Origin of the sequence: Photobacterium lipolyticum (assembly GCF_003026475.1) — a bacterium.
Classification (GTDB): Bacteria; Pseudomonadota; Gammaproteobacteria; order Enterobacterales; family Vibrionaceae; genus Photobacterium; species Photobacterium lipolyticum.
In genome coordinates this window covers 57,672-173,014 of sequence record NZ_PYMC01000002.1, presented here as the reverse complement: position 1 = coordinate 173,014, position 115,343 = coordinate 57,672, and the positions used below count along the sequence as shown (strand labels likewise).

The 115,343-nt window shown below is 45.1% G+C and carries 107 protein-coding genes, 1 pseudogene and 1 riboswitch (2 of these 109 cut by a window edge); of the genes and pseudogenes, 56 read left to right on the top strand and 52 right to left on the bottom strand.

Features of this window, described 5'->3' with window-relative positions:
* Positions 1–343, top strand: the end of a protein-coding gene (gene ppsA, locus C9I89_RS03645; protein ID WP_107282004.1) for a phosphoenolpyruvate synthase. Its footprint begins 2,075 nt before the window's first position; 343 of the gene's 2,418 nt are visible here — the last part of the coding sequence; its start codon lies beyond the left edge, outside the window; its stop codon occupies positions 341–343.
* A 132-nt stretch (positions 344–475) separates the two neighbouring features.
* Here the strand turns inward: ppsA and C9I89_RS03640 are convergent, their stop codons facing one another.
* The 4 genes from C9I89_RS03640 to C9I89_RS03625 form a co-directional block, all read right to left on the bottom strand.
* A complete protein-coding gene (locus tag C9I89_RS03640) occupies positions 476–802 on the bottom strand; it encodes an EF-hand domain-containing protein (protein ID WP_107282003.1) in 327 nt (108 codons plus the stop codon).
* A 221-nt stretch (positions 803–1,023) separates the two neighbouring features.
* Entirely contained in the window at positions 1,024–1,620 is a 597-nt protein-coding gene (trmY, locus tag C9I89_RS03635; RefSeq protein ID WP_107282002.1) for a tRNA (pseudouridine(54)-N(1))-methyltransferase TrmY, read from the bottom strand.
* A gap of 275 nt (positions 1,621–1,895) precedes the next feature.
* Entirely contained in the window at positions 1,896–3,125 is a 1,230-nt protein-coding gene (gene gltS, locus C9I89_RS03630) for a sodium/glutamate symporter (RefSeq protein ID WP_107282001.1), read from the bottom strand.
* Between the two features lie 302 nt (positions 3,126–3,427).
* Complete coding sequence (locus C9I89_RS03625; protein ID WP_107282000.1) at positions 3,428–5,338, bottom strand: bifunctional metallophosphatase/5'-nucleotidase; 1,911 nt, start codon at positions 5,336–5,338, stop codon at positions 3,428–3,430.
* A 410-nt stretch (positions 5,339–5,748) separates the two neighbouring features.
* Between C9I89_RS03625 and C9I89_RS03620 the strand changes: the two genes are divergently transcribed.
* Together C9I89_RS03620 and C9I89_RS03615 are read left to right on the top strand one after the other, a co-directional pair.
* Positions 5,749–5,967 carry a DUF2986 domain-containing protein gene (locus C9I89_RS03620; RefSeq protein WP_107281999.1) on the top strand — a complete coding sequence of 73 codons (219 nt, stop codon included), beginning with the start codon at positions 5,749–5,751 and terminating at the stop codon, positions 5,965–5,967.
* Between the two features lie 209 nt (positions 5,968–6,176).
* Positions 6,177–7,535 carry a DEAD/DEAH box helicase gene (locus C9I89_RS03615; RefSeq protein ID WP_107281998.1) on the top strand — a complete coding sequence of 453 codons (1,359 nt, stop codon included), beginning with the start codon at positions 6,177–6,179 and terminating at the stop codon, positions 7,533–7,535.
* A 168-nt stretch (positions 7,536–7,703) separates the two neighbouring features.
* On the opposite strand, the gene C9I89_RS03610 is transcribed toward C9I89_RS03615, so the two are convergent.
* Positions 7,704–8,459, bottom strand: a complete 756-nt coding sequence (locus tag C9I89_RS03610; protein ID WP_107281997.1) for a VIT1/CCC1 transporter family protein — start codon at positions 8,457–8,459, stop codon at positions 7,704–7,706.
* A 387-nt stretch (positions 8,460–8,846) separates the two neighbouring features.
* Between C9I89_RS03610 and C9I89_RS03605 the strand changes: the two genes are divergently transcribed.
* Genes C9I89_RS03605 through C9I89_RS03580 form a run of 6 tightly spaced genes read left to right on the top strand, consistent with a single transcriptional unit; the run spans position 8,847 to position 15,033 of the window.
* Positions 8,847–9,626 carry an outer membrane lipoprotein-sorting protein gene (locus tag C9I89_RS03605; protein ID WP_170107607.1) on the top strand — a complete coding sequence of 260 codons (780 nt, stop codon included), beginning with the start codon at positions 8,847–8,849 and terminating at the stop codon, positions 9,624–9,626.
* Positions 9,623–10,855, top strand: a complete 1,233-nt coding sequence (locus C9I89_RS03600; RefSeq protein WP_211315198.1) for an ABC transporter permease — start codon at positions 9,623–9,625, stop codon at positions 10,853–10,855. Before C9I89_RS03605 ends, C9I89_RS03600 begins: the two co-directional genes overlap by 4 nt.
* Positions 10,852–12,087 (top strand): ABC transporter permease, encoded by a 1,236-nt coding sequence (locus C9I89_RS03595; protein ID WP_211315197.1) that lies wholly within the window; start codon positions 10,852–10,854, stop codon positions 12,085–12,087. The genes C9I89_RS03600 and C9I89_RS03595 overlap by 4 nt, the downstream gene beginning before the upstream one ends.
* 13 nt (positions 12,088–12,100) lie before the next feature.
* Positions 12,101–12,820 carry an ABC transporter ATP-binding protein gene (locus C9I89_RS03590; RefSeq protein ID WP_107281994.1) on the top strand — a complete coding sequence of 240 codons (720 nt, stop codon included), beginning with the start codon at positions 12,101–12,103 and terminating at the stop codon, positions 12,818–12,820.
* The gene (locus C9I89_RS03585; RefSeq protein WP_107281993.1) at positions 12,817–14,097 is read left to right on the top strand and encodes a hypothetical protein; all 1,281 of its coding nucleotides are present in this window, start codon (positions 12,817–12,819) and stop codon (positions 14,095–14,097) included. The genes C9I89_RS03590 and C9I89_RS03585 overlap by 4 nt, the downstream gene beginning before the upstream one ends.
* Positions 14,098–14,130: 33 nt before the next feature.
* Positions 14,131–15,033: an AraC family transcriptional regulator gene (locus C9I89_RS03580; RefSeq protein ID WP_107281992.1), complete on the top strand. Its 903-nt coding sequence runs from the start codon at positions 14,131–14,133 to the stop codon at positions 15,031–15,033.
* A 102-nt stretch (positions 15,034–15,135) separates the two neighbouring features.
* Here the strand turns inward: C9I89_RS03580 and C9I89_RS03575 are convergent, their stop codons facing one another.
* The gene (locus tag C9I89_RS03575; RefSeq protein ID WP_211315196.1) at positions 15,136–16,206 is read right to left on the bottom strand and encodes an endonuclease/exonuclease/phosphatase family protein; all 1,071 of its coding nucleotides are present in this window, start codon (positions 16,204–16,206) and stop codon (positions 15,136–15,138) included.
* Between the two features lie 184 nt (positions 16,207–16,390).
* Here C9I89_RS03575 and C9I89_RS03570 point away from each other — a divergent pair, with 184 nt between their 5' ends.
* A complete protein-coding gene (locus tag C9I89_RS03570) occupies positions 16,391–16,756 on the top strand; it encodes a DUF1622 domain-containing protein (RefSeq protein ID WP_107281991.1) in 366 nt (121 codons plus the stop codon).
* A 118-nt stretch (positions 16,757–16,874) separates the two neighbouring features.
* Here the strand turns inward: C9I89_RS03570 and C9I89_RS22390 are convergent, their stop codons facing one another.
* Positions 16,875–17,102: a hypothetical protein gene (locus C9I89_RS22390; RefSeq protein WP_170107606.1), complete on the bottom strand. Its 228-nt coding sequence runs from the start codon at positions 17,100–17,102 to the stop codon at positions 16,875–16,877.
* Positions 17,103–17,362: 260 nt separating this feature from the next.
* On the opposite strand from C9I89_RS22390, the gene C9I89_RS03565 reads away from it, so the two are divergent.
* Entirely contained in the window at positions 17,363–17,908 is a 546-nt protein-coding gene (locus C9I89_RS03565) for an outer membrane beta-barrel protein (RefSeq protein WP_107281990.1), read from the top strand.
* 482 nt (positions 17,909–18,390) lie between these two features.
* On the top strand, positions 18,391–19,665 hold the full coding sequence (locus C9I89_RS03560; RefSeq protein WP_107282303.1) for an esterase/lipase family protein: 1,275 nt from the start codon (positions 18,391–18,393) through the stop codon (positions 19,663–19,665).
* A gap of 14 nt (positions 19,666–19,679) precedes the next feature.
* On the opposite strand, the gene C9I89_RS03555 is transcribed toward C9I89_RS03560, so the two are convergent.
* Positions 19,680–20,309 carry a 3'-5' exonuclease gene (locus C9I89_RS03555; protein WP_107281989.1) on the bottom strand — a complete coding sequence of 210 codons (630 nt, stop codon included), beginning with the start codon at positions 20,307–20,309 and terminating at the stop codon, positions 19,680–19,682.
* 115 nt (positions 20,310–20,424) lie between these two features.
* Positions 20,425–22,926 (bottom strand): Lon protease family protein, encoded by a 2,502-nt coding sequence (locus C9I89_RS03550; RefSeq protein WP_170107605.1) that lies wholly within the window; start codon positions 22,924–22,926, stop codon positions 20,425–20,427.
* Between the two features lie 215 nt (positions 22,927–23,141).
* Here C9I89_RS03550 and C9I89_RS03545 point away from each other — a divergent pair, with 215 nt between their 5' ends.
* Complete coding sequence (locus C9I89_RS03545) at positions 23,142–23,891, top strand: PHP domain-containing protein (RefSeq protein ID WP_107281987.1); 750 nt, start codon at positions 23,142–23,144, stop codon at positions 23,889–23,891.
* A gap of 65 nt (positions 23,892–23,956) precedes the next feature.
* Here C9I89_RS03545 and C9I89_RS03540 read toward each other — a convergent pair whose 3' ends face one another.
* The 5 genes from C9I89_RS03540 to C9I89_RS03515 all read right to left on the bottom strand — a co-directional run bounded on the left by C9I89_RS03540 (position 23,957) and on the right by C9I89_RS03515 (position 28,166).
* Positions 23,957–24,514 (bottom strand): sugar O-acetyltransferase, encoded by a 558-nt coding sequence (locus C9I89_RS03540; protein WP_107281986.1) that lies wholly within the window; start codon positions 24,512–24,514, stop codon positions 23,957–23,959.
* A gap of 717 nt (positions 24,515–25,231) precedes the next feature.
* On the bottom strand, positions 25,232–26,122 hold the full coding sequence (locus tag C9I89_RS03530; RefSeq protein ID WP_107281984.1) for an FAD:protein FMN transferase: 891 nt from the start codon (positions 26,120–26,122) through the stop codon (positions 25,232–25,234).
* Between the two features lie 9 nt (positions 26,123–26,131).
* Positions 26,132–27,430, bottom strand: coding sequence for a DUF3570 domain-containing protein (locus tag C9I89_RS03525; RefSeq protein WP_107281983.1), 1,299 nt, complete (start codon positions 27,428–27,430; stop codon positions 26,132–26,134).
* Positions 27,421–27,642 (bottom strand): DUF4266 domain-containing protein, encoded by a 222-nt coding sequence (locus C9I89_RS03520; RefSeq protein WP_107281982.1) that lies wholly within the window; start codon positions 27,640–27,642, stop codon positions 27,421–27,423. Before C9I89_RS03520 ends, C9I89_RS03525 begins: the two co-directional genes overlap by 10 nt.
* Before the next feature lie 32 nt (positions 27,643–27,674).
* Entirely contained in the window at positions 27,675–28,166 is a 492-nt protein-coding gene (locus C9I89_RS03515) for a TlpA family protein disulfide reductase (protein WP_107281981.1), read from the bottom strand.
* Positions 28,167–28,556: 390 nt separating this feature from the next.
* On the opposite strand from C9I89_RS03515, the gene C9I89_RS03510 reads away from it, so the two are divergent.
* A complete protein-coding gene (locus C9I89_RS03510) occupies positions 28,557–30,275 on the top strand; it encodes a monovalent cation:proton antiporter-2 (CPA2) family protein (protein WP_107281980.1) in 1,719 nt (572 codons plus the stop codon).
* Between the two features lie 179 nt (positions 30,276–30,454).
* On the opposite strand, the gene C9I89_RS03505 is transcribed toward C9I89_RS03510, so the two are convergent.
* Both C9I89_RS03505 and C9I89_RS03500 read right to left on the bottom strand, forming a co-directional pair.
* On the bottom strand, positions 30,455–30,835 hold the full coding sequence (locus C9I89_RS03505) for a PH domain-containing protein (RefSeq protein ID WP_107281979.1): 381 nt from the start codon (positions 30,833–30,835) through the stop codon (positions 30,455–30,457).
* A gap of 114 nt (positions 30,836–30,949) precedes the next feature.
* Entirely contained in the window at positions 30,950–32,725 is a 1,776-nt protein-coding gene (locus tag C9I89_RS03500) for an acyl-CoA dehydrogenase family protein (protein ID WP_211315195.1), read from the bottom strand.
* Between the two features lie 361 nt (positions 32,726–33,086).
* On the opposite strand from C9I89_RS03500, the gene trpB reads away from it, so the two are divergent.
* The 6 genes from trpB to C9I89_RS03465 all read left to right on the top strand — a co-directional run bounded on the left by trpB (position 33,087) and on the right by C9I89_RS03465 (position 38,115).
* Positions 33,087–34,310, top strand: coding sequence for a tryptophan synthase subunit beta (gene trpB / locus C9I89_RS03490; RefSeq protein ID WP_107281977.1), 1,224 nt, complete (start codon positions 33,087–33,089; stop codon positions 34,308–34,310).
* Between the two features lie 225 nt (positions 34,311–34,535).
* On the top strand, positions 34,536–35,402 hold the full coding sequence (locus C9I89_RS03485) for an AraC family transcriptional regulator (protein ID WP_107281976.1): 867 nt from the start codon (positions 34,536–34,538) through the stop codon (positions 35,400–35,402).
* Positions 35,403–35,554: 152 nt separating this feature from the next.
* On the top strand, positions 35,555–36,559 hold the full coding sequence (locus C9I89_RS03480; RefSeq protein ID WP_245905391.1) for an alpha/beta hydrolase: 1,005 nt from the start codon (positions 35,555–35,557) through the stop codon (positions 36,557–36,559).
* Between the two features lie 229 nt (positions 36,560–36,788).
* Complete coding sequence (locus C9I89_RS03475) at positions 36,789–37,109, top strand: PTS sugar transporter subunit IIB (protein ID WP_245905390.1); 321 nt, start codon at positions 36,789–36,791, stop codon at positions 37,107–37,109.
* 377 nt (positions 37,110–37,486) lie between these two features.
* Positions 37,487–37,798: a hypothetical protein gene (locus tag C9I89_RS03470; RefSeq protein WP_107281973.1), complete on the top strand. Its 312-nt coding sequence runs from the start codon at positions 37,487–37,489 to the stop codon at positions 37,796–37,798.
* Positions 37,799–37,818: 20 nt separating this feature from the next.
* Positions 37,819–38,115, top strand: a complete 297-nt coding sequence (locus C9I89_RS03465) for a GNAT family N-acetyltransferase (RefSeq protein ID WP_107281972.1) — start codon at positions 37,819–37,821, stop codon at positions 38,113–38,115.
* Between the two features lie 39 nt (positions 38,116–38,154).
* On the opposite strand, the gene C9I89_RS03460 is transcribed toward C9I89_RS03465, so the two are convergent.
* Together C9I89_RS03460 and C9I89_RS03455 are read right to left on the bottom strand one after the other, a co-directional pair.
* A complete protein-coding gene (locus C9I89_RS03460; RefSeq protein ID WP_107281971.1) occupies positions 38,155–38,364 on the bottom strand; it encodes a hypothetical protein in 210 nt (69 codons plus the stop codon).
* Positions 38,365–38,497: 133 nt separating this feature from the next.
* Complete coding sequence (locus C9I89_RS03455; RefSeq protein WP_107281970.1) at positions 38,498–39,004, bottom strand: glycine cleavage system transcriptional repressor; 507 nt, start codon at positions 39,002–39,004, stop codon at positions 38,498–38,500.
* 368 nt (positions 39,005–39,372) lie between these two features.
* Here C9I89_RS03455 and C9I89_RS03450 point away from each other — a divergent pair, with 368 nt between their 5' ends.
* Positions 39,373–39,789, top strand: coding sequence for a phasin-related domain-containing protein (locus tag C9I89_RS03450; RefSeq protein WP_107281969.1), 417 nt, complete (start codon positions 39,373–39,375; stop codon positions 39,787–39,789).
* 154 nt (positions 39,790–39,943) lie between these two features.
* Positions 39,944–40,303 carry a phasin family protein gene (locus tag C9I89_RS03445; RefSeq protein WP_107281968.1) on the top strand — a complete coding sequence of 120 codons (360 nt, stop codon included), beginning with the start codon at positions 39,944–39,946 and terminating at the stop codon, positions 40,301–40,303.
* A 226-nt stretch (positions 40,304–40,529) separates the two neighbouring features.
* Here C9I89_RS03445 and C9I89_RS03440 read toward each other — a convergent pair whose 3' ends face one another.
* A complete protein-coding gene (locus C9I89_RS03440) occupies positions 40,530–41,582 on the bottom strand; it encodes an esterase/lipase family protein (protein WP_146155041.1) in 1,053 nt (350 codons plus the stop codon).
* Positions 41,583–42,127: 545 nt separating this feature from the next.
* Between C9I89_RS03440 and C9I89_RS03435 the strand changes: the two genes are divergently transcribed.
* The gene (locus C9I89_RS03435) at positions 42,128–43,549 is read left to right on the top strand and encodes an alanine/glycine:cation symporter family protein (RefSeq protein ID WP_107281966.1); all 1,422 of its coding nucleotides are present in this window, start codon (positions 42,128–42,130) and stop codon (positions 43,547–43,549) included.
* Positions 43,550–43,660: 111 nt separating this feature from the next.
* Here C9I89_RS03435 and C9I89_RS03430 read toward each other — a convergent pair whose 3' ends face one another.
* The 3 genes from C9I89_RS03430 to C9I89_RS03415 form a co-directional block, all read right to left on the bottom strand.
* Positions 43,661–44,884 (bottom strand): DEAD/DEAH box helicase, encoded by a 1,224-nt coding sequence (locus C9I89_RS03430; protein WP_107281965.1) that lies wholly within the window; start codon positions 44,882–44,884, stop codon positions 43,661–43,663.
* A 637-nt stretch (positions 44,885–45,521) separates the two neighbouring features.
* Positions 45,522–46,586, bottom strand: a complete 1,065-nt coding sequence (locus C9I89_RS03420) for an alanine/ornithine racemase family PLP-dependent enzyme (RefSeq protein ID WP_107281963.1) — start codon at positions 46,584–46,586, stop codon at positions 45,522–45,524.
* Between the two features lie 10 nt (positions 46,587–46,596).
* Positions 46,597–47,724, bottom strand: a complete 1,128-nt coding sequence (locus tag C9I89_RS03415; protein WP_342750159.1) for an N-acetyltransferase DgcN family protein — start codon at positions 47,722–47,724, stop codon at positions 46,597–46,599.
* Positions 47,725–48,556: 832 nt separating this feature from the next.
* Between C9I89_RS03415 and C9I89_RS03410 the strand changes: the two genes are divergently transcribed.
* A complete protein-coding gene (locus C9I89_RS03410) occupies positions 48,557–48,805 on the top strand; it encodes a hypothetical protein (RefSeq protein ID WP_107281961.1) in 249 nt (82 codons plus the stop codon).
* A gap of 144 nt (positions 48,806–48,949) precedes the next feature.
* Here C9I89_RS03410 and C9I89_RS03405 read toward each other — a convergent pair whose 3' ends face one another.
* The 7 genes from C9I89_RS03405 to C9I89_RS03375 all read right to left on the bottom strand — a co-directional run bounded on the left by C9I89_RS03405 (position 48,950) and on the right by C9I89_RS03375 (position 55,548).
* On the bottom strand, positions 48,950–49,723 hold the full coding sequence (locus C9I89_RS03405) for an ABC transporter substrate-binding protein (protein ID WP_107281960.1): 774 nt from the start codon (positions 49,721–49,723) through the stop codon (positions 48,950–48,952).
* A complete protein-coding gene (locus C9I89_RS03400) occupies positions 49,677–50,414 on the bottom strand; it encodes an ABC transporter ATP-binding protein (RefSeq protein ID WP_107281959.1) in 738 nt (245 codons plus the stop codon). The genes C9I89_RS03405 and C9I89_RS03400 overlap by 47 nt, the downstream gene beginning before the upstream one ends.
* Entirely contained in the window at positions 50,407–51,357 is a 951-nt protein-coding gene (locus tag C9I89_RS03395; RefSeq protein WP_107281958.1) for a FecCD family ABC transporter permease, read from the bottom strand. The genes C9I89_RS03400 and C9I89_RS03395 overlap by 8 nt, the downstream gene beginning before the upstream one ends.
* The gene (locus C9I89_RS03390; protein WP_107281957.1) at positions 51,354–52,094 is read right to left on the bottom strand and encodes an ABC transporter permease; all 741 of its coding nucleotides are present in this window, start codon (positions 52,092–52,094) and stop codon (positions 51,354–51,356) included. Before C9I89_RS03390 ends, C9I89_RS03395 begins: the two co-directional genes overlap by 4 nt.
* Positions 52,087–52,965, bottom strand: a complete 879-nt coding sequence (locus C9I89_RS03385; protein WP_107281956.1) for an ABC transporter ATP-binding protein — start codon at positions 52,963–52,965, stop codon at positions 52,087–52,089. The genes C9I89_RS03390 and C9I89_RS03385 overlap by 8 nt, the downstream gene beginning before the upstream one ends.
* A 101-nt stretch (positions 52,966–53,066) precedes the next feature.
* Positions 53,067–54,047: a sirohydrochlorin cobaltochelatase gene (locus C9I89_RS03380; RefSeq protein WP_107281955.1), complete on the bottom strand. Its 981-nt coding sequence runs from the start codon at positions 54,045–54,047 to the stop codon at positions 53,067–53,069.
* A gap of 147 nt (positions 54,048–54,194) precedes the next feature.
* Positions 54,195–54,389, bottom strand: a riboswitch (cobalamin riboswitch).
* Between the two features lie 229 nt (positions 54,390–54,618).
* Positions 54,619–55,548, bottom strand: a complete 930-nt coding sequence (locus C9I89_RS03375) for a LysR family transcriptional regulator (protein WP_211315212.1) — start codon at positions 55,546–55,548, stop codon at positions 54,619–54,621.
* Positions 55,549–56,019: 471 nt separating this feature from the next.
* Between C9I89_RS03375 and C9I89_RS03370 the strand changes: the two genes are divergently transcribed.
* Entirely contained in the window at positions 56,020–56,748 is a 729-nt protein-coding gene (locus tag C9I89_RS03370) for a hypothetical protein (protein ID WP_107281953.1), read from the top strand.
* Between the two features lie 164 nt (positions 56,749–56,912).
* The gene (locus C9I89_RS23000) at positions 56,913–57,398 is read left to right on the top strand and encodes a type II secretion system protein (protein ID WP_107281952.1); all 486 of its coding nucleotides are present in this window, start codon (positions 56,913–56,915) and stop codon (positions 57,396–57,398) included.
* A 297-nt stretch (positions 57,399–57,695) separates the two neighbouring features.
* Here the strand turns inward: C9I89_RS23000 and gcvP are convergent, their stop codons facing one another.
* A complete protein-coding gene (gcvP, locus tag C9I89_RS03360; RefSeq protein ID WP_425440403.1) occupies positions 57,696–60,584 on the bottom strand; it encodes an aminomethyl-transferring glycine dehydrogenase in 2,889 nt (962 codons plus the stop codon).
* Between the two features lie 166 nt (positions 60,585–60,750).
* Entirely contained in the window at positions 60,751–61,128 is a 378-nt protein-coding gene (gene gcvH, locus C9I89_RS03355) for a glycine cleavage system protein GcvH (protein ID WP_107281950.1), read from the bottom strand.
* 804 nt (positions 61,129–61,932) lie between these two features.
* Between gcvH and C9I89_RS03350 the strand changes: the two genes are divergently transcribed.
* The 3 genes from C9I89_RS03350 to gcvT all read left to right on the top strand — a co-directional run bounded on the left by C9I89_RS03350 (position 61,933) and on the right by gcvT (position 65,482).
* Positions 61,933–62,559, top strand: a complete 627-nt coding sequence (locus C9I89_RS03350) for a helix-turn-helix domain-containing protein (protein WP_107281949.1) — start codon at positions 61,933–61,935, stop codon at positions 62,557–62,559.
* Between the two features lie 349 nt (positions 62,560–62,908).
* Positions 62,909–64,288, top strand: coding sequence for an alanine/glycine:cation symporter family protein (locus C9I89_RS03345; protein WP_107281948.1), 1,380 nt, complete (start codon positions 62,909–62,911; stop codon positions 64,286–64,288).
* Between the two features lie 75 nt (positions 64,289–64,363).
* A complete protein-coding gene (gene gcvT, locus C9I89_RS03340; RefSeq protein WP_107281947.1) occupies positions 64,364–65,482 on the top strand; it encodes a glycine cleavage system aminomethyltransferase GcvT in 1,119 nt (372 codons plus the stop codon).
* A gap of 171 nt (positions 65,483–65,653) precedes the next feature.
* Here gcvT and C9I89_RS03335 read toward each other — a convergent pair whose 3' ends face one another.
* From C9I89_RS03335 to C9I89_RS03320, 4 genes are all read right to left on the bottom strand, one after another.
* Positions 65,654–65,956, bottom strand: coding sequence for a hypothetical protein (locus tag C9I89_RS03335; RefSeq protein ID WP_107281946.1), 303 nt, complete (start codon positions 65,954–65,956; stop codon positions 65,654–65,656).
* A gap of 181 nt (positions 65,957–66,137) precedes the next feature.
* Positions 66,138–67,118 (bottom strand): nucleoside hydrolase, encoded by a 981-nt coding sequence (locus C9I89_RS03330; RefSeq protein WP_107281945.1) that lies wholly within the window; start codon positions 67,116–67,118, stop codon positions 66,138–66,140.
* 137 nt (positions 67,119–67,255) lie between these two features.
* Positions 67,256–67,969, bottom strand: a complete 714-nt coding sequence (locus tag C9I89_RS03325) for an SGNH/GDSL hydrolase family protein (protein WP_107281944.1) — start codon at positions 67,967–67,969, stop codon at positions 67,256–67,258.
* A gap of 182 nt (positions 67,970–68,151) precedes the next feature.
* Positions 68,152–68,514, bottom strand: coding sequence for a hypothetical protein (locus C9I89_RS03320; RefSeq protein ID WP_146155040.1), 363 nt, complete (start codon positions 68,512–68,514; stop codon positions 68,152–68,154).
* Between the two features lie 222 nt (positions 68,515–68,736).
* Between C9I89_RS03320 and C9I89_RS03315 the strand changes: the two genes are divergently transcribed.
* On the top strand, positions 68,737–69,183 hold the full coding sequence (locus C9I89_RS03315) for a c-type cytochrome (RefSeq protein WP_107281942.1): 447 nt from the start codon (positions 68,737–68,739) through the stop codon (positions 69,181–69,183).
* 254 nt (positions 69,184–69,437) lie between these two features.
* Positions 69,438–69,851 carry an alternative ribosome rescue aminoacyl-tRNA hydrolase ArfB gene (gene arfB, locus C9I89_RS03310; protein ID WP_107281941.1) on the top strand — a complete coding sequence of 138 codons (414 nt, stop codon included), beginning with the start codon at positions 69,438–69,440 and terminating at the stop codon, positions 69,849–69,851.
* An 81-nt stretch (positions 69,852–69,932) separates the two neighbouring features.
* On the opposite strand, the gene C9I89_RS03305 is transcribed toward arfB, so the two are convergent.
* On the bottom strand, positions 69,933–70,151 hold the full coding sequence (locus tag C9I89_RS03305) for a VF530 family protein (RefSeq protein WP_107282301.1): 219 nt from the start codon (positions 70,149–70,151) through the stop codon (positions 69,933–69,935).
* 253 nt (positions 70,152–70,404) lie between these two features.
* On the opposite strand from C9I89_RS03305, the gene C9I89_RS03300 reads away from it, so the two are divergent.
* The 4 genes from C9I89_RS03300 to C9I89_RS03285 all read left to right on the top strand — a co-directional run bounded on the left by C9I89_RS03300 (position 70,405) and on the right by C9I89_RS03285 (position 73,375).
* The gene (locus C9I89_RS03300) at positions 70,405–70,848 is read left to right on the top strand and encodes a hypothetical protein (protein ID WP_107281940.1); all 444 of its coding nucleotides are present in this window, start codon (positions 70,405–70,407) and stop codon (positions 70,846–70,848) included.
* Between the two features lie 152 nt (positions 70,849–71,000).
* A complete protein-coding gene (locus C9I89_RS03295; protein ID WP_107281939.1) occupies positions 71,001–71,885 on the top strand; it encodes an aspartoacylase in 885 nt (294 codons plus the stop codon).
* Between the two features lie 222 nt (positions 71,886–72,107).
* Positions 72,108–72,611, top strand: a complete 504-nt coding sequence (locus C9I89_RS03290; RefSeq protein ID WP_107281938.1) for a peptidylprolyl isomerase — start codon at positions 72,108–72,110, stop codon at positions 72,609–72,611.
* Positions 72,608–73,375, top strand: a complete 768-nt coding sequence (locus tag C9I89_RS03285) for a DUF4344 domain-containing metallopeptidase (protein WP_107281937.1) — start codon at positions 72,608–72,610, stop codon at positions 73,373–73,375. The genes C9I89_RS03290 and C9I89_RS03285 overlap by 4 nt, the downstream gene beginning before the upstream one ends.
* A 170-nt stretch (positions 73,376–73,545) precedes the next feature.
* Here the strand turns inward: C9I89_RS03285 and C9I89_RS03280 are convergent, their stop codons facing one another.
* Positions 73,546–74,220 carry a fructose-6-phosphate aldolase gene (locus C9I89_RS03280; protein WP_107281936.1) on the bottom strand — a complete coding sequence of 225 codons (675 nt, stop codon included), beginning with the start codon at positions 74,218–74,220 and terminating at the stop codon, positions 73,546–73,548.
* A 141-nt stretch (positions 74,221–74,361) separates the two neighbouring features.
* Here C9I89_RS03280 and C9I89_RS03275 point away from each other — a divergent pair, with 141 nt between their 5' ends.
* The 3 genes from C9I89_RS03275 (at position 74,362) to C9I89_RS03265 (ending at position 78,554) form a co-directional block, all read left to right on the top strand.
* Positions 74,362–75,270, top strand: coding sequence for a glycyl-radical enzyme activating protein (locus tag C9I89_RS03275; RefSeq protein WP_107281935.1), 909 nt, complete (start codon positions 74,362–74,364; stop codon positions 75,268–75,270).
* A gap of 4 nt (positions 75,271–75,274) precedes the next feature.
* A complete protein-coding gene (locus C9I89_RS03270) occupies positions 75,275–77,701 on the top strand; it encodes a formate C-acetyltransferase/glycerol dehydratase family glycyl radical enzyme (protein ID WP_107281934.1) in 2,427 nt (808 codons plus the stop codon).
* Positions 77,702–77,804: 103 nt separating this feature from the next.
* Positions 77,805–78,554 (top strand): DeoR/GlpR family DNA-binding transcription regulator, encoded by a 750-nt coding sequence (locus C9I89_RS03265; RefSeq protein WP_107281933.1) that lies wholly within the window; start codon positions 77,805–77,807, stop codon positions 78,552–78,554.
* A gap of 55 nt (positions 78,555–78,609) precedes the next feature.
* Here C9I89_RS03265 and C9I89_RS03260 read toward each other — a convergent pair whose 3' ends face one another.
* Positions 78,610–78,909: a Dabb family protein gene (locus tag C9I89_RS03260; protein WP_107281932.1), complete on the bottom strand. Its 300-nt coding sequence runs from the start codon at positions 78,907–78,909 to the stop codon at positions 78,610–78,612.
* A 203-nt stretch (positions 78,910–79,112) separates the two neighbouring features.
* On the opposite strand from C9I89_RS03260, the gene C9I89_RS03255 reads away from it, so the two are divergent.
* Positions 79,113–79,994, top strand: coding sequence for a helix-turn-helix transcriptional regulator (locus C9I89_RS03255; RefSeq protein ID WP_107281931.1), 882 nt, complete (start codon positions 79,113–79,115; stop codon positions 79,992–79,994).
* Here the strand turns inward: C9I89_RS03255 and C9I89_RS03250 are convergent.
* The 7 genes from C9I89_RS03250 to C9I89_RS03220 all read right to left on the bottom strand — a co-directional run bounded on the left by C9I89_RS03250 (position 79,971) and on the right by C9I89_RS03220 (position 86,720).
* Positions 79,971–80,309 carry a fructose PTS transporter subunit IIB gene (locus tag C9I89_RS03250; RefSeq protein WP_107281930.1) on the bottom strand — a complete coding sequence of 113 codons (339 nt, stop codon included), beginning with the start codon at positions 80,307–80,309 and terminating at the stop codon, positions 79,971–79,973. The two genes, C9I89_RS03255 and C9I89_RS03250, sit on opposite strands and share 24 nt — an antisense overlap.
* Positions 80,310–80,408: 99 nt before the next feature.
* Positions 80,409–81,086 carry a fructose-6-phosphate aldolase gene (locus C9I89_RS03245; protein ID WP_107281929.1) on the bottom strand — a complete coding sequence of 226 codons (678 nt, stop codon included), beginning with the start codon at positions 81,084–81,086 and terminating at the stop codon, positions 80,409–80,411.
* A 26-nt stretch (positions 81,087–81,112) separates the two neighbouring features.
* Complete coding sequence (locus C9I89_RS03240; RefSeq protein WP_107281928.1) at positions 81,113–81,973, bottom strand: SDR family oxidoreductase; 861 nt, start codon at positions 81,971–81,973, stop codon at positions 81,113–81,115.
* A gap of 5 nt (positions 81,974–81,978) precedes the next feature.
* Positions 81,979–82,857: a [formate-C-acetyltransferase]-activating enzyme gene (locus C9I89_RS03235; protein ID WP_107281927.1), complete on the bottom strand. Its 879-nt coding sequence runs from the start codon at positions 82,855–82,857 to the stop codon at positions 81,979–81,981.
* Positions 82,847–85,156 (bottom strand): formate C-acetyltransferase, encoded by a 2,310-nt coding sequence (locus tag C9I89_RS03230; RefSeq protein WP_107281926.1) that lies wholly within the window; start codon positions 85,154–85,156, stop codon positions 82,847–82,849. Before C9I89_RS03230 ends, C9I89_RS03235 begins: the two co-directional genes overlap by 11 nt.
* A gap of 103 nt (positions 85,157–85,259) precedes the next feature.
* Complete coding sequence (locus tag C9I89_RS03225) at positions 85,260–85,577, bottom strand: PTS fructose-like transporter subunit IIB (protein ID WP_107281925.1); 318 nt, start codon at positions 85,575–85,577, stop codon at positions 85,260–85,262.
* 75 nt (positions 85,578–85,652) lie between these two features.
* Positions 85,653–86,720, bottom strand: coding sequence for a PTS fructose transporter subunit EIIC (locus tag C9I89_RS03220; protein WP_107281924.1), 1,068 nt, complete (start codon positions 86,718–86,720; stop codon positions 85,653–85,655).
* 467 nt (positions 86,721–87,187) lie between these two features.
* Between C9I89_RS03220 and ptsP the strand changes: the two genes are divergently transcribed.
* The 9 genes from ptsP to C9I89_RS03175 all read left to right on the top strand — a co-directional run bounded on the left by ptsP (position 87,188) and on the right by C9I89_RS03175 (position 97,603).
* On the top strand, positions 87,188–89,698 hold the full coding sequence (gene ptsP / locus C9I89_RS03215; RefSeq protein WP_107281923.1) for a phosphoenolpyruvate--protein phosphotransferase: 2,511 nt from the start codon (positions 87,188–87,190) through the stop codon (positions 89,696–89,698).
* 130 nt (positions 89,699–89,828) lie between these two features.
* The gene (locus C9I89_RS03210; RefSeq protein ID WP_107282300.1) at positions 89,829–90,869 is read left to right on the top strand and encodes an oxidoreductase; all 1,041 of its coding nucleotides are present in this window, start codon (positions 89,829–89,831) and stop codon (positions 90,867–90,869) included.
* A 26-nt stretch (positions 90,870–90,895) separates the two neighbouring features.
* Positions 90,896–91,378, top strand: a complete 483-nt coding sequence (locus C9I89_RS03205; RefSeq protein WP_107281922.1) for a heme-degrading domain-containing protein — start codon at positions 90,896–90,898, stop codon at positions 91,376–91,378.
* Between the two features lie 3 nt (positions 91,379–91,381).
* Positions 91,382–92,329 (top strand): KpsF/GutQ family sugar-phosphate isomerase, encoded by a 948-nt coding sequence (locus tag C9I89_RS03200; RefSeq protein WP_107281921.1) that lies wholly within the window; start codon positions 91,382–91,384, stop codon positions 92,327–92,329.
* Between the two features lie 404 nt (positions 92,330–92,733).
* Positions 92,734–93,651 carry a LysR family transcriptional regulator gene (locus C9I89_RS03195; RefSeq protein WP_107281920.1) on the top strand — a complete coding sequence of 306 codons (918 nt, stop codon included), beginning with the start codon at positions 92,734–92,736 and terminating at the stop codon, positions 93,649–93,651.
* A gap of 140 nt (positions 93,652–93,791) precedes the next feature.
* On the top strand, positions 93,792–95,210 hold the full coding sequence (locus C9I89_RS03190; protein WP_107281919.1) for a reductive dehalogenase: 1,419 nt from the start codon (positions 93,792–93,794) through the stop codon (positions 95,208–95,210).
* Positions 95,211–95,220: 10 nt separating this feature from the next.
* Entirely contained in the window at positions 95,221–95,496 is a 276-nt protein-coding gene (locus C9I89_RS03185; RefSeq protein WP_107281918.1) for a tetrachloroethene dehalogenase, read from the top strand.
* A gap of 66 nt (positions 95,497–95,562) precedes the next feature.
* Entirely contained in the window at positions 95,563–96,837 is a 1,275-nt protein-coding gene (locus C9I89_RS03180; protein WP_107281917.1) for an FMN-binding protein, read from the top strand.
* A 388-nt stretch (positions 96,838–97,225) separates the two neighbouring features.
* Positions 97,226–97,603 carry a nuclear transport factor 2 family protein gene (locus C9I89_RS03175; RefSeq protein ID WP_107281916.1) on the top strand — a complete coding sequence of 126 codons (378 nt, stop codon included), beginning with the start codon at positions 97,226–97,228 and terminating at the stop codon, positions 97,601–97,603.
* Between the two features lie 71 nt (positions 97,604–97,674).
* Here C9I89_RS03175 and C9I89_RS03170 read toward each other — a convergent pair whose 3' ends face one another.
* Positions 97,675–98,184 carry a PaaI family thioesterase gene (locus C9I89_RS03170; RefSeq protein WP_107281915.1) on the bottom strand — a complete coding sequence of 170 codons (510 nt, stop codon included), beginning with the start codon at positions 98,182–98,184 and terminating at the stop codon, positions 97,675–97,677.
* A gap of 163 nt (positions 98,185–98,347) precedes the next feature.
* Between C9I89_RS03170 and C9I89_RS03165 the strand changes: the two genes are divergently transcribed.
* The 4 genes from C9I89_RS03165 (at position 98,348) to C9I89_RS03150 (ending at position 101,662) form a co-directional block, all read left to right on the top strand.
* Positions 98,348–98,692, top strand: coding sequence for a hypothetical protein (locus C9I89_RS03165; RefSeq protein ID WP_107281914.1), 345 nt, complete (start codon positions 98,348–98,350; stop codon positions 98,690–98,692).
* 181 nt (positions 98,693–98,873) lie between these two features.
* The gene (locus tag C9I89_RS03160; protein WP_107281913.1) at positions 98,874–99,245 is read left to right on the top strand and encodes a hypothetical protein; all 372 of its coding nucleotides are present in this window, start codon (positions 98,874–98,876) and stop codon (positions 99,243–99,245) included.
* A 101-nt stretch (positions 99,246–99,346) separates the two neighbouring features.
* Entirely contained in the window at positions 99,347–100,639 is a 1,293-nt protein-coding gene (locus tag C9I89_RS03155; protein WP_107281912.1) for a DEAD/DEAH box helicase, read from the top strand.
* A gap of 450 nt (positions 100,640–101,089) precedes the next feature.
* Positions 101,090–101,662: a DUF2913 family protein gene (locus C9I89_RS03150; RefSeq protein WP_107281911.1), complete on the top strand. Its 573-nt coding sequence runs from the start codon at positions 101,090–101,092 to the stop codon at positions 101,660–101,662.
* A 141-nt stretch (positions 101,663–101,803) separates the two neighbouring features.
* On the opposite strand, the gene C9I89_RS03145 is transcribed toward C9I89_RS03150, so the two are convergent.
* The 5 genes from C9I89_RS03145 to yqeC form a co-directional block, all read right to left on the bottom strand.
* Positions 101,804–103,609, bottom strand: coding sequence for a methyl-accepting chemotaxis protein (locus C9I89_RS03145; RefSeq protein ID WP_170107604.1), 1,806 nt, complete (start codon positions 103,607–103,609; stop codon positions 101,804–101,806).
* A gap of 248 nt (positions 103,610–103,857) precedes the next feature.
* Positions 103,858–104,424: a rhodanese-like domain-containing protein gene (locus tag C9I89_RS03140; RefSeq protein WP_107281909.1), complete on the bottom strand. Its 567-nt coding sequence runs from the start codon at positions 104,422–104,424 to the stop codon at positions 103,858–103,860.
* Between the two features lie 28 nt (positions 104,425–104,452).
* The gene (locus C9I89_RS03135) at positions 104,453–104,899 is read right to left on the bottom strand and encodes a MauE/DoxX family redox-associated membrane protein (RefSeq protein ID WP_107281908.1); all 447 of its coding nucleotides are present in this window, start codon (positions 104,897–104,899) and stop codon (positions 104,453–104,455) included.
* 79 nt (positions 104,900–104,978) lie between these two features.
* The gene (gene yqeB, locus C9I89_RS03130) at positions 104,979–106,577 is read right to left on the bottom strand and encodes a selenium-dependent molybdenum cofactor biosynthesis protein YqeB (RefSeq protein WP_107281907.1); all 1,599 of its coding nucleotides are present in this window, start codon (positions 106,575–106,577) and stop codon (positions 104,979–104,981) included.
* 30 nt (positions 106,578–106,607) lie between these two features.
* Positions 106,608–107,480, bottom strand: coding sequence for a selenium cofactor biosynthesis protein YqeC (gene yqeC / locus C9I89_RS03125; protein ID WP_107281906.1), 873 nt, complete (start codon positions 107,478–107,480; stop codon positions 106,608–106,610).
* Positions 107,481–107,608: 128 nt separating this feature from the next.
* Between yqeC and mocA the strand changes: the two genes are divergently transcribed.
* The gene (mocA, locus tag C9I89_RS03120) at positions 107,609–108,214 is read left to right on the top strand and encodes a molybdenum cofactor cytidylyltransferase (RefSeq protein ID WP_107281905.1); all 606 of its coding nucleotides are present in this window, start codon (positions 107,609–107,611) and stop codon (positions 108,212–108,214) included.
* A 45-nt stretch (positions 108,215–108,259) separates the two neighbouring features.
* On the opposite strand, the pseudogene C9I89_RS22730 reads toward mocA, so the two are convergent.
* A pseudogene (locus tag C9I89_RS22730) lies at positions 108,260–108,436 on the bottom strand (divalent metal cation transporter); the annotation flags it as partial.
* Between the two features lie 538 nt (positions 108,437–108,974).
* On the opposite strand from C9I89_RS22730, the gene ygfK reads away from it, so the two are divergent.
* The 3 genes in view from ygfK to C9I89_RS03105 are tightly spaced (at most 15 nt apart) and all read left to right on the top strand, a layout consistent with a single transcriptional unit that may run on beyond the window.
* A complete protein-coding gene (gene ygfK / locus C9I89_RS03115) occupies positions 108,975–112,106 on the top strand; it encodes a putative selenate reductase subunit YgfK (protein WP_107281904.1) in 3,132 nt (1,043 codons plus the stop codon).
* A 15-nt stretch (positions 112,107–112,121) separates the two neighbouring features.
* On the top strand, positions 112,122–113,450 hold the full coding sequence (gene ssnA / locus C9I89_RS03110) for a putative aminohydrolase SsnA (protein ID WP_107281903.1): 1,329 nt from the start codon (positions 112,122–112,124) through the stop codon (positions 113,448–113,450).
* 14 nt (positions 113,451–113,464) lie between these two features.
* Positions 113,465–115,343, top strand: the 5' portion of a protein-coding gene (locus tag C9I89_RS03105) for a xanthine dehydrogenase family protein molybdopterin-binding subunit (protein WP_107281902.1). Its footprint extends 275 nt past the window's final position; 1,879 of the gene's 2,154 nt are visible here — the first part of the coding sequence; it begins with the start codon at positions 113,465–113,467; the stop codon falls past the right edge of the window.

The following is a 115,343-nucleotide window of genomic DNA, read 5'->3' as shown; positions in this document are numbered from 1 at the left end:
CTCTAATGTGATCTTAGCGGATCAGTTTGCCACGCGGTTTGATGGTTTCTCTATTGGCAGCAACGATCTCACTCAACTGGTATTGGGTATTGATCGAGACTCTGCCGAATTAAAGCCCCTGTTTGATGCCCGCGATGAGGCAGTAAAAAGCATGATTGCCCAAGTGATCAAAGTGGCACATCAATATGGTTGTAAAGTGGGGATCTGTGGTCAGGCTCCGTCAGATCATCCGGAATTTGCCGAATTTCTGGTCGACTGCGGCATTGATTCGATTTCTCTGAATCCCGATTCCGTCGCCAAGGCGAGTCAACATATTGCCCGGGCCGAGAAAAGGCTTAATTAGAGAGATATCCCAGTGATTGCGATGTCGCGTTTGCTGCCATGCAGTTTTGCCATGTTTTCATAATGAAAAGCCCATTTATGATGGGCTTCTAGGTTCAAATCGCGTTGCAGCTATGATGTGAAATAGGCTTGTTTACCACTTAGCCATACGATTATTGACCTGATGGGTATTGAATTCATCGGGATCAATCACACCGTCTTTATTTGTGTCAATGACATCGAACTTGTTAGCTTGATTTTGATTCTTCATCATACGCCCTTCAGCTTTTCGTTCGTTTATCCTTTGTTGACGGAATTGTTCGAACTCTGTTGGGCTGATGGCTTGGTCCTGGTCGAGGTCAATTTGGCTGAACTGAGGCATATTGCTGTTCATTTGCATGCCGCTGTTCTTCGCTGCCAAGCTTGTACCAGATATCAGGCTAAGACCAATTAAAGCAATGATGGTGATTTTTGAGTTCATTATAATAGCCTCCTTCGCTCTCACTCATCTATAGAGTACTACTTTATAGGTATGCTGGTGTCAGGCTATGTAATGTTATGTAAAGCGGAATGTGTAAATGTAAAGTAACAGCTCTAAATCACAATATGCCCGTCGTGAGAAAAGGGGAGAGGGATCACAGTACCCCTTTCCCTCGCTTGATAGGCATTACGCCAGGACGGTGATTTAAACAGGAACTAGGATTACAGAGAGAGATCCAATTCATTGTGGATCAATACCACACACTGGGAGGCAAACAGCATCTTTGGACCCAAGCTGATTTTTATTGCTCCCAGTCGTTTCAAACTGTTAAAGCTCTTTTTTGGCATCGGGATATGGTCTGTAAGTAAGAAGCAGGGGTTGCCTACGAATTCTTGCTCGCGAATAGAGGTGCCTTTTTTGTCCATCATAAATAGCTGATAGTCTTCGGCCAGCTCCTGCACGAGTTTTTCAAAGCTGATGGTACGTACGGTGATACCGGGCTCTACGATACGCTCTTGCTCCTTGCTCATTCCCTTGGAGATGTCCAATGCCCTGGCGACCTTATTCAGCAGCGCTTGTTCGTGAAAACCGCCAATATTACTAATCTCATTAGAGTTAAAGCTAATGGTGCGGGAAAAGTCCTGAGTACTTTCCAGTACCAAGTGAACGATGACATCATCGCGGTGCGATTGTGCCACAAAGATAGTGTTCATCAGAGTATGAGCCAAAATTTCGGTGTGGGCCTCCTGACCAACTGACGCCAATAATAGCTGACTGTCGGTAGGAGCGGATCTGGCTCGTAATACAAAGGCGCGCATAGATGAATATCCTAGATGTTAGAGTATTGCACATATTATAAGTGCTAATGTTTGTGGTTATTTAGCGGCTGGCTATTATCACAGTTTTGACCGGGTATGTAACTGTGATAACCCGTTTTTTTCCAAATTAAAGCGAAAGGTTTCATAGCGGATAGGAAGACATCCCCCTTTCTTCCTATATTTACTCTACAGTCTATCGCGTGATGTAAATCTTCGACATGATTGATGATCGTTTAGCTTTCAACATAATTGCAATGTTGAAAGCTAAACTGGCGCTAGAAGTTTGCCAGAAAATACGGGATCATCAGAGCATTTACTAAGTCGATAAAGAAGGCGCAAACCAGTGGCACGATGATAAATGCTTGGTGGGAATTACCGTAGCGCTGAGAAACCGCAGACATGTTCGCCATGGCCGTGGGGGTAGAGCCCAGAGAAATACCGCCAAAACCAGCACAGACCACCGCGGCATCATAGTTTTTTCCCATCATCGGGAAGACCACAAAAATGTTAACCGTAATAGCAACAATGAACTGTACGGCCAGAATGGCAAAGATAGGGCCTGCAAGATCAACTAGTGTCCATAGTTGCATACTCATTAGCGACATGGCGAGAAAAGTGCCGAGTGAAATATCTGCAATTAGCGCAATGGCAGGTTTGCGTGAAGGCCACTTGGTACCCGTCAGGCGTGGGAATGAGTCAGGAATAAGGTTGGTTATGACAATTCCGGCAAACAGGCAGGTGACAAACAAGGGGAGTTGCAACCCAAATTGAGATATAGCTTCATTTAAAAGAAAACCAAAAATAATACAGATATGAATAGAAAAAATGGCATCGAGAAAATCAAATCCGTTTATTTGACTCTCTTGTTGATCATCAGATAAGCCGATATCTAATTGCTCATGCTCTTTTGGTTTCAGTTGATGGCGAGTGACAAGGAACTTGGCAATAGGACCTCCCATTAAACTGGCGAGGATCAGACCAAAGGTCGCACTGGCAATACCGATCTCCATGGCGTTCGATAGTCCGAAATCTTCTGCGATGCGCGGTGCCCAAGCAATGGCTGTACCGTGACCGCCGATCAGTGAGACGCTCCCACCCAGCAATCCGACGGGAGTGTCGAGGTCAAACAGTTTAGCGACGCTAATGCCTGTCAGGTTTTGTAGTATCATGTAGGCGATCGTTATACCCAGTAATATGATCAGCGGCTTGCCGCCTTTTACGAGATCGCTCAAACTGGCGTTTATACCAATGGTGGTAAAGAAATACACCAACAACAAATCGCGGGCGGCGAGGTCAAATTCTATTTCGATTGAGGTGGTGGAGTAGACCAGTGCAATGATCAGGGAAAATAAAATTCCACCGGTTACGGGCTCAGGGATACTGAATTCTCGTAAGGGGGCAAAGGCGTTATTGAGGCGCCGGCCAATAAATAACACCATAATACCGATGGTGACAGCAAAAAAACCGTTGAAGTGCAATACTCCATCACTCAGAACTAATCCCATAAGTGCTTTCCCTAAACATCCTGTTCTTAAGATATGCAGCAACTCTGGCATTATCGGCCAGGTAACCCATGCCAAAATTGTTTGTTGTCTTCACTAAATCTGGTTCAAAAAAATCAAATATCAAGTATTTTCTGCATGTTAAGGGGGCAGATGGCGCTTTAAGATCGGAAAAATAGTTGTGGGTATTACGGTTTTGTAAAAAGGCGTGAAATGAGTTTTGATTATGTGTCAGTGTGTTATTGATGAATAGGCATGAAAGTGATGAAGAAAGCCCCCGATATGCGGAGGCTTTGAATGATTTTTTACTGCTTATTCAGTGCTTTAGTGATAATGATATCTCGCTCTATTTGGCGCTTATCGGCATCGTTAGTCGCTGCTATTAACTGAGTTTCCAGTTTGGCTATAGAGGCGTCGAATTCGGCTTTATCGCTGAACATTTTGTCTTTCACGTTGATCGACGCAATGTTGGTATAGCGACCGTCTTCGCTGACGGGAACAGAAATTTCACCGGTGTTAATCAGATCTTTCACGATTTCACGCTGTTTATCGTAGCCTTCCAGGCCACTTAAATGCCAGCGATTCATTGGCTTACCCTGATAAACACCGCCTTTTACTTCTGACAGGTAGCGGATAGTCAGGTTACGAATGGTACCGGCTTCTTCGCCGTATTCTTCTTCGGTATCAAAAATAACCGGGAATTTACGGCCTTCCAGTATGCCGCCATTTTTAGTCAGGTGGCCCATGCGGTAGCTGTTCATGCCAATTTTGATGGGTGTGCTATCGGTGATCATCTTTCCATCGGCAAATTTCAGCTCTTTAATGCGTTGGCCTGCTGGCTCGGTTAAATCAATGGTGTAGGTAACGCCAGCAAAGAAGTCGTTGGTCGAGTATTTTGACGAGCGCCGCTCTGGGTTGAAGCTGTAAGTCACGTCGCCATCTTTGACGCTGTTGAAGTATCCCGCCGACCATTCCATGTAGGTTTTCAGTTCTTTTCCCGTCAGTTCATATACCGTGATCTCACCGCCAGCATACTGGTAGTTGTAGGCAATATCTTTAGCTTTGATTTGACCAACATCCAGCTCCGCGTTGTCGTTGTCGATTTGCAGTGCAATCACATTCGCGATGGGTGCGTAATGCATGCTGGCTTCCTGGAACAGGGCGCTGATCCCTGTGTCTTGAACGTGTACCTGCGGAATACCTTTGATTTCATTTTCAGGTACCAGATCGACGCCTTTTAGCTGTGCGACAATGCGATTGGCATTTTCACGCAGGCGTTTATGGTAAGGCGCATACAGCTCCTCCATTTTATCATCCGAGGCTATGCCCTGGATCTTGTAGGTGTAGCTGTCTTTGTTTACGAGAGTGAATTTGCCTGCTTTCTCTTCAAATTGCAGATCGATACGGGAAAGGGCACGGCCATATTTATCGGGTTCTGTAATGATCACCCCATTCACAACAGCCTTATCGATGCGGGTATGCATGTGGCCTGCGACAATGGCATCCAGCTCTGGGTTGGCTTCGGCAATGTCGCGAACGCCAGTCGCTTCAATGTTGTTTTCATTATCTAAGCCCATGTGTGCGACAAGCACGATGGCATCCACTTTGCTATCAATTTGCCTGATGACTTTCTTCACTTCCAGGGATGGATTGGTGAAAGTCATGCCTTCCAGGCGGTTTGTGCCTTCAGCAAAGACTTGGGTCATTGGGGTATCCATACCAATCACACCGATTTTCACGCCATTTCGTTCAATAATAGTGTAAGAAGGCAGAAATGGGTTGCCATCAGCGCGCGTGATATTTCCCGCGAGAGACTGGCCGTTAAACTGTGAGAGTGAACGGTTAAGTACTTTTAACCCAAAGTCGAATTCGTGGTTACCGAGCACCCAAACATCATAGGCCATTTCGTTAAAGCCCAGCATCATTGGATCAATCGGTTCATCTTTGAAGGTTTCAACAAAGTTACCCTGAATGGTGTCGCCGGCGTCTACCAGGATGACGTTAGATTGATCGGTACGGATATTTTTCACTTTAGTGGCAATCTGGCTCAGGCTGCCGCGCATATTGAGTTTGTCACTGGCGTAATCCCAAGGCATGAAGTGGCCGTGAATGTCAGAGGTTCCGAGAACAGTGACATCAACAATATCGCCATCCGCTGCTATTGTTGGGCCGGCCATAGCCAGAAATATAGCGGAAGCTAAAATTCGTTTTTTCATCGAAGACTCTCTTTTTTAATAGGTTATTTCTGCGGGCATATTAGGCTTTATTAACAGGCACATATCCAGCGCTGATCTCCTTTTTAATGTAATAAAGTTGGCCTATTTAAGAAATTGTGAGATGTCCCGCATGTCAATATAGCTCTGGTAAGGTTGATTGGCTGGACCCATTTGCCGTATCAATAGGTTGCTTGGGTGTAGAAGGTGACGTCATCTGGTCTGAAGGGAAAGATCACCGATTAATCTCATCGGCATTTTCCTTCTTTAATATTCCTATTTACTTTGTTTCCAGGTTAAAGAAATTGTTGCAATGCTAAATCGTGCTTGTTATTGGCCCGAGAGGCTTTACAATCAGCACATCAAAATTCCGGTTCAATTATGAACCTTTAGAATGTGACTGACAGAACACGATGAATAGAAAGAAAAAAGTAAACGAGATCCTTAAAAAGAGATTGAAAAAATCTAATGCGAAATTACAGACTAGTAATAAACCGCGTTACATTTCTAAAGCTGAACGTGCAAAAATGGAATTAGAAGCAGCGCAACAAGCAGCAGAACAAGGTGCTGCAGCGAAAGAAGAGCAAGCGACTGCGGATGTGGCTGCCGAAGAGTCTGACTCTAAAGAGTGATAATCATGTCCTCTGAATTAAGAGCGTATATTGATAGTAAACACCATGGAAAGGCGTTAGATAACGCCTTTTTTTATGGTTTTTCAGTAGCTTTAATAAGGGATGAAACTGAGTATTGATGGTACTTAGCAGCGATATCCTGTAGGCTACACGCCCTCCCGCCGTCGAGGTGGTCTAAACTGTGAAAAATAATGACAAGAGATGATCTTATGAGCTTTGCCTCCCTGGGCCTATCTGCCCCAATCCTTGAAGCTGTAGCTAAACAAGGCTACGACACACCTTCGCCGATCCAGGCTCAGGCGATTCCTGCTGTGATCGAAGGTAAGGATGTAATGGCAGCGGCCCAAACCGGCACTGGTAAGACAGCAGGTTTCACACTTCCTGTTTTAGAGCGTTTATCAAAAGGCCAACGTGTTAAACCTAATCAGGTGCGTGCGTTAATTCTTACTCCAACGCGTGAACTTGCAGCTCAGGTTGCTGAAAGTGTTGCTTTATACGGGAAGAACCTGCCTTTAAGCTCTGCAGTTGTATTTGGTGGCGTTAAAATTAACCCACAAATGATGAGATTGCGTAAAGGGGCTGATGTTCTGGTGGCGACACCAGGTCGCTTGCTTGATCTGTATAACCAGAATGTAGTGAAATTTAGCCAGTTAGAAGTACTGGTTCTGGATGAAGCAGACCGCATGTTAGATATGGGCTTTATCCGCGATATCCGTAAAATCTTAGCGGTATTGCCTAAGCAGCGTCAGAACCTACTTTTCTCTGCGACATTCTCTGATGAAATTCGTCAGCTGGCGAAAGGCCTGGTTAATAACCCGGTTGAAATTTCTGTTAGCCCGCGTAATGCAACGGCACCCACAGTAAAACAGTGGATTTGCCCGGTAGATAAGAACAAAAAACCAAACCTATTAACCAAGTTATTAAAAGAAAATAACTGGGGCCAGGTCCTGGTATTTACCAAAACCAAGCACGGTGCTAACCGTCTGGCCACTCATCTTGAAAGCCGCGGTATTAAATCTGCTGCAATCCATGGTAATAAGAGCCAGGGTGCACGTACTAAAGCACTGGCTAACTTCAAGAGTGGCGACATTCAGGTATTGGTTGCGACTGACATTGCGGCACGTGGTCTAGATATCGATCAATTACCACAAGTGGTTAACTTCGAATTGCCGCATGTAGCAGAAGATTATGTTCACCGTATTGGTCGTACAGGCCGTGCTGGTTGCGAAGGTCAGGCCGTTTCTCTTGTCTGTGCCGATGAGTTTAAAGATCTGGCTGCAATTGAACGTTTGATCAAGCAAGTATTGCCTCGTGAACTCGTTGATGGATTTCAACCAGTGAACAAGTTGCCTGAGTCACGTTTAGATACGCGTCCGATTAAGCCGAATAAACCGAAGAAGCCAAAAGTTGATCATCGCGATGGTCAGCGTTCTGGCGAAAACGCAAAAGGCCATAAGCCCCAGGGTAAAAATAGACGCCATACGGGCAGTCAGAATAAGCCTGCGGGTCAATCTGGCGATGGCGCGAAGCCTGCGCAGAGACGTTCTCGTCCCCAGACTAACGGGTAATAACCTGAATTATTTAAAAAAGCCGGCCTTGAGTCGGCTTTTTTGATCTGGTTTGGTAGTCGTTTAGCGGTTTTAAGCCCACCTTCATTTTCTTACTTTACTATCGAGTTCAGGCTGACTGTCGATATTGCAGGCCAATATCTGGGACAGAATAGCCCAAGCTTACATTCACCCAATGCCAAATATCTCCCGCAGCAGGTAGCCCGTAAGGAATGCAATGCCTGCTGCTGTTCCGCCTGTCAGTAGCGTACGTAATCCGGAAATAAGCACCGGCTTAGCAAAGACGAGGCTTTTCAGCATGCCGATAGAAAAAAACATGATGGCGGCAAAACAGGTGCTGAGCACAAATTGTTGTTGCATGTCTAATACCGGAATAAGGAATGGTATTAATGGCATCGCCCCGACGATAAGGAACGCAGCAAAGGTTGTGATGGCCGATTTCCATGGGTTTGGTGTGGTTTTCTGTATGCCATGTTCTTCTGTGAGCATGGTTTCTACCCACAGATGACGATCCTGGCTTATGGTCTCCACAATCTCTTCAAGGATTTTTCCGTTAAAGCCTTTTCTCTGAAATATTTGGCGTATTTCTTCTTTTTCTCCCTCGGGGATTTCATCGATATGGTTTTCTTCGGATCTTCTAATATCTTCGGTAAATTCCTGTTGTGCCTTGATAGATTCGTAATTGCTTATAGCCATGCTAAAGCCGTCTGCAAAGAGATTGGCAAACCCCAGCACTATAGCCACCGATGAAGAAAATCCCGCGCCAACGGCCCCAGATACAACGGCAAAGGTGGTGACACACCCGTCAATCCCCCCAAGCACCGCATCAGAGATATTCTGCGATTTGGGAGCCTGTTTCAGACGTTGTTCTATAGCTTCCGGGTGATGTTCTCGTACAAGATCTTCATTAGCGGTTTTCTTCATTTTGAAATTTCCAACAATGATTTATTTATAGCTTATACCAATCGGGGCAATAGTCTGGATATTCAGGTACATCTGTCACAGTTTCGAGTCTAATTCCGATTGGTGTTTATTCTTTTTCATGATGAATCGACGCTTTAGCTAGAATGAATAACACAGGTATCAGATGAGAAAATGCTGGATGATGATTCTGAATCGTACGAAAAATTATGGTGTGGGCCTGCCGGGCCCTGTTGTTTTTAGTTAAATGCCCAACGTTCTGATTTCTTATTAAGTATTGTCAGCTCACAGGAATGAAATTCAAGACTATGAATTTCGTCAGTCTTTTCTATAAATAACAAGAGTATTCCTTTTAGTATCAGTGATGGCCTCCTGGTTTAAGGTGAAGCGATGTTGAGGATGAGTTTACTGTTTATTGTTTTTACCTTATGTCCTCTGCACACCTTTGCCAGTGAGGCCATTAGCAAAGAGGCAATATCTACAAACATAACAGCGAAAGAGATCATTCGACAGGCGATGAACCACTGGCGGGGTGTTAGCTCGTACTCGCAAATGAGTATGACCATCCACCGGCCCGACTGGCAACGTATTATGACGATGCAGGCGTGGACTCAGGGCGATAAACACTCTCTGGTTCGGGTAATTGAACCTAAAAAAGATGCCGGCAATGCGACGTTGCTCAAAGACAATAACATGTGGACCTTCTCGCCCAAGATTAACCGGGTCATCAAAATCCCCTCATCAATGATGAACCAAAGCTGGATGGGCAGTGACTTCTCCAATAAGGACATCAGTAAATCGACCGAGATCCTTGAGCAATATGAGCACCAGTTAAAGCAAGTGTTTAAGCAGGATGGTCATACCGTCTACGTGATCATCGCCATTCCCAATGAAGATGCCGCCGTCGTCTGGGGCAAAGAGATCCTCTATGTGCGTGACGACTTTGTGTTGCTTGAGGAGCAGTTCTGGGATCAGGACGGAAAGCTGGTTAAGACCATGAAAGCGATGGAGGTGGCTGAACTCGGCGGCAGAATGCTGGCAACGCGATTACGGATGAATAATCATGAAAAACCTGATGAATGGACCGAAATGGCGACAAAAAATGCAGAGTTTGATGTCGCGTTAAATGCTCATGTCTTTACCCTCTCTAACCTGCGTAATCCAAGATGATGAGTATCGAACTACGCCTTGCCTGGCGGAATCTATGGCGGCACAAAAGACGGACCTGGATAACGGTTTCGGCGATGGTGTTTTCCAATATTCTGCTGGTGTTTATGCTGTCTCTGCAAGTCGGGACCTATCAGATGATGATAGATAACTCATTAAGTCTGTTCAGTGGCCATTTGCAGATCCAGCATCGCCAATATCTCGATACCCCAAAGTTGAGATACGATATTGAAAACCCGCAGCAATTAGCCAAAGAATTGCGAACTCAGTTAGGTACTGATGCCGTTGCCAGTCGAGCGGCTACTTTCTCTTTAGTTTCCAGTGACGAGCGTTCTTTCGGTGTTCAGGTGATCGGTGTCGAGCCTGAGTACGATACCCATACTTCCACCCTTTCGGGCTTGATCAAAAAGGGCCGTTACCTTTCCGGCAATGACAGCAAAGAGTTGATTTTAGGCAGTACGTTAGCACGTAACCTCAAAGTTGGCGTGGGGGATGAAATTACCATACTGGGTTCCGGGCGCGATGGATCATTTGCGGCAGGGATCGTAACCGTTGTCGGTATCTTCCATACCGCAATGGAGGAATTAGATCGCAGCGTGGTGCAAATGCCGCTGGGCTATTTTCAGTCGTTGTACAGCAGTGCGGATCGCGCTAACTATATTGTTATTAACACACCTGACGCGCTGGCACTTAGCCACTGGAAAGAGCAGATCCAAAACCGATTGGCTGACAAGACGCAATTGCGAGTGCGTGAATGGGATGAAATACAACCGGGGATCCGCCAGGCAATACTGGCCGATATTTCCGGAGCGGTCTTTATGTATGGTGTGTTAATTCTGCTGGTCGCTTTTTCAGTGATGAACACGCAGTTAATGTCGGTACTTGAGCGCACCAGGGAATTCGGTACGGTAATGGCGTTGGGGTTGCGCCCTGGCAAGTTGACTCGTCTTATTCTTATTGAAACATCCCTGATGGCGATGTTGGGACTGATCATTGGCATTGTCCTTGGCATGGTACTGACATTCTATTTTCAACATACGGGACTTTCCTATCCGGGCATGGAGGAGATGTCGGCAAAATTTAACTTGCCTGATCGCATGTATCCCAACTTAAGTTTCATTTCGGTCCTTGCCGGTCCGGCTCTGGTGATGGTGGGATCAATACTGGCTGCGATTTATCCGGCATTCAGGATCCGTCGCATGGATCCGATTGAGGCGATGAGATCGGTATGATGATGTTCTCTGCACACGTTGCGTTTACTCTGGCCTGGCGCAATCTCTGGCGTAACTACCGCCGAACCCTGATCATGTTGTTTGCCATCTGTTTGGGGGTGTGGGCCATGATTTTTATGACCGCACTGTCCCGGGGGATGGTTGATGGCATGGTTCAAGATGGTATCCGCAATCTGCCCGGACATGTGCAGGTTCACCACCCTGATTATCTGGATGATCCCAGTGTCGTTAATAGTTTTGCCGAGCCCGATGCCCGTTTTCTCGAGGCACTGCAAGCTCCCGAAGTGACTGGCTGGGCGATGCGGGTAAAGGTTCCTGCCGTCATTTCCAGCGAACGAGATACTCGTGGTATCACCTTGCTGGGCGTGGATGCTAAATCTGAATTGCAGATTAGCTTCGATCAGCAGGATATGGTCGCAGGTGAGTTTCTTCATGAAGGAAATAGTCGCGGTGTCGTTATCGGGGCCAAGCTGGTTGAAAAACTCGAAACCAGACTGGGCAAACGCATTGTTATCATGACTCAGGATCCGGATAACAACATTGTCGACAGAGGTTTTGTTATTTCAGGCGTATACCGATCCGACATTCCCGGTTATGAAGAGCTCTATGTTTATGCCGACAGACGGCTGGTACAGCTGATGTTGGCGATTGAACAGCAGATCTCTGAAATCGCCATCACAGGAACTGATTATCGGGATAATACCCGTCTTAAAGAGGCTATTAGTGCATCAGCAGCCGCGAATTTGCAAGTTCAGACATGGAAAGAGCGAGACAAGTACCTGGCGACCATGGTGGATGTGATGGATGGTTTCATTCTGGTGTGGATTATTGTTATTTTTCTGGCGCTTTCGTTTGGCCTAATCAACACCCTGATCATGGCGGTATTTGAACGCGTGCGGGAAATTGGACTGATGCGGGCCTTGGGTATGCGGGGTTCAAGTGTGTTGCTGATTATCTTACTGGAGTCCTTGCTATTGTTGTTGCTGGGCTTGGCGGTAGGAAATGCCATCGCGCTGGTAAGTATATTTTTGATTAAAGATGGCATTGATGTATCCGCGGTAGCGGAAGGGATGGCGATGTTTGGCGCTGGCACGGTACTGTATCCGGTGTTGAAGTTATCTGATTTGGTACTGGCAAATGTTGTGGTGATTATTCTGGGATTACTAACCTGCTTATATCCGGCCTGGCGGGCGTCTCGCTATGATCCTATTGTCGCTTTGAATAAGCATTAATCAGGAATAACGAATGAGTGAAATTACCTGTAGCAATGTCAGTAAAACCTTTATTCAGGGGAATGCGAAAATAAAAGGTCTGGATAACGTTAGCCTGACCATAGATAGAGGTGAGTTTGTCTGCCTCTCCGGCCCGTCCGGCTCTGGCAAAACAACGTTACTCAATACCTTAGGTGGCTTGCTGTCGCCCGATCAGGGGGAGATATCCATCGGTAATGAAAAACTGACTAGCTTGGATAAAGATGCCTTAGCGGATATGCGATTACAGCGGATTGGTTTTGTTTTTCAGTCTTACAATTTGATCCCGGTATTATCGGCACGGGAGAATGTTGAGTTTGTTATGCAAGTGCAGGGCATCGCGGCGAAAGAGCGACAACAAAAGGCCAACGCTATGCTCAAAGAAGTCGGGCTTGAAGGGATGGAGAATCGTCGCCCGGCGGAACTGTCTGGCGGACAGCAGCAGCGAGTGGCGGTCGCTCGTGCCATTGTTAGTAATCCGGCGCTAATTCTGGCCGATGAGCCGACGGCGAATCTGGATTCTCATACTGCAGAAAACTTGATGGGGTTGCTAGAAACACTGAACCGCAAACATCAGATCACCCTGGTGTTAGCCACGCATGATCCGCGCATTATGAACTATGCTCGCAGGCAGATAAAAATGGAAGACGGCAAGATCATCGCCGATTATCCGACCAGTATTGCTCCCGAGGGACCAATGGCCGCGCAATCATGAAACTGGGAACGTGGGGTTACGCTGTCATTTTGGCGGTACTGCCGTATTCAGTTGCTTCTGCTCAGGATCTGAATGTTGACTGGCGTGGACATATCAAAGGACAGCTGAATTATCAGACTTACCCTAGTGACAGTTTGATAAACCAATTGGGTTATAACGAGACACTGGATATAAATAATGATACTCGTCTTGGCTTAGATAGCAGGATGGGAGCCTGGAAACTGAATGTGGATTATCAGTTCATTACGCTGGCAGGTGATAGCTATGAGTTCGCCCAACGTTTACCCGCAAACCCGTTGTTACCTGCCAGAGAAATCAACGATGACTATCGTTTATTCGATCTCACCCATGTCATTACAACACACGATCGCCATGCTCTCGTTCAGCGACTAGACCGGCTTAGCCTGAGTGTCCATTTTGATAACCTGGTACTCAAAGCAGGCCGACAAGCCATCAGCTGGGGCAACGGACTTATCTATGCCCCGATGGATTTTTTCAATCCGTTTTCCCCCGCCTCGATAGATAAAGAATATAAATCAGGGGACGATCTCTTGTATGGCCAATACCTGACAGAGATTGGTGATGATGTGCAATTTGTCTGGGTTGGCAGAAGGGATGTGCAGGGCAATGTGTCATCGAATGTTGATTCTTTAGCTGTTAAATATCATAGCTTTGGTGATGAATCCGAATGGGATTTCCTGCTGGCTGAGCACTTTGAAGATGATGTGGCCGGGCTGGGCTTTGTTTCCAACATAGGTAGCGCTGTCTGGCGCAGCGATGCAACACTGACCCGAACGACAGATAAAAATATCTGGAGCTTTGTCAGCAACTGGTCTTATTCCTGGATGTGGGAAGATAAGAACATCAGCGCTATTGCGGAATATTACTATAACGGCTTTGGTCAGGCCGATGGCAATTACTCAACCGCCGCGCTAGCAAATAACCCTGCATTGTTAAACCGGATTGAACGCGGTGAGCTCTACACGTTAGGAAGGCATTACCTGGCCTCTTCGCTGACCATTGAGCTGTCACCGCTCTGGTTGCTGACCCCAAGTACCTTTATCAACCTCTCTGATACCTCCGCGCTATTTCAGGTTATCAGCCAACATGATATCGAACAGGATTTACAGTTGCTGGTTGCTGTTAATTTGCCCGTGGGGGCTAAAGGCACCGAGTTTGGCGGTGTTGAGGTCAGCTCCGGACTACCTGTTAACAACCAAACCAATTATCTTGCCACCGATCTTGGTTTACAAGCCCAGATTGCATGGTATTTTTAATGACTGAATACGATTGGTATATATGGAAATGCAGTGAAAACCGATTATCAGCTCAGACTTGTTCCCGTTATTCGTTATCTTGAAAAAAATTATAACCAGCCACTTAATTTGTTTGAAGTGGCTGAGCTTGCACATCTTTCTCCCTTTCATTTTCATCGAATTTTTAAAGCCGTAACGAATGAGACACTTGCTGATTTTATTCGTCGGCTAAAGTTGCAAAACGCCGCTCAAACACTATTCTACAAAAATCACAGTATCACCCGTGTGGCACTGGATTACGGTTTTTCCAGCTCACAAAGCTTGGCGAAAGCATTTCGTGGTTATTACGGTCTGGCACCGAGTGAGTTTAAAAATTGCCAAACCGTCAATGAGTTTTCATTGCTTTTGCAAAAGAGCAAGATTGGACACGTGTTAAGCAAACAAGGACACGAAGCAACAAGCTTTATTGGTTATAGTTTGCCTTGTCATCAACAATGGAGCGAGACGATGAAAACCGAAGTATTTAAGAAGCGATTATTAGCGTATACGCGTGTTACTGGCCCTTATGGGGAAAATTACGAGCCGGCGAGTGCCAAGCTGTATCAATGGGCGGGGGCAAAAGGACTCAGTGATGGCGAATGTCTTTTTATTTATCACGATAATCCAGACATTACCCCGGCAGAGAAGTGCAGAACAGATATTTGTATTACTGTTCCGGATGACACCGAAGTGAGTGGCGAGATTGAACTGCAGGAATTGCCCGAAGGTGGTTACGCATCGATCCGTGGTACTGTGACAGAAAAAAGTCAGTATGGTCAGTATTGGCAAGAGTTGCTGGGGCAAGTGGTTGAATCCGGTCTGGAATGTGATAAGCGGCCCTGCTTTGAGCTTTATCATAGCTATGATTGTGAAACAGGTGTGGCGGATGTTAGTTTTTACACCGCCATCAAGGCATAACGCACTATAAACCGATGCCAATATCGTTCATTGAATGATATAACGTTCGTGCCAGTCAGGTTTGTTGACTGGCTTTTTACATTCTATATCCGTAATAAAAAGTTAACCACGTAACGAAAGCTTAACCATCACGATGCCGTGATCAGTACTCTCGCTGTCTCGTTCATAAATGGGATTAATCAAGTGGCGATCATAGCAATGATAATCGCTGACTTCGAACAGGCTGGCATGGTGCTCTGCATCAAATTCACACGAGAGCAGGATGTAATCCAGCACTGAACCTTTAGCATAGTAATAGTGGGTTGCGGGACGGCAAAACTCTGTTTGGAAAGAATCGGTTGCTTGAAAATAGTCTGTTGCCCGGTAAAGATCCCATGCATCTGCCAGACGGTATTTGGCTAATAATAACTCGCTTTCGTCATCGGTGCGTTGCCGTAAAGAACGGGTTAATAAGTGGGATAATACACCGCTATCCAGACTGTCATTAAAGTCACCCATCAATAACATAGGGTATCCGGTACGCTCGCGGCGCTCGATCATATTGGTAAAAAGTAACGCGGCCTCGGTACCGCGCTGCATCGCGGATCCCAAGTTGCCGGATATTTCTGTTTTCAGTGCCTGAGCGATGAAAGTCGATTTAGGTGAGCTACCATCTGTAATGTCTTGCTCCAGCATCGGACGTTTTGATTTGAAGTGCACAACGTAGCAATCACATCGGCCAATATAAGGAAGCTGAATGGTTGCACGCAGCGGCTGGCGGCTGAACGAAAAACCTTCTTTCAGTCCCATAGCAACAGCAAGTCCGGTGTCGGGAGTAACGGCGGATAATTCAGAAATAGGGTAGCGGGAAGCGATTGCCACTACGGGGCTTTGATAAATATAATCGCTAATGACTTCTGCTTCGTCGATCACGGCAAAATGTTCATACCCCTGCTCATGAACTAACTGCTGCAGTGATTCGGGGCTGAATACTTCCTGAAAGCCAATCACATCGGGCTGATGCTCTGCCAGATAGCGACTGATCCAGCCCTGTTTCTTCTGCCATTGCTCCTGGCTGTAGATCTTGTCAAAGTCATAAAAAGCCGAAGGTGGCTCAAGATAATTAAATAAGTTAAAAGTTGCGACCTTAATGGTGCAGGCTGGATTTGAGCTGTGCGTAATATCTTGTGTCAAATCAGAAGTCTCGGTTGCAATATGAAACTAAGAGTTATTATTATAACTGAAATGGTCAAAATACGTCATCCCGGGCAGACTTGAGACTAACATCGCGAGGTAAAGTTAGCTTGAAATAATTAATCTATCGATTAGTAGTAGAATTTTCTTGGCATTTCAGGACCAATCATAAACGGATAGTACTATGGAAAGAGAGTTTATCGAGATTATCAAGATAGTGGGCTATGCCATAGAGGCATTCGGTGTTCTTGTCGTAATAATAGGATCTTTTTCAGCCACTGCGAATTTCCTGTTTACATATAGAAAGCTCTCGGAAGGAAAAGCTTATAAGAACTATCGGCGAAATCTTGCGCGTTCTATTATCCTTGGTCTGGAGTTCCTCATAGCCGGAGATATAATCCGAACTGTCGTGGTAGCCGAGTCTATAGAAAACGTTGGTATATTGGCTTTAATCGTAATGATTAGGTCGTTTTTAAGCGTCACTCTGCATCTAGAGGTAGAGGGTAGTTGGCCTTGGCAAAAAGAGAGCAGTAATGAGAAAACAGGTTAACTAAGTTAAAAAGTAAGCTGCCTAACACAGCCTGATGCGTTAGTAGTGATTGTCCTGAGCGGCTGAAAGGGGTTGTCGCCACAATCCCCTTTCAGTTGTCAATAGAGATAATGTTCATTTATTCTTCTTCAATTTCCACTTCTTCAATTACCACTTCATCTTCATCTTCATCTTCATCTTCATCTTCATCTATCACATCTTCAGCTTTTTCTATTGCTCCGCCTACCACTTGTTCTTCTTGGATTGAAAACTCAGACTCATTGTGATTTTGAGTTGATGACTCATCAGCTAAGAGATATGAGCTAAACAATGCGACAATAATACTGATAACAAGATTAATCTTCATAAACACTATCCCTGTAAGTGAAAATGTCATTTTAGTCCAATTATTTATTACAATATGTCTTTTTTTTGAGACTAATTAAGGTAAACACAAACATATTGATTAGACATGCACGGAAAGCGTCTATAATTCAGGTTGTTCAGAAGCTATATTGTATTGATAATAAAATGATTTAAGAAAGATATAAAAAATCACTGTGTGTTTTGTAAATGGTCTATATTTAGTTTGCCATGTTCTGAAATAAAGCATAAGGAATAATAAAGATGAATACAAAAGTAGTGGCATTAGCGTTAACATTGGCTACGTTTTCACCTCTTTCTTTTAGTGCTGTAGAGTTGAAGGAAGGAACGCAAGAGCTTGGTTTACAAGGTAGCCTTGATTTAGATTATGTTGATGAATATCTCTTTGTCTTTAATACATCATATGGCTATTTTATATATGATGATTGGGAATTAGGTGGCGTATTTGACGGCAGCTTGAGTGAACATAATAAAAGTATCAATATAGGTGCATTTACTGAGTATAACTTTACTAATACAACCAATTGGGTTCCTTACCTAGGTGCTGCTGCTCAGTTAGGAACGCTAAATTTTGACGGGGGTAATTTTTCTGGTATTGATCTTGACTCCGAAGACATCACAGCACTTAATATCAAGTTTGCTGGTGGCGTCAAATACTTTATAAATCAGTACATTGCAATCAGTGCTGAAGTGAATTACAACATCGCTACTGATGATATTAGTGTAACTAAAGATGGCTTGGAAGACAGTTTTACCCGATTCGTTTTTGGTACGCGATTCTATTACTAGTCAATATACTCGTAAATAGTGAAATGACCTCCGGCAAGGCCGGAGGTTAATTAGATGACACCCTCTACGTAATAAAAAAGCCCGCTATGGCGTGACAGAGTAGTTTAACTTTCAGTATCAACAGAAAGATCAGGTTCCAACTGTCCAATTTGATTGGCTTTTAAGCCAAACTTTAATCCCGCATTACTTTCTTTCTACCGCTCACCAGTATCATATTATGAATAAGTACTTTTAAAACCCCTAATAATAATACGCTGAATCATGAAGTTACGTATTTATGGAAAGCATTATCGTCCATACACACTTATTTACACATGAAATGAACATTTATAAATTAGTGTGAATAAGTGCCAGAAGAGTGCTTCTATTTCAGATTATTATTAACAATGTTTTATTTACAGCTTGCTATGTGTGTAGTGGTGTATATTGTGGTAAGGAATATACTTTCTGAATCCGCTATCGCGAAGATGGAGTTTGTATCAATGACCAAACCTGATCCCCAAAAGCCACTCAAACATCTGCGCGCTTCGGATATTAGAGGGATTGCTAAATTAGCCACGCAAGCGACGCTGGGCGTGACCCGTGTTGCAGAAGGCGTGCACCAGTCGGTATGGAGCACATTGGGCGTTCGCGGCGGTAAAGCGCCGGGACAAACCCGCGGTATTACTGGTTTGGTCTACAAAAGTATCATCAATATCACGCAGTTGCTGGGAAAGGGGAGCGATGCGGTATTGGCAAAGCTGCAACCCCAGTTTGAATCACTTGATAGTGGAAAACCCGGAACGCCCCAGCGCGAAGCGATACTTGCGGCACTGAATGGTGTAATCGGTGATCGGCTGGTCGCGAGTGACAATCCGCTCGCAACCCCAATGACCTTGCGCTTTCAGCGTAAAGCGTTGAACTGGCACTCGATGTTATTAAGATCAGAGAGTACGCCGTTAATGCCTGAAGCGACGGGCAAGATAGTGCTGATTATTCATGGTCTGTGTATGAATGATCTGCAGTGGTGCGTGCAGGATCAAGATCAGACTCTCGACCATGGTGAGGCCCTCGCTTCGGCTTTGGGCTATACCCCGGTTTACCTGCGTTACAATTCCGGCCTACATACATCGCAAAACGGGCGTGAACTTTCGGCTCAGCTGGAACAGCTGATCACCCACTGGCCCACACCGATTGAAGATCTGACTGTAGTGGCCCATAGCATGGGGGGCTTGTTGACCCGCAGTGCGGTTCACTATGCAAATCAAGCCTCATTAACCTGGCCTGGGTACCTGAAAAATATCGTTTTTCTTGGCACGCCGCATCATGGTGCCCCGTTGGAGCGGGCGGGAAACTGGGTGGACGTAATTTTGGGCAGTACGCCTTACACAGCGCCTTTTTCCGCGCTTAGCGGGCTGCGCAGTGCCGGCATAACCGACCTGAGGTATGGTCATGTCGTGGACGAAGACTGGGATGGTCACGACCGCTTTCACCGTAAACCGGATAACCGTCAGATTGTACCTTTGCCAGAGGGAGTGGCTTGCTATACCGTTGCCGCGACCACGGCAGCCAAACGCAGTACATTAGCGGATCGCCTGATTGGCGACGGCCTGGTGCCGTTACGCAGTGCTTTGGGCCAGCATAACGACACACAGCGAAATCTGGAATTTGAAGAAGCATCGCAGTGGATTTTCTACCGCATGAATCACATGGACTTATTGAGCAGCCCCGAGGTGACCCGTCAGCTGGTGCAGTGGCTGGCACCGAAAGAAGGCTAACTTAGGTATATGGTTTAGCACTTTGCTTGGCGTTGCAAAAAACCGGGCACGGCAGCTTTTGCCTTGCGCGAGACTTCTTGCATCAAAGAGAAGGAGGGGGAAGATAGTTGATACCGCTTGTCCATATCCTCTAACATCAGCAGCCACAGTTTTGCCGTAACTTCTGAATCGGCCAATGCGCGGTGAAAAACGCCATCATTATCGATGTTCTTGTACTCAACTAAGCTGCCAAGTTTATGATTAGGTGCGTGTGGGTAAAGGCGTCTGGCAATCAGCATCGAGCAAGCAAATTCACCCCCATAATTACGCTGAATGTTGTCCAGTTCGGCCTCAAGAAAGCGCTGGTCAAACGAAGCGTTATGAGCGACTAAATTGTGATCACCGATAAAATCAGCAAACTGATCCATGACTTCATCACAAGGCGGGGCCGTTCGTAGCATGTTATTGGTGATGCCGGTATAGCGCTCGATAAAACTGCTTACCCGAAAGCCTGGATTCATTAGCTGTTGAAAGCGATCAACCACTTCTCCCTGCTCTATCAACACCGCTCCAATCTCAATTGCGCGATCCCCCTGATTTGGCGATAAGCCAGTGGTTTCGAAATCGAGCACGATGACGGTGTTTGCAGTTTGGGATGTTGTCACGATAGAAGCCTGTTTGTCTGGTGTTCTTCAGAAGTACGCATTGTATAACGTCGAAATGCAGAGTTCACGTATCTTGAAGCTGTATGGAATTATTTTGGCATTTAGATAGTATTTCCTATTGTGATTGCTTACCTCTTTTATCTGCTGGTTTTGATTCATTGAGAAACTGTTTATGGGCTTTATTCATTGTCTTGATACGTGAGGCTATCGCTCCGTTTATACTGTTTAGCGGGTATCGCTGTTTTGAATCCGGCTCGCCTATTTCGAGTCCGGTAAGCAGTTTAATGACCTGTTCGATATGGTCGACGGCCCAAATATGAAAGCGGTCTTCAGCGACGGCCTGACGGATCTCTTCATCAACCATCAGGTGGACAAGATTGGTTTTGGGGATGATCACACCTTGGTCGCCCGTTAATCCGCTGGCATTGCAGATCTCGAAGAAGCCTTCGATTTTTTCATTGACCCCGCCGATGGCCTCAATATTGCCATGCTGGTCGATGGCGCCGGTTAGAGAAATATTTTGTTTCAGCGGGATCTGGGCGATTGCGGATAATAAGGCACAGAGCTCTGCAGCCGAAGCGCTGTCACCGTCAATCATGCCGTAGGACTGCTCAAAGGTCAGGGTGGCGGAAAAAGAGAGAGGCAGTATTTGCTCATACCGCTCGCGTAGAAAAGCCGTTAAGATCATCACCCCTTTGGAGTGGCTTGGACCGCTTAAATCTACTTCGCGCTCAATGTTTATCACTTTGCCTTGCCCCAGGTGGACCGTGGCGGTGATCCGGCACGGTCGGCCGAACATGGTTTCATCCACGCTGACCACCGAGAGCCCGTTAACCTGGCCCACTTTCTTGCCGCTGGTTTCTATTACGCTGATCCCGCGATGAATATTCTCCGTGATAAGCTCTTTTAGATAACCAGTTCGGTATTGTCTTGCCTTGATGGCCTGCTGTACTGCCTGAGCGTCGATCTGGTTGTGGTTTTGCTGTTCAGCCCAGTAGTTAGCTTCCAGTAATAAACTGCGCAGATTGCCTCGGTGCAGGGACAGCTTTTCGCCATCTTCCATTTGCCGAGCGGAATATTCGATCACTTTTGCAACAGCGGTGCGATCCAGCGGTCGGGTGTTTTCTTCGGTTTGCAGTGACTTGATAAACTGACTGAAGAGTTGGCATGACTGGGGATCTCGGTTGATCTCTTCCGAGCAGTCGGCCTGTACTTTAAACAGCTGAGCAAAGTCCGGATCATAGTGTTTGAGCAGGTAATACATCATCCGATCCCCCATCAGGATTACTTTCACATCGAGCGGGATGATCTCTGGCTCCAGCGAGGCGATGGTGTTGATACTGAGGAACTGTTCGAGAGGTTGGATCCGGAGTTCTTTAGAAAGTAAGGTGCGTTTAAATACATCCCAGACAAAAGGCTTGTTTAAGAGCTGAATAATATCGATAAGCAGGTAGCCACCGTTGGCTCGGTGAAATGCGCCGGGCTTAATCAATGTGAAGTTAGTGACAAAGGTGCCAAACTCCCCCCGGTGTTCAATGCTTCCTACTAAATTCAAATAGCTGGGGTTGTCTTCATAAATAACGGGTGTCCGCTCAGCCTTGCTGTTATCGACAATAATGTTGATTTCATAGGCGGTGAAGGGATCAAAGGTGAGCTTATGCCCGCTATACACTTCGACTTCTGTTTCAAGGGTGCCGCTAAAGAGTTTAATGTTATCGAGGACATGTTCCTTAAGGCTGGAGATATAGTCGTTAATGGCTTTAACTGCCAGCATGTCCTCCGGTAAATGTCCGGTAAGGTAGTCGAGCGTTATGCCGACAAATTCTCGTTCTAGCTGCTCTTTCTTGCCCCTCATTTCCTGATCCCATAATGGAACCTGGTTGAGCAGGTTGACCAGAAGCCGTCGCAGCTCTTCGATCGATTTATCAATCGCTTTCTGCTCTTTGACGGGGAGTACGGTAAATTCACTTTTAGTGATGATTTTACCGTCTTTTTCCGGTTGGATAAGGTAGCCAGTCTTAGATTTTTTTAACACGCAGCCCTGTTTATTTGCTTTCTTTTCGATGGATTGGAATGCTGCAATCTCCTTTGCATTCAATTCATTCTGCAGCTGATCGGTACGACGGGTAAAATCTTCGCTTTGTAACTGAGAAGGAATCGTATTTCTCAGCTCCTCAATCAGTTGTTTTATTTTATGCCGCAGTCGTTTTCCCATTCCTGCGGGTAATTGCAGAGCCACAGGCTTACTGGGTTCGCGGAAGTTATTGACATAACACCAGTCAAAAATCGCCTTACCCTTATCGTCATGCTCGGCAAGGAGCTGTTGTGTCATGGCATGTTTACCTAATCCCGTTGAACCCATGACATAGATATTGAATCCGCTTGAGGGGATACCAATACCCAATTTTATGGCTTCAATCGCACGGTCGAGCCCGAGGGGACTGGCAATCGGTTTGATTTCATCCGTGGTTTCAAAATCAAATAGCTCGGGATCGCAGGCATGAAAAAGCTCCGAGGCAATCAGCTTTTTTGCTTCCGTCAGGGGAGGCGGGTTGCCGTTATGGCTGTTGTCCTCTTCCTTATTCGGTTGATTGACTGTTGGTGGAATTTCTTTCATTGGTGTACACCATCGGTTAGTAGGGTTACGGTGTATATCGCTAAGTATACTAACCGATAGCATTTTTTTCCGAATTTAATTAAGGGTTTAAAATTTGTCTATTTCTCCTATCCTTTATATAGCCGAGTAACCTCAAGATGCAGGTTTCAGAGTGATGCCAGCCAGCTCTCGCTGAAACGAGCATCTTGAGGTTACTGGGGAATAAGGAGGGCAATATGATTGAATTTGACAAGCTATCCGATTTTTTTTCTGCCTTTTATGACTTTAAGCCCAGTGATGAATTTATCTACTTGGATTTTCACCTTCATACCACGGCATCGGACGGTTATAATACCACGCCATTTTTTCTTGAATTCTTGAAGGATAAGAAACACCTCATTTCAATCACCGATCATAATGAGATCAGGGGAGCTGTGGCAGTTTCTGACGCCGGAATCAACAATGTGCCTGGTATCGAATTGGGCTGTGAGGATGGTTTTGAAATTCTGGTTTACTTCCGTCAGATTCAGGAGCTTGAAGAATTCTATATTGGGGAGGTGGAAGGCAACAGGCATCCTTACAGAATGGCCAGAACCAATAAAGATATCCACTATTTTCTTGATTTGCTGGAAGAAAGGGCGTGCCATATTTCTATTCCCCACATCAACGGTCTTGCGCAGAAGAATTACCTCAAGAACAAGACGTACATTAAAAGTGTTCTCAAAAGGGTTGATGCAGTGGAGACTTATAATCATGCACTGCCCAAGAGAAGGAACATTAATGCCCAGATCATAAGGAACCGGTACGAGCTTGAGGCAACCTTTGGTAGTGATGCCCATATTAACCGCGAGCTGCTCTCTTTCTATCGTTTGCTCAACCAAGAGGAAAAACTCCATCAGCGATTGATGGATAACCTTTACAAGTTGCCGATGATTTCAGGGCTTGCGCATAAGCACTTGATTCACATGATTAAAAAGAGGACTTGAGGTGATTTGGGTATATCTGCACGTCGAGCGGAAGGCGAACTAGTGGTTCGCCTTTAGTTTTTACTTTACAATTTATCGCTTTTTGGCTGAATAGGCCGGGCTGGGTTTCCGGCCACGCAGGTGCCTGGAGCCACATCACGCGTTACTACAGATCCCGCACCGATCACCGCTTCGGCTCCAACCCTGACCCCTGGCATCAGAATTGCCCCACCACCAATCCAGACTTTGTCTTCGATCACCACTGGGCGAGCGGTTTCATCACCAGCCAGGCGTCGTTCAGCGTCAAGGGCGTGTGCTGCAGTATAAATCTGAACTCTCGGGCCGATCATTACACCTGAGCCGATATCCACGCGACCATTGTCCAGAATGACGGCATCCCAGTTGATATAACTACCGTCACCGACAGAGAAGTGGCAGCCATAAGTGAGGCGTAAAGGCGGTTCGATGCAGGAACCTTGCCCCAAAGAAACGCCCAGCTCAATCAGTAGTTGTTTTCGTGTAGCAGCATCAGGTTCATGATTGAAGCGAAACAATATTGAGGAAGCGCGATCCCGCATTACCTGCAATTCATCATCCAGACAATTATAGATTTCTCCGGCCTGCATTCGAATCAGTTCTGACATATCATTCTCTTACAAATTGTGGGCAACAAGGTAAGCGGAGTGAAAGCAATAATACCAACCTGCTTTCACCCATTGCTTACCATTTTACACATATGATATCGCAAACTCTTTATCTGTACTGGCGTTGTTGACGAGAACATGGACAAAATGTTGGAGTTGTGAGGTTGAGGTGTAGCGGTAGGTTTTGTTAGCGCAAGGAACAGGGCTTCCTGCCCCACAGGGCGTTTTCTCGACAGCGGGATAGGTTTGCTCTCTCGCAATTTCCCACGACGATTTTATCCAAGGCAAATCTGAAAAAATTGGGATATATTTCCGGCTCTTTTCTAAAGGTTTTATGGCTAACCTTTCTGTGTTTACTTACTTGGCCAAGCAAAGGTGTAATTCCTTTTTTATTGTTCGTATTTTGGCTTCATTACATTAGAACCGATAAACCCAGGTACTTAGAATATTGTGCGGAGTCTACTGTAATAATTGCATATAATCGTCAGCCATTGACTTCACTTCAAGATAAGATTGATACGTGAAGTAAGTCAGGACCGTGAGTGCTATTGTTACGGCAATTTTCCATTTCAACGTTATGTTAGGAGACATCCAAACCAAAGGCAGCGCTAAAGGCCCGAAAATAAAGATGATTAATATGACAAACGACTTTTTGTGATACCACTTATCAGTATTCATTTCTTTCCAAATACTCCCTAATTAATCAAAAAGAACTTTTTATGTGATCCAGTAGCGTACATCTTGCATCTCAAGAAAGGCTTTAGCATTGTTACCGTGCAACATCGCAATCGTGCTTAAAATCCCCGCCTGCAGGCAATTACTGCCTGCTACTGTAACCTGAGCCGGACTACCGGAGACTGGCCAGCCAGTGTGCGGATTCAAAATATGGCTATAGCGAATATTATCTTTCAATAAATAACGGTGAGCATCACCGCTGGTGGCAAGGCCGCCCTGACGCAACATTAGAAAGCCACGTTTAGCTGAGCCTTTTGTTGCCTCAAATCCAACTGACCAGCTTTCGCCCGACAGTTTAGGTTTACTCACTGCAAGATCACCACCAAAATTTACCAGCACTGAAAGGGCAGGGGCTAACCTGGCAAGTTCACAGGCAACGCGATCGACGGCGTACTCTTTGCCAATACCGCCAAAGTCGATCTCCATTCCACCCGGTACGATAATCGTATTGGCATCAAAAGATATTTTCTTCCACCCGATATTGGGAAGAAGCCGATCAATTTGCTGTTGTGATGGCACATTGTCACTACCATCAAACTTCCAGGCGTTTCTAAGCACACCTGAAGTAAGATCAAACAATCCACCGCTGATCTCAAAACAGGTATCGGCAAAACGCAGTAAACTGAATGTTTCGGGATCTATCGACACCGGTTTTCCGTTACTGCGGTTGATCTGATAGCACAAATTATCCGACCGGTACCGGCTGAACTTGGCTTCAATATCTGTTGCTATTCGCTGGGCACAATCAAGCAGCTCTTTGGCAAAGGAGTATTCACAAGGCTCAATCAGAACTTCACACAAACTGGCCATAGCGGTGAACGTTCCGTGCCAATGGCCATTTTCCCGTTCCAGTCGGTTTATGAGAGTATCCATGCTATTCGCTTAAAAGTGATAATTTAGCTGAAGAATAACAGCTTGCACATCCGGATACAGGTCAAGTCCTGAAAGTTGCCCCGGCGCACTAAAGCCGGCATCTTCAGGCTGCTGCATGTAGTACTCAAGCCGCACCGATACTTCCTGGCTATTATTAAGCAACATGCCGTATTTTAGTCCTACGGTATAGGTGTTCATTTTACCTAAGCGATAATCGGCACTTGCGTAAGTGGGTACTGATTGACCTTCCATCAGGAACGGCGCATAAAAATCCGCCTCTGATTGGCGATAGAAACGCAGATGCGGTTCCAGATAATGCCCCGATCCAAACTGATAGTTATAGCGGAAATCGATGGTATGAGATTGTATCTCCCAATCATCAAACATATAGCGATAACCAATATCTAATACCTGTCCATTCAAATACGCTTTGGTCTGCCAAAACAGAGCGTGTTTGGTTCGTGAGTCGGGGCGATTCTCATAAAGGTTCTGTTGTGCTACGCCGTCATCATCAACCACACTAATCAGTTTGAATGGATCGGTCAGATAACCATCGACCTGAGCAAAGCTATAGTTCAATGAAGTAATCAACCAGCGATTTATGACCTGACTGATACCAACGTTGAGCTCTGTGGTGGTTTTGGTATCGCTAGATTCGCCTCGCGTGGCATTAAAAGCTTCTCGATAAGCCGCTTCAGACGTAAAGTTATCTCGTAACACCATTGCAGTCAGTGGTTCAGGGATCCCCCCCTCCGGCTCAATGGTATCGAAGTATCCACCAAGCCCCATAGTGAGTACGGTGTTATTTTGATTTAATGAGCGACTAAATCCAATATTGGCTCCCAGTGATAAGTAGTCATATTCTTTACTGATATGAACCCCGGTAGACCAATCCCAATCTCTGTTGATTGGTGACGCCCAGCTTGCATTTAACTGTACCCGAGTATCCTTGAAAGTATCATCTAGCGGCGTATCACCGGGGGCGACCGTATAGCTGCCATTGCCTGAAGGACGGGTAAAAGTTTGTGCTTCATTCTGCGGTACAGCGCCGGTTGGCGATGCCCCAGTGAGTGAATCGACTGTCAGTTTCAGACTCAATGTCTGATCATCGCCATTGGTTCGGGTTGCGCCAACCATTCCTTCAAGAGCACTAACACGGCTGTCGTCCTCACCGTAATACATAATTGCGGTATCATAATCCCACTCAGCTGCAGTGATCTCTTCTTTTGCCTGCACGGTGGGATTGAGTAAAACTTGGCTGGCAACCGCTAAGGCTCCGCTGATCTTTCCCCGTTTGTTTAATTGCATCCGCAACCTCCTCCAGCACTTCCCCGTCCGCCACTGCTGGCTTCTTTACTGAAATAAATATGATCATCAAAGCTTTTATCTATCTCATTGGCTTGCAGCTCCATTCGGGGATCGGCCAACTGATCTCGCTCCCAAGGTTTTACGCCCAAGTTACTACACGAACAAAGAAACCCTACGCTTACGATCAGAAGTAGCTTCTTAATAACAAGCATGAACACTCCTTGTGCCACCATTGCTGGTAATGTTACTTATTGAAAAGTTGTGAAATCTGTTGTTTTAGCTCTGCGCTCTGGCTGGTTTTAAAGCCAAGATGTTGACCAACAATTTCACCATCTTTAATGAGATAACTGGTCGGCATTCCCGGTACCTGATAGGCGCTAGCAATATTGCCATCGGCATCATACACAACGGTAAATTCTGCAGGGTTATCCGCTAAAAATTGTTTGGCTTTACTGCGGTCTGCATCAACATTGACTGCGACAACGGTCAGTCCCTTGCTGCCAAATTCAGCCTGCAGCTGGTTCATAAACGGAAAAGAGTAGCGGCAAGGGGTACACCAACTTGCCCAAAAATCGAGATAAACCCAGCCTTGCTTAGATAATTCGACCAATGAGGTTGCAGGTTGATTCAATGATGCCGGGATATCAAAATCAGGCGCTGATTTCGGTGACGCAGAGGAAAAAAAACTGGATAAGACAAGGGTTAATGCAACCAACCCAAGCGGTAGTTTGTTCATAAGGCAATCCCTGCTGTTAACTTGTAATAAAGCGTAATAACAGTTTGTTACAAAAAGCTAGATAACACAACAAATTAACAACACTTTGATTGGATCCATCTTGTTGGTTATTTCAACAATAAGTCACTCCTAGCTAGTTGAATACTGAAGATAGCTGATGAGTTGGGCTTGAACAGGGGCAAAGGATCTGATTGGGGTTAGAATTGCGATGCATTGAAATTAACAGAATTGATGGCTTCTTAAGTATGCCTGTCCTATAAGTTAAAACGTTAATTGGCATTAATAATGCCAAGGATATAGGCTTCTCTCTAATAAGATATCTCAAGACTTGGATGGTTACGATTCTGTTCAGGCATTAAAATTCTGTTAGTAATAGATGAGAACCTGTCTATGAATATTGAATATTTGACTGATATTATCATTCTGTTATCCGCGGCAGTCATTGCTGTACCTCTGTTTCAAGCTTTAGGTTTTGGCGCAATATCAGGTTTTTTGGTTGCGGGGATAGTATTAGGGCCATCAGGGCTGGGATATATTCAGGATTACGCTGAGATTGCGCATTTTGCTGAGTTGGGGGTGATTTTCCTGTTGTTTGTCATCGGGATAGAAATTAACCCATCCCGTCTATGGAAGATGAAGGGATTGGTGTTAGGACTTGGAACACTTCAGGTTGTAATAACGGGGGGATTGATAACTGTAATAGCCCATGAACTCCTTAATTCTTCTTGGAGAATTTCGCTATTAATAGGATCGGCGTTAGCCCTTTCCTCAACGGCCTTTGTACTTCAACTGTTAACGGAAAGAAAGGCGCTATCATCAGAATACGGAAGACCTTCTGTTGCAGTGTTACTGTTACAAGACCTGGCGGTGGTTCCACTTTTGGCTTTTGTTTCATTTATGGCCGCACCGGAATTAACAATAGCAGAAGATGTTTTTCTAGCCTTGGCTGAGGCGATTATCATTCTTTTACTTGTCATTGTTGTAGCCCGATATATTTTGAGCCCTTTGCTTAACATACTTGTCCGGTTTAGCTCCCCCGAAATATTTACCGCTTCGGCGTTACTGCTGGTATTGGGCTCAGCACAGGCAATGGAGAGTATAGGGTTATCTATGGCCATGGGGGCATTTATCGCTGGCCTCTTGATTGCCGATTCATCTTATCGCCACCAGATCACCGCCGAGATCCAGCCATTTCGAGGTTTATTGCTTGGACTGTTTTTTATGTCAATGGGGATGTCCCTAAATTTCGACCGCTTTTTAGAACAACCCATTGTGCTATTAGGTGTTGTAATTGCGTTAATGGTTGTCAAATTCTTGATTCTCTGGCTTTTATCACGATTATTTGGAATAAAGGCAAAGGCTTCTATTTCGGTAGCCTTACTCTTGGCCCAAAGTGGTGAATTTGCATTGGTGTTATTTTCATTAGCTAAAGGTATGGGGCTTTTGGATGATATTTTATTCCAACACCTTTTAATTGTTGTCCTGCTGAGTATGCTCGCAACACCTGCGTTAGATAAATTCGCTAACCGGATTTATTTAGCTTCGCGTAGAAATATCACAATTATGTCCGATGCTGATACTGGTAAGGTAAAGTTAGATATTGCTGAACAATATACCAAGCCTGTCATTCTTGCTGGTTTTGGACGCATGGGCCATAGGATCGGTTATATATTGGATTTAATGAAGGTGCCTTATGTGGCAATCGACAGAGATGCATCACTTGTGGATCGCGAACGTTCAGAAGGTAAGTCTGTATATTTCGGAGATGTCCAGCGGCCCGAGGTATTAAGAGCGGCTGGTGCTGCTGAGGCACCTTTTGTGATTGTTTCAATTGATGATGTGGATGTGGCAGAGCACGTTGTATCCTCTCTTCATCATTATTTTCCAGATATTCCTGTTTTTGCACGGGGTCATGATCTTATCAAGTGTCGTGATCTTAAGACGCTTGGTGCGCACTATACAGTTTCAGAGACCCTTGAGGCCAGCGCAGAACTTGCCCATGTTGCATTACTTCATATAGGCGCTGAAGACTCGGAAGTAGCCGTTGCGCTGGAACAGTTCAGGAAAGACTATTATGGACGAATTAATGAGGGGATGCGTGAAAAGTAAACGGTGACGGTTAATGAATGACAGCAATAGTTTCTCGCTGAACAAACATAATGAGGTCACTTGGATATACTAACTCAAGAAGAAGTCAAAAGGTGCGCAAGCCGCGATAATCAACGTCATCAATACACGCTTCTATTCCGGATTAAAGAAAGGCCACTGATGTGGCCTTCTTTGGCAGCTTATTTACCCGCAATTTTTGCTGCAAGTAAACCTTGCATGGTGTAGATGTTTGTTTTGCCGTTAAACTCAAGTGCGATTGGCTCAGATTGACCTGATACCCAGACTTTGAGTTCAGCATCGAGGTCAAAATGCCCAGCAGATTCAACGGTATACATAGTGATGGCTTTGTATGGAACAGAGCGGTACTCGACTTTCTTACCTGTTAGCCCTTGCTTATCAATGAGGATTAAACGCTGATCTGTCAGAACAATCATGTCACGGATCAGTTTGTAAGCTAATTCAATTTGTTCCGATTGCCCCAGAATTGTTGACAGCTCTTCTGTCGCATCAGCAATACTCATCTCACCAGCATTGCCTAATAGTGCATCAAATAGTCCCATTCATAGATCCTTCTTAATTAAGTTCATCAAGACTATCAGATAAAGCAGCATGAAATACAACGACCCGTAAGCACGGGCCGTTATTAACCAGACAATTTCGATGATTTTAAAAGGTTATGGATTCATCTCGTATTGATCTTTGGTGACATAAACATAATTATCCAGCACGCGCTGATAGCGTTCATTGTCCACCGTCGGGCGTTTGATCATTCGGTCACAAATCTTCTGCTGTATCAGTGTTGCGCTCGATTTAGCACCGAGCTGCAGGGCAAATTTAGAGAAATCGCGAATAATAAAGTCAAAGATTTGCTCGACCATATCATCATCGAGATCCATCAGTTTGGCTTTTTCCAAAATCAACTGCCCGTAGACCACTAATGTAAACAGCTCGCCCAGATTCAACAGAAAATCGAAGTCTTTTGTCTGCTCTGCGGAGGGTTTGCCCACAAGCAACAGGATCTTCAGCAGGCGGATCTGTTTTTTAAACAGGTTAACGTTGGGTAAATCCACTTTAGCGTAAACCTTACGATAGTCATGGAAGCGAGTTTTACCTAACCCTTTGGTTGCGCCCTGATTAAACAAAAAGTCATCATTAGTCGCTTGATCCATTTGCGGGATATCCGCAAACTTACCCGGTTTAAAGAAGTAGTTACCCATAAACTTCAGTATTAATGCCATATTGACGTGAACCGTACCTTCCAGTTTTGGTAAGGCGCGAATATCCCTGACTGCCATCTCGAAGTACATATTTTTCTCAAACCCTTTGGCGGCCATTACATCCCATAACAGGTTCATTACCTCTTCGCCCTGGGTCGTCACTTTCATTTTAACCGTAGGGGTAAATAACAGATAACGCCGATCGTCCGGTCCCGCAGCGCGCATATAATCGATTGCTCGCTGGGCAAATAGCTTCATTGCGGCTAGGCGGGCATAGGCCTCGGTAAATAATAGTTTGATGTGGACAAAATCGGTCACATAGTGATCAAATAACCGGCGGTGAGAAGCGTGGTTAATTGCTTCGTAGAAGGCGTGGGTACAGATACCGATAGATGCCCAGCCAAGGTTGAATTTGCCGACATTAACGGTATTGAGTGCCATATCCCAGGCATCTCGCCCTTTTGCCAGAATATCTTCTTCGCGGATAGGGTAGTCATTGAGGCGGTATTCGGCCACATAGTTTTGAGAGTTAACAACATTCTGAACTAATTCATAGTTGTCGTGTTGGGAGTCCACCACAAAGAAGACGTATTCGTCTGAATCAGATAACTTACCAAAGGTGGAAACCAGTGCGGCCTTATTCCCATTGCCTATATAGTACTTGCCGCCGTTAGCCCGATACGTGCCATCTTCCTGTGGTGTCAGGTACATATCACTGGCGTAGATATCGGCACCATGTTCTTTCTCTGAGAGGCCAAAAGCGAATATGCCGCCTTCTTTGAGCAACTTGACGGCCCTTTGTTTGACCTCCTCATTGTTGCTGATCCAGATCGGCCCCAGTCCTAAAATGCTAACCTGCCAGGTATACCAGTGCGCCAGCCCATAAAAGCCGAGTACCTCGTTCAATGCGCAGTTGCGGAATGTATCCCATCTGGCATTGTTATTGCTGTAAGTGTCGGGAGTCAGAAAAGTGGCAAACAGACCTTCTTTTTTCACAAACTCTAAAAAATCCGCATACCAACGGCGTTCATGATCATCCTCTTTAAGCTTGGCTTTGCCCCGTTGTTCAAAGAAGGCAATGGTGCTTTTAATTAATTTTTGTGAAGCATCATCCAGCTGGTCATAATTTTCGGTTTTTGGGTTAAGTAAAACCCCTTTTGTCATTGCAGTTGAATGATGCCGGGCAGGTTGTTTTTTTAAAAAGAAATTTTTTGGCAGGTTTAACATTTTCATTGGAACGCTCCCAATCACCGTTAAGATATTGCATCCTAAAATAAAGCCAACGTTACATTGCGTTAACTTCATTAACATTAAACCAAGAGGAGATCTGGTACGGGAGTATTTACTCTAATACGGGGCGGCGGTCACATTATAATCAAAATAAATTGCTGTTCAGTGATCGCGATTCGCACTGGCAGTCTGGTAGCAAGTTTTATCTATCGCACTAAGTATAAAACTCGATGCATTACTATTAGCTGATGCTAATCTGGTTTCTTTGATTGCTAAATCGTCAATATCTGTTGTTTTATATTCACTTATGTTCATTATGTCCATATGATAAGAGGGATTTAATACATAGAGGATAGGGAGTCCCATGGAAAACACTTTTGAACACGATCTACCTGATGATAAAGGTTATTTCGGTGAGTATGGTGGTAGCTATATTCCGGAAGAGTTGCAGCTTGTAATGGATCAAATTACTGCTTCTTATTCTGAATGCCGTAAAGATCCGGAATTCCGCGCTGAATTGGCTCGTTTGTATAAACACTTTGTCGGGCGTCCCAGCCCTATTTTCCACGCACAGAATCTTTCTGAGAAGTATGGTGCTGATATTTACCTCAAACGTGAAGATCTCAACCATACTGGTGCCCATAAAATTAATCATTGTCTCGGTGAAGCACTGCTGGCGAAGAGAATGGGCAAGAAAAAGCTGATTGCAGAAACGGGTGCCGGACAGCATGGCGTGGCGCTAGCAACGGCAGCGGCATTGGTTGGGCTGAAATGTGATATCTACATGGGAGAAGTTGATATTGCTAAAGAGCATCCGAATGTCGTCAAAATGCGTATATTAGGTGCGAATGTGATCCCGGTTACTCATGGTCGTAAGACCCTGAAAGAAGCCGTAGATGCGGCGTTTGCTGCTTATCTTAGTGATCCGGTCAATCAGTTATATGCCATTGGTTCGGTGGTAGGACCACATCCTTTCCCGATGATGGTGCGCGATTTTCAGTCGATCATTGGTAATGAAGCCCGAGAACAGTTCCAGGAAATGACCGGGCAGTTGCCAGATAATTTGGTTGCCTGTGTTGGTGGTGGCTCGAATGCGATGGGGCTGTTCAGCGCCTTTTTGCAAGACGAGCAGGTTGCGCTCCACGGCGTTGAGCCAGCAGGGCACACATTACAAACGCCGGGTGAGCACGCGGCAACCCTAACTTTAGGTGAACCCGGTGTTATGCACGGTTTTAAGTCTTACATGCTTAAAGATGATCAAGGTGAGCCTCAGGAAGTCTATTCAGTTGCCAGTGGGTTGGATTATCCGGCCGTTGGACCCCAACATAGTTACCTGAAAGATCTTGGCCGTGCTGAATATGGCACCGTTGACGATGATGAAGCGATTGCTGCATTTTTTGAGCTGTCGCGTTCAGAGGGCATTATTCCCGCCATCGAATCTTCCCACGCGATCGCTTATGCAATAAAACTGGCTCAGAAAGGTGTGAAAGGCAGCATTCTGGTGAACTTATCCGGACGGGGCGACAAAGATATCGATTTTGTTGTTGAACATTACGGTAAAGATTACGACATTGAGTCTCTGTTATAGCCAATAACATGCCATAAGTTTATATCCAGACCTTCAAAAACCGCCTTTTATAGAGGCGGTTTTTTATTCGTTTCGCTTCTTTAGTTCATAGCCATGCTGGGTTAAGCAGTCCAATCATAGCGTCGGAACTTTTTTGAAAATCCGCAACTTTCATCATGTATCATCAGATGCAAATGAGTAAAGTGTTGTAACAGAGACGATATTGTCTAAAGGCGATTACAAAGAATGAATTATCAAGAACGTTTTCATCAATTACTAAACTACATAGATTCTCACTTAGATGAGGAACTAACCGTTGATAAGTTAAGTAATATCGCCTGTTTATCCAAATATCACTTCCACAGGCAGTTTTCTTCGCTCGTTGGCATCACGGCCTTTGCTTATATCAAACAGGCAAGGATGAAACGAGCCTCATATCAATTGGTTTTTAAGAAGAACATGAGGATTGTTGATATCGCTGTTGCCAATGGCTATGAAAGCTCAGAAGCCTTTTCACGTGCTTTCAGTCAGTCGATTGGCCAGAATCCTTCTCAATTTAGAGAGCAGCCGCAATGGGTTTCTTGGCACGAAAAATATCAATTATTCAAAAAATTGAGGGTTCAGCGTATGAAATCAGAAAAATGTTCATATCTCGTTGAAATTGTGGATTTTAGCGAAGTGAAAGTTGCGACATTAGAGCATCTTGGCCCCCTCGAATTAGTGGGTAATACGATTAACCAGTTTATTAACTGGCGTAAGGAAAACAACTTATCACCTAAGGTAAGCAGAACGTTTAATATTGCTTATGATGATCCGGCGGTGACAGAACCGGAGAAATATCGCTGTGATATCTGTGCTTCGGTTAAATCTGATGTGAAAGAAAACGGGTATGGCGTTACTACAAAGATCATACCAGCGGGACGTTGTGCGGTTATCCGACATGTTGGTTCAGACGATACCATCAGTGAGTCAATCACTTACTTATATTCAGAGTGGCTTGCGCAAAGTGAAGAAGAGTTACGTGATTACCCGCTATTTTTTGAAAGGGTCAGTTTTTATCCAGACGTGCCTGAAATTGAGGTGACCACAGATATCTATCTTCCCTTAAAGTAGTTAGTGCTACATCACAGAAGTATTGACGAGCACAGTTATCAAACTTCGTCAGTCCGTAACGTGAGGGACGGACTTATACGGAATCTAAGGAGTACAAGGTGTAATAAGTAACTGGTTCAAATCAACTGATTTCAAAAAGGGATGAGGAAATAATGATGAAGTTAAAGAGTGTGTTTGTCAGTATTGCGGTGCTTATATTGTCTTCTGTTTTAGTCGGCCATTCAAATGCCAATGCAGAGGGGCAACCATCAGAGCAGTTCTTTTCACTGACCGAGATTAAAAACGCCGATAAAAAGGAGCTGAGCCCTTTGGAATATATACCGGCGACTGATGGCATTTCCCTGGCTTTTCGGTCTTATCTTCCTCTGCACGCAAAAGCGATTTTGATTTTTTATCATGGTGCTGGTGCGCATAGCGGGCTGACCTATAATCACCTTGGCGACGGATTACGAGATGACTTTGATATCGCTGTCTATATGCCCGATATAAGAGGGCATGGTGGCTCTGGCGGTGAGAGGGGGGATGCGCCAAGTGAAGAGCAAGTCTGGTCAGATATTAATGCGGTGGTTAAGCATGCCCTTGTAAAGTATCCAAATCTTCCTATCTTTGTCGGAGGACATTCTGGCGGGGCCGGTCTTGCACTTAATTATTCCAGTTGGGATAAAAGAGCAGCAATTGATGGATATGTCTTTCTAGCGCCCTATTTTGGTTTTCGCTCGGAAACTAATTATGACGAAGATAAAAATAATGGGTTTGAGTTTTCTACGGTAAAAACGTCAGACTTTGTGCTCAACACCATGAGTGGTGGTCTGTTTTTTGGCCACTCTAAAGCAGTTAACTTTAATTTTCCAGAGAGTGTTTTAGAACAGCATCCTGAAATCGTGACGTTTAATACGGTTAATATGTCTAACTCGGTAACGCCGTATTCCCCTGACACTCAATTATCCCAATTACAGCAATTTGGACTGTGGATTGGCCTGCAAGATGAAGCGTTTGATCCTGGAAAAGTAGCGAGATTTGCAAAAGAACATAGTGATAAAAAGGCGACTAAGCAAATAAGAATAGTCGATGAAGAAAATCACTTTTCTATCATTTTAGAAGCTTCTAATCTCATTGGCCCATGGATAACAGGTACTCATTCGAGGTCGGCTTTGTAGGCGAAGTATCTGTAACGGATTGTTATTAAGTGTGTTTGTGAGCTGTTACTAAATGTGGTGCAGATTATGATTATGATGCTTTAACCTATTGGTATGTAATAAGTGATATTAATTTTTATCAGGTTGAGAGTCGATTCACACCAATTGAAGCAAGCATCAGTTTCTGTATTTGACGGTTATGCTATCGTTCTCATATCCAAGTGATGTAATTAAAATGGTGGAAAGTGATATGAGAATTATATTGTGCTGCGGTGGTGGATTCTCGACCAGTATATTGGCAAAGAGAATGAGGGCGGAGGCTGAAACGAGAGGTTTAGATTGTACGGTTGAAGCATTCGCCGAGATTGAAATGAATGATCAAATGCAAAATTGTGATGTTTGTCTTATCGGTCCTCAGATTAGTTTCTATAAAGATAATTTACAAAAAATAGCCTGCAAGTATGGTACGCAAGTCGCGGTTATCCCTAATATGATATACGGTATGATGAAAGGAGATGAGGCATTAGATCAAGCTCTATCTCTTATTTCAAACGAAGTTAATAGTGATTAGTCTGGTCCGTTATATCGTTTTTTTATCTAGGATCTGTTTATCTTTCATAATTGCGGCTGGGTAAGTCGGAACGTTGCAAGGCTCTCCGTTAACGCTGGCACAACTCAAAGCCACATTTGCTGAATCAAGTTATGTGGCAGAAACATACCACTCAAATGTTCTCGATCTACTCAATGGTTTACACGGCCGATCTTGTACTCTCAATGTACCCCCATCTCATCCTTTTACTTAACTTTACATGTATTCAGTCTTTGTTTACCTAAAAAGCACTACTATTAATTTATAAATATGACTCTTTCCCCTGTACTGAACACGTTTTATGCTCAGTAAGGTGAAGGAAATAATAGCGGCTAAAACTAAATGATGGAGAAACAAAGATGAAAAAAGTAAATGTTGTTCTGTCGTCTATGATGATTGCTTTTTCTTCAATATCACTTGCTGATATCAGTGTGTCTGATACGCAAAGCGGGGCGTGGGTAACGGTAACAGAGAACGGTCAGCCAGCGTCGAATGCTACAGTGTCACTAAAAAACTTGCCTCAAAATCGTAATACATTCCAGACGAATGAGAATGGACGTGTATTTGTACCGCTATCATTGAATCATTCAAGATCAATTAAGTACGTAGCGGTAACGGAAGATGGGAACAAGTATAGTCGTTACGCTTTCCATGGGGAGCAAAAACGCTAATCATCAAGGTAGCTAAGACCATGATAACCAAACGCGAATACAGTGTTGAACACGATACGGCTAAGCAACAGTACCGAGTACAACTTCAACCTGAACTTTGGGCATTGGTGAGCTATACAAAACAGGATAAGGTTTTATACCTTAATTACTCTGAAGTGCCTCATGAACTGAGAGGGCAAGGCTACGGCAGTGTACTTATGGAAGCTGTGTTAACGCAGATTGAGTCAGACGGATACAAAGTTGTACCTGTCTGCAGTTACATTCGTTGTTACATTGGCAGGCACGAACGCTGGGTACCGTTGCTTGCTGATGTCTAGTTTGAGCTTTGCAAACAATGTAGTTAACCGACAATGCAGTCACTTACTTTCTATGTATTCTGACTGAGCCTCAAAAATTAACTCCGGATCGTGCCACGAGACAGCACCACACTGAGTACAGGTGCATTCGACCTCATAAAAACAGGTGCCCAGTGGAGGATCGGTCAGAGGTGGGTTATCTGCTGATTGTTGATAACGGATTTCATGGAGTGTTGTACCGCAGTTCACGCAGACCACCGGATATGACATAACGATTTCCCCAGACATTAGTTATCTGTCAGTGTAGCCTGTTTTTATGGGTGAGGGCGCGCATAAGCAAAAAGGCGAATCCTATTGGCTCCGCCTTTTTTTGCAGCAAGCTATTTATTAATTTGAGGCAATGCTAACTGATCACTTCAACTCGCATATTTTCTTCGACCTGTTGAACGGCTTCTACGAGCTGTTCGATACTGATTTCGGATGGCATATCCAAGGATAATTCGGCAAAAAACACGGTCCGGCCGAGGTCAGCTAGTGCCACACGATGGTTTTCAATTTGAGTGATGTCGATACCGATATTATCGAGAGTATGGGTGATATCGTTAACGATTCCAAGACGATCATTGGATTCAACTTTCAACGTTACCTGTTCGCGTTTACTCGGGGGGATCGGTTTAGTGTTTTCGACAATACGTACATGGAGCTCTTTCAGAGCATTGAACTCCTGCTTTAACTGATCAGCGGAAGCTGCTGGAATTTCTATTTTGATGATACCCACTAACTGCTGATCTAAGCGGCTAATTTTGCTAACCAACCACTTTCCCCCAAGCTTATTGGTTGTAGCTGCGAGTTGATTGACTAATTGTGGATAATCCTGGCCCGCGATAGTAATTGTAAACTGAGTATTCATAAGCTACCCCTTGCGTTGATACGTCCTGTATTTGAAACGTTATAACCAAACGAATAAGAAATCGACAGGTCATATAATCAAACTAGCAAGCAACCAGATCTCGTGCCGTGACTTAGTTCATACAATCCATTGATTCTTTAGGTCAATCGTCTTTATACCCAAGTTAAATCTTAGCTCTCATGTTAACTAATGCCAATCGGGATTCAGAACTAACTGAAGGGCAGGCCATAAGCATTGGATGCTTATATTGAATTCTAAATCGCTATTTTAGTTAGAACACTCTAATTAAAATTCTTATTCTGTATATAACCAGTCAGGTAATACACGCTGACGGATTACCGATTATATGAGTGAGAGAGGGCGCAATAATGGGCATATTCAAACAGAAAGCAGAAGATACCGGCAAAGAGAAAAACCTTGTTCGTGACGCGTTGGTTCATAACATCTGGTTGGCCGGGTTAGGGGCATACGCAAAGAGCACTGATGAAGTAAACCAGTTATCAGGTAAAGGTAAAAGCTTATTTGATGAGTTGGTTGAACGTGGCCGTGCCATTGAATCAAATACCAAAGAACGTGTACATATAGCTCGTAGCCATACTTCAGTTGCGATTGAAGAACGTGTACACAAGATGGTGCAGAAATTTGTTGGTATCGACAATGATCACCTAGATCGTGTTGATGACAAAATCGACCAACTAACGGAAAATATTGAGGCGTTATTAGCTCGAAAACAAGAGAAAACAAAGCCTGCAACAAAAAAGACACCAGTTAAGACTGAAAAATAAGCCGTTGCTAAAGATGCACAAGCCTCTCTGGCGTTGTCCGTCGTAAGCTAGCAAAAATGGCAACAGCATATAGTAATAGAAAGACCGGTTTCGGGTGAGTAACTAACGATTAACCATTGCATAGATCAGCGCTGAAGCGCAGAGGGATATGATTATGACCGATAAAACAATAGTGAAAGCGGCTAAGAATGTCGTTGAAAATGGTGAAGGTGTTGCGCGTAATATCTGGTTAGCCGGTCTTGGTTTCTATAGTCGTACACTGGAAGAAGCCCAGCAAGTTAATGAGAAAGCAACAATGGCGTTTGATGAGCTGGTTGAACGTGGTAAAGAAGTCGAAACTCAGACAAAAGAATATATTGGTAAGAAAGTGAATAAGGTAGCCGATGAAGCTGAAGCGGGTACGAATGGCCTTTTATATCGTCTAAGCGGCATTGATCGTGAAAAGCTTGATCATATGGATGACAAAATCGACAGACTGACCCAAGCAGTCGAAAAATTGGCAGAAGTAGAATAGCTGTCGATACTTGGTTACATCTCTTAACCCAGAAGATATGTAACCTTGTTCGGATTGTCACCATACCATGGGTGACAGTTTTTTAGGTTGCACATGTGCCATGCATGTGCGCCTTTTTTGCTTAATAAAAAATGATGAAAAGTCCGTAGGCAGGCAGCTACAGCGGATCCTATCAGAGCGTCGACCTTGGACTCGCACGTCTTCTATCTCATACTTCTGTCTTTGCTCACTTTTCGGCATCGGCCAATCGGCATCCACCAAGCAGAGAAAACAGGCGACTGCTTTCCTTGCCTTCATACCTGCCGTGAACGAAGTCTCGCAGATAGTGAAAGTTCAGCAGATGCCCGGCTCCATTCTTAATGTAAATATTTCCCACCGTTTTTTTGCTGCCAGCCTTGAGGACGCCAACCTGTGAGACATAATCTTCTTTGTTCGCGAAGTGCTCTGTGAATGGAACCTGATGTTGCTGGGCGTCCGTACAACAAGAAGAAGGGTATTGATCATGAGCGGAGGCGAAGGTGTAGACTTCCAGCTGATTTAACAGTGGATTACCACCGTGGTCTTGAAGCAGCATCCTGACGACGTTTGAAATGATGAGCCCTCCCTGGGAGTGGGCAATGACCACGACCTTGTAAGATTTTTCCATTTCCTTGTCAGCGGCTCTCATTTTCTCCTTAACTATTTTTAGTTCACTCCAGATGTGATCCCTGGCGGATTCCGCGATGGCAGTATTAAGGTTGAAGGCTCTTCCTTTCATGACTTCAATTAAATCAGCCATGAAACCATTGCCAGGGTTGTGAAGTAGGGTGATGGGGCGCTTGAATATATCGCTGAGCATGCGTGCATTCACCTTTGCCATGTCCTCGTTGGTCCCGATCCCATTAAGAAAGAACCAGGTCTCATTTGGGGTGGGGGTAATTTTATGGACATCCACAGGAGGGTGCAAAGGTTTGATTTTACATTCTTTTTTAAAGGGGGGGAGATCGATGAAAAAATTCATCAGAGCTTGGGTATAGCGGTCACTATTATCATAATATTTTTCGTTGAGCTCGCTGTCGTCAGCACTAAAAGGCTCCAGCGGTTTTTCGCCAAGCACTTTCGTCAGGAACCCTACTTTTGCAAAGTCTGTCAGGAACTCCTGAATGAATTGTTCAAGCTTTGCGTGCTTGTTATTAAAGATAGATGTCGCTTTCTTTAATCCGGTCCACCACAGGAGCCTCACGATTTTCTCTCCCATAACGAACACTAAATACTTTTTACTTCTGTCCCTTTCGGCCATGATGACCCTCCGGTTTCCCTGTATAAAAATAAATGATGCTGATTCGGATGTGGTGGTGATCTCGACATGTATACCGAACGCACTCGCTGGAAGTATAGTTTGAAACCAATTTTCTGCACCCACTTAGGCGTCGTCCTTTTTGACGGCGCCTATAAGATTGAAAAACGCTGGGATCGCCATTCCTACACACATTTCGTTCGAATTGGACTCCCAGGAAGTTTTGAATCTCGCATCGTGAGGTAGTTTGGGTATAGGTGATATTACAATCGGACAGAAAGTAATCTAGCTATGCACGTACTTTTGGTATTGAAATAACCAAAACGTCTCAGAGATTTCCGACTAAAGATGGTGTGACCGACTATACTTCTTTCAACTATCAATTCAGGGCTGGCACTACATTATAGAAGTATTGGCGAGTTCAGTAACCACACTTCGTCATTCCGTAAAGTGAGGAACGAACTTATACGGAATCTAAGGATGTGTGGTTAGAATTTGAGCCCGGATATCTCGTTCCTCTATTCCGGGATGACATGTTAGGAGTAGAGATGGAATTGTTAGAAAGCCTTTTTGGTGTGATTGGAGATCTTACTTGGGGATGGGCACTTATACCGTTCCTGGTAGTATTGGGTCTGTTCTTTACTTTCGTTACCGGATTTGTTCAATTTACTTTCTTTGGACGTATGTTCCGTGTCCTATTAAATAAAAATCAAACAGCCGACAGAAATGCTATTTCTGGCCGTGAAGCGCTTTTATTATCTGTTGGTGGTCGTGTCGGTGGCGGTAACATTGCAGGTGTTGCTGTTGCAATTACGCTTGGCGGGCCTGGTGCGGTATTCTGGATGTGGGCAATTGCACTGGTTGGTATGGCAACAAGCCTGGTGGAATGTTCACTCGCTCAGCTTTATAAGCGTAAAGAAGGTGATGCATTTCGTGGTGGTGCAGCACGGTCGATAATTCATGGTCTTGGTGAAGACTACAGGTGGCTTGCTTACCTGTATGCTGTTTGTTTGATTGCTTCCTTTGCGATTGGTTTTAATGCCTTTCAAGGAAATACCGTTGCAGGGGCTGCCCATGATAGCATGGGTATTGACCGCATGTGGACGGGGGGCCTGTTAGCTATTATTACTGGTTTCATTATTTACGGTGGTATTAAACGTATTGCTAAAACCGCGGATGTTATCGTGCCTATTATGGCTATCGGGTATGTCGCGATGGCGCTTATAGTCATCCTAATCAACATCACTGAGATCCCAGCGGTCATTGGTAGTATCGTTTCTAATGCATTTGGTTGGGAAGAGGCAGTAGGTGGCGGTATGGGAACTGCAATGGCACAAGGTTTGCGACGTGGCCTGTTCTCAAACGAAGCTGGCCTGGGTTCGGCGCCCAATGTCGCCGCGACGGCAGATGTTACTCACCCAATCAGCCAGGGTATCACACAGTCTTTATCGGTCTTTATCGATACAATCCTAATCTGTAGCTGTACTGCATTTGTTATCCTACTGGGTGACGTATATGTACCTGGCGCAGAAGGCATTGATGGTGTCGTTCTGACTCAGCAGTCGCTGGTTTCACACGTTGGAGCTTGGTCTCAGTACTTTCTGACGGGGGCAATTTTACTCTTTTCTATTAGTTCTATCATCTACAACTACTACCTGGGGGAAAACGCCCTTACTTTCATGTCACAGAACAAGGTGTCTGTACATATTCTCCGCTTCTCAGTGATCGGGATTATCTTTTTGGGCGCTGTTGCTCCAGGAGCAACCTCTGTGTTTTTCTTCTCAGATCCGATGATGGGCATCCTTGCTATCGTTAACTTGTTAGTACTTATAATGCTGTTTCCTACGCTCATCCGTATTTTGAAAGACTATAAAAAACAACTTAAAGCAGGTATTGAACACCCACTGTTCAACCCCAAAGATTTCCCTGATCTGGACATTGACCTCAAAGCATGGAAAGCAAAAAAATAAGACAGTGTTAACTAACCAATCACAACTAGCGCATTAAAAAAAACGAGTGCCGCAATTGCAGTACTCGCTTTTTCTCAATATTGAGCGTATGAGTTCAGACTATCAGCCTGTTTATTTTGACGATGGTTTGTTTTTTGAATTATGGCGTCCGGCGTTTTGCTTACTCTTTGGGACGTAATTCAAAATAGAAACCGGCACCTCTTTGTTGGGCACAAAGCCTTCAATCTCTTTTCGGGTAATAAGATGCCCCAAACGACTTTCGATAGCACAAAGGTTTCTGAAATCATCTCTAGAAACAAAGGAGATTGCTTCGCCGGAAGCGCCAGCGCGGCCAGTACGACCAATACGGTGAACATAGTCATCAGCTGGATGAGGTAAGTCATAGTTAACCACACGAGTCAGATCGTCAATATCGATACCACGCGCAGCAATCCCTGTTGCTACCAGTAACTTGAGTTGACCCGATTTAAAGTCTGCCAATACTTTTGCTCGAGCATCCTGACTTCTGCCACTGTGAATCGCTTCTGCTTTAATTCCGCGCTTTTCGAGCTGGCTGACTAACTTCGCTGCACCGTGTTTTGTTTCGATAAAAATAAGCGCCTGATCCCAATCATTCTCTTGAATTAAATGGCTCAGCAATGCCGATTTCTTGTCTTTATCGACAGTGATTAACCACTGGTCAATCTTCGGGGTCGTTGTGCTGTCGGAAGAGACCGATATTTCAACCGGATGTTCAATCGCGGTTTTGGCTAAGACGCGAACCTGCTTTGACAGCGTGGCCGAAAACAGCAAGTTTTGTCTCTGCGAAGGCAAGCGTTCAATGATCTTATTGATGTCTTCGATAAAGCCCATGTCGAGCATTCTATCGGCTTCATCTAAAACCAATATTTCCAGCTCATCAAAATGTACGGCTCTTTGGCTATACATATCCAGCAGTCGACCAGGAGTCGCAACCAAAATATCGACACCTTCAATGAGGCGCTGCTTTTGCTCTTTGTAGTCAACACCGCCATACATCGCCAGCGAGGTGAGGTTCAGATGCTTGCTGTATTGCACAATATTGTCTTCAACCTGTACTGCCAGCTCTCGGGTTGGCGCAAGGATGAGGGCGCGAATGCGTTTTGCTCGTACGGGATGCTTATCGCTCAGCATTTGTAATATAGGTAATACAAAACTAGCTGTTTTACCTGTACCCGTCTGCGCGGCAGCGATAAGGTTCTTACCCGTCAATATGACGGGTATAGCCTTCTTTTGAATAGGCGTAGGAGTCTTGTAGCCTAATTCGGTTACAGCTTTTAAAATCGGATCGCTTAATCCAAGGTTGGAAAATGGCATTTGGAGTCTCAGGTGTATGATTAATAAACAACTGTTAAGGCTGGAGGCTAAAACAGAAGAACATGGACGGGCATTCTAACATGAAGGAAGAGTATCAGGGATACTCACTCGCACATCATTCGCACAGATCCATCGTGGCGGTTGAAATTTTCTTATTGCCCCGAAAAATCCCTCATAGTCAATCTGGCCACCTGGGTGTTTGACGAGATATCCGGGATCCAGTTCTAACCGTACGCGCTTTAGATTCCATATACGTTCCACACTTTACAGAATGACGACGTTTGATGGCTGAACTCATCAAAACTTCTGTGATGAAGTACTAGGGATATATTTATCTCGATACTAAAGGCTCTTTACACGCGTAACACCTGCGCAAATAAAGGTATCAAGATCTCGCGTTAGTATTTTTTCCTAGTATTTTTATAGTTAATAGTTTCTGTTTGCTAGAAATTTGATGTTCATGCATCATTTTATATTGAATATCAGAAAGAAACGCTCTTTCCCAGAAGCTAAAGGATTCGAAATGAAGCAAAATTGCATCATTTAATTGTATAAATACATCATGATCTTTCATTATTTTCCTTTATTTGTGTTCATTAAGCTTTGGTTTCCTGGTGAACGTGGGGGAATAAATATCTTAATTCTCAAATAGATGTTTATGAATAAACGGTGAGGACATAGAAGATAAAAGAGCACTGTAATTTAATTGAAATCGAACTTCTTGCCCTACAGTTAGAGAAAAGTCAGAAGTTTCGACAATAAGGTGATCGCTGGTTGATGCGACAATATTTACCCCTATAGGTGGCTTAAGTCCGAGGATGCTCACATCTTGACGTCCGATGGCTAAAATAGCTTGTGAAACATTACCTCTATCTAAGATTTTTTGCTGTTCGCCAAAAGCATTCAAACATAAATTCCCCCATGGTAATGACGGTTTTTCCTTCGATTCGATAACTTCAGCAATCAGAGTAATGGCGTCAGTGAAAAGACCATCAATGGTTTGTTGATAAAGGGTTTCACAGCCTAGAAAAATCGCCTCTCCCAACCGTAGGTGATTTATTCTAGTTTTCTTTTTGTTATTAAGCGCCCAATTTAGATTGGCGGAATTTCCTCCAGAGACAATATCTAATGTGATACCGAATTTTCTTTCTATTTCATCGGCAAGATCTGACAAATTAGACATTTTATCGTTATCAGGATCCACCCCATAGCGGCAGGTCAGGTTCGTTCCTATTCCTTTAAGTACAATATTAGGCAAATATATAATCTGAGAGATAAAATCCTCGAGATTATCTTGCATCACACCTTCACGTAGATCTCCTAGCTCGATCATGATCACTACACCATGAACGCGGCCTGAACTGCTGGCGGCCTTTGATAGTTGCTTAATGGCGGCTAGCTCTGTGTTGAGGCTAATATCACAAGACTGAACCACCCTTGAGGCTTGGCTCAGCATTGGCGAACGAATCAGCATCATAGGGACAGTGACGCCTGAATGTCTCATACTCTCAATATTTTCAATTCGCGAATCCGCGATCATATCAGCGCCTGCATTGATCAGTGTTTGCACAATTTCAGGATGCCCTAAACAAACTTTTGTGACAGGGGTAACTGAGATGTTTTTTTTGCCTAATCGACTGAACAGTATGTGAGCATTGTGGTGAATTTTGGCGCAATTGATTTCTAACCTAGGATTGCTCAACTCTTATTAATCATAAGTTTTCATTTAAATCAGGAAATGCAGACAAAACCATTTGTAGAAGATGTTCTGTGGGTTGAGATAATGCATCCGTTACTGGTATAGCAAACTCAGCGGAATATTCCTGAATCTTAGATAGTATTTCGTCAGAAGACATATTTTCGTGATTGAGAGTCAACCCTATGACGGGAGTATCAGCAAACATTTCAATGAGTTCTATTTCAGAGGCAATAGATGGCATCGGCATTTTCGGGAAATCACTTCGGCTTAAGCGGTTAGGTGCGTGTTGTAAGATCACTCCAGTTGGACAACTTCCACGTAATATAAACGCACTCGTTGAGAAAGCGGGATGACTTAATGCTCCTTGTCCTTCAATAATGATCAGATCTGGCTCCTCTAATTCGTACGCTTTTACAATAACGGCTTCTAATTCTCCTGCGCAGAATTGAGAGGGGACCGCACCTAAAGCGACACCATAGGGAGCACCTTGAATGATTCCCGTTTGTCCTGTCGCGATCATGACCACATTAAGACCGTGTTCCTGCAAAGTCTTTGTCAGCATAGTGGCTGTTGTGCGTTTTCCTATTGCACAGTCGGTACCCATAATGGCTATGCGTGGACATTTTGTATTGTGTATTTTTCCACTAAATGCTTGTAAATTTTTTTTATTTTTAGGGCGACGAATATCTAAAATCTCAACATTATTGGCTATACTTGCCTCTACTAATTGAGGGTCGTCGTTTAGAAACTCGTGTAGTCCATTGACGATATGCATCTTTAGCGCCATTGCTTCAAGAATAAGATTTTTTTCAGATTCAGATAACATCCCACTGGATGGCGCGAGACCAAAAATGAAATAATCAGGGGTCTCATCCGCAATAGCAACAGCCTCTCCTAAATCCGAAACTATAGGAATTTCATTGATCTCGTCACCAAGTACGACACCGGAGTCTAACCCCGCTTGTTGACTATCAATAACGGAAAGAACTCGATAATTTTGTGAATGCCTAACAAGTCCATTGGCAGTTTTACCATCAATTTTTCCAAAGTTGGCTTCGCAATAAATGATAGCCGTTGGTATGGATGGTTTACTCAGATTGAGAGTTGAAATGGATGGCATTGAAATGTGAATATTTTCCATCTCACTCTCTTTAAAGAAAGGATTTATTGTAACTACATTTTGATTTTGTTTTGACATAGTACCGCCTAAATATGATTTTTAGGCTTAGAGGGGCGACGAGATCGTGCCGAGATGTTATATCGGAAGTTAACCAGAAGTCCCTACTAAGCGGTAGGGAGAGATAAGACAATAACACAGTTGGAAAGTTATTGTAGATATTTATTCCAAAAGATGTATGGAAGTTATACTGATGAATTTAACTTTAATAATATATAAGCATGTATTTTCCGGTTTATATTTTTGTATTTCTATGAAATGAATGAAAAATATAACTATGGTTGGTGGTTTATTTCTTATTTATTAATTTTAAAATACTGGCTTTACTATATTTTGGCTGCTGTTGAATATAGTAAGGTTGATTTTTTATAAGAAGTCGCAACTCGCCCTTGGAGAGTGATCCAGCCAGCCCAATTTTGTGTCAAATGCACTCTAAAGGTTCGTCATTCCTTCCCACATTATCTTTGAACTGGCTGGCATCACTCTGAATCCTGCATCATGAGGTTACTTGGGTATAAAAGCTTCTATCGACTAAATAAGTAGCATAATGCAGCCAGAAGATCTCCTTGCTGTATTGATATGTTTTAAAGCAGTTGCCACAAACATGGTTCCAATCATCATCTATCACCTGTAAAGTATGCTAACCATTACCTCTAAAGGCTCTAATGTCCCTTGGTAAACGGTAGTGATTCTAACAAATTTTAACCGCCAGCTTTATCCGTCATTAAATGGTGAGACAGCGACGTATGTTGTAAAAAGCGGGTGGATTTGCAAAGTAAGAAAGAGTGTTGAACAAATGAATAATGAACTTGATGTAATTAATAACCTGAAAGAGCTAGAGCGTTTTCTATTGTCTATTGAAAATGGTGGTCTGGGTTTAAAAGACGTTGCAGGTGTAGGCATGGCAACCAATAATTCTGATGGCCGCCCTTTTGTTGCTGTATTCGATAATAGCCAGCAACTTATTCTGGCACGTTGGGTTACTCAAGACGTTTACGATAATGGTAAAGATCTTGTCCGTAATGGACCAAGTCGTGCGCACTAAGGCTTTTTTGCTTCAACATCGAGAACGCTAGCAACGCATAGTCTTCTTGCTATAAACGCCGTCAGTTAACTACTGATGGCGTTTTTTTAATACTGAGAGATAAGCGGGGGGAATCGTTCCCCCTCCTCGGAAAAAGCGGGTTTGTTATAGCCTGAATTTCTGATTCAATTCCAGGGCGAATTTGAATGACTCTGTTGTTGCGCGGGAAAATCTCAGCTGATCGACCTTAATGACCTTACTGCTCAGAATTTTGTAGTTCGGTCGTTCCAAGGGGGGCGTGGGGCGCTTGTTCATTGGACCGACCTGGTAGATGTAATACTCCGGATTGCTGTACAGAACGCTTTCAACATTGTATTTGGCGATTTTGCGGTCTGAAGGTGCAAACAGTTTGCCGCCGGCTTCCTCAATGATGCCGTTCACGATGCTGCGCTGACCGGCGATGATAAACGGGCTTTCCGTGACTTCGAATACAACCGATGGCTTATCTTGGAGCGGCTTGATCTGCTTACGGATATCGGTCAGTTCATTGATTAGCTGCGTTGCTTCACTTTGCTTATCAACAACCCCACCAAAGCGCGCTACCTGCTGCAAAATTTCATCAAGATTTAATGGGTCATAGATAATGGTTTCTGCCTTGATCAGTTCTGTCATTTGCTGGGAAAAAAAACGATTGGAGCTGATGATCAGCAGATCCGGGTCAAGACCTTTCAGCAGTTCGATATTAGGCTTGATGTGCGAGCCAACTTGCAACGCCTCGGGAAAATCATGATTATTGCGGGTGACGCCCACCACTTTGTCCTGAGCACCCAGCTTGATCAGGATGTCTCCCGCAGCGGGTGCCAGCAGTACAATTCGCTCGTAAGCGTAACTGCTAGGGACGAAAGCTAAAGCTATCAGTGTTAGTAGTAACCGAAACATCGTAAACCTCAGAGAGTAGGTTGGCTGTTACACCTTCGCGGCGTACATCGTGTAATAATTTACCCTGTTTGAAAAACAGGAAACGGTCAAAATAGCGGTGTGCCAGATTAATGTCGTGAACTGACGTGATCACCGTTTGCGGCAACTGATGCAGATGATGAAATATCTCCAGGGTATGACGGATATCCAGACTGGAGTTGGGCTCATCAAGATAGATAACCGGCGCTTCCTGGTTCAACACCCGGGCCAGCATCACCCGCCGTTTTTCGCCGCCGGATAGCTCCGCATAACTGTGATCCTTGTAACGGGCAATATCCATCAATTCCATTAGCGCCAGTGTTTTGGCTTTATCTTCTTCGCTAAAATCGGTACCGGTCATGTGTACATAGCGCCCCAATAACGCAACTTCAAATACGCTGAAGGGGAAGGAGATATCGGAAAACTGCGGCAATACGGCAAACAGACGGGCACGCTCACCGTGACGGATCTGTTGCAGCTCCTTGCCCCGGTAGCTGACTGTGTTGCGCGGGGGCTCAATCAAGCCTGTCATTAAGTTCAGCAGCGTACTCTTGCCACAACCATTTTCACCCATCAGGGCGACCTTCTCTCCGGGCTCGATGCGCAGAGAGGCAAGCTCCAAAGAAAACCGAGCCCGGGTATAGGTTAGGTTATTTACTTCAATCTTAGCCATTCCAGAAACGCTCCCGTCGGGTTTGCAGCAGGTAGAAGAAGAACAGGCCGCCAGAGACGGCGGTAATGATACCGACAGGCAATTCAGCGCCGCCCGGAATGATCACCCGGGAGAGGGTGTCTGAAGCCATGAGCAAGAAACTACCGAATAGGCTGGAGTAGAAAATATTTTGCTTCATGTCGCTGCCAAACAGGCTGCGTGAAACATGTGGCACAATCAGCCCGACAAAGCCAATGATGCCGGAAAAGCTTACCGCGACTGAAACCAGCAGAGTTGACAGTACAAACACGACAGAGCGCAACAGGTGTACATTGACACCGAGGCTTTGGGCAGAATGTTCATCCAGCGCCAGAATGTTGAGCTTCATCGACTGGCGATGCAGGAAGATGAAGGTCAGGGCAAAAATCACTACGCTGATGGCCAGCCGATCCCAGCTGACCATGAAGATACCGCCCATCAGCCAGTAGACGATGGAGTTGAGGGAATCTTCAAAATAGTATTTGGAGAAGCTGATAACGGCCGAAGCGACCACATTCATCACTACGCCGGCAAGGATCATGGTAATAGGATTGATGCGGCCATTGGTCAACGACAAGCGATAAACCATCATCAGGCCTGCCATACCGGTGACAAAGGCAAATACTGAGATGAAGTGTACCGGCACGCCGATCGCGATGGCCAAGACAGCACCGAGAGCCGAAGAGGAGGCCGCGCCTGTGGTAAAACTGTCTGCCAGAGGGTTTTTCAACGTCAGTTGGTAAATACTGCCGCTCAGGCCCAGCATGGCGCCAATAATGGCGGAAAACAGTACTCTGGGTACCCGTAGCTCAGTCAGAATACTCAGCTCCATGGCTGACATATTCTGCGGGTTGATCCAGTTGGGACCAATCAGCATGAAGACCAGGGCGCTGACGACAAAGATAACGCTCAATACCGGTTTCATGTTTCCACCCGCTGTACAATATGGTTTGCGATCACCAGCAGTACCCCATTAAGGCCGCATAAAATTCCCAGAGATAAGAAGCTGAATGTTCCGCTGTCAAGCAATGACGCGCGGATCAGACCGGCGCTATAGGTCAGAGGAGACACTGCGGCCATAGCCTGAATGATTTCGGGCATCTGATTGACCGGGAAGAAGGTACCGGATAAAAACATCATCGGGGTGATGATGAAGGCATTCATGGTCGCCTGATCCCGATGGTTTTTCATCTTCAGCGCGACGATAAATCCGATCTGAGAAAATGCACTCAGGTGAAACAGCAAGGCCGCGAAAAAGGGCCAGGAAAAGTGAAGGTGCACGCCACACAGCAGGCTGTATACGGCAATGATCATCACGGGAATAAAGCCTTTGGTAATCCCGAACAGTACCTCGCCTGCGATGATCTGCCAGCGCTGATTAGGCGCGAGTAAAAATTCCTCGAAAATCTTCAGATAAAAGCGGCTGATATTGATCTCGGTCGCGATGCTATAGCTTTGATTCATACTGGACATTGCCAGCAGACCGGGAAGTAAAAAAGTCAGGTAGTCGATGCCTTCTACCGAGGTGCCTTTCCCCACGCCATAGCCAAAGGCCATCAGATAGAGGAAAGGCGGCACGGCACCGGCCATAACGATACGGACTAACTTTTTTCTTAATATGGTACATTCCCGATAGTAGATACCACGTACACCATCAAGCACTTTTGTTCAGCCTCTTGCCAGTCAAATGAAGGAAGACATCTTCCAGGGTTGTTTGTCGAATACTTACCGAAGCATCAATTTGCTCCAGGCGGTTCAGAGCTTCTGCACGTTGTTCGAAAAATTCCTGCTGAATATCATCAGCCTGAATATCTAGTACGTACCGGCCCATGCTCTGTTTCAGGCTGTCTGGTTCGCCTTCGGTAATTATTTTTCCACGCTCAATAAAGATCACCCGCTCTGCCAGACGTTCCGCTTCCTCGATATAGTGGGTGGTCAGGAATATGGTGCAGTTGCGTTCCTTGTTGATACGGGCTAAGAAAGACCACATTTTGCGGCGACTATGGGGATCGAGACCGACGGTTGGCTCATCCAGAAACAGGATCTTGGGCTCATGCATCAATGCCCTTGCAATGACCAGTTTGCGTTTCATACCTCCGGAAAGTTTTCCCGAAGGCTTATCACGGTGCTCCTGCAAACCGGCAAATTCCAGGCTTTCGTTGATACGCTGTAACAGGTGCTTGCCACGCATGTTATAGAGCAAACCGTGTACCCGCAGGTTTTCAGCCAGGGTAAGTTCACGATCAATATTATTATGTTGCGGCACCACGCCAATCAGGCGTTTGAGGGTTAGTCGGTCCGGGTGATATTTTTCACCTTCATAAAGGATCTGTCCGCCGCTGGGTTCGAGTAATCCGGTCAGCATCTTGATAATAGTGGTTTTACCCGCGCCGTTAGGGCCGAGGAATGCACAGATTTCTCCCCGGTTAAGAGAAAAATTCACTTGGTCGACGGCCATGTGATTACCGAAAGCACGACTGAGGTCTTTCGCTTCAATAATGTTGGCTTGATTATTTTCTGTCTGGGATAGCATTACCGCTGTATGCCTTAGATTGTGGCGAATGTCGGAAAGGGGACAAAACTCAAAGATAAAAATGATCCGCGTAAGGCAGATCATTTTTAAATTAGCGTCATTTATTTCAGCTCAATACCGGTATCTTTTGCGGCATCGTTTAAGTGCTGTAAATAAATTTTCTGTACGCTGTCGCGGCTGCCGAGGCCTTCTAATACAGGAGTAACAGAAATACCCGCGTTACTTAGCATGACTTTCCAGGAGTCTTCCTCATCACCTGCCATGTCATTAGTGGCGTGATCGCCGGCTACCACCATCAGAGGCTTGATCATGACTTTTAGGGTGGAGTCGCGCTTAATTTTATCCAGAAGCGTATCGAAGTTAGGATGGCCTTCGACTAAGCCGACATACGTTTTGACCTCGGGATATTTCTCATTCATCAATTCTTCCAGTTCGTAGTAGAGGCCGGTTGAGAGGTGATCATTACCATGTCCCATGTAAACAAGGGCTGAGTTGGCTTTTTCCGCGGCTTTTACGTCACCGGCAAGCGCCTCGACTAGAACTTCCATATCATGGCGGTATTCATATTGGTTGCCCCAGGTCCCCATTAAAGGTCGGCCCAGTGCGACACTATTGAATGGCTTCCATTTGGTTTTCAGGGTTTCGATTGAAGCCAGTGCATCGACATAGGCTTTCAGATCGATGAATTCTTCGCCGTGAGACAGCAGGGTTGTTTGTACCACGATATTTTTGTATCCCTCATTCTGAAAATCTGCCATCGCTCCAAGCACGTTCTTCACGTCGTAGAACTCTTGTGGAATTTCAGGATGCTGCGCTTTATACGCGGCATCGTCCTGGCGGCTATGCCATTTTTTACGAATCATATTTGAGGTGAAGGCGAAACGAACCGGCGTATTCGGGTAGGCATTTTCGATTTCTTCCTTGATCCCCAGTAGTGAACCTACCGCTGAATCATAAGTGGTACCAAATGCGGCGAGTACGATGGCTGATTTTTCTTCTTTCTTTAAGGTAGTTGCTGCTGAGGCGACTGACATGTTGCTTACCATCAGGGCCGCGGCCAGACTGAAAATGGTTTTTTTCATGGTGAAAATCCTATTAATTGATTGTGGTAACTAATCAAAAACAGGCTTTTGGGAAAAAGAGTGGATAATTAAATAGAAATGATTGTTCTGTTTAACTAATTAAGCTCGAGTAACCCGCTCGCTTGTTTTATTGCGTGAACTTGTGTGCTCACTAAATACCGAGAGGCAGGTTTCCTGGCTTATGGGTCATCATGAAGTAACAATCCTTCCCAGGTTAATCCCAGTGGATGCAGTGGTTACTCACTATCCAATTACAGTTGCGGGTACAGCCCAAGTTTTTCACTTGGTTCCCTTTTAAAAGCGTAATTCTTAGTACGCTTCACCTATAGGCGCGGTTAAGATGCCTGTTGATATACATTCTGTCCATGAGTTAGATCATAATATTGATAATATGCCAATAAAAACAATACTGTTGGTATTAAATTTGCCTTTCCGTAGAGTAATATTGAAGTACAAACGCACTCATTTTCAGCTGCAATTAGGCTGCAGCTGCGACAAAACAGATAAGTCTTCTGGGGGGATATGGTGTCTTGGAATTAGGACGTTTATGACTAGACCCATGTTTCTGTGGTTAAGGCATCGTCTTATTCACACCGTTGACGATTAACTCCCGCAACCAGCAATGACCAGGATCTAGATCAAAATGTTTGTTCCAAAGCAAAACATATGCACCAGGCTCCAATCTGGTTGGAATATTAAGGACATGGAGTACATCGTGTTTAGCCATTTCTAATGCATATTTAGCAGGGGCACACAGAATTAAATCGCTTTGTTCACATAATCGCATTGCACTATGGAAGTCTGTCATATTGACGGCGATATCACGATACCGCTGTTGAATATTTAATACATCGTCGAGTAGCCAGTGTTCTAACCCACCAAAGGTGACTTGTATATGGCGATATTTTAAAAACGTATCAAGGTTCCATTCCTCGTTGAGTAAAGGGTGATGCTTTCTTACCATGCATATAGGATGATCACGTACTAACTCAACATAACTCAGTTCTTCCGGAATATTACACATATGTCCAGGAGATCGGTCATCCCACTCTCGGCAAGTGATCCCGATATCAATTTCACACCGCAGTAGTTTATCTAAGCTTTCATCATTCCATGTCTGGCTATGCAAACTTACGTGAGGCGCTAGACTGAGCAGATCGGGCATAAAAAAAGGGTATGTCAGGGAGTAAGCGGTTTCAACCAAGTGAAAACGGAACTTCCTTTGACTCATAGATGGTTCAAATATGCTCGGTCGTGTAAGTTGTTCAAGCTGTTTCAACACCTGGCGTAATTCTGGTGCCAATTGCATTGCCCTGGGGGTAGCTCTCAGCCCATGAGCTGTTCGTTCAAACAATTGATCGCCAAACGTCTCTCTAAGTCTAGTAAGCTGCTTACTTACCGCTGATTGGCTAAGGTGTAATCGCGATGCAGCAGCCGTTACGCTTTGCTCTTCCAGTAGCACCTCAAGTACTCTGAGTAAATTGAAATCGAAATGTTTCAATGCTTTACGAACTCCTAAACGTCCTTCAAATGAAGTAGTTCGTATATTAAGTTGTTTCTCTTCATAAAGTAAGGTGCGCACACTCATTCCTTACTCAAGTATTAAAATGACATTTATTCAGCAACTATTGCGCCAGTGTCGTGATCAACAAAAAATGGCAACAGTATGCCTCTTCATGACCATGCTTTGGCGGTGGAAAGGCATGTAAAGTAACTCTGTGATTGATAGTGACGAGAATGATTATAGCTATTAGAACGCAGAGTCCATCTCAAAGTTTGATATCAAAATGGGGCTTTGGCCTCGCTTCTTGTCTCAAATGAATCCTACGATTTATACCCTGGAAATTGCCCTCAAACTGTTGCAAACTTTCACCCGTACAGTGTGTGGTTTTCTATATATATCGGTGTAGAATAGCAGGCATAACACGATATGAAGCTGAGTTGATATTTTACGAACAAGGGTTTTGGATATATGACGCAGTACGGGGTTAATACAGATGATCCTAATGGAATATATAAGGAGTTATCTAGTAATAAGTTTGATGATGTTTTTTTTCAGGACCCTTTATCTGATGTAACAAGAAAAGTGAAAAGAAATTTACTTATAGCTTCAATTTCTTGCCTTTTTATTTTTAAAGTGGAGATAAAGTCTTTTCTAGGGTTTTACATACCAAAAGAAGAACCTATTGATAATGACATAGTTAAGGGCATTTCTTGTTTATTTGTCATTTATTACTCGCTTTTATATTTGGGTAATTTCTTTGTTGATATTATTGCTTGGAAATTTCAAAGAGAAAGATTAATCGTAAATTCATACACTAAGCTTGTTACATACATTGCCAGAACACTAGATGAAGCACCTAAACACTTTAACGCATCTTTAGAATTTATGCCCTACAGTGGTTCATCATCACCAGATGAGAACTTTCAACAATGTAAGGATTACGTTCTAAAGGTAATTGATAATCATAAAGAAAATCATGAAATAGTTAAACCTGTTATTGATCACTGGAAAAGCAACATTGATAAGTCTTTTTATTTGTACATTCGTTTGATTTTGAGGTTTGTTATTTTGATTGTTTTTGAACTAATAATTCCATTTTTGTTAGCATTCTCTGCTATTTATTTAACATATGAGTTTATTGGTAATATTTCGGAACACTTAACAACTTTTTTCACCCCGCCTAGTAATACGGGGTGAAAGGTTTTTGTGTGAGTCATGCTCTACAGCGTGGTCATGAACTCACGGAATGTGTCAGTCCTCTGATTTATATCAATTACTATGTATGTTTTTATGGGCATTTATGTCGCACGAGAATGCGTTTTATTGCATAATGTCGTTTTTTATCATACAAAGTGGTGTTCATGAAACGTCAACATGGTTTTACTTTAATCGAATTGGTTGTTGTTATCGTTCTCATGGGTATCATTGCGGTTACTGCAGCTCCAAGATTTCTTAATGTGAAAGGTGATGCTAATGACTCAACATATTTGAGTCTGAAGGGGTCATTTCAGTCTGCTGTTACGCTATTTCATTGCAAATGGCTAATCGATGGTGAACAAGATCCTGATGTTACGGAAGGCCGAGAAGGCGCTTGGGGTTACACTATTTATAATCTTCATTTCAATAAATTTGGTTATCCTCGAATAATCGATACCGTACAAAAATGTGAAGATATTTTAGAAAATCTACTACCTGATTCAAGTTTGACTAGGAAAGATTACGAAGAATCAAAACCTACAAGTGATGGTCTGAGCGGCAATATGTGTACATATAAGTTCACGGCTGTGCCATATAACTTAACTTATTCTGAAACAAATGGTGAAGTTACTTTAACTAAGCGTATTTAGCTGTAGTGGAATAATAGTTTTCATACTTTCGGGCGCTCATTGTAGCGCCCTTTTCATTTATTTTATGGAATAATGTAAAAACCATTTAGAAGTGTCAGGTTTGAGCCAGTTAGAAATGTCATGTTGAACTAACGTCAAAGCAGCACTAATTAATCCTCATAAAAGAAAAGCGAGTACCACTTCCGCAGCACTCGCTTTTTAGTCAGCTATTCACATCTAGCCTGTTTCCAACTTGATTTGCTGTTTCCAACCACATATCACGTGTATCCAACTTGGTTATCTGTGATCAAAAACTGATCAATCTTCAATATAACTCTCAATGCTCGGGCATGAGCAAACCAGGTTGCGGTCACCGAAGACATTGTCAACGCGGTTGACGGCCGGCCAGTACTTTGATGCTTTCGTCTGGTTTGACGGGAAGCATGCCAGCTCACGGGTGTAGCTGTGGCTCCACTCGGCGTCCATTAGATCGACTTGGGTATGTGGCGCATTCACTAATGGATTGTCGTCTAGCGGCCATTCTCCGGCTTGTACACGGGTGATTTCCTGGCGGATAGCAATCATTGCGTCACAGAAGCGATCAAGCTCAGCCAAATCTTCAGATTCGGTCGGTTCGATCATCAGTGTACCGGCAACAGGGAACGACATGGTCGGGGCGTGGAAGCCATAGTCCATCAGGCGCTTGGCAATATCTTCTTCAGAGATGCCAGAGGCTTCTTTCAGCGGGCGAATATCGATAATACATTCGTGAGCAATACGGCCTTCGCTGCCACGGTACAGAACAGGGTAGTGAACACGCAGGCGTTCCATCACGTAGTTGGCGTTCAGGATTGCCAGCTTAGTGGCTTCAGTCAGGCCTTGTTCACCCATCATTGCAATATACGCGTATGAGATAGGTAAAATAGACGCAGATCCCAGCTCTGCCGCCGAAACAGCATACTGTTTTTGCTCGCCTTCGACGGCTTCAACGTGACCAGGCAGGAATGGTGCAAGGTGTGATTTAACACCGATAGGCCCCATACCCGGACCGCCGCCACCGTGTGGGATGCAGAAGGTTTTATGCAGGTTCAGGTGTGAGACATCAGAACCAATGAAGCCTGGGCTAGTCAGGCCAACCTGTGCGTTCATGTTGGCGCCATCGAGGTAAACCTGACCGCCGGCGGCATGAACCAGCTCACACATTTCGCTAACGGCTTCTTCGTATACACCGTGGGTCGAAGGGTAGGTGATCATGATGCACGACAGGTTATCGCGGTGTTTTTCGATCTTCGTTTTCAGATCTTCAACATCGATATTACCCTTGTTATCACAACCAACCACGACAACTTTCATCGACACCATGGCTGCTGATGCCGGGTTTGTACCGTGTGCAGAGCTTGGGATCAGACAGACGTTACGGTGACTATCGCCGTTGTGCTGGTGGTAACGCTGGATTGCGATCAGACCGGCATATTCACCCTGAGCGCCAGAGTTAGGCTGTAGCGAGAATGCATCGTAACCAGTAACTGTACACAGCATTTCAGATAACTTCTCAGCCAGCTCTTGATAGCCTTTGGTTTGCTCTGCTGGTGCGAATGGGTGCAGGGCACCAAATTCAGGCCAAGTGATAGGGATCATTTCAGCAGCTGCATTGAGCTTCATGGTACAGCTGCCCAGCGGGATCATACCGTGAGTCAGTGAATAATCCTTATTTTCCAGCTTCTTCATGTAACGCATCATCTGCGTTTCACTGTGGTGCTGGTTAAAGATCGGGTGAGTCAGGTATTGACTGGTACGGCGACAGCTTTCAGGAATAGCGGCAAACTCGTCAGCCGCAATGTCGGCTGTGAACATTGATGCTTTTAATTTGTTGCCGCTAAAGAGTGACAGCAGCTCCTCAATGTCTTCAACCGTGGTGGTTTCATCAATGCTGATCCCAAGCTGAATGCCTTTACCATTTGCTGAAGAATACTTACGCAGGTTGATACCTGTTTCCAGCGCTTTCTTATAGAATTCGTCTGTTTTCTTGCCTGTGTTCAGGGTAATGGTGTCGAAGAAGCTTTTGTTTGCCAGTTCGATCCCTGAATTATGCAGGCCGGCAGCAAGAATGGCGGTTAGGTGGTGTACACGACGGCCGATTTTACGCAGGCCTTCTGGACCGTGATACAGGGCATAGAATGCAGCCATATTGGCGAGAAGCGCCTGTGCGGTACAGATGTTAGATGTCGCTTTTTCACGGCGAATGTGTTGTTCTCGAGTCTGCATTGCCATGCGAAGCGCCTGGTTGTCTTTCGAGTCTTTAGAGACGCCGATCACCCGTCCTGGCATGGTACGCTTGTGCTTGTCTTTGGTTGCCATGAAGCCTGCGTGGGGACCTCCGAAGCCCATTGGAACACCGAAGCGCTGTGCACTGCCGATCACCACGTCAGCGCCCATTTCGCCAGGTGCTTTTAATAGTGTCAGGGCCAGTAGATCAGAAGCCACTGCGACCAGTGTTTTCTTTGCGTGGGCTTTTTCGATAGTTTCGGTGAGATCAACGACATTACCGCTGGTGCCCGGGTACTGAAGGAGAGCGCCGAATACATCGTGGCTGTCCAGCTCGTCGACAGAGCCGGTAATGATTTCGATGCCGATAAAGCCTGCCCGGGTACGAACCACGTCTACGGTCTGCGGGTGTAGATCGTTTGATACGAAGAAGGCTTTGCTCTTGCTTTTGCCTGCACGCTGACACAGCGTCATGGCTTCGGCTGCTGCTGTTGCTTCGTCAAGCAGCGAGGCGTTTGCCAGTTCCATACCGGTTAGATCCATGATCATCTGCTGGTAGTTAAGCAGAGATTCAAGGCGGCCCTGAGATATTTCTGGCTGGTAAGGAGTATACGCTGTATACCAGCCCGGATTTTCCAGCACGTTACGAAGAATGACATTTGGCGTTAGGGTACTGTAGTAACCCTGACCGATATAGCTACGGTTGATGATGTTTTTGCCGGCAATCGCTTTTAGTGAAGCCAGCATATCGGCTTCACTCTGAGGCTGATCCAGTTTCATCGCTTCAGGTAGGCGAATCGCTGCCGGAACCGTTTGTTCAATCAGCTTATCAACGCTTTCAACGGCGATGGTTTCCAGCATGATTTTTTGCTGAGCAGCATCTGGGCCATTATGGCGTCTTGCAAAATCTTGATCGTCAGTTAATGCATTTAGAAGAGTCATGTCAGTCATGGTTCTTTCCTGAACAGTTGCTATCAATTACATCAGAAAAGTTGCTTCGCCTTGATGCAATTGCGATGAGTCATCGTGAGGGCTGAAAAACGGCTTTCAAGCCGGCTGGCATTTCAATCTGTTGATTAAAAGACAGAACTCAAAAGCCGAGATTGACTTAGTCTTCGATAGTTTCTAGGTATTTTTCACCATCGATAAGCTTAGCTAGATCTTCAACGTCAGTGATCTTGATTTTAGCAATCCAGCCACCTTCGTACGGTTCATCGTTAATGAGTTCTGGGCTGTCTTCCAGATCTTCATTGATTTCAACGATTTCACCGGTTACCGGAGAGTAGATATCAGAAGCCGCTTTTACCGACTCGACCAGAGAGAACGTTTCGCCCGCTTCTGTCGAATCGCCTACTTCAGGAAGATCCACAAATACTACGTCGCCCAACAGACCCTGAGCATGGTCAGAAATGCCCATTGTGATAGTGCCATCGCCGTTATCACGTACCCACTCATGGCTTTCAGCGAACTTCAGTGTCTTTTCCATTTAAAACTCCTTGCGCAATTGTTCCGCATATAATGTTTGTTATACGACCTGTTGATTTGGCAGCAACAGGTCAATTGAAGTAATAACCTCTTGTTACTGGCAAATAGGGAGACGGCTGAATTTGTTTGAATTCTTCAGCGGATACCGGATGTCATCAGTCTGTAGTACTTTTGCCAGAACTTTGGCGTTGTTAATCACATTTTTGGTATAAAGCCTTCATTCACCTTATCCTCCGGCCGAGATCCTGGCCTGTTTAGTGCTATATCAGAGCCGTACACGTTTTAGTTATGGATCGTTTTGTAGTTATTGAGGAGCAAGTCATGTTTGTTCGTGCCTTTTGGTGCAGTGCAATGATGGTGAGCCATAACATGTACGTAACATACCTTATCTATAGATAGCCGATCAAACTAAAATTTCCAATAGTGGAACATTGTCCACTTTAATGGTCAAGTCTGATAGCAAACGTTTGCGTGGTGTTGTGTGAAATTTTATGCAAAGACTAGTTTTATAGTCTGCTCTCCTTTTTAACGCTAGGTTGGAAATTTGTGTTAACTTCTGACGTCGCCTGTTGTGGAAAGGGATGAAGAATGTATGCCAACAAGCTAAATTGAATTAATGCTAACGTGCTTTTATTCAATTCAGTGTAAGAAAATACGATATATTCCACTTTGAAAACTTGTAGTTTCTTAAAGGAAACTTTGTTTCAAATGTGTTGTACTGCTCATGTTTTTATTCCGTTTATCTTTTAAGTTTCTGGTTGCCTATGCCAGAATGAACACTGAATAGTCGCCAAGGAGGGCTGTAATGAGTAATGAAAACAAGCAAGACATCTATCCGTCAATGAGTGTTGCCAAAGAGCAGGAAACAAGCAAGATCGAGCCACTTAAGTTGGGCAAGCGATTAAAAGAAATACGTATGGCACATGGTTTGACGCTGGAAGAGGCAAGTAAAAAAACCGGACTTGCACGCTCTACATTGTCCAAGATTGAGAACGAACAGATATCGCCAACATTTCAGGCGATGCAGAAGTTGGCGAATGGGTTAGATGTTGATATTCCACAGCTATTCGCGCCACCAAAACAAATAAAAGCGACCGGGCGGCGCGATATCACTCGCGTTGGCGAAGGTAAGCCGCATCCGACATCGACTTATGAACATGAGCTGTTGGCGACCCAGCTAACCCATAAAAAAATGATGCCCTTTAAGTCTCGGGTTCGGGCACGTTTTTTTGAAGATTATTCTGATTGGATCCGCCACGATGGTGAAGAGTTCTTGCTGGTTTTATCTGGTGAAATTACTTTTTATTCTGAGTTCTATGAGCCGGTAAATCTCACAGAAGGTGACTCAGTGTATTACGATGCCAACATGGGGCATATGCTTGTGTCATTGAGTCAAGAGGATGCTCATGTTCTTTGGGTCACTGCCTCATAAGCACATTGAATGTGAGTTGGATCTTCTTTTAAGTAATTTGTTGATTACGTAATACTAATTTTTGAAATAACGCGGTCATTCAAACAAGCCGTTAACATTGTTAGCTTTATTATTGTTTTAGAGCTGGAGGGGAGCGTTGATAATGACTGATTTTTCGGACCTAGACAGTCAAAGTGGCTGTGTTTGTGAGTTTCTGTGATTAACGCAGTTTAAACAAAATTAGACTTTGTTTACTATAGGAAATAGGTTAACAAAAACACAACATCCAGCCTTGGTGGTTGTAATATGTAAAACAAAGCCAACCTATGTTTTTGCAGGCATGGCAAAAAAGTGAAGGAGAAAGTTCCAAATGGAATTTGTAGCGAACTTTATATCTGCAATAAATAGCCTGATGTGGGGCGTACCCATGCTGGTGATGATCCTCGGTGTTGGGGTATACCTGACCGTTGGCTTGAAGCTTATGCCCATTGTGAAACTAGGAACGGGTTTTAAATTACTGTGGTCAGGCCGAATTCCTGAAAAAGAAAAAAATGTAAAAGGTGAAATCAGCCCGTTTAACGCATTAATGACATCCCTTTCAGCCACTATCGGTACCGGTAACATTGCGGGCGTGGCGACGGCTATCTTCTTGGGGGGACCGGGTGCACTGTTTTGGATGTGGTGTACGGCGCTGGTGGGCATGGCAACAAAATATGCCGAGGCTGTCTGTGCGGTTCAATACCGTGAGACCGATGAAGAGGGTAACCATGTTGGCGGGCCGATGTACTATATCAAAAATGGCCTTAGTAGTAAGTGGACATGGCTGGGAACGGCGTTTGCCATTTTCGGTTCGGTTGCCGGTTTTGGTATTGGGAATACCGTGCAGGCAAACTCGGTAGCAGCCGCGGTGAGTTCCAGTTTTGGCATTCCACCTATAGTATCGGGTCTGGTGATGATGATCCTTGTTGGCATGGTTCTGGTGGGCGGAATCAAGCGTATTGCCGATGTGGCCGGTAAATTGGTTCCGTTAATGGCAGCTTTCTATATCGCATCGGGTTTACTGGTACTGGGAATGAACTTCTCTGAAATCCCCGCGGCTTTTTCCTTGATCATCAGCAGCGCCTTTACTCCTGTTGCGGCACAAGGTGGTTTCGCAGGTGCAGCGGTTTGGGCGGCGATCCGATTCGGTGTGGCACGAGGTGTGTTTTCAAATGAAGCGGGTTTAGGTAGTGCGCCCATTGCGCATGCTGCAGCGCAAACCCAGAACCCGGTAGCACAAGGTTTAGTGGCGATGCTGGGGACGTTTATCGATACGCTTGTGGTTTGTAGTATTACGGGTCTCGCAATTATTGTATCCGGTGCCTGGTCGACAGGTGAAACCGGGGCTGCATTAACCTCGGTGGCTTTTTCCTCCGCATTACCGGGTCTCGGCAATTACCTTGTGGCGATTGCGCTCTCTATTTTTGCTTTTACCACTATTTTGGGCTGGAGCTTCTACAGCGAAAAGTGTGTTCAGTATTTATTTGGTGTGAAGGCTATTGTCCCCTTTAGAGTGCTTTGGATTGTTGCTGTACCAATTGGTGCAACCAGTTCTCTAGAATTTATTTGGTTACTTGCAGATACATTAAACGCAATGATGGCAATTCCTAACCTGATTGCTCTGTTGTTGCTAAGTCCTGTGGTCTTTAAACTGACAAAAGAGTATTTCTCGCGTCAGGATAAAGATAAGGATTATGCTGATAAATCATAATTTTAGCATGAATTATTACTGACGAATGTATGGATAATTGGCCGCAAGGTATGCGGCTTATGGAGTAGTAAACGTATGTCCCAAGAACTTCTGCTTACCCCTCTTCATGCTCTTCATATTGAAATGGGTGCGAAAATGGTTCCATTTGCTGGCTATGATATGCCGGTTCAGTACCCGCTGGGTGTACGTAAAGAGCATCTGCATTGCCGTGATGCAGCAGGTCTGTTCGACGTGTCGCACATGGGGCAGTTACGTCTTCGCGGTGCAAATGCGGCTAAAGCAATTGAAGCTTTGGTACCGGTAGATATCATCGATCTGCCTGCCGGTAAGCAACGTTATGCTTTCTTTACCAATGAAAATGGCGGTATTGACGACGATCTTATGGTCACTAACTTTGGTGATCACCTGTTCGTGGTGGTTAATGCTGCATGCAAAGATCAAGATATTGCTCACCTGAAAGCAAACCTGCCTGGCGATGTTAAACTGGAAGTGATTGAAGATCGTGCGTTGGTGGCATTGCAGGGCCCACAAGCTGCTGACGTACTTGCGCGCCTTAACCCTGCCGTGAGTGACATGGTTTTCATGGACGCCATCAAGTTAGAGTTAGTGGGCGTTGAATGTTATGTCAGCCGCTCGGGTTATACCGGAGAAGATGGTTACGAAATTTCTGTACCGGCAGATAAAGCTGACGCTTTGGCTCGTGAATTACTCGCCCATACTGAAGTCGAATGGATTGGCCTTGGTGCGCGTGATTCACTGCGTCTTGAATGTGGCTTGTGCCTGTATGGCCACGATCTTGATCCGACCACAACACCGGTAGAAGCCAGCCTGCTTTGGGGGATCAGCAAGTCACGACGCGCAGACGGTGAGCGTGCGGGTGGTTTTCCTGGTGCAGAGCTTATTCTTGAGCAAATCAAAACCAAAGATGTAGCTCGTAAACGAGTTGGTTTGCTTGGCCGGTCAAAAGCGCCTGTGCGTGAGGGCAGTAAGTTATTTGATGCCAATGATAAAGAGGTCGGTATTGTAACCAGCGGGACGTTTGGCCCGTCAAGAGGCATGCCGATTGCGATGGCATACGTTCAAACGGATCTGGCCCAGATCGGTACGGAGCTCTTTGCTGAAGTTCGTGGTAAGAAACTACCTATGACTGTTGAGAAAATGCCTTTTGTGCCTCAGCGTTATTTTCGTGGTTAAGAGCTGTTGTGGCTAAAAGCCGCTGCGGTTAACAGTAGCCGCGGTAAATATAGGGAATCCTGATTAATCACCAAGATATAGAAAGGAGCCGGAGGCTCCTTTCTATATCTTGCAACTTTCTTCAACCAGGTCAGTGCAACGTCATTCTGGGTAGTGAAAGTTCACTACTGCTTAATTTTTAAAATAGGACTCTTTGCTCCATAAAGGGAGCAAATTCTTGCGCATAACCTTCAACATCACCCACCATAGAAAACATGAAAGAATAAATGAAATCAACCCACCATATACTTCGTTATTAATGCCTAATAAACCAGATGCTTGTGGGAAAAAGGTGGTCATCATATTAATGACGATATCACCGGGATAAAAGAATAGCCATTGTACCCATAACCCAACATCGGTTACGGTCACAGAGCCGCTGTAATTCATGTCGGCAACAAAAGACCAGTCTCTAGGAGCAATAAAACCACTCATTATTCAGCCCCCCATATTCAACAGTTTCCTTAATGGTATTATAGAAATAAGTAGGGGGGCTTATGCGTCTTATACCTAAGACTATTCTGAATTTCTCACCGTCGTATCAAAATACCTGCACAAAGCAGGCATTTTTAGAAAGATCAGGTTAACTAAGCGATATACCCGGCTTGAACCAGCTTTACTCCTCCTGTGCTCGGCGGCTGTAATCAACAATACTTTGTCGATACAGTTTAAGTAGTTCTTCATCTTTAACCGAGATGCCCACTTGCTGTGCTGGCATGCTCGACCACTCATCGTTCTGATACGTTCGAGTATCAAACTTTTGTATAGTATGGCCTTCGGCCGGGCCATCCGTCACCACCCGGACAGGACCTTGGCGTAAGGTGAATAGAGCGGGATCTATCACATAAGCGATGGCTGATGGATCATGAACATGGCAGCCCTTAAGACCCACTTTTTGTGAATAGAAACGAAGATAGTAACGACTGACATCCCAGATAAATTGGCCAACATCACCGGCATCATCACGTAGCCGGTCTAAATACTCTTCGGTGAAAAAGCTTTGTTGGGTAACATCCAGGCCAATAATGACCACCGGCCATGAAGCACAAAACACAATATCAGCAGCATGGGGATCATCATGAATATTGGCTTCGGCATAAGGTGTGACATTGCCGCGGTGACCATTCATACCAAATGCCCCGCCCATCACGACCACTTCTTTCACTAAATCTACGATTTCTGGGGCAGCTTCGAGGGCGAGTGCAATATTCGTCAGCGGACCGACTGCAACCAGCGTTATTTCACCAGGCTGTGCTTTGACGGTATCGATAATGTATTGGTAAGCCGGCCGAGGATCAGTTTTTTCTGTGATGTCAGATGGGGGTACTAAATCACCAAAACCACTTTCTCCATGAACGACAACGGTAGGGCCGACGGGCGGACGATTGAGTGGCTTGTTCGTGCCCTTAACAATATCGGCCTTAAGATGAAATTTCTGTTTCAGGTAAAGAGCATTGCGGGTCGCATTGTCTATGGTCGCATTACCGTACACTGTTGTTATGGCAAGCATTTCAATTGAAGGGTGTGCTTCGGCAAACAAAATAGCCATGGCATCATCAATGCCGGGATCAGTATCTAGTATGATTTTTTTAGTCATTAGTATTTATGTCCAACAAATTTAGAATTCTCGCTGAACTCTGCATTTTGAGGTAACTTGGGTATCGTAACTAGCAGAGTTTCCAGAACCGTGACTGTTATCAAAAAATCCATAAGGGAATGTCATGCAAGTGAGATTCAATCACCTGAGTGCCAACGGGTTTTGATCACTTGCGCGATAGATTGTCCCCAAAATTGATAGATCCCCGGTCCGGGATGAAAGCCATCTACCGCCATCTGCTCGGGCCTTAACCGATGGTTAATATCGAGCAGTTCACAATCATCCTGAGTTGCTGTCCAGAGGCTTAGATGCTGGTTGAAATCTCTGGCTTTTCTTCCCAAATACCAGCGCAAAGGAGGGGGTAAGGCGGGAAACCGCTCCATCGGAGGAATTTTGGTAAGTACTATTTGCCGGCAGGAAAAATGTTCACGAATGAATACAACCAGAGCTATTTGGTGCTTTAACCAGTCTTTAGTGGTGAACGTTTTGATAACATCGTTAACTCCCAACGAAATAATGACAACGTCATATTGCTCTTTAGGCTGATGTCTCAACATGTCATAGGTATCTTTTGTGGTATATCCTGATTTTGCCAGTAATTGCCACTCGAGTTGAAACTTACCGCTTAATGCGCTGACCAGATTACCTGAAAGGGCTTTTGATTGATTGCTGGCACCCACGCCTGCAGCTGCAGAGTCTCCGATTAATAACAGGCGAAGTAATTTACCTTGCCCGCATCGTCCGCTGCGTTCGCCGGTCGCTTCTTCTAATTTGGGTGTTACTTTGCGAACATAGAATCCCTGGACCACAAATACGGGGCCCATTAACACCAGCGCTAAGTAGTGAATCATGTCTGTTTCCTTACTGGAGCCTTTAAAGGTCAGCTCTGTGGCTGGGGGGCTAAAATAATTCGAATAGACCCCCGCAAACCTTTGGCGGTCGGCGGGGAAGTGATACCCATTACATTAAAACCAACCACACTAGAAATTGCCGCTTAATGATCAGTTATTTAATATGATTGGTATCAGGTAGTTCAATGACGCATGATCTTTGAATTTGTTTTTTCCGGATGTTTCTCCAGATGGGTGTGTCTGTTGGTTGCGGTCTGAGCCAGATCATTAAGGATGCGCTCTAAGTCAGAGTCATTCAGACATTTTGCAATGGCGGAATCGAGCTTAATTTTATCGCCTAGCTCATAGTGGCATTCCTTCTCTGGGTAGAAGTCGACGTCAGTTTCCTTGAATTTTTTTTTGTCTACAATTTCATTAAACAATGCAGCAACGGTATAGCAGAACACATCGTAAACTTCATTGGTATTTCTAGCCATATTGATTTTATTGCGAAAATCGTGGCTGTAGGCTTTTTCCAGCTTGGAATATGAAACCTGAGATGTCATAACCTTCCCCATATAGTCTCTCTAGTAGGTACTATTAACTATAGAACGGAGTTATATAGCGTCAATCATCGAGCTACGATAATAACTAACTAAAAGAACTGTCGCAGAAAAAGCGCGCTTTCGAACGAAGCTAATGTTTTTATTCTACACTTGTCAGTGAACTCTCTGTTTAATTGAGCGTTTGTAAACTCGATTATTTTAGAAAAATAAGGAGTGGCTGTAATGAATAAAAATCTGATATTCATTTTACTATTCGCTGTAGCGGGATTAACCGGATGTGAGCCGAGTTCTACGGGCTTTAGCTTACCCGCAGGAAATGTGGTTAATGGAGAAAAAGTCTTTTTGACTATGCAATGTCTTGAATGCCATACCATGGAGGGGTTTGACCAGCCAGAGTCGGCAGTAGAGAGAGCTACGGCTTCTGTTGCGCTTGGTGGAGAGGTTAAGCGGATTAAGAATTATGCTGAACTTGTTACTTCAATAATTAATCCATCGCATCAAATTGCAGAAGGGTATGAACTTGATGTTATCCAATACGAGGGGCAATCAATAATGCCTAGCTATAATGATGCGTTAACGGTTACTCAATTGATTGATTTGGTTACTTTCCTAGAGTCGCGTTATGAACTTGAGCCCTATGAACCAACTCTTTACAGTCCTTACAGGTAAGGTGATCAAGCTTGCTTTGTCGAGTGATTAATTGTTGTCCTTCTAGAGATAGTTAAAAGCAGCTTTTTGTAGGCTGCTTTTTTGTTTCTTTAAATCAGATTATAACGACTTTTACCACCCCAACCATCTATGTCTGATAGTCCCTGACGTTGAAAGCTAAACTTAGGCATTGAGAAGCAACACGTTAGCCCTATCCCAAAGAGAATAACGATTGCTATACTACAGGCTCAACTGACCAGGTTTCTAAATCAACTATGTTAACCATATCCAACAATGTTCAGCTGGCCGATTGGGAAATCGAAATGTCAGCTATTCGCGCGCAAGGTGCAGGCGGGCAGAATGTCAATAAGGTATCCAGTGCTGTGCATCTCCGATTCGATATTAATCGCTCCAGCTTACCGGAATTTTATAAAGAGCGTCTTTTAAAATTGTCTGATCACCGGATCACTAAAGAAGGCGTGATCATTATCAAGGCTCAGCAATTTCGTACTCTTGAAAAAAACAGAGAAGATGCGCTGGAGAGGTTAAGAGAGTTAATCATTTCAGCCACAGTGGAGGTGAAATCGCGTCGGGCGACCAGGCCGACATTAGGATCAAAACGCCGTCGAATGGATAAAAAAACTCAGCGGGGCAGTACGAAATCCTTGCGAGGAAAGGTGAGCTTTTAGTTGTTGATTTGAGGTTTTCTACCGCTACATAAAAATAAAAAAGCGCTAAATTGTCTAGCGCTTTTTTAGGACTAGACAGACTTAGTGTTGTTTTTTCATTTTAAGGTAAAGGTTTTCGACCTTCACTCTTGCCCACTCTGTCTTACGTAAAAATTTGAGGCTGGATTTAATGCTCGGGTTATCGTTGAAACAACGGATATTGATGCGCGCACCAAGCTCGTCCCAACCATAGTATTCGACCAGTTCGGTGAGCAGTTTTTCCAGGGTAATGCCGTGTAGCGGATTATTTGCTTGTGTCATAGCTTGTAGCAGATTAATGAAACCAACGGTAAGTATATCAGCTTCATCATCGATAGTATTCCTGAAGGAGAGCATTCAACAAGACTCATTCAGTTTTGTTCAAACGGCTTTTAGATAACAAGGAAATCACTCTGCTAGTATTGTAATTTATTGATCTTGCTAACACTTCTATTCTATATGTAGTGATAGTTTTAGCGATTCGCGTTGTTTCTCTTTACTCTCTTTAATGATTTTACTGTTTGAGGCGATAGGGATGTCAGAAAAAAAAACACTTCAGTTACTACAGTTGTTCTTTCGCGAAACAGACCGAGCAAGATTACTAGAGACAGATGCACTGCCTGATTTAGATGAAGAACAGCACCAGAAAGTCAATTTGTGGCTGGAAAACAAACGAAATTTCACTCTCGATGAGATCGCCCGCCAACACTGGATAAAAACCTGTAGTGCAGGTTACATCACTGAATTATTAATGCGTGATGACGGTACTTTAGAAGAATCTTCCCTGTTCAATCGAACGAAAACCCGTGGCCACTGGGCATTAGTCGACGGTGTGATTGAGATTGAAATCAGCAAAGGGGATAACCGATACCACTGCGCGGTTATCGCAAATAAAACCGTTAATATTCACTCTGCTATTGAGTATAAAAATGGTGAATTGCATTCATATTTAAAGCTGATCCAAACTCGCCCGGTTTAAAAAAAGTATAAAAAACATCTTTCACTGGCATGAATCAGCAAAATGCGTACACTGGATTTATGCATTAAAAATGAATGGCTAGTGAGATTGATGCCTTTTTATACTCAATAGGTGAGCACTCAGCCCGTGAATAATCAGCCGTGGAAACAAGGATGAATAAAATTAACACAGTTGCCGTTGTCGGCGGCACACATGGTAATGAATTTAGTGGCATCTATCTGCTACGAAAGTGGAAAAAAAACGCGCAGCTAATTTCTCGTAGCAGCTTTGCGACACAAATGGTTTTTGCCAATCCGAAAGCACATGAAGAGAACAAGCGTTATATTGATTGTGATTTGAATCGTCAGTTTTTATTGGCCGATCTCGATGATCAGGATCTGGCCAATTATGAGCAAAGCAGAGCGAAAGCGATAAATAATCAGCTTGGCCCTAAGGGCAATGCTAAAACCGATTTGATCATCGATCTTCATAACACGACCAGTAATATGGGGCCTTCGCTTATTTTGCTTCAGTCTGATGACTTTAATCGCAAAATGGGCGCCTATGTGAAATCGTGTATGCCATCTGCAGTTGTAGTTTTCGAGGATCAGGTGCCCGTTGAAGAGCATTTCTTCCTCAGTTCAATCTCTCCCAACGGTGTGATTGTTGAAATTGGCCCGCAACCTCAATCGGTGATCCGTCAGGATGTGCTGGATTGGATGGAAGAAATGACCCGCCATATTCTGGATTACATCGAACTGCATAATACCAATGCATTGCCACAACTTCCTGCCAGCTATGAAGCATTTAAATATACCGAGACGCTGAAATTACCGGAAGATGAAAACGGCGAGCGTGCTGGTATGGTACATAAAAATATTCAGGATAATGACTTTAAACCACTTCATTCAGGTGATCCGATCTTTACCCTGTTTGATGGTAAAGAAGTTTGCTGGGAAGGTGATTATGAAGCCTATCCTCACTTTATAAATGAAGCCGCTTACTATGATAACAACCTGGCGATGTCACTAGGTAGAAAACTGCTCATAGAGCTTTGATCGACTGAGTTATCGTTATATAGATAATCAAAAAATATCAGGCTTCAACATTGGGGCCTGATTTCCAGGCGCTGAGGTTACTTGGGTATATGACTTACCTGCTGATTTTCGAGTCATTACAATCACCACAATATGTTCTCAGACTAGGTACTACAGTTTAAGATTCTGATTGCGTATACTGCACAGATTGAATTGATACCAATATGGTTGGTTGCAGCTAGTATGATTATTTTTACCACTAATTTAGGCGATATCGAGATTGAACTTAATATGGAACGAGCCCCTGTCAGTTCGAAGAATTTTCTAAAGTATTGCCAAGATGGCTTCTATGACGGCACTATTTTTCACCGAGTGATAAAAGGTTTTATGGTACAAGGCGGAGGCTTTACGGAAGATATGCAAGAAAAGCCGACACGTGATTGTATTGCTAATGAAGCTAATCGTGGCCTTAAAAATGTCATTGGCACTCTATCGATGGCGCGCACTGATGCCCCACATTCTGCGACTGGACAGTTTTTTATCAACTTGGCTAATAACGACTTTCTTGATCATACAGCAACCACCAACGCAGGTTGGGGCTATGCGGTATTTGGCAAGGTTAGTGCTGGCATGGATGTGGTTAATAAAATGGCTGAAGCTAAAACGACCTCTAAATACGGCCATGATGATGTACCATGTGAAGCAATTATTGTAGAAAAAGTGATTATTAACAAGGAATATAAATGAAATCACTTCTAGTTTCGTTAAGCCTAAGCTCTCTGCTCGCAAGCTCTGCCTTAGCTGCGCAAAACAACATTTCTATTGAGTACCAGACAGCGAAAGGTAAAGAAGATAAGTCAGTACAACAATTGATAGAGCGAAGTGGTGTCAACGAAACTCTAGTAGAACTATCCAATGCGCACTTTGCGTTTAATAAGACTTTGACCATTCGGTATGGCGGTGAAGAAGGGCCAATGTACGATCCCGATACTCATATTATTCATGTTCCTTACTCTTTTGTTGCTGAATCGCTGCAATATTTTAAGAAAAATGACTACCAAAAGAAATACGGTAAAGAGCCGCAACTCGGTGCTATTGACACTTTCCTTCATACCTTACTCCATGAAGCTGGACACGCCTTAGTCGCCGATCAGGATATTCCGGTATTGGGTAAAGAAGAGGATGCGGTTGACAACTTCGCCACTCTGATGATGATTAACTACGTCGAAGAAGGAGATGATGCCGCCATTAGCGCCGCTGACATGTTCGCTTTTGAGTCGGAAAACAGGCCCGATTATTACGACTTTGGTGAGTATATTGATGAACATAGCTTTGATCTGCAAAGATACTTCTCTACCCTTTGTTTAGTTTACGGAAGCGCCCCAGAGAAACATCAAAAGCTACTCGATGAAGTCGAAAAAGACTATCTCTCTGAACGTAAAGATTTTTGTATCGATAACTTTCAGCAACTGGACCATAACTGGCATCAGTACCTTTCGTCCAAGAATTAGAGAGGGTTAATAAATATAGCCACTTTGAAAGTGGTCTATTCATTAGAGTGATTCAAATTAGGCGCTTTCACATCCGGCATTGGTTATGCGTCTGGTACTAAAGATAAAACCTCTCGAGTGAGAGGTTTTATGCCAATTTTTATCAAGATCAGATCTAATCCGTATTGCTATTAACTTTCGAATGAAAGCTTTGCTCCAAATGCACTGTGCCAGTCTTGGCTGAACTGTTCAACGGCAGGCTGCACGGCCGGGTGGGCAAACATTTGTGCGGCGACATCCACGGGTAAGGTAATCGCGCCGATACCCAGCTTCATCACTTCCATTGCCTGCTGCGTGTTTTTAAAACTGGCCGCCAGAATCTTTGAGCTTAGTGCATGCTGGTCGAGCAATAACTGCAGATCAGCCACAACGCCAACACCATCACTTCCCATACCATCAATACGGTTGACATAAGGTGCCAGATAATCGGCGCCGCATAATGCCGCCAGGAAACCTTGTTGTGCTGAGTAGATAGCGGTGGCTAATACCGTAATTCCTTCTTTTTTCATTATTTTAATAGCAGCAAGGCCGGTTTCCGTCGCTGGAACCTTTACCACCATATCATAGGGCAGTTGGTTGAGCTGCTTCGCTTCTTCAACCATCTCATTAATCGTTGTACTCACAACCTGAGCATGAAAACGTGCGTCCGATCCTAGGGTTTCGGCAAGAGCGGGCAATATCTGGCTTAATCCCTCACCGGATTTCGCCAGAATTGAAGGGTTGGTGGTAACACCTCTGAGAGGCAGGCACTTATTGAAGCGGGATACCTGAACAATGTCAGCAGTATCAAGATATAGTTCAATCATAATTATTATCCGTCTGATTTGCGATGAACAAACTATAGTCAGGCAAAGCTATTTGTGATTTGATCTAAATCAAGGTTGATTTCGTTCGTAAGTTGTAATGTTTCATTTGTCGAAGGCTGTGACATTTTACTCGGGGTCAGCATGTATTTCAATATTCAGCGTTTCTCTACCCATGATGGTGATGGAATTCGTTCTATTCTGTTTCTCAAAGGGTGCAGTCTGGCATGTCCATGGTGTCAAAATCCGGAAAGCCGGAGTAAAAAACGTTCATTGCTGTTCGATCAGCGAAGCTGTTTAGATGAATGCAATTTATGCCAACAGGCTTGTTCGGCAATTCAGCGTGATGCCAACGGCAACATCAAGATTAACCGCTCCCGGTTAAACGATAACGATCTAATAAAGCTTGAGAACACATGCCCGACACAGGCACTTTCAGTATGTGGCAAAGAGGCTGTAGCAGATGAGCTTTGCACGATCTTGTTGAAAGATAAACCTTATTATATTCAGAGTGATGGCGGTGTTACTTTTTCTGGTGGCGAGCCGCTTATGCAGCCTGAGCTTATTGCGACGTTAGCGAAGCGCATGTATCAGGAAAAAATCAATACTGCAGTTGAAACTTGTCTCCATGTGCCCTGGAAAAATATTGAGCGGGTATTGCCTCATATTGATTGCTGGCTTACCGATCTCAAACATACCGACGAAGCTAAATTTCAGCGCTGGACCAAAGGCTCACTGAAGCGAATTAAGACTAATTTTGAACAGCTGGCAAATAAAGCTAAACGGATTGTTATTCGAGTCCCGGTTATTCCCGGGTTCAATGACACCGAAGAAGATCTGCGTGCCATCATCGATTTTGCAGTTTCACTTGAAAGCTGCAAGGAACTTCATCTCTTGCCCTACCACACTCTGGGCATGAACAAATACCACCTGCTTGATATGCCATATCTGTGCTCTGACAAACCGCTGGGTAAGCCTGAGCTGTTAGAAAGCGCGAAACAATACGCACAGACTCATTGTAATAGAAAGCTTCTTGTCACCGTCAGAGGGTAACAATATGAACCTGAACCATTTACCGCAACGAATCGAAGCTCATAAACACGCATTGATTAACATCGTGACGCCGCCAATATGTACCGAACGTGCTCAAGCCTACACCGAGGCTTATCAACAACATGAAGATAAACCTGTTGTTGTGCAGCGCGCTTTGGCACTGGCAGAGCATCTGCGTACCAGAACGATCTGGATTAAACACGATGAGCTGATCATCGGTAACCAGGCGAGTAAAGTTCGAGCGGCACCGATCTTCCCTGAATATACCGTGCGCTGGATTGAAGCTGAAATTGATGATTTAGCGGATCGTCCCGGAGCGGGTTTCGCCGTGACAGAGCAGGACAAAGAGAATATTCATCGGCTCACGCCATACTGGCGCGGTAAAACGGTTCAGGATCGTTGCTACGGCTTATTTACGGGCGAGCAGCAAGACATTCTGGCGACGACCATCATTAAAGCAGAAGGCAATATGACCTCTGGTGATGCTCACCTGGCGGTCGATAACGAAAAACTATTACGCATTGGTTTAAATGGCTTATTAGATGAAGTGCGTACTCACCGCAGCCAGATTGATCTGGCTGACTGGGAAGATTTAAAGCGTGAGCAGTTTCTGAAATCGGTTGAAATTGTGCTGCTTGCCGTACAGCAACATATTGTTCGTTATGCTGAGCTGGCCGAAAAAATGGCAGGAGAAGAATCACGTCCGGCGCGTCAAAGAGAGTTGGAAACGATTGCTGCTAACTGTCGTCATATTGCGTTCGAGACACCGGCATCATACTGGCAGGCCTTACAACTGTGTTATTTCGTTCAGTTGGTTTTGCAGATTGAATCGAATGGCCACTCTGTTTCGTTTGGCCGTATGGATCAGTATTTGAACGCCTTTTATCTGCAGGATGTCGAAGTTGATAAGACAATCAGTCGTGAGTTCTCGCTTGAATTGCTTCAGAGCTGCTGGCTTAAATTACTGGAAGTAAACAAAATCCGCTCTGGTAGCCATTCTAAAGCCTCAGCTGGCAGCCCTTTATATCAGAATGTGACGATTGGCGGACAGAAACTGGATGACGAAGGTATACCTTCAGATGCGGTAAATAGTCTGTCATGGGCGATCCTGGAGTCATGCGGACAGCTACGTTCAACTCAACCCAACCTGAGTGTGCGTTATCACGAAGGTTTAGATCAACGCTTCCTGATGGGGTGCATTGAGGTCATAAAATGCGGCTTCGGTATGCCTGCGTTTAACAACGATGAAATCGTGATCCCAGAATTTATCAAGCTGGGTGTCGAAAAAACAGATGCTTATAATTATTCTGCAATTGGCTGTATTGAAACTGCTGTGCCGGGTAAATGGGGCTATCGCTGCACCGGTATGAGCTTCATTAATTTTGCCCGTATTTTACTGTCCGCACTTGATGAAGGTCGCGATGCAACATCCGGTAAAATCTTCATGCCGCATGATAAATCCCTGGCGAAAGGAAGTTTTGAAAACTTCGAACAGATCATGACGGCCTGGCGAGAGCAGATCCGTTACTACACCCGAAAATCGATTGAAATCGACTGTGTGGTAGATTCGGTTCTTGAACAGCAAGCACAGGATATCTTCTGCTCAGCTTTGGTTGATGATTGCCTGAGCCGAGGTAAGACGGTCAAAGAAGGGGGCGCGAAATATGATTGGGTATCAGGTCTTCAGGTTGGTATCGCTAACCTAGGTAACAGTCTGGCGGCGATTAAACATCTGATCTTCGATCAGCCTCAGATCACGCAACCGCAGCTGGCACAGGCTCTGGCCGCTGATTACGCAGGCAGTGACGGTGAACAGTTACGTCAGCGCCTGATCAACTTCGCTCCGAAGTTTGGTAACGATGATGATGCGGTCGACGATCTGCTAAGTCGTGCTTACGATGCCTATATCGAAGAGCTGGCTCAGTTCCACAATACCCGTTTCGGACGTGGCCCGGTCGGTGGTAATTATTATGCCGGTACGTCCAGCATCTCGGCGAATGTCCCGTTTGGCGCAGCGACAATGGCAACGCCAGATGGCCGTAAAGCGGCAACGCCGCTGGCAGAAGGTGCAAGCCCGGCATCGGGCTCCGATACACTCGGTCCGACGGCGGTCTATAACTCCGTAGGTAAAATCCCGGCAGGTAAAATTCTCGGTGGGGTGCTGCTGAATCAGAAGTTGTCACCGGCAGCTGTGGCTGATGAAAGCGATATGTTAAAGCTCTCGATGCTGATCCGCACCTTCTTCAATTACCATAAAGGCTGGCATGTTCAGTACAATATTGTTTCGCGGGCAACCTTGCTGGCAGCGAAGCAGCATCCTGAACAGTACCGGGATTTAGTGGTACGCGTCGCGGGTTATTCCGCGTTTTTTACCGCGCTCTCGCCCGATGCGCAGGACGATATTATTGCTCGCACCGAGCATAGCTTGTAGGATGATGGACTTTCGCGAAGATTTCATTAGAAAGTTAAAATGAACTCGAAGCGAAAGTCATTTTTTGTGTACGCAAACATCAGAGAGCAAGCAGGAACATCATATGAACCCGAGACAGAGTGAAATTGTACAGTTGGTTAATCAGGAAAAGCGCGTAATGGTGTCTGATCTGGCTTCCCATACCGGCGTATCCGAAGTCACTATTCGTCAAGATCTGAATCAGCTTGAAAAAGAGGGTTATCTGAAACGGGTTCATGGTGCAGCCATGTCATTACAAAGCGATGATGTCAGTGCCCGTATGGAAGTCCGCTTCAATACCAAGCAGAAGCTGGCTGAACGTGCCGCGCAATTAGTCCAGCCTGATGAGACGGTGATGATTGAAGGCGGCAGTGCCAATGCCCTGCTGGCCCGTGTACTGGCTGATCGTGGTGATATTACTATTATTACTCCAAGCGCCTACATCGCCCACATGATCCGCGACAGTAAAGCCGAAGTGATCTTGCTTGGCGGCGTTTATCAGCGTCAGGGGGAAAGTCTGGTTGGCCCGCTGACCCGCCTTTGTATTGAATACACCCACTTCAGTACTGCCTTTCTCGGTATTGACGGTTTCCACCGTGATACCGGGTTTACCAGTCGCGATATGATGCGGGCCGATGTAGCCATGGCGATCCTCAATAAAAACAAGCGCAATATTGTCCTGACCGATTCCAGCAAGTTTGGTCAAATCTACTCTACCAGCCTGGGGGCGCTTGATAAGTTTTCAGTTCTGGTGACCAATAGCGGAGTACCGCAAGAAGATCTCAACTGGTTGGAACAACATGGCGTGAGGCTGGAGCTGGTTGATGATGAATAAGCCTCTGACTTTGCCAGAGGTTATTTAAAGTCATAATTATATACATTTTCACGCATTATCTGACGGTATAGTCCAGTACAATGATCTCTTCCAGAACCGGGCGAAAGATTGATTTTAGCGCATCATGTTTTGGGTGTGGCAGATAGGTTTGCCTGCTGGCTTCGTCACGGAAGGTCATCAGCACACAGTGTGTATAGCCGCGATTTTTACCTTCCGGGCTGTCATTTTCTCCCCATTCAACGGCTTCGACGCCATCGACAGTCTCCGGGAAGGCAATAAAAGCGTCTTTTACGGCATCAATTTGAGACAGTGGTGCATCGGCTTTGAATTGGATCAGTAAAATATGGCGGATCATCTTAAATACCCCTGTATTTTTTAAAATCTTAAAACTCTGGAATTAAATCCCTGTTCTGAATTTCGAACAAAGTCATTAACTATAATGTATGAGAAAATAGTTCAGCGGTTTACTCATTAATATTTTGCTTAAAGTTGCTTACGGGCTTTTTGGTTAAATCTATTGCAAAATCAACATTAAATTCAGGTGCCAGTGTCTGACAAATGATCACAAAAAATCACGATCTACAACTTTACAAAGAGTTGACCCGTTTCGTTCATGAGCCTACTCAGCTAAACCAGGTGTTTTTTGCCGGAAACCAACCGGAACCGCCTGAGTTAGCCTATCAGGTCAATTTCCCCCGATTAGAACTCGTCATCGAGGGTGTTGTGCCGATGGAAATCGGCGGTGAAAAGGGACAAAGTTACACTGAAAACCTGACTCTTGGCCAGGCGTTGTTTTTACCGGCATTTAGCTGGAACAAACCCGATTGGCAGCAACCCGCCACAATCTTGAGCTTACTTTTCGGCAAACAAACCTTAGGCTTCAGTATTCTTCACTGGGATGGTGAAAACTTCCAGGTATTAAGCAAGGAGAGTGTCCAACGACGAGGTCCTCGTATCGGCGCATTCATCCTTAGAACGCTGGAAGAGCTTACCTGGCACCCCGAAGATCAATGCACGGCACGTTTAATTGTCAGTGCACTGTTGAGCCATGCCCTGGATCTGATTCAGCATCCTCCTGAGACCCTTTCGCGCAGCCAAACACTGTTCGAAGCAATTCGCGGGTATATAGAAAAACACTATCAAGAGCCATTAACCCGAGAATCGGTGGCTACACAATTTTATATATCAGCCAACTATTTGTCGCAGTTGTTCCACCGAGAGGGAAAAATTCGCTTCAATGAATACCTTAATCAAACACGCCTTGAAAGAGCGAAGTATTTATTAAAGCAATACGACATGAAAGTAAAAGAAGTTGCTCATCGCTGCGGATTTAGTGACAGCAACTACTTTTGTCGGATTTTTCGTCAGCACACAGACAGATCGCCATCAGAGTACCGCGTTCAATATCGAAGTCAGTTAACTGATTTCAAGGACAGTTGACGGCGGAGCATTACGTATTTTTTCAATGGCAGACAAAATAATGTCTGGGCTTTTCAAGATCGTTTTAATCGGAAGTTTAATAATCCGATTGCGTTGGAAACGCTCGAAACCTTCTATGCTGATATCAGCAGCAATGATGACGATTTGCGCAGCGTCAATGTCCTCAGAGCTTAAGGCATGATCTATGCCTAAAGCTCCTTGCGTTTCAATTTTAATAGGGAAGCCTTTTTTGTGGCACAGCTTTTCCAGCTGCTCAGCGGCCATATATGTGTGTGCAACACCACTGATGCAAGCAGTAACAGCAATAAGCTTCATTTGAAATGAACTCACTTTCAGAAAAGGAAGATATAACGGATTATACCTTCTTTTAACGCTAAAGTGCTTTATTAGATCACTAAATGACACTTAATCGGGTTAGATTACATCTAAAACAGTCGTACCTTCGCCATAAACGCTTTCCCAGTCACCGACAAATCCGGCTACGCCAGAATCTGTGAGTGGGTGTTGAATGAGCAAGTCAAACACATCAGGTGCGACAGTAATGGACTGTGCACCGACCTTTGCTACATCGTGAACTTGCTGAACATTTTTGAATGATGCGGCCAGCACTTTAGAATTGAGGTTGTAACGATCAAGCAGCTGAACGATTTCTTCAGTAACTTTTACACCATCACCGCAGATGTTATCCAGACGATTGACATAAGGTGCGAGGAACTCAGCACCCGCAACTGCAGCCATAAGTGCTTGTTGTGGAGTAAGAATAGCCGTAGCTGTTACTCGAACACCATCTGCTGCAAGCAAGCGAATAGCTTTCATACCTTCAGCCGTTACAGGTACTTTGATGATTAGGTTTTCATCAATATTACGCAGTGCACTAGCTTCCTGCACCATGACAGGTGCTGTTTTACCCATCACTTGCGCATGCAGCATGCGCTCCTGGCCGATAATTTCGCGGATATCGAGTAAAATCTCACGCAATGGACGGTTTTCTTTAGCAATAATCGATGGGTTGGTGGTAACCCCTGCGAGTGGGTAAAGGTCGACAGCTTTAGCAATAGCGGCAAGGTTCGCAGTGTCTAGCATGTAAATCATTGTTTAAACTCCAAATATTATAATAATTAAATCTTAAAACTAAATTCATTCAGGCAGCAGTTTATCGCTTCGTGACTGTCGGTAAAGGTAATGCCGTGTGCGGCGAGCTTAGAGGTATCAAGGCGGATATCCCGTACCGTTTGGCCTTCGATACCTTCAAGCAGTTGATCAAGGCGCTCTTGTTGTCCAAGTTCAACTAAAATGTGCCGTGCAATGTCATAGCGGCTCAGATCATTCTTGGCACCGACATGGTAGGTGTCATAAGGGATCTCAAATATTTTGTCGAACTGATCGATCAGTTCGTGAACATAGGTCAGGCCGCGGAATTCGTTGGTCCGTTCCACCAGTTTGGTCCCTGAAATGAGGCTTTGTAGCGTATTCCAAACTACATTTGGATTGATATTGGTCTGGCGTTCAGGCAAACCGAATAACCAGGTGAATCGAATGACCCAAAGTTCTTTAAGGATCTCTTTTAGCTTGCCTTCTGCTTCCAATTTGTTTTGGCCGTAAACGGTATCTGGCTCGGGTAAGTCGGTCTCGTTATATGGACCGGATTCTTTATTGCCGTTAAAGACCTGCTCGGTGCTGATAAATACCAGTTTGCTGCCAACCTCCCGGCATGCCTTGGCAACGTTGACTGCGCCATCAACGTTTACTTTGTGGGCAACTTCGGGGTGCTGATTACAGAAATCAGTCACCGCAATCGCGGCGGCATGAATAACATAATCAGGCTTGATTTCAGCAAACGTTGCCATCACCTGTTCGCTATTTGTGATGTCTAACTGTTCAACATCGGTGGCATAGATCTCAAATTGGTGCTGGTACGCTTTAATAAATCGTGTACCGAAAAAACCGTTGGCGCCCGTTAGTAATATTTTCTTTTTCATCAGATTTAACCTCCAATAATGACTTGATAGCCTGCGGCTTCTACGTGACGGCGAATCGCTTCAATTTCATTTGGCGATGGAACCGGTACGTCTTTTAATAAGTAATTTAATTTCAAATTGTCGTATTTGTTTGCACCGTATTGGTGAAAGGGCAGTAGATGGATCTCATCGAGTTCAAAAGGTTGTAAGAACCGCAATACCCGATCCACATTCATTAAATCCAAGGTATAGCCAGGAATAAGAGGCAAACGTGGGATCACATTCACACCAGCTTTAATCAATGCGTTAAAGTTATCGAGCACCTTTGGCAAATCGATACCCGTGATAGATTTTGCGCGTTCAGCATCCATAATTTTGAAGTCGTAAAGGACTTCATCGCACAATTTACCCAATGCCAATAAATGCCTTTGATTGCCTTGTCCTGTGGTTTCTATCGCGACCGGATAATTCAACCCTTTGAGACGTTTTGCGAGTTCGATAGCAAAAGGTGCTTGAGCCATCACCTCGCCACCAGACAAGGTCACGCCACCACCGGAGGTGCGGAAAAAGACACTGTCTTTTTCAATTTCAGCGACAATCTCATCGAATGTCATGTTGTTACCGACAACCTCCAAGGCACCGCTTGGACATTCATCGATGCTTTCTTTTGTATCAAGAACACAAACATCACAATGAATGCATTTTGCTTCCCGCTTGATCATTTGTTGCTTCGGTGAGCGTGATTCAGGGTTTGCGCACCAAGGACAGGTCAGAGGACACCCCTTAAAAAACACCACCGTGCGAATGCCCTGACCATCATTAAGCGAATAGCGCTGGATATTGAATACGCGGCCCTCTCGCTCATTGAGTATTTGGGGTGCAGCCGATATGCCGTTACAACTCATGGGCAGTTCGACGAATAATGTCGTCCTGGATTTCCCTGGACAACTCAACAAAGAACGCACTGTAGCCGGCAACGCGTACCACTAAGCCGGCATAGTCTTCGGGTTTTTCCTGCGCCTTTTTTAACGTGTCAGCGTTAAGCACGTTAAACTGAATGTGCTGTAACTTGAGCTTCATAAATGCGTGTAAGAAGTCACACAGCTTGTTAATGCCTTGCTCACCTTCAAGTGTGCCTGGCGTAAACTTGGCATTGAGCAGACTGCCATTGGATAACAGATAGTTATCAAGTTTACTGACTGACTTGAGTACCGCCGTCGGTCCTGCCTGATCTTGACCGAGCATAGGTGACAGACCGCCGTCGGCCAGCTGCTCTTTAGCTAAGCGTCCATCCGGTGTTGCACCAACCACTTCGCCGAGTGGGATATGGGCTGAGACGGTATAAGATCCCGGGGTAAATTTACCACCACGTGGATTATCGTATTGCTCGACTTCTTTACAGAACAGGCGTAATAACTCCGTACTGATCATGTCGACTTCATCGATGTCATTACCGAATTTCTCGTAACGATTGATCAGTCGAGCACGAACCTTGTTGCCACCTTCATTTTCGAAATTGCAGTTCAGCGTTTCTATGAAATCCGCATAGCCCATGCGTTTTTCTTCGAACACAAATTTTTTGAGTGCATGGAGCGAATCTGACAGGTTAGCAATACCGATCCCCTGTACGCCCGAGAAGTTATAACGACTACCACCGTCGGTAATATCTTGTCCATTTTCGATACAGTCGTTGATGAAAGAGGAAAGCAGCGGTACGGGTGCCCAGTCCCGGTGGCCGATATCACAAATATTTGAGCCTTTCGCCATCAGTTTTACGTAGTGGCAGATATCGTCACGAATTTGTCCAACCAAGCTGTCATAACTCACATCCGGGTTATGCTGATTGCGCTTAAGAACCAGTTCCATGACTTTAAGCAGATTAAACATCGCAATATCGTGCAGGCCATAAGTCTTACCCGGAATGGATAATTCCACACAACCTACGACGGCGTAGTCACGGGCATCTTCGAGTGATACACCCCGATTCAGAAAGGCAGGCACCACCACTTCATCGTTAAAAATTTGAGGAATACCGGTTCCCAGACGGATGGTTTCTGCGGTTTTTTGTAAGAACTTACGGTCGATAAGTTCGTTGATCCGCACCCCTAAGTTTGGCTGAGGCAGTTGAATATTTTGGTAAGAGTCCAGACATAACGTTGACAGTTCGTTGACGGCGCTATGACCCGTTTCGTTCAATCCACCGAGTAGTATGGTATAGCCGGTCGGGAACCCGGCAAAGAACTTGGCACTATTAGTCGAGCGCAGCAGCACAATGTCATTCATCTTTACCCAAAGACTTTCCAGTAACTCTTGCAAGAAGGCGGGATTTTCACCTGCATCCAGTGATGCGCGGTAAAATGGCAGCATGTACTGATCAAAACGGCCCAGGGAAAGTGAACTCGCATTGGACTCGTATTGCAGAATTATATTCATGTACCAGAATAGCTGACACGCTTCATAGAATGTCTCTGGTGGCTCAATAGCAATTTTTGCCGAGATTTCAGCTATCTGCTTCAATTCAGCAGCGCGTTCAGGGTTTCCTTCAAGCCCCAAGTTATCCGCCATTTCCTGGGCTAAATGCTCATAGCGGCGAATATGCCGGGTACTGGCTTCTAGCAGTAACTGCACTGCTGTGTAGAAATGGTTATCCGGGTTTTGTGTCGCTAACGATGCCATTTCATCGGTAAGACGGCCCAGACCATTTTTCAACAGGCGATCATAGTCAATGATGATGTGTCCTTGCCCTTTGTCAGTCTGGTTGACTGAAAAAACTTTCTGGCGGGTCGCATCTCGGATCTCATCAGGAAATTGGCTATTGATGAAATCTTTCATCGAGCGTTGTGACCAGTATGGCAGCAACTGCTCGCGGTAAATCCTCTTGTCTTGCTCGGCGATCTCAAACTTGTCCTGTGGCCGAGAAAAGAAAATATCCAGCTCGTTGTCTATCCAATAGGGATCCATTTCAGGTGAAACTATCCCTGCACGAGGCTTTACGGTGCGGTTACCTGCGATGAGCTCATCTTCCCGAATTGAGATCGCAACATTATCCATTACATGAGATGTTGCCTTGGCCCGACGAATGAGTGTTGGTTCACCGTCGGTCTGCTGATGACTTTCGGTATACAGCAAGGCTCTTTCCAGAGATATTTCGCGTGGGGCATCAAATAAACTGGTTTTAAGATGAGTAATGCGTTCTGTAGTCATAATCGTTCTAGACTCCTGCTGGTTAAACCACAAATATCGGAGGAGATGAAAGCAGGGGGAGCCCCTGCTTAGCTTAAAAATAAAGGGTTACAATACTGGGGGGTTATTGTTTGTTAAAGAAGGCTTCGACCTTGGCCATGACCGCGTCGGATCGTTTAACAGCATCACTGACACCGATACGAACGATAGTTTTTCCTTCAAATCGTTCTCCGTTTTTGATCCCGACATCTTTAGTCAGTATGACAAGATCTGCCGCTTCTATTTCGGCATTAGTTAATTCGTTTTCGATACCGATAGAGCCTTGAGTTTCAACTTTACATTCCCAGCCTTTACCTTTCGCTGCCTGAGAAATTGATTCTGCAGCCATGTAAGTGTGAGCAACGCCAGACGGACAAGCTGTAACTGCGATAATTTTTTTCATTTTGGACACCATAAATTAAATAAACAAAAAGTTAATACAGATTAAAAGGCGCAATATATGCCTGAATTTGAGCTGTTAGCCGATTTCAAAATCTATATCGACATCATTTTTTTTCTCTTCGACTACTTGTGGACGAAATGCTTTAAGGAAGTTAACCATTAGTGCCGTGACTAATGAGCCGACAACCAATGCGATAATGAAACTGAATCGACCTTCAACGACAGGCAATACAATCAGACCACCCCAGGCGGCATAGCTTTTAACACCTAATACAGCCGCAGTAACTGCACCGGTAGCAGTACCAATCATGATAGAAGGGAGTACGCGTAGCGGATCTGCCGCCGCGAATGGAATTGCACCTTCAGTAATACCCATCGTACCCATTAGAATGGAAGCTCGACCAGCTTCCTGCTCGTCGGCGTCATACAGTTTTTTACCGAGGAAGGTGGCAAGGCCCATACCGACAGATGGAACTGCGACAGCAACGGAACTAATCCCCGCAACATCGTAAAGCCCTTCACCTACGGAAAGAATAACGAACGCATAGGCGACTTTATTAACCGGCCCGCCCATATCAAAGGAGATCATCAGACCCATGATGATCGCTAGTACGACAATACTGGAGCCTTGCATTCCTTTCAGGAACTCGGTCAACGTTGCTGTTAAAGTACCGATAGGCTCACCGATCCCCCAGACGATAGCGCCGGCGGTAATAAAGGTACCAATAATCGGAATGACGAAAATTGGCATAACTGAGCGTGCAAACGCGGGTACTTTTATTTTCTTCAGGTAGAAAACAACAATACCGCCGAGCAGACCGGCGAAGATGGCACCGAAAAAGCCGGTGTTGTACATATTAGCGCCGATAAAAGCGGCAATGGCAGATGGTGCTAATGCCGAGCGATCAGCAATCGAGTAACCAATATAAGCGGCTAGAATGGGAACCATAAGTTGGAAGCCGGCTACCCCGATAAAGAATAAGTCATGAAGCCATGTACCTTCTTCAGGAACGGCACCTTCGCCATAGAGCATTACAGATGCCGCCAACAATATGCCACCGGCAACAACAAACGGGATCATATGTGAAACACCTGTCATCAGGTGCTGCCTGGTATTTTTTAAAATATTTATGAGGTCATTCATGACGCTCTCCTTAGATACAGAGGATCAAACTTCACTATTTGATCAAATTAATTTTTTTAATGATTGATGTGGTTGATTTGTTGGTTCGTATTAAATAGTGGAAGAAATGAGTCTTCATAAAGAGAAGACAAAAATGCTATTTACTGGATTATTGTTAGATCTGGATGAAAGGGTGATCTGACTCACGAAAATCCATAAACAAGCACCATTTTGTCGGGTTAAGTTTTAATTCATTAAATTTCAAGGTTTTATTTGTAGGTGGTGGCTTTGAAATGATGCTTTATCTATAAAGGAGATGCTTTTTATAGCAAATTTGAGCGAGATCACATTGCAAAGAAGTAGTCACATTTGTCTAGTGTTTCGTAGAAATGTCCCATAGTTACTCTTTGTTTCAATCATTATTCTTTGTAATAAATCACGTATTCACTCAAATCCAGTGGGATTGAACAATTTCTGAGGCAACAACTATGGCTAAGACCCTGACCTTTTCTTGCGAGCTGCCAAATGGTGTACATGCTCGTCCTGCAAGTAATGTAGAAGCTCTGTGTAATGAATTTAAAGCGACGATTAATTGGCAAAACGAGCGTACTGGTGCGGTAGCTAACGCAAAAAGTGTTTTATCACTCATTGGAACCGATACATTACTTGGTGATAAATGCTTAATCACTATTGAGGGGGAAGATGAAGCAGCAGCATTTGAGCGGCTAACCAGGTTTATTAAAGAGGAATTTCCTCATTGTGATGAGGCACTTGAAACCGTAGCGAGTGATGATGGTGAATTTGAACCGCTTCCGCGTAACTTGAGCAATCTGGATCTTAGTTTGGTTCGCGGACGTCCTGTTAGCGCAGGTTTTGGCCAGGGTAAGTTGCTGCGTGCGGGGAGTATTAACTTTGATGCGTTAACCGGTTTGCCTCCTGCATGCGGTTATGACGAAGAGCAAGTTATGCTGGCTCAGGGCCTTGAAAAAGTGACTTCCTCACTCACCTTACAAAAGAAAGTTGGCGCCGGCACAGAACTGGCTGTGATTGAAGCACACTTATCGATTATTAACGATGAGGAGTTTCGTGCAAAACTGGAACAGAGCCTGTGCGAAGACAAACAAAATTGTGCCAATGCAATTATCGCAACAGCTCAATACTACTGCGAACAGCTTCAGAACTCTTCCAGCAGCTATCTGCGCGAGCGTGAACTGGATATTCGTGATATCTGTTTTCAGTTACTGCAAGCGGTTTACGGCGAAGATCACTTTGATAATAAACTCACACTTACCGAGCCATCGATCTGTCTGGCCGATGATTTAACACCAAGTCAGTTTCTCGAGCTAGATAAAAGCCTGTTGAAAGGGCTAATGCTGACTCATGGTGGCAGCACTTCACATACGGTTATTCTTGCTCGCTCATTTGGTATTCCGACCCTGGTTGGTATCGATGAAAATTCAGTCACGGCCTATCTCGATTCAGAAGTCTTGCTTGATGGCGATCTTGGTTTAGTTGTGACTGAAATTAATGAACCAGTCACTCGTTACTATCAAGAAGAGCAACGAGTTAAAGATATCGTTGCTGTGCGACAAAGCCAATTCCGTGAGCAGCAAGGTCAGACGGCTGATGGTATAAAAATTGAAATTGCTGCCAATATCGCACACGCTATTGAGGCCAAACCGGCATTCAATAATGGTGCAGAAAGTGTTGGCCTTTTCCGTACCGAAATGCTCTACATGGACCGCACCAGTGCGCCGGATGAAGATGAACTCTACAATATTTTTTGCCAGGCGATTGAAGCGGCAAATGACAAACCGATTATCGTACGCACCATCGATATCGGTGGCGATAAGCCCGTTGATTACTTGAAGATCCCAGCGGAAAACAATCCATTCCTGGGCTATCGTGCAGTACGAATTTACGAAGAGTTTATCGAGCTATTCAAAACCCAGCTACGCAGTATTTTACGTGCATCAGCCCACGGCCCGTTAAAAATCATGATCCCGATGATTTCATCTGTTGAAGAAATTCTCTGGGTGAAAGATGTATTAGCCGAAGTCCGTCAGGAACTTCGCAAAGAAAAACTCCCGTTTGATGAAAAAATTTCATTCGGCATTATGCTGGAAGTGCCGTCTATAGCCTTCATTATTGATCAGTGCTGCGAAGAAATTGATTTCTTCTCTATCGGCTCAAATGACCTGACCCAATATCTCATGGCAGTCGATCGTGACAATGCCAAAGTCACAAAGACCTACAATAGCTTGAATCCAGCATTTCTACGCACTCTGGATCATGTTGTGCGTGAAGTTCACCGTCATGGAAAGTGGATTGGTTTATGTGGTGAATTAGGGGCCAAAGGGTCGGTTCTGCCATTGCTGGTTGGTTTGGGCTTAGATGAAATTAGTATGAGTGCACCAAGCATTCCGGCAACGAAAGAACGTATCGCTAAGCTTGATAGCCGCCAATGCCGTCAGTTGCTTAACAAAGCAATGAACTGCCGAACCACGTTAGAAGTGGAACACTTGCTGGCTCAATTCCGTATGGAGCAGACTGACGCACCATTAATCACTAAAGAGTGCATTACCCTTGATGCGGATCTGAATAGTAAAGAAGAAGTGATTAAAACACTGACCGACAACCTGTTCCTGGCTGGTCGCTGCCGGTATCAAAACAAACTGGCCGACGATTTATGGGCAAGGGAAGATGTGTTCTCAACCGGTTTGGGTTTTGGTTTTGCTATTCCACATACCAAAAGTGAGCACATTGAGCAGTCGACTATCAGTGTGACCAGACTGGCGAAACCTATCCTGTGGGGTGATGACGAAGCGCAATTTGTCATCATGCTAACGTTGAACAAGCATGCGGCCGGTGATCAGCACATGAAGATTTTCTCAAAACTAGCTCGTCGAATTATGCATGAACAGTTCCGTCAGAATCTGTTAAATGCCCAATCTGTTGAGCAGGTCGAGCAGATCCTCAAGGCTGAGCTGGAACTGTAACTTCGTTTTACCCTCTGGCGGCATCTTGTTTGTCTCTAAAGATGCCGCCTTTTTCTTTCCAAGTTTATATGCTGTGAGAATGTTTCGTTCTCATACCGCGGTGTTCAACTCAACATGTATCGAGAATGGAATGAACCCAATTAAAACAGCCATCATCGGTTTTGGCATCTCCGGCCGATGCTTTCAAACGCCAGTGATTCAAGCCGTGTCTGCACTGGATTTAACCGCCGTTCTATCGAGCAACTCAGAAAAGGTTAGGGCGGTATTACCTCAGGTTGAGGTTTACAACACCCTTGGAAAACTATTGGCGGAAAGTGAGGTAGAACTTGTCGTCATAGCAACCCCGAACGAGCAGCATTACGCCATGGCCGCGGCAGCGCTTAAGGCCGGAAAGCATGTTGTGGTTGAAAAACCCTTCGTGATTAATAGCCCTTCAGGCGAAGCGCTGATTCGATTGGCAAAAGATCAGAACAAACTGCTGACGGTTTATCAGAGCCGACGTTTTGATGGTGACTTTTTCACTGTTAAAAAATTAATTGATGAAGGAAAATTGGGTGAGGTTCATACCTTTATTTCCAACTACAACCGTTATCGCCCGCATGTTCAGGAACGCTGGCGAGAACGTAATGAGCCGGGTTCGGGGATCCTGTACGATTTGGGATCGCACCTGATAGATCAGGTTTTGCAGCTTTTTGGCATGCCTGATTCTGTCGATGCCCATTTGCGAAATCAACGTTCCGGAGCCCAGGCCGTTGACCATTTCCATCTCATCCTGAGCTACCCGACACGAGAAGTGATCCTGCATGGTAACTGCCTGAGCACAACCCCCGGGCCGCGTTTCAAGATCTTTGGCGATAAGGGTTCTTTCATCAAACATGGCATGGATCCTCAAGAGGAGCTTCTGCGCCAGGGAATTGGCCCCAAAAGTCCGGAATGGGGGATAGATAAGCCAGAGTTATATGGCCGGATAGACTTCCTTCTTGATGATGTGCCCTGCTATGGAACGATTCCGACCTGCCATGGGGGCTACGAGCAATTTTACCTTCAAGTTGCTGATGCCATCAGAACCGGCTCTGCATTGCCTGTCTGTGCCGAAGAAGCATTAACTGTTATTCGTATTATTGAGGCTGCCTATCGAAGTGATGAGCAAGGGCGCCGGATCCATTTATAACCTTTTCTAAATAGTGAGAGAAAGCTATGAACGACATACTCAATGAAATAGCTGCCCAAGAGCAGCGCCTGCAATTTGGTCATTTCAGTCACCTGCGGGCCTGGGGACTAGGTTATTCCATCAAAACCCTGGCTGAGAAAAGAGGTGCCAGTGTGGCGATTGATATTACGTTCAATGGCCAATGTCTGTTCTTTTATGCCATGCCGGGTACCACCATAGATAATGCTGAGTGGATCCGGCGCAAGCGTAATGTGGTTCACCGCTATCAGTGCAGTTCTTGGTATATGGGCAACGCATGTAAAGCAAAAGAGAAAACCATTGAAGAGCGCTCTTTCGTCGATCCAAAAGAATATGCCCCTTATGGGGGCTCTTTCCCGCTGTCGATTCGTAATGTTGGAATTGTAGGTGCTATCAGTGTATCAGGACTTCCTCAGGCGGAAGACCATCAGCTTATTGTTGATGTTCTGGAAAGCTTTCTGAGCGAAGACGAAAAATCAGAAGAGAAATAAGCCATGAACCTATTAGGCACTGCAAAGGATGTTATTCAAGCAGAGATCAATGGCCTTCAATCCATGGCTGATAATTTGGGTGACGACTTTACTCAAGCGGTGGATATGATCCTTACCACAGAAGGTCGAACCATAGTGTGTGGAATGGGAAAGTCCGGCATTATCGGAAAAAAAATAGCTGCCTCGTTAGCTAGCACCGGTACACCTGGGTTTTTTATGCATCCTGCCGAAGCTTTCCACGGCGACCTGGGAATGGTGAAGTCCGAAGATGTATTTATCGCCATTTCCAATTCAGGCGAAACAGATGAAGTACTGAAGTTACTTCCTTTTTTGCGAGAAAACAGCAATCAGATCATCGCAATTACAGGCAAACCGGAATCGACTCTAGCCAGAAATTCACACTGTCATCTCAATATTGCTGTTCCTCAGGAAGCTTGCCCTTTGCAGTTAGCGCCAACCACATCGACAACTGCCACCTTAGTCATGGGCGATGCGCTGACAGTCACTTTAATGCAAGCAAGACAATTCAGGCCTGAAAATTTTGCCCGTTTTCATCCGGGCGGCAGTCTGGGCCGTCGCTTACTGGGGCGGGTCAGTGATGACATGATCACCGAGAACCTTCCGACTGTGAGTCGCCAAACCCCACTTGTAGAGGTGATCAGTGTCATTTCGACAGGACAACTTGGTCTGGTTTTGGTTGTTGAAGATCAAGAGGCTGTTGAGCGCCAGGAGATCGTGGGGATGATCACCGATGGCGACCTGCGCCGAGCGATAGAAAGGCATCAAAAAGAAATCTTTGCTTTAGATGCTTCTAGCATTTGCTCTCCATCACCGGTTACCACCACGCCTGACACATCAATCCATGCAGCATTGGAATTGATGGAGGAGAGAAAGATTTCATCGTTAGTGGTTTGTGAGCAAGGCCAATTGGTCGGTATTTTGAAGAAATAATTAAGAAGTTATACGCAAACCACTTGAAACAAATTACGTAATCTCAACCGTTTTAGTTATGAAAATTATGAAGGGAATAACATGGACAAAATTGACTATGTACAGTATTGGTAGTGACAAATAATAAAACCATATCAAGAAAGATATTTAAATAAATCCCCCTAGCAAACTGCTGGGGGATTAAATAATCAGAAAACATCATATTTGAATTGTAATAACAGACCCTAATCATTTGATCCTGCGCTGTGAGATACATGTTGTGTGTGAACTTTCAATGAGCATCAGCTTGCACATGAGGTCTTTTATATATAAATCAAACAAATTCTGCTTGAGATCATATTATTATTTATGGGAACTGATGATTATGGTCGATATATTATATATGCCATATAACGATAGTTACCATGAAGACGGAAGATCTCATTTTATTTACCACGGTTGCTGAATATAAAAGCCAGAGTGCAGCTGCCCGTGCTTTAGGTATTCCGGTATCAAAAGTAAGTCGCCATATCGCCCAGTTGGAACAACACCTCGGGACCCGTTTGCTGGAGCGAACGACCCGTAGTCTGTCACTGACCGATGCCGGTATTGAATTATTGGAGAGAAGTAAAATAATTCTGGCAGAAGTGGAAGCTCTGGAAATGAGTGTCGGCCAGTTACAGGCGCAGCCTCAAGGTCTTGTTACAGTTGCCGCCCCGCTGGACTTTATCAGTCATGCCTGTAGCGAGGCGCTCCCCCTGCTTTGTCAGCGTTATCCTGCTTTACGGCTGAAGTTTATCTCTTATCAAAGCCGTCAAAATCCAATGGATGTTCAGGCCGATCTGGTTCTCTTTATTGGTCATGATAGCCCCCCGGATAGCTCAATGGTTGGCCAGCGGCTGAACACAATCAAACGCAGTTTTGTCGCCAGTCCGGACTTTGTCGCAAGTAATCCCGACCTCGTTCATCCGAAACAGCTCACCCAGTATCCCTGTCTTCTTACAGCGAAAGGTGCTCAGCCAAGCGATAACTGGTTATGGCTGCATAACGACAAGCTACATAGTGTCGAAGTTAACGGGCCGTTTGAATCTGAAAGTATTGAACTTTGTATTGCAGGTGCCATTAACTCGCAGGGTGTCGCCTGGGTGCCTCCGGTTATGTGTCTGGAACATCTCAAGTCTGGTCGCTTAAAGCTGTTGTTCGATGGTCGATACGCAACGGATGTTAGCATGTGGGGGCTTTATTCCAGTCGCTACTACCTACCGCATCGAGTACGTGTTGTGCTCGATTTTTTCCAGCAGAAGTTAGCTAAAATACAGCAAGAGGCTGAATTAATTAAATAATTATTTGGCTACTACTTTTGCATTTTTTAGAAAGGTCCTTCCTAAATACAGGTATATCTCTAAAGAGATAAAGAAAATAAGATTCGCCTAAACATCTAGCGTTTTTGGTTGTGGACCAATTGCAATATGTAAGGGTGAATATGAGCGAACAAGACAAGCAAGGCATCGATGAAAAACGCCGTCAGCTATTAAAACTAAGCGCGGGAACTGTCGCTGGTGTCGGTGTTGTGGCAGGAGCTGGAAGCTGGATAAAACACAAGGTGGAGGGGGTCGAACAGGATCAGTTTCCGGTAGAAGTTTCTGAAGATCATCGCTCAATGGATCAACGCGATGTCCTTCTCACTTTTGCTTGCAGCAAGGCACTGGCTGAGCAACATCCCGACCGCAACCAGAACTTTAGTGAAGACACCGGTGGCCCGATAGCGGCCGGGGAAAAACCGTTTAACTTCCAGCACCATTTAGTCAATTACCGTACAGCACATACACGTGCCGATAATGACAAGGTTGGCTACACCCAGCTGGATTACGCCCTGGAAGGCGCATGCTGGGAAGTTATGAACCAACTGGCACCGAGGCAAGCCGCAGGGGTACCTAACAGCGGCATTCTCGGTTGGGACCAGTCCGATGTCGCTTCCCACAAGTATCCGTTCAAAGATTCAGTTGAGAAGGTCAGCGCGATTAAAACGGCCGCCAAGACATTCGGCGCCGCCCGGGTCGGGATATGTCGCCGTGACAAGCGTTGGGACTATGATCCGCTGTACGATGCTACTCAGAATAAAGTCATGACCTGGGAAGAGGACTTTCCGTTCGAACCAAAGAGTGTGATTGTGATGCTGGTGGACATGGACTATGAGGCAATGGCAACGGCGCCGATGATCCCAGCCTCCTCGACTGCAGCCATGGGTTATAGCATGAATACAGTTCTGGCCGGCTCTATGGCCAAGTTCCTTCGCAATCTCGGCTACCAGGCTGTCGGTTCAGGCAATGACCTTGGTAACTCCGTTGCCTATGGCATTGCTGCCGGGTTGGGGGAAGGGGCGCGTAACGGCACGCTGATTGCGCCGACTCTCGGGCCACGGGTACGTATCTGCAAAGTCTACACCGATCTTGAGCTGGATGATGCCGCATATGACAAACCGCGCGATTTTGGCATTATGACCTTCTGTGAAAACTGCAAACGGTGTGCTGAATCCTGCCCGTCCGGTGCTATCAGCATGGACGATAAACCTTCTATGGGACCAACTTACCCCGGCAGTGACGATCCCGGCTACACCTGGCATGGCCAATCGGGAATGCGCAAGTTCTATAGTGATTCCAAAAAGTGTTTCAAGTTCTGGTCAGATAACGGCGGCGACTGCGGTGCCTGTATTACCGCTTGCCCATGGAATAAACCCGATTTCTGGCACCACAGGTTGATTGACGCCTCCAACACCTTTACCGGTGGTGCAGTGCATACCATGATGAAACAGGCTGATATTCTGTTTGGTTACGGCAACATTAACGATGAAAAAGCTGTAATAAAATTCTGGCGCAGCGGCTTTGACGGCGATTTCACCTAAGGAGAGACTTATGATTGGATTAATGTGGTACTTGATGGGGATGGCCACCACCGCAGCTTTATGGGGCTATGTCTATCTGAAGCGTAGCTACCAGCTCGGGCTGATGGCCAACTTAGGTCTGTTAGGTGCATTCGGGCTTGGCTGGATCTGCATCGGCTGGTCCTGGGCCTCCTTTGCCGAAGGCGAACCTCAGTCGGGCGCTATGGGGATGCTCTGCTTTGGCTTGCCGACTCTGATCCTGGCTGCTGTCACCTGGCGCAAGCTTATTCAGCCAGCTATCAAATAGTAACAAGACAGTCTGGCGGTTTCTTGCTATCACAGCCAGGGACCGCTTTTTATTTTGGAGAAGTATATGTCTCAGGGACTCTCACGGTCTCATCGGCGGCCTCGGGCAAAAACGAAAGGGCTGCCCTGGTTGCATGTTTTCAGCTGGGCGTCACTGGTCGCCGCGTTTATTATCGGTCTGATCTGGCAGCAACCCAACTACCCGCAGCTATTACAGCAAACTTTCCCCAATGATGAAATTTCCCGAATAGCAGATGTCCGGGGCGAGCAATATCAGTTGAAGCAGGGCGACGTTACTCGCTATCTCAGTCTGGGACAATCACAAGGCTACGGCGGCCCGATGTTGCTGGCGGTTGAAACCAATGAGAAAGGACGCATTACAAGCACTATATTGCTTGAGCACAAAGAAACCCCGGGGTATATCAACCGATTCCGTCAGGGGCGGTTTTACCGCCAGTTCGATAACCAGCTGCTGAACAAAGACTACCAGATTGGGCTTGATATCGATGGGCTCAGCGGGGCTACGCTTTCCTCACAAGGACTGACGTCAGGTATTCGTGCCGCTGCCCACAATGCCGCCGAGCGTTATTCGTTACCGCAAAACTGGCAACGCCCTGAATTTATTGTCGGCTACAAAGAGTTGCTGGCCGTATTGTTATTTGTAGCTGCACTCATTGTTAAAAAGGTACCGCGGCAATGGCAAAAACGCTATAACCAGCTGCTGGCAATCAGCTCGGTCGTTTTAATCGGTTATTGGCTCAACAGCGCGCTCTCGATCACCATGATAGGGTCATTGCTGCTGGGCTATATTCCGTCGCCTCAGCAACACTTGTTGTGGTACATCATGCTGACAGGCTCACTGGGCTCAATCCTGTTTTTAGGCCGCAATGTCTATTGCACCAAGCTTTGCCCGTTCCACCAGATCCAGCGCTGGTTGCATCAACTCAGCGGGCTCAACCTGCAGCTCTACCCCTGGTTGAAACAGCGCATGAAATTGTGGACCAATGCGCTGCTCTGGCTGTCGCTGATGCTGATCTTTTTGTCCCGCACGCCGGCCATAGGTTCTTACGAACCTTTTTCAATGCTGTTTTCTCTCGAAGGGGTAGGGATTCAATGGTACATACTGCCGCTAAGCATTTTCGGCGCATTTGTCGTCAACGATTTCTGGTGCCGGATGCTCTGCCCGCTGGGGCGTTTCTTAACTTACAGTGTTGAGATGCGGGCCAAGACCCTGAAACAATTCCGCAAAGGAAAACAAATAGCCATAAAGGACGTATCCCATGAGCATAAACCCGCAGATAAGCCAAAAAAAAGAGAGCCAGCGGCCGACACGATCCGCTAAGCGAGGAGGCAGGAATGAGCAGCCTGCAAAAGGTGAGCGCTTGATCAGTGCCTCGCTGTTTCTGCTTACTGTCGCGACCATTGTTGGTTTTTTTATCCAGCAATTTATTCCCGAGTTATAACCCTCGCTTCAACAATAACCCCGCGGCTGGAACCATACGGTAACCAGCCGCTATTTTAATGTACGTATGTATTGGTACCAGTTAGCTGGTTTATGTTATTGGTCAGTTTATTGAATATGGGGGGCTGAATTTCGGATCGCGGCTGGTTAATTATTTATCTTATGAATGTTTTTGCGTTGGAACTGGTTAAAATTATTTTATGTCATAAGCTTAGATTTAGTATTTTGAAGTAGAGTTGCGTTCTTCTGCTTCTCAGGGAATAGGTTAATGGATATGAAAGTAATTGATGCTTGGCACCAGGTTGTAGACTCAAGGAATATGTCGGTATTAAAAGAGCTGCTTGCTGACGATGTCACCTTTCATTCTCCTGTGGTGCACACGCCTCAGAAGGGAAGGGCAATCACGGTGCAATATTTGACAGCTGCATTTGGGGTACTTTTCAACGATACATTCAGGTACGAGCGTGAAATTGTGAATGATCATGATGCTGTACTGGAATTTAGTGTTGAAATTGAAGGAATTGTCGTCAATGGGGTAGATATGATCCGCTGGGATGACAGCGGCAAGATTATCGACTTCAAGGTGATGCTGCGTCCGCTTAAGGCTATTAATCTGATCCATCAGTTGATGGCAGCCAGATTTTAGGTCGTAAGCGTTTCTGCATAAACGCAATCATATCCTCAGGCGACAGAATGTCGCCTTCAACAGTTTTCCTCTCAGGAAATGATTTCTACAGGTGAAGAAATCGATGACGGTACAATTTTGAGCGATAACGTTAGGGTAAAAGTAGCGACCGGTTGTGTACCGTCTTTGGTCGGACACGTTGCCGTAACCGTGATCGGTTTGTTGATCCGCTCACCCGTTTGATTACTCATCTCCAGCATCTCTCTAATGTCTTTCCCTTGATTGCAACGGAAGACGACATCATCTTCTGGTCGGCGATGAAAATCCCCCTGTACGGATTTAAAGGCAAGGGACACATCAAGTCCAGAATTACTAGCGAGCTCCATAGCCATTAGTCCTGCGGCAATGTCTGCGCCAATTGCCAATGCGCCGAAGTACATGCTGCCTAAGTGATTCTGGGTCTTTTGATTTAATGGCAACTTGAGGGATAAATGCTCGTCATCAATCTCCAAAACCTCGGGCGTGCAGTAATCAATTAATTGAACCTGATGCTTTGAAAAATGCTTAAGCATGATATTAGCTTGAGTGACTCTGCGATCCATTGCTTCCTCTCCTGATAATAACTCATTAGACCAGTTAAGCTCTATAAGGCGGATCTGTCAACTTTATCGCTCTTTTCTTAAGTGTGTTTTAGCGGGAGCTTAACGACAAGTTGTACTTTATTCGTTAATATTCAACCCAATTAGAATAACAGGCTAAATTGATATGAAAATTTCCGTTGATGGTGGATCTTTTAAAGTCGCGATTGAGACTGAATATGAAGGTTTAATTGCTGAAGTCACAGATATCTTTCAAACAACACTAAAACAAGCTAAATCAAATGATAAGGCTGTCTTACGGTTTCTACAGATCATTATTGAGCACCGCGAGAGTGATGATGCTATTGGTTATGCTGTACTTGGCTTGCTTGGCTGGTATAACGAGGTAATCGGTCCCGTGGAAGATAAAGATATCGAGCTAAACTTAACGAAGATTTTGCCTCACCTTATTAATCCTGCTGGTGATCTTACTGCAACAAGCGATAATGAAACGAATACCTTTAAACACTAGTTAGTCATGTTTTGAAGTTGTTCCGACATAAAGAAAATGAACCTGATTACGGTGGCATAGTCAGGTTTCCAGGAATGAACCATCCCCAAATTGCCAAGGCTGTAGGTAAATTCCGCCAATCAGTATCGGCATTTTTCAATGACCCAGTGATTAGATCTCAGCTGGAGCAGGAGAATTAGTAATGACTCATGAAACTAAAACAATGGAAGTGCCTGTAGCTATCGCCGATAGAGTACAGGCTTTGATTGATGCTTATGAAGCCAAAGAGAAGTTCAACGCTGAGCGTAAGGTGGTAGTGAACAACTTACTTTCCATGGATAGCCTTGGTTGTGAGATGGCTGTGTATAGTTTGCCTCAGGGTGAGTTGCTAGACACTCTCAGGTTTGTGTATGAACTCTCTGGTACTAACAGCAAGTTCGTCAAAAACATACTTACACAATCCAGAGAGAACCCGAAGAAGGTCTTATCCGATTCCCAGAGAACATCAGCAAAGAGCCTGTTATTTAATCTGCTCAATGATCCTTCGGTCATTTCAGCCATGAAAGAGAGTTAGTAATGCCACTGCGGCAGGGTTTGATCGATTTCACTAACTTAGCTGGGTATAAATACGCTAGAATACGCGGCTATTAACTTCGCTTCGAGCCCTTTATATTCATGATCACTACCACAATGCCAGCTAACTTTGCAGAACTTGGCCTTATTCCACCTTTGTTAGCACGTTTAACTGAAATGGAATACCAGCAGCCAACGCCTATTCAAGCGCAAGCTATTCCAAGTGTATTAGCGGGGTGTGACTTAATTGCAGGGGCAAATACTGGTTCGGGTAAAACGGCAACCTTTGCACTGCCTATGTTGCAGCATCTTTTTGAGCAACCGCAGAGTAATAAGACACAAAGTAGCAAAGGTAACTATGTTACTGGGCTGATTTTGGTACCTACCCGTGAACTGGCTAAGCAAGTTGCTGACAGCATTAAATCTTATGCGGTGCATTTTAACGGTGCGATTAAAACGGTTGCTGTTTTTGGTGGTGTATCGGCGAATACTCAAATGCTCGCATTACGCGGCGGCACTGATATTTTGGTTGCAACGCCAGGCCGATTACTCGATTTGATTTCAAGTAATGCCATTAAGCTCGATAGGGTTAAAACCTTAGTGCTTGATGAAGCCGATCGGATGTTAAGTCTAGGCTTTACTGACGAGCTATCTGCATTGTTGGATTTATTGCCTAATAATAAGCAAACGTTATTATTTTCAGCGACCTTTCCTGAGCAAGTACAGGCTTTAACCCAAGAATTGCTTAACGACCCTGTTGAAATTCAATTGCAAAGTGCAGATGCCAGCACTTTAGTACAGCGTGTTTTTACCGTTAATAAGGGCGAAAAAACCGCCTTATTAGCGCATTTGATCAAACAACATCAATGGCAACAAGCGCTGATTTTCGTTAATGCCAAAAACAGCTGTGAGCACTTAGCTGACAAACTCTCTAAACGTGGCATTACCGCAGAAGTGTTTCATGGCGATAAAGGGCAGGGCGCTCGTACTCGCGTGCTTGAAGCGTTTAAATCAGGCGAGATTGAAGTGTTAATTGCAACTGATATTGCTGCCCGTGGTCTAGACATCGAAAAACTGCCGGTGGTGATCAATTTTGACTTACCAAGAAGCCCGTCAGACTACATGCACCGCATTGGTCGAAGTGGCCGTGCCGGTGAAGTGGGCTTGGCATTATCGCTTATCGATTATGAAGATTATCATCATTTCAAAATTATCGAAAAGAAGAACAAAGTCCGCCTTGAACGTGAGCAAGTTGAGGGTTTTGAAGTCGATGAAACTATCAGTGATGCACTTTTAGCCCTAGATAAACCAATGGCAAAACCTGAAGGTAGCGGTAAGAAAAAACGCAAAAATAAAGCTTCTGTGAATGAAGACATCTGGTTGAGAAATTATTAACCTGATTAAAAGGTAAACCTAACAAAAATCTAAATTCTTAATGGAAACCATTACCATTCCAGATCAAAAACTATGAGCCGGACTGAACCATAGAATGACTAGCTAAAGTTATTTTTAATAAAATGAGGGCACTCAAACTCCTCGTTTGGTTCGATAGATTCATCTTCAATCCCAGTCAATGTTTTCCACATGCAGGACATTTAGGATTGATTATGTAACATAAACACCTCTCCGTAGGGCTAATCGATTTAATAGTGTATTAGCCTGAAGGAGGGCGTTGCTGATGATTTTTGCGATGCTTCCATTTCGGAAAGGATCTCAAACCACGAGATTTCTGCCTGAAACACGCTAAGATGCTCGATCTAGGAAGAAGAGATCGAATGTGGCTATTATTTTATGGCAGTAATAGTATGATATTGTCATTAATACCTGTTCCAACTCGGTACACGAATGAGCCAATCCCAACTGCTATTAGACATTAGTACTCACGCCTTGTTACACCTAGAATTTAAAAAACTCGACAAACGTCTTACCGTAACTGAGATAAATAATCTGCTTGTTCAGTATCTCAAACGCGTAGTCAAAGCTAATCGATATCGGGCTGTCAGGAAGCCGACTAAAAACTGGCTATTGCTCGGTCGGCAATCGGGTACCAACTTGGAATCAATTTTAGTTCGGGACCAAGAGCGCCTACTGCAGACCTGCTCAACTGACCTGTATCGTTTTGTCGGACTCATTAGGGAAATTGAATTTCAGCTTCGTACCAAAGTTCAATACTCGCTGGCCCACGACATCGACTTGAATGCGCGTTATGGTAAGGTACTGGTATGTGTGGTTGATGAAGATTTAACATCGAGCTTTGATGATGACGGACTGATGATCAAATCCACCCAGATACTTTTCATCGGCAGTTCTGATCACAAAGATGTATTTTCTGCCGTTATAGAGCAAAGCGGCTATTTTCAATCGGTTGTCGCATACGAAGACGAAAGCCATCTGCGGGTTGAGCTATTTCGGATGTAACTTACTTTGCGGCATTTTCGAGTAGGGACATCATGCTCATTTTTCTGAGAATTTCCGAGCTGTCAGGTTAAGTTGAACCTGACAGCTTGAATTGTGTACGCTTAGGGCGTAAGTCTGCTCTATCAGTTAGCATTATCGGAGCTAAATCTTAAACTGCATGATTAGAATCTTTAAACGGCCGGATAATGCATTGAGCTGATGACAAGCTTCTATCGTCTGGCTCGAAGCATCTGACGTTTGATAGCTTTGTTCGCTGATTTTCTCTATATTCCGGCCGATATCAGAAACCACGGCATTTTGTTCTTCCGTCGCGGTTGCAACCTGGGTGTTAATATCATTGATGGTAGAGATGGTTTGCTGAATCGCGGCTAAAGAACTGCCTATTTTTCCTGCCAGTTCTAGGCTTAATTTACTGCTGCTTTGCCCTTCATCCATCACATTAACGGCTTCTTTGGTGCCTTGCTGCAGTTGGGTAATCATTTCCTGTATCTCAAGCGTTGATTGGTTTGTTCTGTGTGCCAGAGAGCGAACTTCATCGGCGACAACAGCAAAGCCACGTCCTTGATCGCCAGCTCGGGCTGCTTCAATCGCAGCGTTCAGCGCGAGCAGATTGATTTGCTCTGAAATACCATTAATGACATCAATGATGGCACCAATTTTATCGGTTTGCTGGGCAAGGTTGGTAATGACTAAAGAGGCCGAATTCACATTACGTGATAACGCCTCCATCGACTCGATGTTGCTTTGGACAATATTGATGCCGTTCGACACCTCATTGCTACCTTGCTGAGCCGAGTCTGCGGCAATTGAGGCGTTACGCGCCATTTCGGAAATGGTAGTACCCATTTCATTAATCGCGGTTGCGATTTGCGTTGTCTGCTCTTTTTGATCCTCCACAATATGTCCCGTACCTTCAGAGAGTTGTTTGGTGTTTTCAATTGAGGAGACCAGCTCAGCACTGACTTGTGAAACCTCTTTTATCGAGTCATGTATTTTCTCGATAAAGCTATTAAAACCTATTGAAAGCTCAGTGATTTCATCATTCCCTTTTATTTCTAGTCTCTGGTTGAGATCGCCTTCACCTTCACCAATATCATGCATTAAATGGGCGACGTTGCGGATCGGAGTCACGATCTTTGCGGCTAAAAGCGCAGCAATAAGGGTAAATAATACCGCCAGGGCGATGTTAATGAGGATGTTTTTTTCAGTGACGGAGTCAAAGGCGCGGTATAATTCATCCTCGGAAATTTCAGCAATAATATACAGATCAATAATGGGCAAATAACTTGAGGCAATAAGGTGCGTACCTTGATCGGTATTCAGTTTACCAAGGCTGAACTCTTGCTGATTAAGCAGTGATGTCGTCAGAGGTGCGGGTAACTGATTTTTCATGATGCCCGTCTCAGGCTGTATTCTGATTTCTCCCTGTTGTGAGACAAGATACACGCCACCTGTTTCGCCCAACTTGTATTGTCGCAGCATGTCGGAGAGTTGACTGAGGTCAATTGCCATCCCGGAAACCGATAACGGCTCGCCATTTTTTGTGATCAGGTTGTTGATAAACAGGCGCTCCTGTCCTTGCTGGCCGGTATCAAAAGTCAGACTGACGGCTTCACCAGTACGGAGTTGGTTATATAACCACGAATAGGCTGGATCATCGGCAGAAACTGCCCCTCTGAGCCCTTCGCCGGATCGATAGTCATGTAAGCCTTTCATTGACACTAGAAAGGTGCCATTTACATTTTCCGTATTAGCAAGGGAATCTAATTGGCTTAAGACTTCGGCTCGTCTGCTATCGGGCTCGCCATTTAATATCCAGTTCTGAATAAAGACATTGCTAGCCAGTTGGCTGGCTGCTTGAACCGGAAGGTTAATATCGCTTTCTATGGCTTCACGAATGACCGCAAGGGCCGTCGGCAACTGCTGTTCTTCAACTTGCTTGAGCATTAACTGTTTTACCTGATAATTGTTTATCAGTGTTGTCGCTGAAAGTGAGAAGAGGAGCGCAATACAGGTCGCGAAGATGATTTTATTTTTTATTGAGATGTGATTGAGCTTATTCATTGGTTACTTCAACGTTAGGTAGCAAATAAAGAGGAGTTGGCATTACATTTATCCGGTGATAAACAAATTAGCGCCATGGATTAAATGTTAATTGATATCCATAGCGCGTCGAGGAAATGACCGCTGGGGAGTTACTTCACACTTGCCGTTTTAAAGCCAGCACCTTTCCAGGCGTAGATACCGCCAGGATAACGGTATACATTGTTGTAACCCAGTTTAACGGCCCATGTCGCGGCGTTATGGCTGCGGCCACATTTGACGAAGCCGCAATAGAACACCAGCATTTTGTCTTTGTCAGTGCCTAACATCTGGGTGAAGTCTTGCTCACTTTGGCCGTTTGTTTCAGCGTTATTCCATTCTGGCATAGACGAGACAGGGAATAAGAACTGTTGAGCTGTCGGTATGTGCTCTTTTTTGTAGCTGTCTTTGAATGGCATGGCATCAATGATCAGAACATCTTTTCCGTTATCAAGTAGCGCTTTGACTTTTGCAGTATTAATTAACTGATAACCGCCTTGCATTGTTTCGTTATGGAGGTTGATTGCGACTTGCTCGGTCTTAACTTCGTTCTCAAACTTGTTTCCAAACAACCCGGCAGATGCGCTCAAGGGAAATATGAGTAGCGCGGCACCGAGAATAAAGGCGTTAAGCCAGAAGCCGCGATGTGATGGTCGGGAAAGGTCTTTATCTACAAGCATTATTCTTATCCTTAGTTAAGTAATGTAATCAGGCCGTGTGTGCAGTTGTTTGCATCGGACGTCTGGTATTGAAGAGATGTAAAGCGCCAGCCATCATGGTAATGATCAGAAACATGAAGAACTGCGGTTCGATCTCACGATAGACAATTGATTCCAGAGATCCTGGCAGGTTACAAGCACAATCAATGTTGAGGCCTTGTTGAATGGCGATGCCAGAAAGTACGGTGTACAAAGCAAAACAGACAACAACAGGCACTAGACTTACTAGCTCATAAAATGCGAGCATTGCACAAATTGAGAGCGAAAGTGGCAATGCAAAGGCTATGGGGTCAACATACATAGCGGAGAGTAAGCCGGTATCGAGCAACAGCAGTGCCGTGTTTTCGGGGGCAAAGAAGCCTTTTAGCGCAATCGCTGCTGCCGACATGAAAATAAAGCTGGTGATGAAATGATGAACGTATCCTCGTGTTTTCATAGCAATACTCTCTTTCCGTGACTTTGATGTTGATCTTAGTCAGAGAGAAAGCCCTGCACGGACTTTCTTCTGTAAGACGTTAATTCAATGTAGTTTGCTCCAGGTACAGCATCGCTTCGAGAACACTGCCGCCAATGGCGCGAGCCTTATCTGAAACGGTTGTATAGTCGGCATCTATGCCGCGGGGATCAATGTCGCCGATTTTAAATCCTTCAGTAACGCTTAATCCGTCGTTGAGCAGTCCGCGTACCATGCCGTTCAATGGTGCAACAACCTGACTGTCGCCAACGTGGGCGATAACATCACCTTCTTCGACAATATCGCCGAGTTTGACATGGTTGTGCATAATCCCCGGGCAAGGGGCGCGCAGAACTCGCTGGTGGGTATATCCGGCGATATTGCCGGGGATCCCGGTATTTGGCTGGGTTTCTCCCCGATAGATGATCCGGCCCAGATGATGGCCGCGATTGGTTTCAATAACCGCATCACAATCGACGCCAGCATTAAAGCCAGGGCCTAAAGCAATGGTGACCGGAGCCATATCTTGGGTTGTGCCCAGGTTGCGCTTGGCAAGAATGGCATCAACAAGGAAGGTCGGTGCTAAGCTGGCAAGCGAGCTGCATTCTTCATCAGCCATAACCGGGATCAGACCCTGTTCAATGGCAGCGAAGACATCTTCACAACTATGGGCTTTTCTGGCCATTACGCCTTCGACTTCAACGGGGTCACCGTATAAACACTGGGCAAAGGCGACGGTGCAGCGAATCACGGTGGGTTGGGCGATGTCGGTCATTACAACTTTAAAACCCGCATTGTGAAGGCGAATCGCCACACCTGTTGCGATATCACCAGCGCCACGTACCAGCACCAGTTTGTTGCGGTTCAGACGGGTATCATCTTTCATTAATCCACCAGAAGACTGATGTTTCACTTTGAGGACTTCAGCCATAATGCTGATGGCGATTTCTTCCGGTGTTTCTGCGCCAATATTGAACCCAATCGGCGAGTGAATGGCCTGAATATGGGCTTCGCTGACGTTACTTTTTCGCAAGTGATTGAATAAGGTTTGTACTTTGCGGCGACTGGCCATCAGGCCGATATATCGGGTATCACAACCGACGACTTTGGTAATCGCATCTTGATCCTGGTGGTTAGTTGCAATAACCACAAAACTCTCTTTGTTAATATCCAGCTGGTCGATGGCATCATCCATCGTTTTGCCTAAAATGCGTTTGGTTCCTGCGGGGAAATGCTCTTCGGCCAGGCTGTCTTCATAAGCATCGGCAACGCTGATATCGAAACCTAAAACATGAGCTGCATGGGCAACGGCACGGTTTACGTGGCCACCACCAATTAGTAATAGAGCCGGGCGCAGGCCGTAAACATCGATTGAAACCGTCATTGCGCCACCGCAGTCCATGCCCATCGCTTCCGGACCGGTTCGTGTCATACGTCCTTTTACTACCCGGGATTTCCTTTCTTGCAGGGCTTCAAGTGACTGTTCGATGACATAGCGTTCTATCATGCCGCCACCGACGGTGCCGGTGATGGTTCCGTCTGCTTTGATAAGCATTTGTCCTGAATGACGAGGTGCAGAACCACGGGTTTCGATAATGTTAGCAAACGCAAAAGGTGTGTTTTGTTGTTCTAGTAGAGCTGCCTGAGCAAAAATATTCATTAATCTTGACCTCTATATCGCGTAACGAGGTTAAATGTTTCTCCTCGTTACGATGTCTTTTATCGGCGATAGATCGTGCATCGCAGCAAGCCAGATTGCATCAAGCTGGTGGGGCTGTGTGATGACCGTTTGCGCCAGCTGAATCAGTTTTAAATAAGACGGCGCAAGGTCAACTTTATTGATTAACCAGATCTTGATGGCATGGTCTGGAGCTTGCTTAAACATTCCATGTGGATGCTCAATCAATCGACACAATATTCGGTGACCGATTTCATCACCTTCCGAACATTGTGTAAGTGCAGAGAACGTGTTCCATCTGTGAATTCTCTCAGGACAAGCCCGAGTATGAATAATCTCTGCACCTGTAACGCCGATTACCATATCCGAGTTAATTGGAATGCAAGGCTCATGCCCGGAAGGGGCCTTTATTGGCAAACACTTAGCGCCATCGGCTTCAATAATAAAAACTGTGAAAGGGGATGTATTTTTGAGCTGCTTAACAAGATTTGGTGTGATCCCTGACACCTTGGTTTTCGCTTTGGTATCACTGGTTGTTTTTTCATCATTCGGCGCGATTTCATTTTGATAGCAAAAAGTGATAGCGGGTTTTGATTCTTGGTTTTGCAGGCGTGAAAGCAAAGCTGTTTCAGGGCTTTTTCCCGGGTGATTATTTTCAGCGCAGATAAAGCAATCTGCTTGTTCTGGTGCCGGTAAGTACATTTTGGTGGTGGTGGTTACCAGTACACAATGACCACGCTTTTTGAATTCTTGCGCCAGCCAAAATGCCGTGGATGTTTTACCGCCACCGCCCACGAGAGAGATGATCAAAGGCGCAGAAAAATCGGCATCTAAAATGCTTGGAGTAATAGGGATCTGCGGGGAGTGTTCAGAACTACCGGGCATGGTGCCTCTCTTATTTTTTATATTGAAGAGTTTGCTCTGTTAAGCTGAACGACTAACGCTATTAGTTTTTTTGTTAGCGATGAACGTAAACTTAGGCCTTGGCTACTCGAATAATTAACGGAATATCAATGATTAACCAACTGCAAAATGTCGATTGTGTGATGCCTGCTGCCGGATTGTCTTCCCGAATGGGGAGCTGGAAAATGATGCTACCTTACCGTCATCATACGATCCTTGACGAGAGTATCGAAAATGCACTTCGCTTCTGTTCCCGGGTGATTCTGGTGGTCGGGTATCGTGGCAATGAGTTGGTTGAACGGTATGAAAACAACACGAAAATCAGGGTTGTTGTGAATCCTGATTACTCGCAGGGCATGTTCAGTTCCATTCAGGCTGGTGTCAGTGAAGTACGAACTGAGCATTTCTTTATTTGCCATGGCGACATGCCGTGTGTGTCTGCTGACATCTACCAGCAAGTCTGGTCAGAGCGGGGAGGGCACACAGTATTTCCCGGTACCAAAGCGAAGCCTGGTCATCCGGTGCTGTTACCAAAATCAATCATACCTGTCATTCAACGCTCAGAAATTGATGGGAAAATGAAGCCTATTATCATGGCTCATAAGGTCAAATTTCTTGCCTTAGATCAGTTAGATATTTACTTAGATGTCGACACGCCAGTGGCATATCATGCAGTGTGCGAGAGCGCACACCGAAAGTATCAAATTGATAACTGAGATATCATTTATATCAATTTGATAGTTGTTGAATCAACGCCGTTAACCAACATTAAAAACAAAAAATGCGGATTCGGCAGTCACTTGTTGCTCTTTACGCTGACTCTTAAGCCACAGTGACGTTAAACAAGAGATCTCGATTGGCGGAGGCATCCAACCCATCATTACAACAAGAAATCCGATCGAAGCAATCGACCATGCTGAAGGTGCCTCAAAATCAGCTCGATAGTTTATTAGGTGGAGGTGTGTAAAAAACGATAATAAAATTATTAAGAATCATTAGATTTTTTCAACTCAGAATAAATTTCTAACGAAAGCAATCGCAAATTAGAGTCGACCAGACAGGATGTTTCGATTTCCGACATTGTTACAATTATCTGAATGTAAGCACTGGTGTGAGCGTTAAAGATTCTTCTTTATCACTATCATCTTAATAATTATCAAAGTGATAGATCTTTATTGATTTGATAGGAAATTAACCCGTATTAAGAATCATACTCATTTCCCACTTGTTTTTTCTCTATTTAGATAAACATCCCACCTTGACCTGATTCACACAATTATCCTGACTTTCGACATCGGTCACGAATTTCCTTCTTCTTTATGCTGTTTTCAAAGTTTGGCGCAGTAGTTGCTCAATTGAATTCAAAACGAGGTAACGAGCGAATTGTTACTTTTTACATCTGAGCCCTACGCATTGCACTAAATTGATGTGCTGGTTGTGTAAAACAAGAAAAATACAGCATCAAGGAGATTTATCATGGGAGACATCATGCGCCCCGTTCCGTTTGGCGAGCTACTCAACCGAATTTTCAGTGAGTATAAAGAAAGCCAATCGATTTTCGGGATCCCATCGAAGCAGTTTTATCGCAAGGAAAACACCAAAGACTTAAAAGTTTGGGATGAGCACTATGAAACGCCGGTAGGCCCAGCCGCCGGACCTCATACGCAACTGGCGCAAAACATCATCTGCTCCTGGCTGGCTGGTGGCCGTTTCATGGAGCTGAAAACAGTTCAGAAGCTGGATACGCTGGAAATTGCCAAACCGTGTATTGATGCCGAAGATGAGTGCTTTAATACTGAATGGTCAACAGAGTTCACGCTTACCAAAGCCTATGATGAATATCTGAAAGCATGGATTGCACTGCATTTGCTGGAGGAAGTATTTGATCCCCGCACTGAAGGCGAACAAAAGTCTTTCATCTTTAATATGAGTGTCGGCTACGATCTGGCCGGTATTCAGACTGCCCCGATGCAGGCGTATATCGACGATATGGTTGATTCTAGCAAGCATGAAAAATTCCATGCCTATATTGCTGAACTGAAAGCTTTCATTGCCGATCCGGAATTCATTAAAACCTATGGTTTTGAGCATCGTTTAGAGCGTCTGCAACATTTGGCAGAATCTATTCCGGCTCAATTGACGCGTGGTGTGACGCTTTCCACCATGCACGGTTGCCCGCCGAATGAAATCGAAGCGATTTGTCGTTATATGATTGAAGACAAGGGTATTAATACCTTTGTGAAATTGAATCCGACGCTGTTGGGTTATGAGCGCGTGCGCGGCATTCTTGATAATGCCGGGTTTGATTATATTGCCTTGAGCGAAGAATCATTCAGCCATGATCTTCAGATTGAAGATGCCAAAGCCATGCTGCACCGTTTGGTTGATTCTGGCAAAGCCAGAGGCATAGGTTTTGGGGTGAAGCTGACCAATACCTTGGGTACGCTAAACCGTAAAGGGGTCTTACCTGATAAAGAAATGTACATGTCAGGCCGTGCCCTGTTCCCGCTATCGATCAATGTGGCGCTGGAACTATCTCGTGAATTTAACGGCATGTTACCGATTTCTTACTCAGGTGGTGCCAGCAAATTCAACATTAAAGAGATTTTCGAAACCGGTATCCGCCCAATCACGATGGCAACCGATCTGCTTAAACCTGGTGGTTATCTGCGTTTAGCTGATTGTGCCAAAGAGCTGGAAACAAGTAACGAATGGAACATGCAGCAAGTCGACTTAGTCAAACTTGAAGCATTAGCGGCGAAATCACTGATAGCAGATTACGCCCAGAAAGAATGGCGTGGTCCGGAAGAAATCAGCGTGAAGAAAGCGGTGCCACTGACTGACTGTTATGTTGCCCCTTGTGTGACCGCGTGTCCGATCAGTCAGGATATCCCTGAATACATTCGCCTGATGGGCCAGCACCAGTACACAGACGCATTGGAAGTGATTTATTCGCGCAATGCGTTGCCTGCCATTACCGGTCATATTTGTGATCACCAGTGTCAATACAACTGTACCCGTCGTGACTACGAAGGTGCATTGAATATTCGTGAAATGAAGAAAGTTGCATTGGCAAAAGGCTGGGAAGGCTATAAAGCGAAATGGCATCAGCCGGATTTAGACCGTGAGAAGCATCCTGTTGCAGTGATCGGTGCTGGCCCTGCTGGCCTGTCGGCGGCTTACTTCATGGCACGTGCGGGTCATCCTGTGACCGTGTTTGAAAAAGAACACAACGCAGGCGGGGTGGTTAAAAATATCATTCCTCAGTTCCGTATTCCGGCTGAAGTGATCCAGCACGATATTGATTTCGTTCAAGCGCATGGCGTTAATATCGAATATGGCTGCAATCCGCACCTGACCGTCGATACGCTAAAATCCAGCGGCTACAAGTATATCTGCCTGGGTATAGGTGCCGATAAAGGCAATCCAATCTCACTGTCTGGCGATAATACTCAAGTTTTCAAATCACTGGAGTTCTTACGTAGCTTCAACGATGGCGAGAAGCTTCCTCTTGGTGAACATAAACAGGGTAAACATGTTGCCGTTGTCGGTGCCGGTAATACTGCGATGGACAGTGCACGCGCAGCATTGAAAGTTGATGGCGTGGAAAAAGTCACCATCTTGTACCGCCGTACTATCGCAGAAATGCCAGCATACAAAGAAGAGTACGAAGAAGCCGTTGAAGATGGCGTTCAGTTCATGTTCCTGACCAATCCGGAGCAGTTTGATGCAGACGGTAAACTGACTGCTCGTGTGATGGAGCTTGGTGAGCCTGATGAAAAAGGACGTCGTCGTCCGGTTGCAACCGATAAGACAGTAGAATTGCAGGTCGATGCCCTCATCACAGCGGTGGGTGAGCAAAGTAACCGTGATGTGCTGACTCGCATCGGTATCCCTATGGGTGAGGATGGCTGGCCGGCGGTTGATAGCGAAACGTGTGAAACCGCGGTTGAAAATGTGTTCCTGATGGGAGATGCCAATACTGGTCCGTCATCAATCGTCTCGGCTATCTCTGGTGGCCGTAAAGCGGCAACGACGATTCTGGCTCGCGAAGCACAGAGCGAACAAGAAAACGATGTGAAATCTCAGGTTCATGCAGATGATGTTTACGCTCGTAAAGGGGATATTCAGGTCAAACTGATTGCCGCTAACGAACTTGAAGCAGCAGACCATGATGCGTTCGTTGAACAAGAAGCAAAACGTTGTCTGGAATGTTCATACATCTGTAGCAAGTGTGTGGATGTGTGTCCTAACCGCGCCAATATCTCATTGCCAATTCCTGGCTTTAAAGATCAGTATCAGACACTGCATCTTGACGCTTACTGTAATGAATGTGGTAACTGTGCGCAGTTCTGTCCATGGGATAGCAAGCCTTATAAAGATAAGTTCACCCTGTTCAACCTGCGCGGTGACTTTACTAATAGCACCAACGCCGGTTTCTACATTGAAGGTTCTGAGGTGTTAGTGCGCAGTCAAGGTGAAATTTATACCTTCAGTATTAACGAACAAAGTGAACTTGATATGCCAGAGGCGTTGGCCGATGAGGCAACCATCATCAGCTATGTGCATGCAAACCATAGCTACCTTCTTGGCAAAGTGGATGTTTAGGTGAGGAGTAAGGGAATGTTATTACTTAAAAATGCAACGGCCGTGCAGTTCGAACCTGCTTTCATTAAAGAAGGGGTTGATATCGCGATTAATGGCAGCACGATTGTAGAAGTTGGTGCAAACCTTGCCGCGAAGTACCCGGATGCTATCGCTAAAGATATGAAGGGTAAATTAGTCATGCCGGGTATTGTGTGTTCACACAATCACTTCTATTCAGGCCTGGCTCGCGGTGTGATGGCTGACATTAAGCCAAGCCCTGACTTCATTTCGATTCTGAAGAATCTGTGGTGGCGAATGGACCGCGCCCTGGATGAAGAAGCGGTGTATTACAGCGGCTTAATCTGTTCACTGGAAGCGATTAAAAACGGCTGCACTTCGGTGATTGATCACCATGCATCGCCAAACTACATTGCCGGTTCATTGAATACATTGCGTAAAGGGTTTTTAAAAGCAGGATTACGCGGCATGACCTGTTTTGAAACCACCGACCGTAATGGCGGTATGAAAGAGATGGCCGCCGGGGTTGAAGAGAACATTGCGTTTGCTCAGCTAATCGACAGTGCCAAGGCCCGCGGTGACGAACCGTATCTGGTTGAGTCTCACATCGGTGCTCACGCACCGTTTACCGTGACCAACGAAGGTTTGTCGATGATGGCGGAAGCAGTGCAGGTAACCGGACGCGGTATTCATGTCCATGTCGCTGAAGACAGATATGACGTTACTCATAGTCACCATCATTATAGCCAGGATATCGTTGAACGCTTAGACAGCTTTGGTCTGATCAACGAAAAAACCTTATTGGCGCACGGTTTGTTCTTATCGGATCGCGATATCGACATCCTTAACGCAAAAGATGGCTTCTTAGTTCATAACGCCCGTTCAAATATGAACAACAACGTGGGCTATAACCATAAACTGACGCGCTTCAAGAATGTGGCTCTGGGTACTGATGGTATCGGTGCGGATATGTTCGAAGAGCTGAAGTTTGCCTTCTTCAAGCACCGTGATGCAGGCGGTCCGTTATGGCCTGATAGTTTCTTACGTAACCTGTGGAACGGTAATGAATTACTGGCACGTAACTTCGGGGCGAAATTCGGTCGCTTAGAGGCAGGCAATAAAGCGGATCTTACGATTCTGGATTACACCAGCCCAACGCCGTTTGTTGCCGATAACCTGCCGGGTCATATTGCCTTTGGTATCAATGCTGGCAATGTCAACAGCGTAATGGTTGAAGGTCGCTTTGTGTTAGAAGATCGCGCCTTCCCATTCGATATTGCGCCAATCTATGCTGAAGCGAGCAAAGTCGCGCAGCGTTTATGGAAAACAATGGATCAATTAGACTAATGTGAGATCCCGATATGGAAACGGTCAATACTAAATTCAAGTGGGCAGAAGCCACAGGAAATGCAAAGTATATTGCCGATCGCCATTTCGAGGGCCTATTAGAAGGGCGGTTCTACCGCTCTTCTTGCCCTAGAGGCGTGATCAAATCCGTACATATACCGGCGTTGCCCGAAGGTTATTATCTGTTTGGTGCCAAAGATGTTCCCGGGCAAAATGTGCTGCCAATCGTCGAGATTGATTGGCCAGCCTTTGCTGATAATGAAGTCCGTTATGTGGGTCAGGTGGTGTTTTTGCTGGTCGGTGAGAACCCCGATGTGCTTGAGCAACTGATCCAGCAGATATCCATCGAATATCAACCGCTGACACCAGCCTATACGGTTGCTCAGTCACAAGCGATGATTGATGGTCCGATCCATTGCACAAATAATATTCTTGATAGCCATGTCCTTAACAAAGGGGATGTCGACGCAGGATTTGCCCAGGCAGTTACCATTATTGAAGAAACCTGCAGTACGGGTTATCAGGAACATATTTATCTCGAAACCCAGGGTGTGGTTGGCTATCCCAAAGATGGCAAGGTCGTCATTGAAGGTTCGATGCAGTGCCCCTTCTATGTCCATCACTGTATGGCGGTGGTGCTCGGTCATGACCATGTGCGAGCAATCCAGTGTCCGACTGGTGGCGGATTCGGTGGTAAAGAAGATTATCCGGATGTGCTGGCCGGCCCGCTGGCGGTTGCGGTAGAAAAATTGCAGCGTCCGGTACGTATCGTGCTTGAACGCAGTGAAGATATTGCCTTTACCTCGAAGCGCCATCCCGCCGAGTTCCGCTATCGCACCGGGATTGATGAACACGGTAAGATTGTCGCGATGGACATCCAGTTTGATGTCAATTCAGGGGCCTACCTGAGCCTATCTGGCATCGTACTGCAGCGTTCAATCACAACCGCAACCAATGTCTATGATATTCCGAATGTTCGCGTTGAAGGCCATGCATGGGTGACCAATACCGTTCCGACTGGTGCATTTCGTGGCTTTGGCTCGCCGCAAACCTGCTTCTGTATGGAAACCCACATCAACCATGTTGCCAAGCGCTTAGGGCAAGATCCGGTTGAATTTAAGCGACGTCACCTCTTGACCACTGAATCCACTACGTTAACTGGTGCTGCGATCTTCGGCGATCTGGTGTTAGAGAAAATGTTGGAGCGGGCACTTTGTCTGTCGGATTACCACAATAAGGCACAAGAAATTGCCGCTCAGCCAGCCGATAGTATGAAGCGTAAAGGTATCGGGCTGGCACTCTTCCAACATGGCTGTGGTTTTGCCGGTGACTTGGAAGATACGTTAGTCCGTGCGAAGGTTCGCCTGATCAAGTTAGCCGATGGTCAGCTGCAAATTCTGGCGTCGAATACGGATATTGGTCAGGGACTCAGCCTGACATTCCGTAAAATTGTAGCTGAAACCCTTGATAAGCCGTTGGGTGATATTCACCTGGCAGTGCCTGATACCGGTGTTGTGCCAGATTCTGGCCCGACCGTGGCTTCCCGCTCTATTTTGATTGTGGGTTACTTGCTAGAGAAAGCGGCGCAAAAATTACAGTCCCGATGGATAGACGGCGAGCACCAGGAAATCGAGGAAATTTACCGTAAGCCGGACTATCACGTTTGGGACCAGAATAACTACCAAGGCAATGCTTATCAGGCTGTCAGTTATGGCATTAACGTGGTGGAAGTGGAAGTTGATATGGCGACGGGTGAATCGGCTATCATCGGCGCCTCGGCAGTCTATGACATTGGTAAAGCGATTGATGAGCGGGTATTTAAAGGCCAGATTGATGGCGGATTAGTACAAGCCCTGGGTTACGGTAGTTGTGAAAAAATGGAACTGAACGCTG

Coding starts and splice junctions, on each gene's coding strand:
- C9I89_RS03640 (WP_107282003.1), bottom strand. CDS start 802: ATGAACTCAAAAATCACCATCATTGCTTTAATTGGTCTTAGCCTGATA.
- trmY (WP_107282002.1), bottom strand. CDS start 1,620: ATGCGCGCCTTTGTATTACGAGCCAGATCCGCTCCTACCGACAGTCAG.
- gltS (WP_107282001.1), bottom strand. CDS start 3,125: ATGGGATTAGTTCTGAGTGATGGAGTATTGCACTTCAACGGTTTTTTT.
- C9I89_RS03625 (WP_107282000.1), bottom strand. CDS start 5,338: ATGAAAAAACGAATTTTAGCTTCCGCTATATTTCTGGCTATGGCCGGC.
- C9I89_RS03620 (WP_107281999.1), top strand. CDS start 5,749: ATGAATAGAAAGAAAAAAGTAAACGAGATCCTTAAAAAGAGATTGAAA.
- C9I89_RS03615 (WP_107281998.1), top strand. CDS start 6,177: ATGAGCTTTGCCTCCCTGGGCCTATCTGCCCCAATCCTTGAAGCTGTA.
- C9I89_RS03610 (WP_107281997.1), bottom strand. CDS start 8,459: ATGAAGAAAACCGCTAATGAAGATCTTGTACGAGAACATCACCCGGAA.
- C9I89_RS03605 (WP_170107607.1), top strand. CDS start 8,847: ATGTTGAGGATGAGTTTACTGTTTATTGTTTTTACCTTATGTCCTCTG.
- C9I89_RS03600 (WP_211315198.1), top strand. CDS start 9,623: ATGATGAGTATCGAACTACGCCTTGCCTGGCGGAATCTATGGCGGCAC.
- C9I89_RS03595 (WP_211315197.1), top strand. CDS start 10,852: ATGATGATGTTCTCTGCACACGTTGCGTTTACTCTGGCCTGGCGCAAT.
- C9I89_RS03590 (WP_107281994.1), top strand. CDS start 12,101: ATGAGTGAAATTACCTGTAGCAATGTCAGTAAAACCTTTATTCAGGGG.
- C9I89_RS03585 (WP_107281993.1), top strand. CDS start 12,817: ATGAAACTGGGAACGTGGGGTTACGCTGTCATTTTGGCGGTACTGCCG.
- C9I89_RS03570 (WP_107281991.1), top strand. CDS start 16,391: ATGGAAAGAGAGTTTATCGAGATTATCAAGATAGTGGGCTATGCCATA.
- C9I89_RS22390 (WP_170107606.1), bottom strand. CDS start 17,102: ATGAAGATTAATCTTGTTATCAGTATTATTGTCGCATTGTTTAGCTCA.
- C9I89_RS03565 (WP_107281990.1), top strand. CDS start 17,363: ATGAATACAAAAGTAGTGGCATTAGCGTTAACATTGGCTACGTTTTCA.
- C9I89_RS03560 (WP_107282303.1), top strand. CDS start 18,391: ATGACCAAACCTGATCCCCAAAAGCCACTCAAACATCTGCGCGCTTCG.
- C9I89_RS03550 (WP_170107605.1), bottom strand. CDS start 22,926: ATGAAAGAAATTCCACCAACAGTCAATCAACCGAATAAGGAAGAGGAC.
- C9I89_RS03545 (WP_107281987.1), top strand. CDS start 23,142: ATGATTGAATTTGACAAGCTATCCGATTTTTTTTCTGCCTTTTATGAC.
- C9I89_RS03540 (WP_107281986.1), bottom strand. CDS start 24,514: ATGTCAGAACTGATTCGAATGCAGGCCGGAGAAATCTATAATTGTCTG.
- C9I89_RS03530 (WP_107281984.1), bottom strand. CDS start 26,122: ATGGATACTCTCATAAACCGACTGGAACGGGAAAATGGCCATTGGCAC.
- C9I89_RS03525 (WP_107281983.1), bottom strand. CDS start 27,430: ATGCAATTAAACAAACGGGGAAAGATCAGCGGAGCCTTAGCGGTTGCC.
- C9I89_RS03520 (WP_107281982.1), bottom strand. CDS start 27,642: ATGCTTGTTATTAAGAAGCTACTTCTGATCGTAAGCGTAGGGTTTCTT.
- C9I89_RS03515 (WP_107281981.1), bottom strand. CDS start 28,166: ATGAACAAACTACCGCTTGGGTTGGTTGCATTAACCCTTGTCTTATCC.
- C9I89_RS03510 (WP_107281980.1), top strand. CDS start 28,557: ATGAATATTGAATATTTGACTGATATTATCATTCTGTTATCCGCGGCA.
- C9I89_RS03505 (WP_107281979.1), bottom strand. CDS start 30,835: ATGGGACTATTTGATGCACTATTAGGCAATGCTGGTGAGATGAGTATT.
- C9I89_RS03500 (WP_211315195.1), bottom strand. CDS start 32,725: ATGAAAATGTTAAACCTGCCAAAAAATTTCTTTTTAAAAAAACAACCT.
- trpB (WP_107281977.1), top strand. CDS start 33,087: ATGGAAAACACTTTTGAACACGATCTACCTGATGATAAAGGTTATTTC.
- C9I89_RS03485 (WP_107281976.1), top strand. CDS start 34,536: ATGAATTATCAAGAACGTTTTCATCAATTACTAAACTACATAGATTCT.
- C9I89_RS03480 (WP_245905391.1), top strand. CDS start 35,555: ATGATGAAGTTAAAGAGTGTGTTTGTCAGTATTGCGGTGCTTATATTG.
- C9I89_RS03475 (WP_245905390.1), top strand. CDS start 36,789: ATGAGAATTATATTGTGCTGCGGTGGTGGATTCTCGACCAGTATATTG.
- C9I89_RS03470 (WP_107281973.1), top strand. CDS start 37,487: ATGAAAAAAGTAAATGTTGTTCTGTCGTCTATGATGATTGCTTTTTCT.
- C9I89_RS03465 (WP_107281972.1), top strand. CDS start 37,819: ATGATAACCAAACGCGAATACAGTGTTGAACACGATACGGCTAAGCAA.
- C9I89_RS03460 (WP_107281971.1), bottom strand. CDS start 38,364: ATGTCATATCCGGTGGTCTGCGTGAACTGCGGTACAACACTCCATGAA.
- C9I89_RS03455 (WP_107281970.1), bottom strand. CDS start 39,004: ATGAATACTCAGTTTACAATTACTATCGCGGGCCAGGATTATCCACAA.
- C9I89_RS03450 (WP_107281969.1), top strand. CDS start 39,373: ATGGGCATATTCAAACAGAAAGCAGAAGATACCGGCAAAGAGAAAAAC.
- C9I89_RS03445 (WP_107281968.1), top strand. CDS start 39,944: ATGACCGATAAAACAATAGTGAAAGCGGCTAAGAATGTCGTTGAAAAT.
- C9I89_RS03440 (WP_146155041.1), bottom strand. CDS start 41,582: ATGGCCGAAAGGGACAGAAGTAAAAAGTATTTAGTGTTCGTTATGGGA.
- C9I89_RS03435 (WP_107281966.1), top strand. CDS start 42,128: ATGGAATTGTTAGAAAGCCTTTTTGGTGTGATTGGAGATCTTACTTGG.
- C9I89_RS03430 (WP_107281965.1), bottom strand. CDS start 44,884: ATGCCATTTTCCAACCTTGGATTAAGCGATCCGATTTTAAAAGCTGTA.
- C9I89_RS03415 (WP_342750159.1), bottom strand. CDS start 47,724: ATGGAAAATATTCACATTTCAATGCCATCCATTTCAACTCTCAATCTG.
- C9I89_RS03410 (WP_107281961.1), top strand. CDS start 48,557: ATGAATAATGAACTTGATGTAATTAATAACCTGAAAGAGCTAGAGCGT.
- C9I89_RS03405 (WP_107281960.1), bottom strand. CDS start 49,723: ATGTTTCGGTTACTACTAACACTGATAGCTTTAGCTTTCGTCCCTAGC.
- C9I89_RS03400 (WP_107281959.1), bottom strand. CDS start 50,414: ATGGCTAAGATTGAAGTAAATAACCTAACCTATACCCGGGCTCGGTTT.
- C9I89_RS03395 (WP_107281958.1), bottom strand. CDS start 51,357: ATGAAACCGGTATTGAGCGTTATCTTTGTCGTCAGCGCCCTGGTCTTC.
- C9I89_RS03385 (WP_107281956.1), bottom strand. CDS start 52,965: ATGCTATCCCAGACAGAAAATAATCAAGCCAACATTATTGAAGCGAAA.
- C9I89_RS03380 (WP_107281955.1), bottom strand. CDS start 54,047: ATGAAAAAAACCATTTTCAGTCTGGCCGCGGCCCTGATGGTAAGCAAC.
- C9I89_RS03370 (WP_107281953.1), top strand. CDS start 56,020: ATGACGCAGTACGGGGTTAATACAGATGATCCTAATGGAATATATAAG.
- C9I89_RS23000 (WP_107281952.1), top strand. CDS start 56,913: ATGAAACGTCAACATGGTTTTACTTTAATCGAATTGGTTGTTGTTATC.
- gcvP (WP_425440403.1), bottom strand. CDS start 60,584: ATGACTCTTCTAAATGCATTAACTGACGATCAAGATTTTGCAAGACGC.
- gcvH (WP_107281950.1), bottom strand. CDS start 61,128: ATGGAAAAGACACTGAAGTTCGCTGAAAGCCATGAGTGGGTACGTGAT.
- C9I89_RS03350 (WP_107281949.1), top strand. CDS start 61,933: ATGAGTAATGAAAACAAGCAAGACATCTATCCGTCAATGAGTGTTGCC.
- C9I89_RS03345 (WP_107281948.1), top strand. CDS start 62,909: ATGGAATTTGTAGCGAACTTTATATCTGCAATAAATAGCCTGATGTGG.
- gcvT (WP_107281947.1), top strand. CDS start 64,364: ATGTCCCAAGAACTTCTGCTTACCCCTCTTCATGCTCTTCATATTGAA.
- C9I89_RS03335 (WP_107281946.1), bottom strand. CDS start 65,956: ATGAGTGGTTTTATTGCTCCTAGAGACTGGTCTTTTGTTGCCGACATG.
- C9I89_RS03330 (WP_107281945.1), bottom strand. CDS start 67,118: ATGACTAAAAAAATCATACTAGATACTGATCCCGGCATTGATGATGCC.
- C9I89_RS03325 (WP_107281944.1), bottom strand. CDS start 67,969: ATGATTCACTACTTAGCGCTGGTGTTAATGGGCCCCGTATTTGTGGTC.
- C9I89_RS03320 (WP_146155040.1), bottom strand. CDS start 68,514: ATGACATCTCAGGTTTCATATTCCAAGCTGGAAAAAGCCTACAGCCAC.
- C9I89_RS03315 (WP_107281942.1), top strand. CDS start 68,737: ATGAATAAAAATCTGATATTCATTTTACTATTCGCTGTAGCGGGATTA.
- arfB (WP_107281941.1), top strand. CDS start 69,438: ATGTTAACCATATCCAACAATGTTCAGCTGGCCGATTGGGAAATCGAA.
- C9I89_RS03305 (WP_107282301.1), bottom strand. CDS start 70,151: ATGACACAAGCAAATAATCCGCTACACGGCATTACCCTGGAAAAACTG.
- C9I89_RS03300 (WP_107281940.1), top strand. CDS start 70,405: ATGTCAGAAAAAAAAACACTTCAGTTACTACAGTTGTTCTTTCGCGAA.
- C9I89_RS03295 (WP_107281939.1), top strand. CDS start 71,001: ATGAATAAAATTAACACAGTTGCCGTTGTCGGCGGCACACATGGTAAT.
- C9I89_RS03290 (WP_107281938.1), top strand. CDS start 72,108: ATGATTATTTTTACCACTAATTTAGGCGATATCGAGATTGAACTTAAT.
- C9I89_RS03285 (WP_107281937.1), top strand. CDS start 72,608: ATGAAATCACTTCTAGTTTCGTTAAGCCTAAGCTCTCTGCTCGCAAGC.
- C9I89_RS03280 (WP_107281936.1), bottom strand. CDS start 74,220: ATGATTGAACTATATCTTGATACTGCTGACATTGTTCAGGTATCCCGC.
- C9I89_RS03275 (WP_107281935.1), top strand. CDS start 74,362: ATGTATTTCAATATTCAGCGTTTCTCTACCCATGATGGTGATGGAATT.
- C9I89_RS03270 (WP_107281934.1), top strand. CDS start 75,275: ATGAACCTGAACCATTTACCGCAACGAATCGAAGCTCATAAACACGCA.
- C9I89_RS03265 (WP_107281933.1), top strand. CDS start 77,805: ATGAACCCGAGACAGAGTGAAATTGTACAGTTGGTTAATCAGGAAAAG.
- C9I89_RS03260 (WP_107281932.1), bottom strand. CDS start 78,909: ATGATCCGCCATATTTTACTGATCCAATTCAAAGCCGATGCACCACTG.
- C9I89_RS03255 (WP_107281931.1), top strand. CDS start 79,113: ATGATCACAAAAAATCACGATCTACAACTTTACAAAGAGTTGACCCGT.
- C9I89_RS03250 (WP_107281930.1), bottom strand. CDS start 80,309: ATGAAGCTTATTGCTGTTACTGCTTGCATCAGTGGTGTTGCACACACA.
- C9I89_RS03245 (WP_107281929.1), bottom strand. CDS start 81,086: ATGATTTACATGCTAGACACTGCGAACCTTGCCGCTATTGCTAAAGCT.
- C9I89_RS03240 (WP_107281928.1), bottom strand. CDS start 81,973: ATGAAAAAGAAAATATTACTAACGGGCGCCAACGGTTTTTTCGGTACA.
- C9I89_RS03235 (WP_107281927.1), bottom strand. CDS start 82,857: ATGAGTTGTAACGGCATATCGGCTGCACCCCAAATACTCAATGAGCGA.
- C9I89_RS03230 (WP_107281926.1), bottom strand. CDS start 85,156: ATGACTACAGAACGCATTACTCATCTTAAAACCAGTTTATTTGATGCC.
- C9I89_RS03225 (WP_107281925.1), bottom strand. CDS start 85,577: ATGAAAAAAATTATCGCAGTTACAGCTTGTCCGTCTGGCGTTGCTCAC.
- C9I89_RS03220 (WP_107281924.1), bottom strand. CDS start 86,720: ATGAATGACCTCATAAATATTTTAAAAAATACCAGGCAGCACCTGATG.
- ptsP (WP_107281923.1), top strand. CDS start 87,188: ATGGCTAAGACCCTGACCTTTTCTTGCGAGCTGCCAAATGGTGTACAT.
- C9I89_RS03210 (WP_107282300.1), top strand. CDS start 89,829: ATGAACCCAATTAAAACAGCCATCATCGGTTTTGGCATCTCCGGCCGA.
- C9I89_RS03205 (WP_107281922.1), top strand. CDS start 90,896: ATGAACGACATACTCAATGAAATAGCTGCCCAAGAGCAGCGCCTGCAA.
- C9I89_RS03200 (WP_107281921.1), top strand. CDS start 91,382: ATGAACCTATTAGGCACTGCAAAGGATGTTATTCAAGCAGAGATCAAT.
- C9I89_RS03195 (WP_107281920.1), top strand. CDS start 92,734: ATGAAGACGGAAGATCTCATTTTATTTACCACGGTTGCTGAATATAAA.
- C9I89_RS03190 (WP_107281919.1), top strand. CDS start 93,792: ATGAGCGAACAAGACAAGCAAGGCATCGATGAAAAACGCCGTCAGCTA.
- C9I89_RS03185 (WP_107281918.1), top strand. CDS start 95,221: ATGATTGGATTAATGTGGTACTTGATGGGGATGGCCACCACCGCAGCT.
- C9I89_RS03180 (WP_107281917.1), top strand. CDS start 95,563: ATGTCTCAGGGACTCTCACGGTCTCATCGGCGGCCTCGGGCAAAAACG.
- C9I89_RS03175 (WP_107281916.1), top strand. CDS start 97,226: ATGGATATGAAAGTAATTGATGCTTGGCACCAGGTTGTAGACTCAAGG.
- C9I89_RS03170 (WP_107281915.1), bottom strand. CDS start 98,184: ATGGATCGCAGAGTCACTCAAGCTAATATCATGCTTAAGCATTTTTCA.
- C9I89_RS03165 (WP_107281914.1), top strand. CDS start 98,348: ATGAAAATTTCCGTTGATGGTGGATCTTTTAAAGTCGCGATTGAGACT.
- C9I89_RS03160 (WP_107281913.1), top strand. CDS start 98,874: ATGACTCATGAAACTAAAACAATGGAAGTGCCTGTAGCTATCGCCGAT.
- C9I89_RS03155 (WP_107281912.1), top strand. CDS start 99,347: ATGATCACTACCACAATGCCAGCTAACTTTGCAGAACTTGGCCTTATT.
- C9I89_RS03150 (WP_107281911.1), top strand. CDS start 101,090: ATGAGCCAATCCCAACTGCTATTAGACATTAGTACTCACGCCTTGTTA.
- C9I89_RS03145 (WP_170107604.1), bottom strand. CDS start 103,609: ATGCTCAAGCAAGTTGAAGAACAGCAGTTGCCGACGGCCCTTGCGGTC.
- C9I89_RS03140 (WP_107281909.1), bottom strand. CDS start 104,424: ATGCTTGTAGATAAAGACCTTTCCCGACCATCACATCGCGGCTTCTGG.
- C9I89_RS03135 (WP_107281908.1), bottom strand. CDS start 104,899: ATGAAAACACGAGGATACGTTCATCATTTCATCACCAGCTTTATTTTC.
- yqeB (WP_107281907.1), bottom strand. CDS start 106,577: ATGAATATTTTTGCTCAGGCAGCTCTACTAGAACAACAAAACACACCT.
- yqeC (WP_107281906.1), bottom strand. CDS start 107,480: ATGCCCGGTAGTTCTGAACACTCCCCGCAGATCCCTATTACTCCAAGC.
- mocA (WP_107281905.1), top strand. CDS start 107,609: ATGATTAACCAACTGCAAAATGTCGATTGTGTGATGCCTGCTGCCGGA.
- ygfK (WP_107281904.1), top strand. CDS start 108,975: ATGGGAGACATCATGCGCCCCGTTCCGTTTGGCGAGCTACTCAACCGA.
- ssnA (WP_107281903.1), top strand. CDS start 112,122: ATGTTATTACTTAAAAATGCAACGGCCGTGCAGTTCGAACCTGCTTTC.